The sequence below is a fragment of the Cupriavidus sp. 2KB_3 genome (assembly GCF_052115685.1).
Classification (GTDB): Bacteria; Pseudomonadota; Gammaproteobacteria; order Burkholderiales; family Burkholderiaceae; genus Cupriavidus; species Cupriavidus campinensis.
On the sequence record NZ_JBFRHD010000017.1, the window covers coordinates 55662 to 155340 of the forward strand.

Consider the following 99679-nt stretch of genomic DNA (forward strand, 5'->3'; position numbering starts at 1 on the left):
AGCCGGCGGGGGTTCGGATTTCTGACAGGCACCCAGGCCGAGCGCGGCAACGGCCAGGACGAGGGGGGAAAGCAGTTTCATGTGCCGCTCCGCTGCGGTTGGGCCTCGCTGCGCGGCATGCCGCACAACGTTCGTGTGGGCAGGTTAAAGCGGTGTCGGCGGCGTCACCATTCAATCGTTTCGTCGCCGCCTTTAACAAATTCGTTCGATACAGTCTCTGCGGATGGGCGGGTTGGAGACTGCGCGCGGTCAGCGCCGGAAGCCGTGGAAGCGTCCTCCGCCTCCGCCACCGAATCCGCCACCGCCGAAGCGTCCGCCCCCACCCTGGAAGCCGCCCCCACGGCCCTGCCACTGCTGCGCGGAGTTGCCGAAGCGTTGCTGGCCCACGTCGCGCGCCTGGCGCTGCTGGTCGAGCCGGTTCTGCACGTCGCTGTTTGGCTGCACCGGCTGCACCGGCTGCCAGCCGTTGGGGGTGTGCTGCTGCCAGCCATCGTCGGTGCGCTGGTAGACGTTGCCGTCGTGGCCGGCGTAGACATTGCCGTTGTTCCACGCCACGGCATTGTTCTTGTTCGGATTGACCACCACGCCACGGCTGGCGGCGGTGCGGTCGCCGGTCTGGGTGTTGCCGGCCACGCCGAACTCAGCGGCGCCGGCCCGGCCGGTCTGCGCGTTGTAGCCCGCCACCTGCCGGCCGCCCGCGTAGTTGCCGGTGTACTCATTGCCGACCACGCCGCCGCGCCCGGCGCCCTCGCGGCCCGTGGACGGATTCGAGAAAGAGCCCTGCCGCCCGGCGGCGTAATCGCCCGAATACGGATTGAACGCGGCGCCCCGGCTGCCCTGGTAGCGCGCGCCCGTGGCCGGGTTGTAGCCGGAGCCCGCCGTGCCGCGCCACTGGGTGCCGGTCCATGCGTTCCAGCCCTGGGCGTGCGTGACCGTGCCCTGGCCCCATCGGCCATAGAAATTCGCCTGGTTCACGTTGACGTAGTTCCAGCCGTAACCGCCGCCCCACCAGTGGGGGCCCCAGTACGGCGACGCCGCGCCCCAGATGGCGCCGGCCGCGAAGCCGAACGCGAAGCCTTCGGTCACGCCCACGGCAAACCCGGCGCCATAGCCGTAGGTAGCGGGGTAGCCGTAGTAGTAGGCGCCCACATAGGGCGGGTAGACATAGCCGGTGCCGTAGACCACGGTGCCATCCGGGTTGACCACCACGCCCATGTAGCCGGGGGTGTAGCCGACCACCACAGTCTCCGGCGTGACCGAGTAGATCCGCACGTAGGTGACGTAGTAGATCGGCGAACTTGGCGGGATGGTGTAGAGGGCGGACGGCACCTCGGTGGCCACATGCCACGGTCCGCCCGGCACGCTCGCCGTGAACCAGACGCCGTTGGACACGGCGTAATAGTGGTTGCTATCCACCTCGATGACCGGCGTGCCCGTGTTCACCGCGTATTGCAGCGAAGTGCCGGCGATCGGCACGAACTTCGGCGTGCCGTCATAGACCACGGCCACGGTGGCCTTGGCCCGTGCGACCGATGCGGTCTGGGGAATCGTGGCGGCGATCTCGGCCTCGCGCGCCTGCGGCGTGCCCGGCACGGAGACCAGCACGTTGGCCTTGGGGTCCTGCGGCGAGATCCTGGCGAAGTCCGCGGGCAACTGGTTCCCGGTGACGTGCGTCCACGGCCCGGTCAGCATCGGCGCGCGGAACCAGCGGCCCGAGAGCAGCACGTAATACTGATTGGTGGACGGATCGACGAAGACCGCGTGATCGGCGTTGGACAGCGTGAGCAGGCTGGTGCCGCCCACCGGGGTCATCTTCGGCTCGCCGCTGGTGACGACCAGTTCGGCCGGCTGCGTGGCCAGCAGCACGGCCGGCGCCTGCGCGGGCGGCTTGCCGCTGGCGGGCAACATCGGATCAGGCTTCGGCTCGCCCTTGTTTGCCTGGATCTTGCTGGCGGCGCCGAGCAGGGCCGCTGGCGGCGACGGCACCACGGCCCACGCACCGCCCGCCGATTCGGACTTGTACCAGTAACCGGCGGCATTGAGCCAGAGCTCCCCGCCCGCTTCGCGCAACAATAGGGCGCGGCTGTTGATCGCCCGTTCCAGCGAGGTGCCACCGACGGCGCGCCACGCGGGCTCGCCATCGACATGCACCAGCAAGGTCGGCGTGGTGGCGAACAGGATCTGCGGCACGTCGTTCTTCACCGGCACGCGCACCGCGCGACCCAGTTGCTGGGACACCGCGTAGCTGGCCTGCAACTGGTCCAGCGGCACCGTCAGCCCCTTGGCCGGCAGCCGCGCGATGACCGCCTGGCGCACCGTGTCGGCCGCATCGGGGCGGGTGGGGACTTCCACGCTTTCGATCTGGATCTGGGAGAGCTGGACCAGCGCCGAGGGCTTGTCGATATCGGCGGTCGCCGAGAAATGCACCACGCCGTAGGTCGGCGTGCCATCGCGCGGGCCCACCGCCACGGCGGCGCGGCCCGACATGCGGGTGCCATCCCATTTCTCGATCTCTGGCTGATAGAGCTCGATGTGGTCGCCGGCGGTATCGAAGTTGCGCGGCCACGTCAGTGGGGTGAGCGGCGCGCGCGCTGGCGGCTGTGCAGCCAGGGTCGGCGCGGCGGCGCCCAGCAAGGCCAGGGCAACCATCGCCCGGCAGGACAACCCACGCATGAAGCGGAACGACATGGCGACTCCGTCGGATTGCGCAGCATCCGGCACAACCGGGCTGCTGAGAGGAATCTAATGGAGGCGCCCGGGCGGAACAATCCCTCTCGAAAACATTCATTTCAGACCATGAAACGGCGCAGATCACCGCAGCACTAGGTACGGTTTTGGCCGCGCAGCCGGGAGCCGGGTGTGCATCTTGCTTCGCTTGAGATACCTCTGAATCTGGCCCCCGGCCCTTGAAGCCGCGTTATGCCAGCCTCACCTTCCTCGGATAACTACGATGCCTAAGGCCATCCGATGAGCGCCCTGCCGCCCCGCCGTTCGATCCTCTTTGCCGCCTCCATCACGGCGCTGCTGCATGGCTATATCGGCGTGCGGCTGTTGCCGGACCTGCCCGTGCCGATGGCCGTGGCCTGCCTGGGCGCGCTGTGGCTGCTCATCTCGGCCCTGCTGCTGCCCACCGCGCTGCTGGCGCGGCGCCTGACCCCGCCCTGGGCGGACCGGATTTCCTGGCTCGGCATGCTGGCGATGGGATTCTTCTCAACGCTGCTGATCCTGACCGTGGCGCGCGACCTGTTCCTGCTGGGCACGCTGGCCGTGGGCTGGCATCCGCCCGCCCTGCTGCCCAACAGCGCGGTCGCCGTGCTGGGACTGGCGCTGTTCGTCAGCGTGGTCGGCTATTTCAATGCGCGCGGGCTGGCCCGGGTGGTCGAGGTGGATGTGCCGATTCCCAACCTGCCCGAGGCGCTGCACGGCTTCACCATCGCGCAGATCAGCGACATCCACGTCGGCCCGACGATCAAGAAGCCCTACCTGGACCGCATCGTGGACCGCGTGAACCAGTTGCAGGCCGATGCGGTGGCCGTGACCGGCGACCTGGTGGACGGCACGGTGCGCGAGCTGGCCGATCACACCGCGCCGCTGGGCCGGCTATCGGCCCGGCACGGTGCCTTCGTCGTGACCGGCAACCATGAGTATTACTCGGGCGCCGAGGCGTGGATCGTTGAACTACGCCGATTGGGCCTGCGCGTGCTGATGAACGAGCATGTGGTGGTGGAGCGCGACGGCGCGGCGCTGGTGCTGGGCGGCGTGACTGACTATTCGGCAGGCCATTTCATCGATAGCCATCGCAGCGACCCGGCGCAGGCGCTGTCCGGCGCGCCGGCACACGCGGCGGTGCGGGTGCTGCTGGCCCACCAGCCACGTACCGCGCCGGCGGCGGCGGCGGCCGGCTTCGAGCTGCAATTGTCGGGACATACCCACGGCGGGCAGTTCTGGCCGTGGAACCTGTTCGTGCCGATGCAGCAGCCCTATGTGCATGGGCTGAACCGGCATGAAAACCTGTGGGTCTATGTGAGCCGCGGAACGGGCTACTGGGGGCCGCCGAAACGCTTCGGGGCGCCTTCGGAAATCACGAAGGTGAGGTTGGTGCGGGGGTAATGCCTGCGCAGGCCCCTCCCCCGGGCGGGAAGGGGCCTGTCACGATCAACGCGCGATCGGCTTGTAGCGGATGCGCTTCGGCTTGGCGCCTTCCTCGCCGAGGCGGCGCTTCTTGTCCGCCTCATATTCCTGGTAGTTGCCGGGGAAGAATTCCACGTGGGAATCGCCCTCGAACGCCAGGATGTGCGTGGCGATACGGTCCAGGAACCAGCGATCGTGCGAGATCACCATCACGCAGCCCGCGAATTCCAGCAGCGCATCTTCCAGCGCGCGCAGCGTTTCCACGTCGAGGTCGTTCGACGGTTCATCGAGCAGCAGCACGTTGCCGCCGGCAATCAGCGTCTTGGCCATGTGCAGCCGGCCGCGCTCGCCACCGGAGAGCGTGCCCACGTGCTTCTGCTGGTCGCCGCCCTTGAAGTTGAAGCGGCCGATGTAGGCGCGCGACGGGGTCTCGTAGCGGCCCACGGTCAGCACGTCCGAACCGCCCGAGATCTCCTCGAACACGGTCTTGTTCGGATCCAGCGCATCGCGGCTCTGGTCGACGAACGCCATCTTCACGGTCGGCCCGATCTTGATCTCGCCGCTGTCCGGCTGCTCCTTGCCGGTCAGCATGCGGAAGAAGGTGGACTTGCCGGCGCCGTTCGGCCCGATGATGCCGACGATCGCGCCCGGCGGCACCTTGAAGCTCAGGTTGTCGATCAGCAGGCGGTCGCCATAGCCCTTGCTCACATTCTCGAACTCGATGACCTCGTTGCCGAGACGCTCGCCCACGGGGATGAAGATCTCCTGGGTTTCGTTGCGCTTCTGGTATTCCTGGCTGTTCAGTTCGTCGAACCGTGCCAGACGCGCCTTCGACTTGGCCTGCCGGCCCTTCGGGTTCTGGCGCACCCACTCCAGTTCCTTGTTCAGTGCCTTCTGGCGCGCCGACTCGGTCGACTCTTCCTGCTTCAGGCGCTGCTCCTTCTGGTCCAGCCACGAGCTGTAGTTGCCCTTCCAAGGAATGCCGTGGCCGCGATCCAGCTCCAGGATCCATTCGGCGGCGTTGTCGAGGAAGTAGCGATCGTGGGTCACGGCCACCACGGTGCCCGGGAAGCGCGTGAGGAACTGTTCGAGCCAGTCGACGGACTCGGCGTCCAGGTGGTTGGTCGGTTCGTCGAGCAGCAGCATGTCCGGGCGCGACAGCAGCAGGCGGCACAGCGCCACACGGCGCTTCTCGCCACCGGACAGATTGCCGACCTTGGCCTCCCACGGCGGCAGGCGCAGCGCATCGGCGGCGATGTCGAGCTGGAGGTCGACGTTGTTGCCGTCGCTGGCGGCCAGGATGGCCTCGTACTTCGCCTGGTCGGCGGCCAGGGCGTCGAAATCGGCGTCCGGCTCGGCATAGGCCGCGTAGATTTCGTCAAGCTTCTTGCGCGCCTCGAACACGCCGCCGAGCGCCTCTTCCACCGACTCGCGCACGGTCTGCTCGGGGTCGAGCTGCGGTTCCTGCGGCAGGTAACCGATGTTCAGGTTCGGCATCGGCGTGGCCTCGCCCTCGATCTCCTTGTCCAGGCCAGCCATGATCTTCAGCAGCGTGGACTTGCCCGAGCCGTTCAGGCCCAGCACGCCAATCTTGGCGCCGGGGAAGAAGGACAGCGAAATGTCCTTGAGAATGTGACGCTTGGGCGGAACAATCTTGCCCACGCGATTCATGGTGAAAACGTACTGTGCCATGGAGGTGTGCGGTGTGTGACTGGGAATGGCGGGAGTGTAGCAGGCGTATGGGCGGGGCCGGCGTGCCGCGCACGTGGCAAAAATCGCCCCCGCAATTCAGACTCGTCTCATTGCTGAGGCATCGAGCGGTTCGGAGAATCGGACGGGTTCACCACTTGATGGACCCAATATGGCAAAACTGCTGCGTCGCAATGGCAGCCCGATCGGTGCACAGATCACGCTGATTGCCGGCAATCATCTCCCTTTCAGGGTTTCGGGCCTGGGCCCGAACAAAAGGCATCTCGCTTTCCGAAGCGGCGACTCCGCTTTGAGAATCCTCCCACTCAGGGTCAATGACCGGGATATCGAACAACAACTGAAGATCGAGGTCAGCGAAACCGGCATCGTGAGCCGGCGGGTGGTGCATGTCGATGCCTATATATATGGCACCACCCAGCGGGATGCGAATACGCCGAGGCTGACGGTGGAGGTACTGCCAAGGCTCGAATTGCCGGACGCGGGCACGGAGGCGGGGATTTTGGCGCGGATGTTGGTGGTGGAGAACGCGAACCCCGATAGCGACAGATTCAGCAATTTGGATGAGGCGCTCAAATGCATGCAATGGATGATGCATGTCATGCGCAATCGGCTCCGCCTCGGAGCGACGCATTTTGCAGCGCGCGGTGCTACTACCTTGACCGAACTTGTCAAAGCACCCAATCAGGTAGAGGGTTTCGAAAGCTACCCAATCATCTCGGAGCGGCCGGCGCTCCTGCTGAACAAAACAATGAACATTGCGAACGACGGTACGCACGCAAAAAACGCGGCCTTCCGAACCTACGTGGAAAATGCGATAGCGGTTGGCAGTGGAAGACATATTGGACACGATCCATCTCCCGGCGGGATGTACGCGTGGCGAACGCTTCCTTCCAGGCCACCGGGGCCCAATTTCGAGCCATTTCAACAACTTGGGGGTCAGCAGTTCTATACATTGACCAAATCGTTTCTTTCGCAATTGAATGCAAAAAAATAGGGCGACTCCCATGCGAAAGACAATATTGGCGCTCTTGGCCTTCTGGTCCATGAATGTCGTGGCCCAGGACAAACTGCCGGACGCTGTTGCGGATACTGCGACGGGACGCACGAAAGCTTCGACGAACCCCTATTACAAGAATCCCGATAAGGCCATCCGCTATCTCGTCGCCCGCAGCGGCAAAAATCAACAGCGCAATCGATTTTGCACTGTTGGCTACAAGATGCCGCAAGGATATTCAGTGGTCTGGACCTTCTGGGAGGAGGAGCGAACCCTTCTGCTCTGGCGAGGAAGCTCGGACGCGGACATGCGGCTGGCCGGTCTGGCAATGGCGCGCCACAGCCTCAAGCTCGGCCGCGACACCGTTGCCACCGAGAACGACATCAACGGCAGCACCTATCTCGTCACGGTCGACTGGTGGATCTCCATCGCCGACGACTGTCGCAAGCATGGCGAGCAGTACGAAATCGAGCAGTTCCGGATCGTCCCGTCGAAAGCCGGCGATCCACGCTGATTCGCGGGCATCGTTACAATGTCGTCTTTATCCCGTGAATCTCGCGAGTCCTCCGACAATCGGTCCGAATTGCCATGAAAGCTGCCCTTACCCTGAAGTTCAAGTGCAAGAAGTGCACCAAACCCGTCACGTTGTATCTGCAGAAGACGTCGGCCTGCTCGCACATCCTGCCGTATCAGGGTTTCTGCAAGTGCGGCGAGATGATGCGCCATGCCACCGGGGACAAGGACGCCGTCGAGTCGTTCGTGAACTCGGTGGATAACAGCTGGATGCACCACCACCATCATCACCACTAAATAGGAAGGGTCTGTGAGCGAAGGCTGGCGCCCCGGCGTGAAGGATCCGATGCGCTTCCTGGGTGGTTATCCGCCCGGGGTGCTCGACCAGGTGCGCGCGCTGATCGCGGCGGGCGGGCTGGGGGATCACCTCGCGCGGCGCTATCCGGCGCCGCACACGATCCAGACCGATCGCGCGCTGTACGACTACACGTCGGACATCAAGCAGGAATACCTGCGCAGCGCGCCGCCGCTGCACAAGGTGGGCTACGACGCGCGCCTCGATACCGCGCAGCACGCGCTCGGCCTGCACACCGCCATCTCGCGCGTGCAGGGCGGCAAGCTTAAGGCGAAGAAAGAGATCCGCGTGGCGTCGCTGTTCAAGGAGGCGCCGGCGGACTTTCTCCGCATGATCGTCGTCCACGAACTGGCCCATCTTAAAGAGAGCGACCACAACAAGGCGTTCTATCGGCTCTGCGAGCACATGGAGCCACGCTATCACCAGCTCGAATTCGATACGCGCCTGTTCCTGGCGTGGCGCGAGCTGGAGAAGACCGGCAAGACGCCCGATTGAGGCGCCACGCCGGCCCCAATTGCAACAGCCTAGTCGCAGGTGTAGCGGAAGTTATCGTTCAGCTTCAGCGGCAACACCAGCGTGCGCAGGTTCAGCGCCTGGGCCTTTGCGCAGAGCGTGGCGCGCCGCGTGGCGTCCTTCCATTTCGTCGCATATTCCACATTGAACACGGCCTTGCCCTGCGTGGTGAACGCCGCGTAGACCCCGCATTCGTTGTACTGGAAGCACTGCTCGTTGACCGCGAAATCGAAATCGCCAGCAAGCTGGGAGACCTGGTCGATATCGTTCTTGAGTCCGATGGCCAGCCCGCGCGCGTGGGCCTCGGTGGCCAGGAAGCGGTTGTAGTCGAGCTGCGTCGCGGCCGTCAGCGGCAGACCCGGGTTGTTGGTGTAGCCGTCGACGTTATCCGGGTCGATGCCATCGCACCCCTTCGACTTCGCCAGGTCCATCCGCGCCGTCATGATCCTGCGGACGTTGGCGGAACGGGTGTCGAGCCAGCGCTCGCCGGCCCAGCCATCGAGCGGATTGCCCTGGTCAGCGGCCGTGAATTGAGAATAATCTGAACGCCAGTTCTCGCTGCTACCGGCGGAGAAATAGCAGACCACACGCTTGCCCTGGGACTTCAACGTGTCGATGGTGGCCTGCGGGGTGTCGAACAGGTCGAAATCGAACACGACAGCGTTGTACGACGTGTTGAGCTTGCCCTGGAGCTGGAGTTGCCACGTGTCCGTGACGGCCGGCATCCAGCGCGTGGTGGGGAGTACGCTGGCGGTGGACTTGCTCGTCGCGGCGGCAACCTCCGAGACGCGGACAACCGAACCGCCGTCGTCATCCCCCCCACCGCCGCAGGCGGCAAGCGTTGCGACGGCCACCGCCGCAGCGAGGCGCGCCAGGCGGGCGAGGCCGCCCATGCCCTGATTGTTTTGCATCATTGACCCTTCCTGTTGTTATCCCAAATGTATGCGACACATTATGCGTGCAAGCATAGGTGATCAGGCAAGGGGGTCGGCATCGGCGGCCCGGCGCTTGACGCGCGGCCGTTTTGGGGTGCTAGCAGCGCGGCGGGCTGGCGGCTCGGCCGGCGGCACGCCGCCAGTGTTCATCTGCTCTAGCCACGCCAGACCATCGACATAGGACAGGAAACGCTGGAAATAGCCCGGCGACACGTCCCGCATCAGCGCAAGTGCGCCATGTACAAGATGATTTGTATTGAGCGGCCCGGCGTTCGCCGGCACGCTGTCGAGCGCTTCGCGCAGCTGACGGTCCGCGCTGACGCGCGCCCAGCTGTCACGGAAATAGTCGATCAGGGCCGGCGCCGGCTCAGGACCGCGTTGCGCGCCAGCGACAGATGGCTGGGCTCCGGCCGAAGACCGCGCCGCGATGTATTCGATAAGCCCGCCGAGCGGGCTGGCGTCTGGCTTGGCTGGCCGGTCGGCGCGCGGGGCAGCGTGCGTGAGCGCGTCGCCATACGCGGCCACGAGGCGCGCCAGCCGCGCATCGAGCAATTCGCGCGCTTCGCCATGCTGGTCCGCCGAGCGCCGCGCCAGCGCTTCCAGCAACCGGAAGCGCACCGGGTCGATCCGGTCGGCACCGCTCTCGCGCCAGGCGGCGAGACGGGCGCGCGGGTCCTGGAGCGGGTCCTGGAGCGGGTCCTGGCGCGGGTCCAAATCAGCCATGAGACTTTGCCGCCCCCGTGGACACTCTCGGAATCGGCGCGATCTCCACACGCCGGTTCCTGGCGCGGCTCGCGGCGTCGGCATTCGGCACCACCGGCTGCTCCGCGCCAAACGCGGCCGAGAACACCATCGCGGCGGGAATGCCCGCCTCGATCAGCGCACGCGTCACGGTCAGTGCGCGCTGGGCAGACAACTCCCAATTGTCGGCAAAACGGCGATTGCTGTCGCGCACCTGGGTGTCATCGGTGTAGCCGCTCACCATCAGGATCTCGTCGCGCGCATGCAGATAGGCCCCCAGCGGCGCGGCAAGGCCCTTCAGCAACTCGCGCCCTTCTGGCTGCAACTGGTCCGAATTCACCGCGAACAGCACGTTCCCGCTAATGCCGATGCGCCCGTTCACGAGCGTCACGCGGCCCGCCGAAAGCGGCCCGGCGAGCGCCTTCTCGAGCGTCTCGCGCCGCTGCATCTCCTCCTGCCGCTGCTTGACCTCGGCTTCGAGCCGGGCCGACAGTTCCATCTGGAAGCCGATCACCCCAAGCAGGATCAACACGAAGCCGCCCAGCAGCACGGACATCAGGTCGCCAAAGACGGCCCAGACCGGCGCGGTTGACTCCACGCCGGCGTCGAGGTCCTCGCTCATGCGGCCTCCGCGCCCGGTCCGTTGGCCGCGCCCGGCGCTGCCAGCCGTTGCAGGTCTTCCAGAATCTGCTTCTGCGAGAGCATGCTGAGGTCGACAACCTCCCGCGCCTGCGCCACGTAGTAGGCGAGTTGCTCGTCGCTGCGCGCCATCGACTTGTCGAGCGCGGCCTCGATGCGTTGCAGGTGCGCGACCAGTTGTCCATTGGCATCGCTGAACACCTGCACGGCGGCGCCAAACGACTCGCCAAGGCTGGCGGTCTCGACAGCGCTGCACGACACCTGCGCGGCAATCGTCGCCATGCGTTCGGTTTCGGACTCGACCGACTCGGCGAACCGGGCGCCAACGCGCTCGAGCAACTCGGCCGTGGTCGTGACGAGCCCGTCAACCGCAACGCGCTGGTCGGTGGAGGCATGGTTCACGGCATCGAGCAGGGTTTCGAGCGATGCCAGCAGACGGCCGCGTTCGGCGAGCATTGCATTGTCGCGTACGAGTCCTTCGGACAGCTTCTCCCGCAGTTCCTCGATGATGGCGGCCGCCGCCTTGGGCGCCGCTGTTGTCGCCTCGACGAGGCGAGACACTTCCGCAATCGTCTCACTGGCCTGGGCCTGCGTCTGTGTGGCAATCGCAGCAGCCATGGCGCCGAGCGCATCGGTCCACGCGGCCAGGCGCTGTTCGTCGCGGGCCAGCAACTGGGCCTGAAGGTCGGCGTGCGACTGGGTCACCGCCGCCGCCAGCGAAGTCGATTGCGCGGCGAAACTGGACGAGGTGCGAGCCAGTGCTTGCTGATTTTCGCGCACCAGGGCTTCACCGAAGGTATCGAGCGATTGGCGCAGGTCGCGCGTCAGGGTTTCACTTGCGTGCCGATGTTCACCCAACGCCTGTTGCCAGATATCCGCGACGTTGGACGTGGTTGTCGCAAATTCTGTCGAAATGCCCTCGAGTTGTTGCCGCACCGACCCGGAGACGGTATCCCGCAAGGCCGCCATCTCCTGCGCGAGACCGGCCATCGTCTCCCTGACGGCGGGCTCGACCACCGCGCTGACCACGCGCGCGCTATCCGCAATGCTGGTTTTCAAGCTTTCTTCGACGGAAGAGGCCAGCCGTGTGTAAGACGCCTCGGTCGAACCGTGAAACGCCTCCTGGCTCGCCGCGAGGCGCTCGGCCAGGGTCTGGCTCTGGCGCTCCATCGTGGCCATCATGTCTTGCAGACGATCGACCAGTGTCGGCATGACCTCGGCCTGACGCTGCACGAGCCGGAACATTTCATCGCGCTGATGGCTGCGCGAGAACGGGCGCAGCGTGGTGGCGATCCGGGTGTCGAGCTGCCGCACCACTTCGATGCGCTCGCGCCGGCACAGCGCGGCGATGAGGCCGAGCATCGCCGACGTAGCAACGCCCGCCACGGAGGTGCCGAACGCGAAACCCAACCCCTTCACCGGCGCCGCCAGCGAGGCACGCATGGCTTGCAGGTCCGTCGCCCCTTCCAGGGCCATGCCCGTGCCGCGCAGCGTGGCCACCATGCCGAGGAAGGTGCCGAACATGCCGAGCAGGACTAGCAATCCGACGAGATACGGCGTCAGCGTTGGCGCGGGCAGCGTCACGCGCTCGCCTTCGACGCGCAGCCGGACGGCGTCGCGCAGACCGGCCGGGAGCGTGTCCAGCCAGTGGCCGAGACTTACCGGGCTCTCGGACAATTTCGACACCGCATGCGCCAGCGAGGCCGTCGCCTGTCGATAGCGCTGAAGTTCGAACGCGCCGGTCACGTAGAAGGCACCGATCACCAGCGTCACGACAAGGGCGAGCGCGTTCGCGCCCGCGTAACCGGCACCGATCCAGCAAACGACGGCGAGACCCGCCACGAAGGCGACGATATGAGGAAGAATTCTGTTCATGTCTATGCGGTTAGCCAGCGCGCAGGGCGGCGAGCAGCCCTTCGACCGGTTCAAAACGGATGTCCAGTTCGGCCAGCAGAACGGCCTGCATGTCCTTGCGGAACTGCGCGAGCCAGGCGCCGGGCGCATGCCCGGAGGCCTGACGCAAGTGCTCGAAATGGGTTTCCAACAGCCCCGGCACGCTCGACAGCAGGCTCTGCTCGCGTGCGCCCACCACGCGCTCCATGACGGTATCGACCATCGCCAGCTTGGCCATCGCAGGCTGCCGGGCGGTCAGCGCTTTGCGCAGCCGGGCTCGCAAAATGCCGATTTCCGTCGCCATGGTTTGTTGTGTGGTCAGATAACGGTGACGATAGACCGCGAAATCGACCGTCGCGTCGGGCGACTCCGCCGGCACGGCTGGCCGCCCCGGCCCACGGCGCCGCGCGCCGGATGCACCGTCATCGACAATCGCATTGGCCAGCGCCGCGCGCACGCGCACGGCATCGCGCGCCTCGGTATTCCCGGGGCGCGGCGGCAGCGACGATCCCGGCGCCGGATGGCTGGTGAGCGCGGCGGAAAGCGCGATGGCATCCGTCCACCCGAGCCATTGGCTTAGCTGGTGGGAGAGGGAACTGGCAGGTTCCGCGGCATCGACGTGGATCAGGCGAGACAGGAGCCGAACGAGCGTCGGGCCGCTATGGGCAGTGCGCCGTGGCAGATGAGACATACCGCCGGTTTCCGATCGAAAAACCAAGCAGTTTACAACGGACAAGGGGTTACAGCGCTTGCTGTAACCCCTTGTTTTATCTGGTGCCGGCTGCAGGACACAAATAATGCGGTCCATGGCCCGTCTTTTCGAGAAAACGAACATGTGAGTATTGCGGCATGCCCCCAAATATGCCCCCAAAGCATTTGGGTTGGACGTAGCAATGAACTGCTAGTCAATCTCTCCCTGATCGACGAAAACTATCCCCACATCAATTCCGGAAAGAATACCTTGGAGTGGCACGATGCGAGCGATTCCGTATGACACGGCCTCAAACAACGCCCAAAACCCCAAGCAGATGGATATGCCGGCCACCACCACGTCCGGCCATGAGATATAAATTAACAGGTGATCGACATACGAACACCATACATTCATCACCGACCCAAAAAAACACACAAAAAATATCGAAAATGCCAGGTCAGAAAGCATTCGTCGCCCATCGTACCCCTTCTTTCGCTGCTTAATTTCACGCTCCAACACTTTTATTATCTTCTCGCGCTGCTCTTCATTTACCTGCGTCGCGATCTTAAACCCGTGACTTCGAGCTAATTCAAGTTGACCAAGAAGATTTGCCTTGAGAAAAAACTTCCGACACAGTGCCCTACAGAGCGCAACGTTGAAACACACGAGAATGAGCGATAAAACTATCGCCCAAACCTCGACGTTCCAAATCTTTGCGTCCTCGCCCCAAAACAGACCCAAGAGCGTTTGGTCTTTCAACACACTCAGAGGCGTGCGCGCTGAGCTAACAGACAGTTCGGCAATACCGACTGCAAATACGAAAATAAAGCAGGTATGCACTACCGGAAACACTGATAATGCAGCATCCAAACAACGCTCTCTCGCGTTCTCAAGCGCTGATGGCGTATCACTCATTTCTTCGACAACCCTAAGAATTGGATATCACCCCCAACAGGATCGAACGCATCATGCTCGATGATTGGTGCCGCGATGATGTCGAAATCGCCAGTTCGGATATGGGGCGCTAAGAAATCGTAGTCTTCCTGGGAGAAGATGTGGAGCGTGACTGTCTTGCCGTTATCAGCATTAATGAATCGACCTTTATAATTTCGGTGTTGCTTTGGCCCACGATCAAGGCTTCGGAGTTCACCGCGATAAAGAACAGGACCACCCAGGGCTCTATGCGAGACAAGTCTATGGAATGCAGCCGCTGTCTTGGCATCAAACTCGAAAATGCTCTTGCCCCCCTCCTCGAACGTCAGCGTTAGCTTAACCCCCGGATTCTTTCGAACCGCAATCAGTATCTGATCTACTTCTTTACTGATTGAGCGATCACCGTACACCCGCACTATGGCTTCATCTGGTTCCTTCACAAGATCGGCAAACTTTCGAACGGCAATCTGCTTGTGATGGAGCGCATTTCTGGTATTAGCGATTTGGTTTTCAAGCGAATACCCTAGGACCGCCGCTTCATTTTGTGCCGCCTTAAAAGGCGCCGTCAGCGCCTTCGCGATGCGCTTAATTGTCCCCTTCTTTCCGTCCGGACTCTGAAACATCTTCAGAAGGTAGCTTCCCTTTTCCGGCTCGCCGACGATTAGAGCGGTTTCTTGAAACGCCTTCACGCCGCTTAAGCGTGCGTGCTTCCACACCTTGCCGTGCTTGACGTCCAAGTACGCCCGATCCATGGCCGACTGCAAATGTACCAATGATCGCCCCAAATCGCGCACCGAGACTTGATGCTTGTCCGCTATCCCACCGTCGAATTTAATCTCGATATATTCATTCATTTTTGTTTTGCATGGAATGAGATCATCACCCCTTCGGCGATGAAGACCGCTTCATTGTGCCGTATTGAAGCGTCGTCGGCCGCCCCCCATACGGGTAGGATGGAACAGACCCCATCACCACTGGTTCTCCATCGGTGTACATCAGCCGAACCATGCCGCCAGCGCAAGAAAGCAGTTCGATAAGGACACTTGCACGACCCAAAGCGAACCGATATATTAGGAACTATCCAAAAAGAACCATTAGGGGCTTCGTATGTTCGTCCGCGCCTACTTACGCGCTTCGACTAAGGAACAAGACGCCAACCGTGCCAAGGAAGATTTGGAAGCCTTTGCGAAGGAGCGCGCGTTGCAGATTGCCGCCTTCTATGTAGAGAACGAGTCTGGGGCGTCACTGAAGCGGCCAGAGCTGTTCCGTCTGCTTGCCGACTGCCACCCGGGTGACATTCTGCTCATTGAGCAAGTTGACCGGCTGTCGCGCCTCAATACTGAGGATTGGGAAAAGCTGAAGGCTCAGCTTCAGGGTCGCCGGGTCCGCGTGGTTGCCCTTGACTTGCCAACGTCTTGGATGATGAGCAATGCCACAGATGAGATGACGAGCCGGATGTTGGAGGCACTCAACGCCATGATGCTGGATATGTTGGCTGCCATCGCGAGAAAGGACTACACCGACCGCAGACGTCGGCAGGCCCAAGGGATCGCCAAGCTCAAGGCCGAAGGGGGATACAAGGGCCGCAAGCCAGATAACCACCGCAACGCTGCAATCATGCAGATGTTGGCGCGAGGCGACAGTTGGAACCACATCATTGCGGCTACCGGATGCTCCCGTTCCACGCTTTCGCGCTTGGGGCGGCAACTCAAGCGAGAAACCTTGGCAGCCTAATGCAATGTCAACACTTGGTCATGCTTTCAGCATGATGGAGAGCTTCCGAACCAGAGTCTCGCAGAAAACGTAACTCTCGTTACCGGTCGGAAGTCCAGACGCGGCAAGGGCCGGAATACCCAGGCCCTGCCGCTTAGCGTTGACCTTCCTGACGTACTCCTCGCTCATTGGATTAATTCCATTGCGTCGGTCAGCGGCATCGGCAATGCCGTCGTAACAGAAGTCCTGCTCCTCGCTGAACAGCTCTCCCTTCAGCCAGGCAATCGCGGCTACGATGCGGGCTTCCGTTGCATGGAATTCGGCGGCAAGGTCTGCGCTCATACCCTGGTCGATCAAGTCCTGCCGTTCCTTGGCGGCCTTTTCGGCCTCATAGCGTGCCACTCGATTCATTCATCCCTCTCCGAACTCGTTTCTGACCGTCAGCTTTACGCTTTCATCAGGTGGTTCAATCATACCCAAGTGCTGTATTCTTGGCGCAAGCCGGCAATGAATTTGCTTGCTTCCCGCATCGCCACAAAGCTGACGGAGGGACCAAATGGACTATCCAGAATACTTGTCGTTGTTCGCGAGTGAAGGCGACTATGAAATCTCTGTCTCATTTCGTGACAAACGCCAAGTAGTCGCCAAGCGAAAGACTACACCCGGAGATTTTTTACACCTTGTCAGCGCCGAGGACGGAAGCTTTCGAAATCGCATGAATTTCGATGAATGGCCATTCGAAATTTACAAATATCAGATTGATCTGGCCAAGCGCCATATCACCGTCTATGCGCAACGTATCGAGGGTGAAACACCGACGACTTAGCGCCTCACTGTGGTGATCAGGCCTTACCTGCCTCACACCACTCGCGATAAAAGCGCTCTTGCTCTGAGACTTTGGCCGGAATAATGTCAGGCCCTTGATCGAATATCTGCACAAGCTGGTCTTTTGACGAAGGGGCTCCCATCGTCAGGCGATACGCGCGGAGCCCTTCTCCCATCTGCCTAGCCATTGCCGAGGGATAGACGTTCAGGCTAGCACCATAGCAAAAGGGGAGTACATTTTCATCCTCAAGCGTCTTACGAATTTCACAGAAAGCATCAAAATAATCTCCCTCAACAACCTCAATTACCCTCCCTCTAAACTCACAACTCAGTCCACACTCATTACCTGACTCAAACTGAGTGATTAGAATTGCCTCCCCCTCCTCACCACCAATCAAAGAAATTTGATGTTGAATCATCGGAATTAGAACAAGGATAGTAATAAGGAACGTATCATACCATTATATGACGCAAAATGCCGCAAACCCAGTATTCACAAGGCTTACGGCATTTTCACTAGGTACGTTTTACGGGGATTTCTGTCCCACAGATGCTCAGTGATGTTTCGCGCATTATCGTCTCTACCACATCCGCATACCTGCTTTCAACTCGGATCGAGTCGTGCAGAGACACGGGAACAACATTGAGTTCACTGAGACGGCGCATGCATTCGGCCATGATGCAGCTATCTTGGTACTGAAGCTTCAAACCAATATTCGGGATTCCCCAAATCGCAGCAATAGGCGCATGCACTGATTTGAATGCCTCGACCGCCAGCCTGGAGCGATTCAAATAGGATTGCACCTTGACTAGCCTTACAGGCGGAGTTGACCAACGCTCCGCCGCAGCCAGCACCAAAAGTGCCTCGCTTTCCTTGTCCCAATGTGCGCGGACTGCACGAGCATCCCCTCCATTCAGGCAAATCAAGGCGGCGACCTTCATCTCTTCGCGTTCGAAGCCGTCCGCAGCATACGCATCTTCGCCTGAGAAACGTTCGCCCACCATGGCATAGGCGAGATGGATGTGCATGGCGCTGAAATCCAGTTCTATAGTCTTCGCACCGTTTATTAGCATCCTCGACCGGCAGTCCTTGGGAAGCCGGCTAAATTCACAGTAGAAGCGGCCACCGTGCTGCAAATCAAGATTGAATATTCGCCGATACTGAAGACCCGTGTATTCGACTCCGTCGCATTCTATTTTCGCTGCTTTTGTGAGCCTATTCAGCGCACCAAGCTCTAAACTCATTGCGCTGGGAGGCTTCAGCCTAATTTCATCGCCATTTTCATCTCGCACCTGGATCCAATTCTTACGCTGTGCTAGCCGCCGAGCACAATTTTGCTCGCCATAAATCCCGTGAAGATGACCGGTAGCCCTGAAGCTACTGGTAGTCGAGCGATCAATATTGGAACTCCACTTTCCAACTTTCCGTTCGATAAAACCATCCCACCAGAGCAACTGCAGGAAGTTATTCTCTGCCTTCGTTAGACCGTTCTTACGATAGAGACACCATGAATCGGTCTCATATGCATGAATAGCTGCTCTGATGATTCTTGTCATCATCGCTCTAATCTCATCGAAGCCAAGTCGGGGATTAAATTTGACGCGGAAGCGTTTTACGAGATCCTCTCCTAAGATTGGCCCAGGAAACTCGACATCATCATACCAAAATGCTCTTGCCGCATGTCTCGACAGAAAACTTTGGTATGCCTCGTTCCACACTCGTCGATTATGTTCGGTGGCCTGCTGCGGCGCAACTGATAAATTAGTGCTGGTCATTGTGCGCCACCCTTTCTGTACGTCGCTGGATCAGCGAGCCACAGATGCAGATCCCTATTACGCCACACCGTGCATCGACTGCCCATCTTAATGGACGGTGGTGCTTTGCCAGCATTGACCAGCTTGCGCCAGGTCTCGCGGGAGAAAGGAAGAAAAGTTTGAAACTGCTTGAAACGTGAGACGCCATCGATAGGCAGCGCCAGGTGGGATGCATTCATTTGCATTGTTACCTCCAGAATTTTACGTTGATTGCTCCTTAAAGCGTTTGCGCAACATGCGCAGAACCACATAATACATTAGATACAATAGGAAGTCAACAGATATTGCCGACCTCCTATCACATCAAGGAATCACTAACTTTCCTCGCTCCCCGGCAAACGTGGCTCCTCTTTCTTGTTCAGCTTATCGAGATAATCGGAATACCACTGCATCATTCGGCGCCGCTCAACAAGGTACTCGGCATGGTTGTAGGCTGACCGAACACTATCGCGCTCAACATGGGCCAACTGCCGTTCGATCCAGTCTCGGTTGAATCCGTTCTCGTTCAGGATCGTAGAGGCAAGCCCTCTAAAGCCGTGCCCCGTCATCCTGGAGTGGTATCCCATGCGATACAGCGCATAGAGAACGGTGTTCTCGCTCAGCGGCTTTTCTGGCTTGCTGGCGTTGGGGAAGAGCCATCGGCTGCTCCCGGTTAGGCTCCGCAAGGCCTTAAGCTGTCCGATAACCTGCGTAGACAACGGAACAATGTGCAAAACCTCGGACTTCATTTTTGCGGCAGGTATCCGCCATTCGGCTTTTTGCAGGTCGAATTCGGCCCACTCTGCGAATCGTAGCTCCTTCGTCCGCACGAACGTTCTAGTAAGCAGTTGAAGCGCGAAGCGTGTTAGAGGATCGCCGGGGTATGCGTCGATCTTTTCCAGCAACTCGGGAAGTTCGGACTCGGGAATTCGAGCCAAATTCGTCACAGGGCGAGCCTGCAACGCGCCGCGAAGATCGGCAGCGACATCACGCTCTGCGCGGCCTGTGGCAATCGCGTAACGGAACACCTGGCCACAGGTCTGCAAGGTCTTGCTGGCGGTCTCCAACGCTCCCCTGGCTTCGATCTTTCTGATTGCAGCCAGCAACTCCGGCGCGGTAATTTCTGCGATTGGACGCGCTCCAAAAGCTGGCCCCACTTCTCGATCTAGCTGTTTTCGCACACGCGCGGCGTGAGACTTGCTCCAACCAGCCTTTTTGGTTTCGTACCACTCGTTTGCCACCAGCCCGAACACGTTGCTGGATCGAACCTGCGCCTCTCGTCGCGACGCGTCGCGGCAAGCGGCTGGGTCTGCCCCATCAGCGAGTTGCGCCTTCGCCTCCGACCGCCTCTCGCGCGCCATGGCAAGCGTTATGGCAGGATAGTTGCCAAAAGTAAGTCGATTTTCCTTGCCCTGATGCCGAAATTTGAGGCGCCATTTCTTCGTTCCGCTGGGCATCAGTTCCAGATATAGACCCCCTCCATCCGCAAGTTTGTTACCTGATCCAGATGCGTCGTACTTGGCGTTTCGGCATGCCGTATCTGTCAGCGGCTTCGACTTCATCCTCATGCCCCCATTTCCAAAATTCTTGCCCCCTATCCTGCCCCCAAAAAATGTTGCTGACAAGAGACATCGCTTGGCAATGCTGGCAAACAAAAACCCCGCGAAGCTAGGCTTGGCGGGGTTTTGTGGGCAACGTTTGGAAACGTCGGGAAGGAATGTGGTGCCGGCTGCAGGACTCGAACCCGCCACCTGATGATTACAAATCAACTGCTCTACCTGATGAGCTAAGCCGGCATTTTGTTGCAGACCGCGATTCTACTGCATGCGATCCACTTTGACGATGGCTACTTCACCACCTTCAGCGACGGCTTCTTGCCGCCGATTCGCGGCACCGGGGGCGGCGTCGGATCGTCGTCCGTGCCGCCCTCTTCGGCCGTGACCGGCGTATCCGCATCCACCGGCGCCAGCTTGGGCGGGGGATTGGTTTCGCGCTCGGTGGCGGCCTGCGTCTCGGGGATGCTGCGCTCCACCGGGAACGCCATGCCCTGGCCATTTTCGCGCGCGTAGATCGCCAGCACGTTTTCCACCGGCACGTCGATCTTGCGGGACACACCACCAAAGCGTGCGCTGAAGCCGATCCACTCGTTACCCATGTCCAGCCCGCTCGTCGCGTCGAAACTCACGTTCAACACGATCTCGTTGTTCTTCACGAATTCGCGCGGCACGTTCGTATTTCCGTCGACAAACACGGCGACATACGGCGTAAAACCGTTGTCTGTGCACCACTCGTAAATGGCACGGATCAGGTAGGGCTTGGTGGATGTTTCAGACATTACGCTTCCGGTGGCGTCGATACCGTCTTAACGACGCATGACCTTTTCAGACGGGGTCAGCGCCTCGATGTACGCCGGGCGGCTGAAGATCCGTTCCGCATACTTGAGCAGCGGCGCGGCGTTCTTCGACAGCTCGATACCGTAGTGATCCAGGCGCCACAGCAGCGGCGCGATGGCGACGTCGAGCATCGAAAACTCTTCGCCGAGCATGTACTTGTTCTTCACGAAGATCGGTGCGAGCTGTGTCAGGCGGTCACGAATCGCGGCGCGGGCGCGCTCGTGATTCTTCTCGGCGGCCTTGCCCTTCTCGTTCTCGAGCACGTACACGTGGGTGAACAGTTCCTTTTCGAAATTGAACAGGAACAGACGGGCGCGCGCACGCTGCACCGGGTCGGCCGGCATCAGCTGCGGGTGCGGGAAGCGCTCGTCGATATATTCGTTGATGATGTTCGATTCGTACAGGATCAGGTCACGTTCGACGAGGATCGGCACCTGGCCGTACGGGTTCATCACCGAAATATCTTCCGGCTTATTGAACAGGTCAACGTCGCGGATTTCGAAATCCATGCCCTTTTCGAACAGGACAAGGCGGCAACGTTGGGAAAACGGGCAAGTCGTACCCGAATACAACACCATCATGGTTGAATTCCTTGGGTGTAAAGTCGCCGGATGCAGTGCATGACGGCGAACTTGGCAGCGCTAGATCGGACAGGGCAAACATTCTGTCAGAACGCCCCATCGAAAAGCAAATAAGTTACAAATAGCGAAAGCGACGCCCAAGCCACCTGCACTGCCGATCCGCAACGGAAAAGGGCCGGCGCGGTGCTGCAACAGTGCAACTTCCGCGCCGACCCTGCCGGCCACTGCAGACGGCTGTTACAACTTACTTCACGTCCTTCCAGAATGCCGCGTTCAGGCGCCAGGCGAAGACCGTGAACACGCCGAGGAACAGCAGCACCCATACGCCCAGGCGCTTGCGGTGGCTCTGCGCCGGTTCGGCCATCCAGTTCAGGTAGTTCACGATGTCGGCTGCGGCCTGGTCATATTCCTGCGTGCTCAGCTTGCCCGGGGTGACCTGCTCGAAGCCGGTGAACTTGTGCACTTTCTGGCCGTGTTCTTCCACTTCGGCGAACTTGGCCGTGCGCTGGCCCTGCAGTTCCCACAGCACGTGCGGCATGCCGACAGCCGGGAAGACGAGGTTGTTCCAGCCCGTGGCGCGCGTGTCGTCACGGTAGAAGGTACGCAGGTAGGTGTAGAGCCAGTCGTTGCCGCGGGCGCGGGCGATGACCGACAGGTCCGGCGGCATGGCGCCGAAGAACGTCTTGGCGTCCTTCGGCGGCATCGCGATCGTCATCGTCTCGCCCACCTTCTCGGCCGTGAAGAGCAGGTTCTGACGGATCTGGTCGTCCGTCAGTGCCAGGTCCTTGAGCCGGTTGTAGCGCATCATCGACGCACCGTGGCAGTTCAGGCAGTAGTTGACGAACAGCTTGGCACCGCGCTGCAGCGACGATACGTCGCTGGTGTCGAGCGGCGCCGGCTCCAGGGGGTAGCCCCCCTCGGAAGCCATCGCGGGCATGGCCGCGAAGCACGCGCCGACCAGTGCGAAGATCGAAAGCAACTTTTTCATCTTGTGTCCTTGTCCTCTTTTGGGGGTCGCGCGGCGCTTAGTGCGGATGGAACGTGACACGCTCCGGCACCGGCTTGAACTCGCCGGCACGGCTCCACAGCGGCATGGTCAGGAAGAAGGCGAAGTACAGCAGCGTACCGAGCTGCGACACCTTCTCACCCACCGGCGACGGCGGTTGTACGCCCAGGTAGCCGAGGACCAGGAACACCACCACGAAGACCATCAGAATGGTCTTATGGAAGGCGGGACGATAGCGGATGGACTTGACCGGCGAGCAGTCGAGCCAGGGCATGAAGAACAGCACGACCACCGAGCCACCCATCACCAGTACGCCCCAGAACTTGGCGTCGATGAAGTAGAAGCCCGCCGCCAGGATCACGAGGATCGCCACCGAGCCGATCTTCACGCGCACATCCTTGCTGCGCAGGACCACCATGCCCAGCACCACCGCGAAGAACAGCCACAGCACCGGAAGGAAGTTCGACGTCGTGGCGCGCAGCATCGAATAGAACGGGGTGAAGTACCAGACCGGCGCGATGTGCGGCGGCGTCTTCAGCGGATCGGCCGGGAAGAAGTTGTTGGCCTCGAGGAAATAGCCGCCCACTTCCGGGAAGAAGAAGATTACCGCCGAGAAGAAGAACAGGAAGCCGCCCACGCCCAGCAGGTCATGCACCGAGTAGTAGGGGTGGAACGGGATGCCATCCAGCGGGATGCCGTTCTCGTCCTTCTTGGCCTTGATCTCCACGCCGTCCGGGTTGTTGGAGCCCACTTCGTGCAGCGCGATGATGTGCGCCACGACCAGGCCCAGCAGCACCAGCGGCACCGCAATCACGTGGAACGAGAAGAAGCGGTTCAGCGTGGCATCACTCACCACATAGTCGCCGCGGATGAACAGCGACAGGTCCTGGCCGATCACCGGGATCGCCGAGAAGAGGTTCACGATCACCTGCGCACCCCAGTACGACATCTGGCCCCATGGCAGCAGGTAGCCCATGAACGCCTCGGCCATCAGGCACAGGAAGATCAGGCAGCCGAAGATCCAGACCAGTTCACGCGGCTTGCGGTAGGAACCGTACAGCAGCCCACGGAACATGTGGAGGTAGACCACGACGAAGAACGCCGAGGCGCCGGTGGAGTGCATGTAGCGCACCAGCCAGCCCCACGGTACCTCGCGCATGATGTATTCGACGCTGGCGAACGCCACTGGAATGCCGGCTGCGTTGAGCGTGCCGTCCGGCTTGTAGTTCATCACCAGGAAGATGCCGGTGACGATCTGGATCACGAGGACCAGCAGCGCCAGCGAGCCGAAGAAATACCAGAAGTTGAAGTTCTTCGGCGCGTAGTACTTGGAGAGATGATCTTCCCAGAGCTGGGTGGCGGGGAAACGGGCGTCGATCCAGCCCAGCAGCCCGGTGGTCTTGACTTCTTTTTCGGCCGCCATGATCAGGCTTCTCCTTTCTCGTCCTTGCCGATCACGATCTTGGTGTCGGACAGGAACTGGTACGGGGGGACGTCAAGGTTCTGCGGGGCCGGCTTGTTCTTGAACACGCGGCCCGCCAGGTCGAACGTCGAGCCATGGCAGGGGCAGAGGAAACCGGGATCGGCGCCGAGCTGGGGGTTGGCGCCGGACGCGAACGGACCGGACGGCGAGCAGCCAAGGTGGGAACAGATGCCGACGACGACCAGCAGATCCTTGTGTTCGGCACGGGAGCGGGTTTCGTTCTTGCAATAGTCCGGCGTCTCCATCGTGAATGGCACAGCGGACTTCGGATCAGCCACCTCGCTATCGGTTTTCTGGAGCGAGGCCAGCATTTCGGGGGTACGACGAAGAATCCAGACCGGCTTGCCACGCCATTCCACGGTCATCATCTCGCCGGGCTTGAGGCCACCGACATCGGCCTCGACAGGTGCCCCGGCGGCTTTGGCCTTCTCCGACGGTGCAAAGGTACTGACAAAGGGCACTGCTACTGCTACGCCTCCTACGCCGCCCGCGACAGATGTCGCGATCAACCAATTGCGGCGACCTTTGTCCACGTTCTTCACGTTTTGCTGGTCACTCATTCCAAACCCCAGGGGATGTCATCAATTAGATCTTGCGTCAACCAAAAATTATACCTGAGGCACATCCCGCGACGATAGGCGAACTACCGATAGCCGACTGGTCGATAATCGGTCATGGCAGCGCGAATCCCGCGCGCGGGCTTGCGCTCAGGGGTGCGATGATGCAGTCTTTGTCAAACGCAAACGTTAATCTGAAACAACAAAGCGGAGAATAACCAATGAGCATGATCAGCGAATTCCGGACTTTTGCGATGCGCGGCAACGTGATTGATCTTGCCGTCGGCGTGATCATCGGCGCAGCTTTCGGCAAGATCGTGGATTCCGTCGTCAATGACCTGATCATGCCAGTGATCGGCCGCATCATCGGCAAACTGGACTTCTCGAACATGTTCGTCATGCTTGCGGACCCGCCTCCCGGCGTGCCGCATACGCTCGATGCGCTGAAGAAAGCCGGCGTGCCGGTCTTCGCGTACGGCAACTTTCTCACCATCGTGGTGAACTTCGTCATCCTCGCGTTCATCATCTTCATGATGGTCCGCGCCTTCAACCGGATGGCCGCGAAGCACGAGGAGCCGGCGGCGCCGGCGGCCACGCCCGAGGATATCGTGCTGTTGCGCGAGATCCGCGACAGCCTGAAGACGCCACGCGCCTGACCGCGCGCCGCGCCCGGAGCCCGGCTCAGACCGGGTTCGGAATATCGATGAAAGTATGGCGCAGCCCGAAACGCTGCGCCAGGTGCTCCCCCACCGCGCGGATGCCGTAGCGCTCCGTGGCGTGATGGCCAGCGGCCAGGTAGGCCACGCCGCTCTCACGCGCGAGGTGCGTGGTCTGCTCCGAGACCTCCCCACTCAGGTACACATCGACGCCAGCCGCCACGGCGGCGTCGAAATAGCCTTGCGCGCCGCCCGTGCACCAGCCCACCTTGCGGATCGTCTGATCGGGGTCGCCAATCGCCAGCGGCTCGCGCTGGAGCACCGCACCGACATGCGCGGCTAGCGCGCGCAGGGGCATCGGCTGCGGCAGCGTGCCGGTCCAGCCCAGTTGATCATCGCTGAAACGGCCGTTCGGCATAAAGCCGAGCTGCAGGCCCAGCTGCGCGTTATTCCCCAGTTCGGGATGGTTATCCAGCGGCAAGTGGAAAGCCATCAGGTTGACGTCGGCACCAAGCAGCCGTTTCAGGCGCGCATGTTTCTGGCCGATGACCCGAGCATCCTCGTTTTTCCAGAAATAGCCGTGATGGACCAGGATGGCATCGGCGCCAGCCTCGATCGCCGCGTCGACGAGGGCCAGGCTGGCCGTCACGCCGGTCACCACGTGGGTGATCTCCGATCTACCTTGCACTTGGAGGCCGTTCGGGCAATAGTCCTTGAAACGGGAAACTTCCAGTAGATCGTTCAAGTACAATTCAAGCTCTTTTGTTTTCATTTTCTGCTCAAAACTCCAATATGTTGCGCCGATTCTGGCTGTTTTTCGCCCAGGCTGTCACCGTGGTGCTGGCCGTGTGGTTCGTCGTGGCCACGCTGAAACCCGAGTGGCTGCAGCGCGGGCGGGTGGCCGTGCAATCGGGCTCACCGATTGTGGCACTGAAGGAAGTGGTGCCGAGTGTGACGGGTTCCGCGGCCGAGGGCTCTTATAGTGACGCTGCGCGCCAGGCCATGCCTGCGGTGGTGAATATCTTCACGAGCAAGAACGGCTCGCGACGGTCGCCCAATCCGCAAACCGAGGATCCCTGGTTCCGGTTCTTCTTTGGCGACCGGCTGCCGGAGCGCCAGGAACCGGTGTCCAGCCTGGGCTCGGGCGTGATTGTCAGCGCCGAGGGTTATATTCTAACCAACCACCACGTGGTGGACGGCGCCGACGAGATCGAGATTGCCCTGACCGACGGCCGCAAGGCCAACGCCAAGGTCGTGGGGTCGGACCCGGAAACCGACCTGGCCGTGCTCAAGGTCACACTCAAGGACCTGCCGGCAATCACGCTGGGCCGGATCGAGAACGTGAAGGTCGGCGACGTGGTGCTGGCCATCGGCAACCCGTTCGGGGTCGGCCAGACCGTGACGATGGGTATCGTCTCGGCGCTGGGCCGCAGCCACCTGGGCATCAACACCTTCGAGAACTTCATCCAGACCGATGCGGCGATCAACCCCGGCAACTCGGGCGGTGCGCTGGTTGACGCACAGGGCAACCTGCTCGGGATCAACACGGCAATCTACTCGCGCTCGGGCGGCTCGCTGGGGATTGGCTTCGCGATTCCCGTCTCGACAGCCAAGCAGGTGATGGAATCCATCATTTCGTCCGGCACGGTCACGCGCGGCTGGATTGGTGTGGAGCCGCAGGACCTGACGCCCGAGATCGCCGAGTCGTTCGGGCTGGATGCCAAGGACGGCGCGCTGATCGCGGCAGTGGTCCAGGGTGGACCGGCGGACAGGGCCGGGGTGAAGCCGGGTGATGTGCTGGTATCGGTGGATAACCAGGTGATCTCAGATACCACCGCGCTGCTCAATGCGATTGCTCAGCTCAAGCCGGGCGCCGACGTCAAGATGAAGGTGATCCGGCGCGGCAAACCTGCTGACGTCACAGTGACCATCGGCAAGCGCCCTCCCCCGCCACGGCGCGCGATGCCGCTGGATGAGGAAGAGTAGGACTGAGTGAAAGGCTGACGGAAGGCTGAACTGCAGCTGAAGCAACAGGAAGCCCTGAACGCAAAAACCCCCGCCGGGAAACTGGCGGGGGTTTTTTGTTGGTGCGTGGTGCATTGCGCGTCGCGAGTGGGTCGGCCGATGGCGGCAGCGGCTGATCATTGCAGGCGCTACGGGTAGGCGCTGCAGCACGCCATGCGAGTTACAACGTAGAGGGCATCAAGGAGAAGGGGGACAACGTAACGAGCCTGGGTAACCAGGCTCGTTACGTTGCCCCACAAACCCGCGTCGCAAAACAAAACGCCGGCATCCTTTCGGATGCCGGCGTTCTGATCAAGCCGAATCTGATGCGGGCTTACACCCGCGTCAAATTAGAACTTGTGACGCACACCAACCACAGCGCCGAACTGGTTCGACGAACCGCTGGTCGTGCCGAAGGCCGAGCCAGCGATTGCGCCCGGACCACCCGACGAGACGCCCAGGGTCGAGCCGTCCTTGTTCTTGCTGTAAGCCAGGTTCAGGTAGGCGTCGGTACGCTTCGAGAAAGCGTAGTCCGTCGACACCACGAACAGCCACGGATCAGCACCGGTATTGCGGAAGTCTTGGTAGTAAGCCGAGCCCGTCAGCGACAGAGCCGGGGTCAGTTGGTAACCCATGCCCAGCCAGTACAGGTTCGAGACGTTGGCGATGGTCGTCACGCCGCCGTCCGTGCTCGTGCCGCCTGCCAGACGCGCGTTGTCCAGCGCGTGAGCGTAACGGTAGCCGGCAAACACCTTGGCCGGGCCGAAAGCGTACGTACCACCAACCGAAGCGCGTTGGATCTTGGCACGGGTGTTGTCGACGCCGGCGCCAAGCGTCGGGTTGCCCAGGTTGGTTTCGTCAAAAATCGCGCCGAGCGAGAACGGGCCAGCTGCGTAGATCAGGCTGGCGCTGTATGCGCGGCCAGTCTTGTACGAACCCGGAACTTCGCCCGAGATGCCCTGGTAGGCGTTAGCCGTACCAACGGTGTTGGCGCCCGTGCTGTACAGCAGCGAGGCGGTCAGGCCACCGAACTTGCCGATGTACTTCAGCGAGTTGTCGGCGCGAGCTGCGAAGCCACCGTCTTGCGACGTGATCGAGTAGTTCGTCGAAATGGCCATCGGGTCGAAGGCCAGACCGAAGTCATAGAACGGGGTCTGGTGACGGCCCAGGCTCAGCGTGCCGTAGTTGCTTTGCAGACCGACGAAGGCTTGACGACCGAACAGACGGCCACCTTGGCCCGAGGTGCCGGTGTCAAGGTTGAAACCGCTTTCCAGAACGAACACGCCCTTCAGGCCGCCGCCCAGATCTTCCACACCGCGCAGGCCCCAACGGCTGCCGGACATGTTACCCGAGGTCAGGCGCACAACGTCGTGGCTGCCGCCGCTCGTGGTGGGCTGGTGGTTCGCGTACTCGATACCGGCGTCAACCACACCGTACAGGGTCACGCTCGACTGGGCATACGCACCGCCGGCGGCCATGGCGGCAACGGCAGCTGCAAACAGTTTCATCTTCATATCGACACTTTCCTTGTCAACTGATTGGGAAATCTTGGTTGCCCAAGTGCTTGGGCGACGCATTAACCTTCACGTCTGCGTCGTATTATGTGACACCCCCCCTGCCCGCCAGAAGACTTTTTCGCCGTAAACACGGTTTACCAACGTGGTTTGTTGTCATCCAGCAACAACAAACGCAGCATTTTTCCCCACGTTGGTGCAAAACCGCCCATTCGGACGTGGCAGAAACATCTCCGTTACAAGTAACGGGGAACTCAGTCGGCGGGATTTTCGCCCGGAGCGGGCGTACCAAGCGGCTGCTTGGTCACAAATCGGGCGAGCAACAGGCCCAGTTCATATAGCGCGATCAGCGGCACCGCGAGCAGCAACTGCGACATCACATCGGGCGGTGTCACCACGGCGGCGACGATGAAAGCCCCGACGATCACATACGGGCGGATCTGCTTCAGTTTCTCGAGCTCCACCACGCCAAATCGCACCAGGACGATGACCACCACCGGCACTTCGAAGGTAATACCGAAGGCCAGGAACGTCGTCATGGCGAAACTCAGGTATTTATCGATGTCCGTGGACATGTCCGCACCCAATGGCGCGTTGTAATGCGCCATGAAATGGAACACCGTGGGAAACACGAGGAAATAGGCAAACGCCACGCCGCACAGGAACAGCAGGTAGCTGCTGCTCACCAGCGGCATGATCAGTTTCTTCTCATGCTGATACAGGCCCGGCGCCACGAATTGCCAGATCTGATAGAGCACCCACGGCAGTGCGATCAGGAATGCCACGAGCATCGTCACCTTCATCGGCACGAAGAACGAGCCGGTGACGTCGGTCACGATCATCCTGCCGCCCTTCGGCAGCGATTCCATCAGCGGCGCGGAGAACAGGTTGAAGATCTGCGGCGCCCAGTAGACCAGGCCGAGGAAGACGATGATGACCCCCGCTACCGCCTTGACCAGCCGCTCGCGCAGCTCGATCAGGTGGGAGATGAAGGTTTCCTGCTGGGATTCGTCGTTGGGGTCTTGGGAGGGGGAGTCGCTCATGGCGTAGCCGCTTCAGCCGCGCTGGCTGGCATCGTAGTTATCGTGGCGGCGGCCGCCAGCCTGTACGGCGGCGGTACGGCGCTGCACGGCATGGTTACTCGAAGAACGAGCGGGAGCGTCCGGTGGGCGGGCGGTGCCGCTTCACACGTGCGGCACCAGACTGCACCCACACGCGCGTACTCTGCTGACGCTTGAACCAGATCGGCCGCGCGCCCTGCTTGACGCGCCAGCTCTTGCGTCCGTTGTGCAACTTGTGCGCGGCGTCCCAGCTTGGCACGTAGCCGCCACCCACGCCGGGGCTGCCGGCGTCGGAAGCCGCCGTATCGGTGCCGCCCAGCGCCTCGTTGAGCGCCTGGGTCTGCTCGTTCACTTCTTTGTGGATCGTGCGCTCGACATCGCGCGCGGCGTCCTCGAACTCCGTGCGCATCTTGCGCAGTTCGTCCAGTTCCACCTCGCGGCTGACTTCCGCCTTCACATCATTGATATAGCGCTGCGCGCGCCCGACGAGCGCGCCCACGGTGCGTGCCACCTTGGGCAGCCGTTCGGGACCGATCACGATGAGCGCCACGGCGCCAATCAGTGCCAGCTTGGAAATGCCGAGATCGATCATGCGGACATGGAGCCAGGGACACGAGGGGGGCGGGCCGCATTGAACGCGGCCGCCATGAAGAATTCAGGCAATTCGGCTTACTGCTGGCGCGACTTGTCCTTGGCTTCCACGTCGATCGTGGTGGTATCGCGCAGTTCCTTGGCCGGAGCGCCCGGCTCCTCGGCCGCGTTGGCGTTGCCGTCCTTCATGCCGTCCTTGAAGCCCTTGACCGCGCCACCCAGGTCGGTGCCGATGTTGCGCAGCTTCTTGGTGCCGAACACGAGCATGACGATGACCAGCACGATCAGCCAGTGCCAAATGCTAAACGAACCCATTTCTTGCTCCTGATGAAGCCGCGGGCGATGGAGATTGGCCGCCCGGCCCCGTAGTTCCGTCCCTCAAAGGCCGCGTCGGGCGACGGTTGCCGACGCAGCACGTGGCCGGGACGCGAGTCCCGGTCCGCTGATACTCTGGCTGCCCCGATTGCTCAGGGCGCCGGTGCCTTCCACTGTTCGCGCGGGCCGCCGAGCACGTGGACATGGAGGTGGTACACCTCCTGCCCGCCGTCCGGGCCGGTGTTGATTACCGTCCGGAAGCCGTTATCGCAGCCAGCCTGGCGCGCCAGTTCAGGCACCTTGAGCATTATTCTAGCAAGCACATCCCCCTCGCCGGGTCCGCAATCCGCCAGCGAATCGACGTGAGTCTTCGGAATCAGCAGGAAGTGTACCGGTGCCTTGGGATGGATGTCGTGAAATGCCAGCAGCTCGTCGTCCTCGTACAGCTTGTTCGACGGAATCTGTCCGGCCACGATCTTGCAGAAAATGCAATTGTCCTGAGATTTCATGACGTTTTTGTTGCGGGATGTCGGATCGTCGCGTTCTCAGAACTGCTGGTCCGGATACATGGGCTTGCGGTCGTTCAGGTACAGCCAACCCTTGACGATACGATACAGCATCCAAAGTGACAACACGCACCACATCACCCAGGCCACCGGCGCCAGCAGGATGGTGAAGAACAGGACCCAGCTCAGCGCGAACCAGAGTACCGACCACCAGAACGTGCGGATCTGCCAGGCGAAATGCGAGGCATACAACGTGCCGCGCGTGTCGTCGCGCTTCACATAGTTCACCACGATCGCGATCAGCGCCGTGATGCCGCCCGTCAGCCAGAAAATGGCGTAGAGCGCATACAGGATATGCGTCAGCTTGCGCAGGCTGCTCTGCCTGTCGTCGTCAGCCGTGGTAGTGACTTGCGTGGTGGTGTCAGTCGCCATCGTGCCCTCCAGCGTCCGTTGCGTGCATTGCGCGCGGCGCGGGACGATTCCCGCGCCCACATGCGCATTATGCTACGCCTTGCGGCTCGCCTTCTCGGCCAGGCCGGAAAGTCCCTCGCGCCGCGCCAGTTCGCCCACCACGTCGGCCGGGCTCAGCCCGAAGCGCGCCAGCAGCACCATGGTGTGGAACCACAGATCGGCCACCTCGTAGACCACCTTGCCGGTGGCCTCGGCGCTCAGGCCGGCGGCGCGGGCGTCCTTGGCGGCCATCACGGTCTCGGTGGCTTCCTCGCCAATTTTCTTCAGGATGGCGTCGTCGCCCTTGTGGAACAGCTTGGCCACGTAGGACTTGTCCGGATCGCCGCCGTTCTCGGGCTTGCGGGACTCGAGCGTAGCGGCCACGCGCGCCAGCACATCGGCCAGGTCCGCCGGGACGGCGGGGTTCGGGGTATCGCTCATGGTTATTTGGCGTAGATGGTGGAGGGGTCCTTGAGCACCGGCTCCACGGTCTGCCAGTCGCCCGACTCCACATCGCCCTCGAATTTCTGAAAGAAGCACGAGTGACGGCCGGTGTGGCAGGCGATGCTGTCCACCTGGGTCACCTTCAGCAGCACCACGTCCTCGTCGCAATCCAGGCGCATCTCATGAACCTTCTGCACGTGGCCCGATTCCTCGCCCTTGTGCCAGAGCCGCTTGCGCGAGCGCGACCAGAACACGGCCTCGCCCAGTTCCACGGTGCGCTGGAGCGCCTCGCGGTTCATGAACGCAAACATCAGCACATCGTTCGAGCCGACTTCCTGGACGATCACCGGCACCAGGCCGTTATCGTCCCACTTCACCTTGTTCAGCCACTTCTTCGCCATGATCACATCCGGACGGGAATGCCCTCGCGGGCCATGAATGCCTTGGCCTCGCCCACCGTGTGCTGGCCATAGTGGAAGATGCTGGCCGCCAGCACCGCGTCGGCGTGGCCCAGACGGATGCCGTCGGCCAGGTCCTGCAGGCTGCCCACGCCGCCCGAGGCGATCACGGGCACCGGCACGGCGTCGCTGACGGCACGGGTCAGTTCCAGGTCGAAGCCGCTCTTGGTGCCGTCGCGGTCCATGCTGGTCAGCAGGATCTCGCCGGCGCCGCGCGCGGCCATTTCCTTCGCCCATGCCACCGCGTCCAGGCCGGTGGCCTTGCGGCCGCCGTGCGTGAAGACTTCCCAACGCGGCGGCTCGCCCGGCGCGGAACTGCGCTTGGCGTCGATGGCCACCACGATGCACTGCGAGCCGTACTTGCCCGTGGCATCGGATACCAGTTGCGGATTGGCGATGGCCGAGGAGTTCACGCTGATCTTGTCCGCTCCGGCGTTGAGCAGCCGGCGCACGTCTTCCACGGCGCGCACGCCGCCACCCACGGTCAGCGGAATGAACACCTGCGAGGCCACCGCCTCGATGATGTGGAGGATCAGGTCGCGGCCGTCGCTGGTCGCCGTGATGTCGAGAAAAGTGATTTCATCGGCACCTTGCTCGTCATAGCGGCGCGCGATCTCGACCGGGTCCCCTGCGTCGCGGAGTTCGACGAAGTTGACTCCCTTGACCACCCGCCCGTTGGTCACGTCCAGGCAGGGGATGATACGTTTGGCTAACATGGGTTTCCTTGCCGCCCGCCCCTTGCCGGGTGGCGGCGTCTTGCCCGGCGCACCCGCGCCGGGGCGGCTTACTCTTCGCCCAGCTTGTCCGCGCGCGCCTGCGCCTCGGTAAAGTTGAGGTCGCCGGAGTAGATGGCACGGCCGCAGATCACGCCTTCCACGCCTTCGCGCTCCACCGCGCACAGTTGCTCGATGTCGGTCAGGTTGGACAGCCCACCGCTGGCGATCACCGGGATCGACATCGACTGCGCCAGCTTCACCGTGGCGTCGATATTGATGCCCTGGAGCATGCCGTCGCGGCCGATGTCGGTGTAGATGATGGCCTCGACGCCGTAATCCTCGTACTTGCGTGCCAGATCCGCCACTTCGTGGCCGGTCAGCTTGCTCCAGCCATCGGTGGCCACCTTGCCGTCCTTGGCATCGAGCCCGACGATGATGTGGCCGCCGAAGGCCGAGCAGGCGTCCTTCAGGAAGCCGGGGTTCTTGACCGCCGCGGTGCCGATGATGACGTACGACAGCCCGTCATCCAGCCAGCGCTCGATGGTGTTGAGGTCGCGGATACCGCCGCCCAGCTGAACGGGGATCTCGTCGCCCACCTCGGCGATGATGGCCTTGATGGCGGCCTCGTTGCGGGGCTTGCCGACAAATGCGCCGTTGAGGTCGACCAGATGCAGGCGACGCGCGCCCTGGTTGACCCAGTGACGTGCCATGGCGGCGGGATCTTCGGAAAAGACGGTGGCCTGGTCCATGTCGCCTTGTTTAAGGCGTACACACTGACCGTCCTTCAGGTCGATGGCCGGAATGAGCAACATAAGCGTGACGAGCGTGGTGGTTGTGTAAAAAGGAAAAAGGCAGCGATGCCGGCGCGAGCGCCGGTGGGCTCAGGTCATGTCAGTTTGGCAGTTGGATGCGCAGTCTGGTCGGTGGCTCTGAACGATCGCTGGTCAGTATCGGGGCGCTTCGGTTCTCGGGGTGCTTCTCACGCGCTTCGCGGCGCGTTACGGATTCCAGTGCACGAAATTCCGGTAAAGCTGCAAACCCATCGCGGCGCTCTTCTCCGGGTGGAACTGCGTGGCGAAAATATTATCGCGTGCCACCGCGCTGGTAAACACGCCACCGTAGTAGGTTTCGCCCGCGATGTGCGACGCATCCTGCGCGCGCACATAGTAACTGTGGACGAAATAGAACCAGCTCTCGTCCGGAATCCCCTGCCAGAGCGGGTGCGCGCGCGACTGCCGCACGCGGTTCCAGCCCATCTGGGGCACCTTGAAGCGCGAGCCGTCGGGCTGCGTCAGCCCTTCCAGCTCGAAACGGACCACTTCGCCCGGCATCAGCGCCAGGCACGGCGTGGCGGCGTTGCCAGTGCGACTTTCGGTGCTACGGTCGAACAGCATCTGTTCGCCAACGCACACGCCCAGCAGCGGCTTGCTCGCGGCCGCCTCCACCACGGCCTCCTGCAGCCCGGACGCGCCCAGCGCGCCCATGCAGTCGGGCATGGCGCCCTGCCCCGGCAGCACCACGCGGTCCGCCGCGCGGATGGCCTCGGGCCGATCCACCACCTGGACATCCGCTTCCGGTGCCGCGGCGCGCAACGCCTGCGCCACCGAGCGCAGGTTGCCCATGCCGTAATCCACAATTGCTATGGTAGTCATGATTTCAAAACAGGCAACAATGTCTTCAGCCCGTCCACAATGAACTCGACGGCCAGCGCCGACAGGATCAAACCCATCAGACGCGTGCCAATATTGATCCCGGTGCGCCCCATCACCCGTGCGATGGGGTCCGCCGCGCGGAACGTCAGGTACACCACGGCCCCCAGCACCACGCCAATCCCCACCAGCACCAGCGACTGCCACCAGTGCGCCGACTTGCCGGCATAGACGATCACCGTGCTGATGGACCCCGGCCCGGTCAGCAGCGGAATCGCCAGCGGCACCACCGCGATGCTGGCCTTGGCGTCGGCCTCGTCCTCTTCCTCGGGCGTGGCCTTGGTGCGGCTGGTCTGCGCGTTCAGCATGTTCATGGCCATCATGATCATGATCAGCCCGCCTCCCACCTGCAGCGACGCCACCGAGATATTGAAGAACTCGATGATCTGCTGCCCCAGCAGCGCCGAAACCGCCACCACGATCGCCACCGACATCGACGCCGTCTTGATGGTACGCAGCTTTTCCGCTTCCGTCTGCTGACTGGTCAGGCTGATGAAGAACGGGATCGCCCCGATCGGATTGATCAGCGCCAGCAGCGAGATAAAGGACTTGAGCGTATCCATCGGTTGCGCGGTTGGGTGAGCCTCAGCGGGCGCCGCAACCGGCCGGCACGCCCTCAGGTTCGGGTCGGGCCCGGCAGCGGGCCCCTCGCCTTATGCCTTAAAGCGTCCCTTTTGTCGATGGAATCGTGTTGCCCGCGCGCGGGTCGAGCTCCACCGCCATGCGCAGCGCCCGCCCGAAGGCTTTGAACACCGTTTCGCATTGATGGTGGGCATTGATGCCGCGCAGGTTGTCGATATGGAGCGTCACGCCGGCGTGATTGACGAAACCTCGGAAAAATTCGATGGTCAGGTCCACGTCGAAGCTGCCCACGCGCGCACGGGTGAACGGCACGTGGAATTCCAGGCCGGGGCGGCCCGAGAAGTCGATCACCACGCGCGACAGGCACTCGTCCAGCGGCACGTAGCTGTGGCCGTAGCGGGTGATGCCCTTCTTGTCGCCGATCGCCTTGGCCACGGCCTGGCCGAGCGTGATGCCGACGTCTTCCACGGTGTGGTGGTCGTCGATATGCAGGTCGCCGCGGGCCTCGACTTCGAGGTCGACCATGCCATGGCGGGCAATCTGGTCCAGCATGTGGTCGAGGAACGGCACGCCGGTGGCCAGCTTCTGGCGACCGGTGCCATCAAGATTCAGCGAAACGCGGATCTGCGTTTCCGAGGTATCGCGGGTGACCTCTGCTACACGCATGGTGGGGTTAATCCTGCAATGAAGCGGCAAATGCTTCAAGAAACTGCGCGTTTTCTTCGGGTGTGCTGACCGTCACGCGCAGACAGTTGGCCAGCAATGCGTGCATTTTACTCACGTTCTTGATCAATACCTTCCGCGCGAGCAGTCGGTCGAACGTCTGTGCCGCATCCGCCACGCGGATCAGCAGGAAATTGGCGGCGCTCGGGAACACGGTCACGCCCGGCTGGGCCGCCATCGCCTCGGCCAGCCGGTCGCGTTCGGCGCGCAGCTGGGCCGCCTGCTCGTCGAGCACATCCACATGTTCGAGCGCGAACAGCGCGGTGGCCTCGGTCAGCACGTTGACGTTGTACGGCGGGCGCACCTTGTCCAGTTGCGCCAGCCATTCGGGCGCGCCGGCCACGTAGCCGAGCCGGATGCCGGCCAGGCCCAGCTTCGACACCGTGCGCATGACCAGCAGATTGCCGAATTCGGTCAGGCGCGGCATCCAGCTTTCCTGGGCGAACGGCTGGTAGGCCTCGTCCACCACCACCAGGCTGTGGCAGACCTCGCCCTGGGCGGCGCGGACGATAGCCTCCATGTCGGCCGCATCGAACAGGTTGCCAGTGGGGTTGTTCGGATAGGCGAGATAGATGATGGCCGGCTTGTGCTCGGCCATGGCAGCCAGCATCGCGGCGCGGTCCAGGGTGAAATCGGCGCGCAGCGGCACGCCGACGAATTCCAGCCCGGCGAACTGCGCCGACATCGCATACATGACGAAGCCCGGCACCGGCGCCAGCACCTTGGCGCCGGGGCGCGCGGCCGCCAGCGACAGCATGCTGATGATCTCGTCCGAGCCGTTGCCCAGCAGCACGTCCATGCCAGCCGGCACGTCCATGACCTCGCGCAGCCGGGCGCGCAGCGCCTCGCTGCTCGGCACCGGGTAGCGGTTCAGCGCCACCTCGCCAAGCCGCGCGGCCAGCTGGTCGCGCAGCGCGGGTGGCAGGCGGTACGGATTCTCCATGGCGTCCAGCTTCACCAGACCGTGCGAGTCCGCCACGTGGTAGGCGCCCATGGCGCGTACGTCGTCACGGATGATGCGTTCGATCAGGGAAGGGTCTACGGCCGACATGAAAAGTCCTTTATGTTCAAAGAGTTGCGCGCGCTGGCATCAGCCGCGCTTGAAACGGTATTCCGCGCTGCGGGCGTGGGCCTGGAGGCCCTCGCCATAGGCGAGTTCGGCGGCGATCTGTCCCAGCATCTGCGCGCCGCCCTCGCTGACCTCGATCAGGCTCGAGCGCTTCTGGAAGTCGTACACGCCCAGCGGCGACGAGAAGCGCGCCGTGCGCGAGGTCGGCAGCACGTGGTTCGGGCCGGCGCAGTAGTCGCCGAGCGACTCGCTGGTGTAGCGGCCCAGGAAGATGGCGCCGGCGTGGCGGATCTTCTCGCTCCACTGGCGCGGGTTCTCGGCGGAGATCTCCAGGTGTTCCGGGGCGATGGCATTGGCGATCTCGCACGCCTCCTCCATATCGCGCACCTTGATCAGCGCGCCCCGGCCCGCCAGCGAGGCATGGATCACCTCGCGGCGCGGCATGGTCGGCAGCTGGCGGCGGATGCTCGCCTCCACGCGGTCCAGGTATTCGGCGTCCGGGCACAGCAGGATCGACTGCGCCAGTTCATCGTGCTCGGCCTGCGAGAACAGGTCCATCGCTACCCAGTCCGGGTCGGTGGTGCCATCGCAGATCACCAGGATCTCGGACGGCCCGGCGATCATGTCGATGCCGACCGTGCCGAACACGCGGCGCTTGGCCGCCGCCACGTAGGCGTTGCCCGGGCCGACGATCTTGTCCACCTGCGGCAGCGTGGCCGTACCGTAGGCCAGCGCGCCCACGGCCTGGGCGCCGCCGATCGTGAACACCCGGTCCACGCCGGCAATATGCGCGGCGGCCAGCACCAGCTCGTTGCGCACGCCGCCGGGCGTGGGCACGACCATGATCACTTCCTTCACGCCGGCCACACGGGCCGGAATGGCGTTCATCAGCACCGACGACGGATACGCGGCCTTGCCGCCCGGCACGTACAGGCCCACGCGGTCCAGCGGGGTCACCTTCTGGCCCAGCATCGTGCCGTCGGCCTCGGTGTATTCCCAGCTATGGCTGCCGCATTCGATCTTCTGCTTCTCGTGGTAGGCCCGCACGCGCGCGGCGGCAGCCTCCAGCGCGGCGCGGCGCTTCGGCTCCAGGTCTTCCAGCGCCGCTTCCAGTGCGGACTGCGACAGCTCCAGCGCGCCCATCGAGGCCGCCTCCAGGCGGTCGAAGCGGCGCGTGTATTCGAGCACGGCGTCGTCGCCGCGCTGGCGCACATCGGCCAGGATCTCGGCCGCGGCGCGGTCGATGGCTTCGTCCTCGGACGCCTCGAACGCCAGCACCTGGCGCAGCGCGTGCGCGAAGCCCGGCTCCGCCGCGTCCAGCCGGCGTATCGACAGGTTATCCATTTCGCTTTCGTTCATGACTTCCTTCCTCACGGGCACCCCGGGTGCGGCAATGCCTCAGGCGAGCGCCGCCGAGGCCCGTTCAAATGCTTCGAGAATCGGCGTGAGCCGTTCCCGCTTGAGCTTGAGCGCGGCCTGGTTGACCACCAGCCGCGACGAAATCTGCACGATCTCTTCCACTTCGACGAGGTTGTTGGCGCGCAGCGTGCCGCCAGTGCTCACCAGGTCGACGATGGCATCGGACAGGCCCACCAGCGGGCCCAGCTCCATCGAGCCGTACAGCTTGATCAGGTCGACGTGCACGCCCTTCTTGGCGAAGTGCTCGCGCGCCGTCTGCACGTACTTGGTGGCCACGGCCAGCCGCGCGCCCTGGCGCACCGCGTTGGCGTAGTCGAAACCGGCCGGCACCGCCACCGACATGCGGCAGCGGGCGATATTCAGGTCGATCGGCGCGTACAGCCCGGTCATGCCGGTTTCCATCAGCACGTCCTTGCCCGCCACGCCGAAGTCCGCCGCGCCGTACTGCACGTAGGTCGGCACGTCCGAGGCGCGCACGATGATCACGCGCACCGCCGGGTCCGACGTCGGCAGGATCAGCTTGCGCGACGTCTCCGGGTCTTCGGTCACGTGGATGCCGGCGGCCGCCAGCAGCGGCAGCGTCTCGGAGAAGATGCGGCCCTTGGACAGCGCCAGCGTAAGCTGGTCGGGCGAGGCGTTGAAAGCTGGGCTCATCGTACGTTCTTCAATTCTTCGTGCAGTGTTTCAGGGGCCGTCTCAGGCAATGCGGCGGATCTTCGCGCCCACGGCCGACAGCTTGGCTTCCATGCGGTCGTAGCCGCGGTCCAGATGGTAGATGCGGTCGATGACGGTCTCGCCATCGGCCACCAGGCCGCCAATCACCAGGCCGGCCGAGGCGCGCAGGTCGGTGGCCATCACGCTCGCGCCGGACAGGCGCGGCACACCGGTCACCACGGCCGTGTTGCCTTCGGCGGTGATGTTGGCGCCCAGGCGGTTCAGCTCCTGCACGTGCATGAAGCGGTTCTCGAAAATCGTCTCGGTGATCCGCGCAGTGCCTTCGGCCACGGCGTTGAGCGCCATGAACTGGGCCTGCATGTCGGTCGGGAAGGCCGGATATTCCGAGGTGCGGAAGCTCACGGCCTGCGCGCGGCGCGGCATGGCCAGGCGAATCCAGTCGTCGCCGGTCTCGATCGTGGCGCCGGCTTCGCGCAGCTTGATCAGCACGGCGTCCAGGATGGTCGGCGGGATGTCGCGCAGGGTCACGTCGCCCAGCGTGGCCGCGGCCGCGCAGAGGAAGGTGCCGGCCTCGATGCGGTCTGCCACCACGGCGTGGCGCGCGCCGTGCAGGCGGTCCACGCCCTGCACCACCAGGCGGTCGGTACCGATGCCATCGATCTTCGCACCCATCTTCACCAGCAGGTTGGCCAGGTCGGTCACCTCGGGCTCGCGCGCGGCGTTCTCCAGCACGGTCTCGCCCTCGGCCAGCGTGGCGGCCATCAGCAGGTTCTCGGTGCCGGTCACGGTGATCATGTCCGTCACCACGCGCGCGCCCTTCAGGCGGCTGGCGCGGGCGTGGATAAAGCCGTGCTCGATGGTGATCTCGGCGCCCATCGCCTGCAGGCCCTTGATGTGCTGGTCCACCGGCCGCGCGCCGATGCCGCAGCCGCCCGGCAGGGAGACGCGGGCCTCGCCGAAGCGCGCCACCAGCGGCCCCAGTACGAGGATCGACGCGCGCATGGTCTTCACCAGCTCGTACGGCGCTTCCGGGGCGTTGATGTCGGCGGCGGCCAGCGTGGCCGTGGCGCCATCAATGTCGGCCCGGGTGCCCATCTGGCGCAGCAGCTTGAGCATCGTGCGCGTGTCCTGCAGGTTCGGCACGTTGTCGATGGTGATGGCATCGGCGGTCAGCAGGCTGGCGCACAGGATCGGCAGCGCCGCATTCTTGGCGCCCGAAACCCGGATCTCGCCTTTGAGCGGGCCGTTGCCCTCGATCTGGAATTTGTCCATGTTGTGTCGGTATTCGTTATGCAGCGTTAGGCGGCGTGATGCGTCCCGGGACGGACATCAGGCAGCGCCCGACCCGGCCTTCCATTCGGCCGGGGTCAGCGTCTTCATCGACAGCGCATGGATTTCGGCGCGCATGCGGTCGCCCAGCGCCGCGTAGACGCGCTGGTGCCGCTGGATCAGGCGCTTGCCGTCGAACTCCGCGCTGACGATGGTGGCAAAGAAGTGCTGGCCGTCGCCTTCCACTTCCAGATGGTCGCAGGGCAACCCTTGGGCAATGTATTCCCTGACTTGTTCCGGTGTAGGCAGCATGTCTGTCTCTTGTGAATTTGTGTCGATCGCGGGGTGGCTGGCTTTAGTGACGCAACGTAGTGACGCAACTCAGTGGCGCAGCTTGTAGCCGGTGCTGAGCAGCCGCAGCGCCAGCCCGGCCAGCACCGCGAAGGACACGGCCACCACGGCCAGGCTGTGCAGGGGCGGCACGTCCGATACGCCAAAGAAGCCGTAGCGGAACCCGTCGATCATGTAGAAGAACGGGTTGGCGTGCGACACCGCCTGCCAGAACGGCGGCAGCGAGTGAATCGAATAGAACACGCCGGACAGGAACGTCGCCGGCATGATCAGAAAATTCTGAAAAGCGGCCAGCTGGTCGAACTTTTCGGCCCAGATACCCGCAATCAGCCCCAACGTACCGAGAATGCCAGCCCCGCCCAGTGCGAAGACCAGGATCCAGACGACGTTGTACACATGCAGGTGCGCGAACCACGCCGTCACCAGCAGCACGCCCAGCCCCACGCTCAGGCCACGGATGACCGACGCCGCCACGTAGGCGCCGAACATCTCCCAGTGGGACAGCGGCGGCAGCATGATGAACACCAGGTTTCCGGTGATCTTGGACTGGATCAACGACGACGAACTGTTCGCAAACGCATTCTGGAGAATGCTCATCATCACCAGCCCCGGCACCAGGAAAGCGGTATAGCTGATCTGGTCGTACACGCGCACGCGGTCTTCCAGCACATGGCCGAAGATCAGCAGGTACAGCACGGCGGTCAGCACCGGCGCGGCCACGGTCTGGAACGCCACCTTCCAGAAACGCAGCACTTCCTTGTAGAGCAGCGTGCGGAAGCCGACGAAGCCGCCGACCGCCATGGCATCCAGCCGGGCTTTGTCGGTCAGGTCGGACAGCTCCGAAGCGCGATTGTCGAGTTGGTCGATAGGTCGGGTCATGCCGCTGCCTCCAGGGACGCATCGGGCACCGCGCCCGGCATGTGCCCTTCTCGCCGCATGATCTGGACGAACACGTCTTCGAGGTCGGCCTTGCTGATTTCCATGTCTTCCACTTCGCAGCCAGCCTCGCGCAGCGCGGCCAGGATCGGTTCGACGGCTTCGTAGCCCGAAAGGCGCAGCCGGTGGGCGCGCTCGCCGGGGTTGGACGGCGTGCGCAGCGCCTCCAGGGCCGGCGGCAGGGTGCCGCGCGACAGCGTGAGCACCAGCTGCAGCCCCGCGAACTGGGTCAGCAGGTTGCTGGTGCGGTCCAGCGCCACCACCTCGCCAAACTTCAGCATGGCGATGCGGTCGCACAGCGCCTCGGCTTCCTCGAGATAGTGCGTGGTCAGGATGATCGTGTGACCTTCCTTGTTCAGGCGCGAGATGAACTTCCAGAGCGTCTGGCGCAGCTCCACGTCCACGCCGGCGGTCGGCTCATCGAGCACGATCACGGGCGGCCGGTGCACCAGCGCCTGCGCCACCAGCACGCGCCGCTTCATGCCGCCGGACAACTGGCGCATGTTGGCGTCCGCCTTGCTGGTGAGGTCCAGGTTGGCCATGATTTCGTCGATCCAGTCGTCGTTGCGCGTCAGGCCGAAATAGCCCGATTGCAGCCGCAACGTCTCCCGAACCGTGAAAAACGGATCGAAAACCAGTTCCTGGGGCACCACGCCGAGCATGCGGCGCGCCATGCGATAGTCGTCCACCACATCGTGCCCGAGCACGCTCACGCGACCCGAATCGGCGCGGTTCAGGCCCGCGAGGATCGAGATCAGCGTGGTCTTGCCGGCACCGTTGGGACCGAGCAGGCCGAAGAACTCGCCGCGCTCGACGGTGAAACTGACACCCTTGAGCGCCTGCAGGTTGCGGTAGCGCTTGCGGACATCGGTAATTTCGATGGCTTTCATGGCCGATGGTCTTGTGAGGGGCGCCTGGGCGGGCCGCCTCACTGGAGTTGGGGGGGACGTCCTTGAGGTTAGCCGCGCAGCACCTGGTGGAGCCGTGTCAGGACACTTGGGGGCGACTTGGGGACGAACAACCCGGAATTATAGGGGATGCGGGGGGTGTCTCGCTTTGGCCCGACCGGCCCCGCTACCGTTCCGACGCGGCGCCGGCCGCAGCCTGACGCCGGGGCATCGCATCGGCCGCGCCAATCACGCGCAGCCATGGATGCCGGTTCAATGTCGGTGGTGGTGGTGTTCCGGGTGGGAGATCGGCGCGGGCGGCAGGCCCAGCAGGCTTTCCACGCCATAAAGCGTGGCCAGCGAGGCCAGTTGCGGCGGCACGCCATGCAGTGCCAGCGCCTGACCACGAGCGGCGGCGGCGCGTTGCCACGCCAGCAGCACGGCCACGGCAGCCGAATCGACCTGCGCCAGCGTGCTGCAATCGACAGCCACATCGCCCTGGGACACGCGCGACAGCCCCTCACGCAGCACGGCGGCGGCGTTGCGGTTGGTCAGCGAGGTGCCGAGCGAAGGCATCAGATCGATCGAAGAAGGGAAAACAGGGGTCGGAAAACCCGGCGCCCACGCATATTTCTACGAGAAACAGGTTGGCGCCGAGCGGCCATTGTAGACCGGAATGGCTGCGGCGTGCTGCGCCGCAACCAGATTCCACGTCAGCTCTTGGCGTTGGCCAACTGGCGGTTGCGGTCCTGCAGGGTCTTGATGACGCCGTCCACGCCCTGCTGCGTCACGATGGTGTTGAAGCTGCCCTTGTAGGCTTCGGTCAGCCACGCGCCAAGCACGTTGATGTCGTAAACCTTCCAACCCTGGGCGGTCTTCTCGAGGCGGTAATCCATCTGGATCGGCTCGCCCTTGTTGATGACCTGCGTGCGGATCGTGGCGTCCGTGTCCTCGGCCGTGCCGCGATACGGGCGGAACTGCACCTGCTGGTCGCGGATCTGGGCGATGGCGCCGGCATAGGTACGGATCAGCAGCGTCTTGAACTCATCGGTGATGATCTTCTGCTGTTCCGGCGTGGCCTTCGACCAGTTGCGGCCCATGGCGATCTGCGTGGTCTTGCCGAAGTTGGCGTTCGGCAGGATCTTCTGCTCGACCAGCGCCGTGATCTTGCCGAGGTTGCCAGCCTGCATGTCCTTGTCAGAACGCACGGTGGCCATGACGTCGCTTACCACGGTCTTGACCAGCGCGTCCGGCGAGGAAGCGTCCGTGGCCTGCTGGGCCTGCGCGGTGCCGGTGAAGGCCAGCACGGTGAAGACGGAAACAAAGGGGACCAACAGTCGCTTCAGCATCGTAAATATCCTTATCTATCAAGAGCTTCGCGTCGGCCAACGCACGACGGCAGGTGCCCAGGAAACCGCTGCGGCTGGCGTGGGGCTGCCAGAGCGCGCACTCATTGAAACATAGGCGCTCGGGAAGCGTTTGGCATCCGAGCGTCTCAAGCACCACTTTCAAACACTTTGTTGCAGGGCTCACAGCGCTGGCACAGTCGCCGCCAACCCTTGCCAGCACGGGGCTGGCAGATCAATCACCGGCCGAAGCGGAGCGCGCCGCCCGGACCAATCAGGTTCGGGGTCGGCACGGGCATCGGCTGGGCCGGCTGGGTGCCCTGGTCGGCCGGGGCTTCGCCCGCGGGCTTGTCCTGGGCCGGCGCCGCGTCGGACGGGGCTGTCGGGCTGGCCGGGCTGGCCGGGCTGGCTGATGAAGCACCCTCCTGGTCCTGATCATCCTGGGACGGCGGATTGCCGTCGTAGATCAGGTATTGGCGGCGCTGCATATAGGAGTCGCGCAGGAAGGCATAGCGGTCCAGCGCGGCCGCCTCGATCAGGTTCGAGGCGCCCATCAGCTGCGAGCGGCCATCGACGATGCGCACGCCGGCGGCGGTATTGCGCGCCCACACCGGGTAGATATAGGCGGACGGGTCCATCAGGCGGTCCACCAGCATGCCGCCAGTGTCACGCACGGTGCTCGGGCCGAACAGCGGCAGCACCAGGTACGGGCCGGACGGCACCCCCCACACGCCGAGCGTCTGGCCGAAGTCCTCCTTGTACTTGGGCAGCCCGGCCGGCGTGGCGATGTCGATCAGCCCGCCAATGCCGAGCACGCTGTTGATGGCCACCCGCATGGTGTCTTCCGCCGCGCGCGACGGCTTGCCCTGCAGCAGGTTGTTCGCCGCCGAGTAGACATCGGACATATTCGAGAAGAAGTTGCCCACGGCGGTCCGGACCGGCGACGGCACATAGTCGGCATAGACCGTGGCGACCGGCTTCAGCGCGTACTTGTCCACCTGCTCGTTGACCGTCTGCACGCCCCGGTTCAGGGGTTCGAGCGGGTCCTTCGGATTGGCGTCGGGGCCGGTGGCGCAGCCCGCCAGCATCAGGGCGGCGAAGGCGGCAGCACACAGTTGTCCAGGCGCCCGCAGGCGCCGATGCCTGGCACGGCGGCTCATTTCGCGCCCTCCGTGCCCGGTGCGGCCGGCAGCGCGGCGGCGCCGGAAGACGGCGCGGCAGCCGGAGCCGGCGCGGCCGTCGAGGCGGAACCCCCGCCGGCGCCGGCGTCGGCGGCCTTGTTGTACAGGAACTGACCGATCAGGTTTTCAAGCACGACGGCCGACTGGGTCATCGTGATCTTGCTGCCCTGGGCCAGCATGGCGGTGTCGCCGCCGGCCTCGAGGCCGATGTACTGCTCGCCCAGCAGGCCGGACGTCAGGATCTTGGCCGAGGTGTCCTTCGGAAACTGGTACGACTTGTCCAGGTTCAGCTCCACCGTGGCCAGGTAGGACTTGTCATCGAAGCGGATGGACGCCACGCGCCCCACCACCACGCCGGCGCTCTTGACCGGCGCACGCGCCTTCAGCCCGCCGATGTTGTCGAACTGCGCCTGGACCGAGTAGGTCTCCTGGAACGAGAAGCTGCTCATGTTGCCGGCCTTGAGCGCGAGGAACAGCAGCGCGACAAACCCCACCACCACGAACAGCCCCACCCAGTAGTCGAGCGATTTTTTCTTCATGCGAGTCTCTTGTCGAATCGTTTCGTTTGCCGCCGCGTCAGCTGAACATCAGCGCGGTCAGCAGGAAATCCAGGCCCAGCACGGCCAGCGAGGCCATCACCACGGTACGCGTGGTGGCCCGCGACACGCCTTCCGGCGTCGGGCGGGCCTCGAAGCCCTGGTACAAGGCGATAAACGTCACCGCGATACCAAAAATGAAGCTCTTGATCACGCCATTGAGCACGTCGGCGCGCACATCCACGCCGCCCTGCATCTGCGACCAGAACGCGCCGGCGTCCACCCCGATCAACTGCACGCCCACCAGGTAGCCGCCCAGGACGCCCACGGCGCTGAAGATGGCCGCCAGGACCGGCATGGCAATCACGCCGGCCCAGAAGCGCGGCGCAATCACGCGCTGCAACGGGTTCACGGCCATCATTTCCATGGCGGTGAGCTGCTCACCCGCCTTCATCAGGCCGATCTCGGCCGTCAGCGAGGTGCCCGCGCGCCCCGCGAACAGCAGTGCCGAAACCACCGGCCCCAGCTCACGCACCAGCGACAGCGCCACCAGCAGCCCGAGCGCCTGCTCCGAGCCATAGCGGTTCAGCGTGTAGTAGCCCTGCAGGCCCAGCACGAAGCCGACGAACAGCCCGGACACGGCGATGATCACCAGAGACAGGTTGCCGACGAAGAACACCTGGTCGGTGACCAGCCGGGGCCGGCGCAGCAACGCCGGGGACAGTGCCAGCAGCGCGAAGAACATGCGCGTGGCGTGGCCGACGCCGCCCACGAAATTGCGCACGGCGGCGCCGATGCTGGTGAAGAAGGCGGTCAACGGCTACCTCCGGCGGCGAAGTCATCGGCCAGCGAGGGGCCCGGGTAATGGAATGGCACCGGGCCGTCGGCCTCGGCATGGACGAACTGGCGCACGAACGGATCGGTCGAGGCACGCAGCGCGTCCGGCTCGCCCTCGGCCGCGATCCGGCCGTTGGCGATGAAATAGACGTAGTCAGCGATCAGGAACGTCTCCTGCACGTCATGGGAGACGATGATCGTGGTGGCGCCCAGCGCGTCGTTGAGGCTGCGGATCAGGTTGGCGGTGAGGCCGAGCGAGATCGGGTCGAGGCCGGCGAACGGCTCGTCATACATCAGCAGCGCCGGGTCGAGCGCGATGGCCCGCGCCAGCGCCACCCGCCGCGCCATGCCGCCGGAGATCTGGGCCGGCATCAGTTCCCGCGCGCCGCGCAGGCCCACCGCGTTGAGCTTCATCAGCACGAGGTCGCGGATCATCGAATCGGGCAGGTCCGTGTGCTCACGCAACGGAAACGCCACATTATCGAAGACCGAGAGGTCGGTGAACAGCGCCCCGAACTGGAACAGCATGCCCATCTGGCGCCGCACGGCGTAGAGGCCGGGCTGGTCCATGGCATCGATGTCGGCGCCGTTGAAGGTCACCCGTCCGCTGGAGGGGCGCACCATGCCGCCGATCAGGCGCATGACCGTGGTCTTGCCGCAGCCCGAGCCGCCCATCACGGCCACTACCTTGCCGCGCGGGAAGCGCATCGACAAGCCGGCGAGCACCGGCTTGTCGCCCGCCGCATAGGCGAAATCGACATCGGCGAGTTCGACGATGTCCGGGCTGATCAGGGACTGGGCAGGGAGGTTCGGTACGGTAGCGGTCACGTTGGCACCGGATTGGACAGGGCGCCATTATAAGGGCTACCACCTAGACGCGCGGGTTGCTGTGTGGCGACCGCTACATTCCAGTCCGGACAACAGTGTTCCCGAAATGGAACAAATCGCCGGCTGGCGGCCAGTCAAGGCTCCGCGCCCTGTGTCGACTGGCGCACCAGCAGTTGCCACTGGAGGGTCTCGGCGCGGATGGCCGTGGCGAACGCCTCCGGCGAATCGCGCACCACCGTGAGCCCGGACGCCATCAGCCGCGCGCGTACTTCGCGCTCGTTGGTGACGTTATCGAGCTCCGTGGCCAGCCGGGCGACGATGGCGCGTGGCGTCTTGGCCGGGGCCATCACGCCGTACCAGGCCGTAGCGCCGTAGCCATCCACGCCCGCTTCCTGCAGCGTGGGCACCTGTGGCGCCAACGGGGACCGCTGCCCGCCGGTCACGCCGAGCAGGCGCAGCGCGCCGCTGCGCACGTGGTTCTGCACGGCCATATAGGAGCAGAAGCAGGCACTGACACGGCCGGCGAGCATTTCGAGGACCACGGCGGCCTCGCCCTTGGCGGTCACCAGCGGCACCCCGCTCGGGATGCCGCGCACCGCGTATTCGGCATAGAAGTGGGACGGGCTGCCGGGCTGGCCGTAGCCATAGCTATAGGAGCCCGGGCTCGACCGCACCGCCGTGACCCATTGCTGCGGCGTCTGCATCGGCAGGCGCCCATCGATCACGAGGAACAGCGGCATCGTGGCCACACGCGCCACGGGCGTGAAGTCGCGCACCACGTCATAGGGCACCGGCTCCAGGCCGGGCTGGATCAGCATATTGGCCTGGTGGAACAGCAGCGTGTGGCCATCGGAACTGGACTTGGCGACGACATCGCCAGCCATCGTGCCCGCCGCGCCGGGGCGGTTGTCCACCTCGACCGGCACGCCCAGGCGCACCGCGAGGCGCTCGGCCAGCAGCCGCGCCGTGGCATCGGCCACACCGCCGGCCGGGAACGGCACGATCATGCGGATGGGCCGCGCCGGGAAGGACACGGGACGGTTCAGCAGTTCGGGACGGCTGCCGTTGGGAATGGCGGCGAATTGTGCGGTGGCCAGTCCGGCGGGAGGCTGCGCGAATGCCACTGCCGCACCGAGGAAGGCGGGCAGCATCAGGACGGCCCGCCAGGAACGGTGCGGGGCCGCCGGGGAGGCAGCGAGTGTCGGCAACTTCGTTTTACCTCGCCAAAGCCGCGACCTTTTGCGCACTTCGGGCATCAATTTCCTCCGGACCACGACGCAAGGCCATGGCACCAAATCGGCTGAAAGGGATTTCGAGGCAGTCTCTTGTTATCGTTTTTTGGGCATTGTACGAACAATGCCCAGGACGGCACAGACCACGTAAACCATAGCCGGGTGGACCCCAATGGGTGATCGCAGGGCGCAATGGATCCGTCTTTTATAATCGCCCGATGTCCGAAATTGTCCTGCGGCGGATGCTGGCCGCCGACCTGCCCGCCGTGCTCGCCGTCCAGGCGCAGTGCTATGCCTCCACGCTGATCGAATCCGCCGACGCCCTCGCCAGCCGCCTCACGCTATCGCCCGAGACCTGCTGGGTGGCCGCGCTGCCCGAAAGCCGGCTGGCCGCCTACCTGTTCACCCACGCCTGGCCGGAGGCCACGCTGCCACCGCTCGACGGCGTGCTGGCGCGCGACTGGCCGCCCACCACGCCACTGACCTGGTTCGTCCACGACATGGCCGTGGCGCCCGCCGGCCAGGGCGCCGGCCTGGCCGCCCGCCTCTACACCGCCGCCGAACAGTCGGCCCGCACGCTTGGCCTGACCTCATCGCGCCTGATCGCCGTTCAGTCCGCCGCCACCTGGTGGCGCAGGATCGGGTACGCCCCGTTGAGCGCTATGGAAGTCGTACCCCATCGCGCGAAACTGGCGGCTTACGGGGATGATTCGATACTCATGGAGCGCAAGCTTGAAGCACGAGCCGTACGGCTTGGCGTGACGTGACCTCGAGCAAGTCGGCCAAAGAATCAGAGAAGTTCTATTCCCTTTGCAGACTGCCCAGGAATACGCTGCCAGGTCCAACTGACACTACGGTGCCTATATGGGCAACACGTATCGCTATGGCGTCCACGAAAATCTCACACCATCTGAAATGCTGCTGCTGATCACCATAGACGAGACATGCAAGCAACTTGGAGTTGAAGATTTTGCTACGGTAGGTGCTATTTTGGTGGGGCAAAATTGGATACCCACAAGAGGAAAATTCAAAGGCGCGACACCGAGAGCCTCCGTCGCCTCGAAGCTTTCACGTACTTACCTAGATTATGATTTAAAACGCCGCATATTGCCGACTGTCACAAATGCCAGCCTGAAGATGTTGAAAATGCGCATGACACGGAATATCGGGGTATTTGTAGGTCGGAGCATTCCAATACTAGGTTGGGCACTGCTTGCCCGGGATGTCAGCCTCATCACTGTCAACTCCGTGAGGCAGTACCATCTTCTGGTCAAGAACGAAGACAGGGTATTCTGATGCCGGATAACGTCACGCCGGACCTCATTCTTTTTATACGCCAGGAAACGGGGCTTCCAGAAAACCGGCAAATTTTCCGAACCGATAGGGTGGAAGACGATCTCGACCTCACCGGCGACGAAGCATTCGAATTTATGAAGAAGTTTTTCGAGCACTTTGGCATCGCGCGTGGAGACTATGAATTCCAACGCTATTTCAATGAAGAGGGATTTAATCTGTTCGTTATTCTTGCCATGCCATTCTCGAAGAAGATAAGGAAAAAATATGATCGAGAGCCGCTTACCGTTGGGATGCTCGACCAAGCGGTAGAGGCGGGAGTATGGCGGACTTCATGACGCGACTCGTTCGCACCCTGGCGCATTTCGGCAGCGTCTTCTTATTGCTTGTCCTACCCGGACTGGCAGGAAACCCCTACGACTGGATGACCGAGATGGGTCCGGCAATGCCTCCAGGCGGCATCGCGGACGCGTCAGGAAATCGGCTCCTTTTCTCGAATTTCCTGTTCGCCACGATCGCCGCGGTCCAACTGGGATTGTTTTTCACCACGGGCCGGACTGCAGGAAAGTGGCTGTCAGCGTGCGTTATTTTTACGGCCACCGCTCTCTGGGGGATGACCCGCTGACCCACCGTCCACAAAACAAAAAGCCCGCCCGGGGTGACCCCGGGCGGGCTTTTTACCTGCAACGCGACGATCAGCGCGGCAGTTCGGTGTGGCCCATCAGGAAGGCGTCGACCGAGCGGGCGGCCTGGCGGCCTTCGCGGATGGCCCAGACCACGAGGGACTGGCCGCGGCGCACGTCGCCGGCGGCGAAGACCTTGGGCACGTTGGTGTAGTACGCGCGATCGCCTTCGGTGGAGGCCTTGGCGTTCTTGCGGGCGTCCGTATCCACGCCAAAGGCTTCCAGCACCGAGCCCACCGGGTTGGTGAAGCCCATGGCCAGCAGCACCAGGTCTGCCGGCAGCACGAATTCGCTGCCCGGCACTTCCTGCATGCGGCCGTCCTTCCACTCCACGCGGCAGGCCTTCAGGGCCGTCAGCTTGCCGTTCTCGCCGATGAATTCCTTGGTGGCCACGGACCAGTCGCGCGAGCAGCCTTCGTCGTGGGAGGACGACGTGCGCAGCTTGATCGGCCAGTACGGCCACACCAGCGGCTTGTTCTCCTCGTCCGGCGGCTGCGGCAGCAGTTCGAACTGGGTCACCGACACCGCGCCATGGCGATTCGACGTGCCGACGCAGTCGGAACCCGTATCGCCACCGCCGATCACGATCACGTGCTTGCCATCCGCGCGGATGTCGTTCACGGCGTCGCCGGCCACTTCCTTGTTCTGCGGGATCAGGAATTCCAGCGCGTAGTGCACGCCGGCCAGCTCACGGCCCGGCACCGGCAGGTCGCGCGGCACTTCCGAGCCGCCGGCCAGCACCACGGCGTCGAACTGGTCCATCAGCGACTGCGCGGACACCGTCTCGCGGGCGTAGTTCACGATACCGGCGGGCAGTTCGCCTTCGGTCACCATCACGCCGGCCCGGAACGTCACGCCTTCGGCCTGCATCTGCTCGATGCGGCGGTCGATCAGCGTCTTCTCCATCTTGAAGTCGGGGATGCCATAGCGCAGCAGGCCGCCGATGCGGTCGTTCTTCTCGAACACCGTCACGTCATGGCCGGCGCGGGCCAGTTGCTGCGCGGCAGCCAGGCCAGCCGGGCCGGAGCCAACCACGGCCACGGTCTTGCCGGTCTTGTGCGCGGGCACGTGCGGCGCCACCCAGCCCTCTTCCCAGGCCTTGTCGATAATGGCGTGCTCGATCGACTTGATGCCCACCGGCAGCTCGTTGATGCCGAGCGTGCAGGCCGCCTCGCACGGTGCCGGGCAGATCCGGCCCGTGAACTCGGGGAAGTTGTTGGTCTGGTGCAGGACCTCGATGGCAGTCTTCCAGTCCTGGCGGTACACCAGGTCGTTGAAGTCCGGAATGATGTTGTTGACCGGGCAGCCGTTGTTGCAGAACGGGATGCCGCAGTCCATGCAGCGCGCACCCTGGATCTTCGCCTCGCTGTCGGACAGCGCGAAGACGAACTCCTTGTAGTGCTTCACACGCTTGACTACCGGCTCATAGCCTTCGTTCTGGCGGGGAAATTCGAGAAAGCCAGTCGCCTTACCCATGTTGCGTCCTTGGTCTAGCTGGGCGCGAGGCGGCTGGGCCGGCCTCGCGTGGGGTCAGTATCTTGTTGGCGCCGCTGGGCATGCCGCGCGGCGCCGTCTCGTGGGGTGGCCGATGCGCGCCGTCAGGCGGCAATCGCCTCGCGGTCGTTGTCGCGGGCGGCCTGCTCCTTGGCGTACATCTCGCCCAGGGCGCGCTTGTACTCGGTCGGGAAGACCTTGACGAACTTGCGGCGCGCCGTGGTCCAGTCCGCCAGCAGCGCCTTGGCGCGCTCCGAACCGGTGTAGCGGAAATGCTGCTCGATCAGGTTGCGCAGGATCACTTCGTCCAGCTCGCGCTTGCCGCCCTGCTTGTGCCACTGTGCCTTGGGCTGGCCCTTCTCCTGGTCGGCCGAGGCGAGCACCGCCTCCAGCGCCACCATCGAGGTGTTGCAGCGCTTGTCGAACAGGCCATCCTCGTCATAGACGTAGGCCACGCCGCCGGACATGCCCGCCGCGAAGTTACGGCCCGTGCCGCCCAGCACGACCACCGTGCCGCCGGTCATGTACTCGCAACCATGGTCGCCCGTGCCCTCGACCACCGCCACGGCGCCCGAGTTGCGCACCGCGAAGCGTTCGCCGGCCACGCCGTTGAAGAACGCCTCGCCGGCGATGGCGCCGTACAGCACCGTGTTGCCGACGATGATGTTGCGCGTCGGGTCGCCACGGAACTCGTGCGGCGTGCGCACGATCACGCGGCCGCCGGAGAGGCCCTTGCCCACGTAGTCGTTGCCGTCGCCCACCAGGTCCAGCGTGATGCCGTGCGCCAGGAACGCGCCGAACGACTGGCCGGCCGTGCCTTGCAGCTGGATGTGGATGGTGTCGTCGGGCAGGCCCTCGTGGCCATACTGCTTGGCGATCACGCCGGACAGCATCGCGCCCACCGTGCGGTTCACGTTCTTCACCGGCTGGATGAACGACACGCGCTCACCCTTGTCGATGGCCTGGCGCGCCTTGGCGATCAGCACATGGTCCAGCGCCTTGCCGGCTTCCACCGACAGGCCGTGGTCCTGCACATCCGTGTGGAAGCGCGGCACGTCGGCGGCGAACGCCGGTTGGTAGAAGATGCGGCCGAAGTCCAGGCCACGCGCCTTCCAGTGCTCGATGCCGTTGCGCATGTCGAGCAGGTCGGCGCGGCCGATCAGCTCGTCGAAGGTGCGGATGCCCAGCTGCGCCATGATCTCGCGCGCTTCCTCGGCAACGAAGAAGAAGAAGTTCACCACGTGCTCGGGCTTGCCCTGGAACTTCTTGCGCAGCGCCGGATCCTGCGTGGCCACGCCCACCGGGCAGGTGTTCAGGTGGCACTTGCGCATCATGATGCAGCCCTCGGCCACCAGCGGTGCCGTGGCGAAGCCGAATTCGTCAGCGCCCAGCAGCGCGCCGATCACCACGTCGCGGCCGGTCTTCATCTGGCCGTCGGCCTGCACGCGGATGCGGTTGCGCAGGCCGTTGAGCATCAGCGTCTGCTGCGTCTCGGCCAGGCCCAGTTCCCACGGCGTGCCGGCGTGCTTGATCGACGACCACGGCGAGGCGCCGGTGCCGCCGTCATGGCCGGCGATCACCACGTGGTCGGCCTTGGCCTTCGCCACGCCGGCCGCCACGGTGCCCACGCCCACTTCGGACACCAGCTTGACCGAGATGTCCGACACCGGGTTCACGTTCTTCAGGTCGTGGATCAGCTGCGCCAGATCCTCGATCGAGTAGATGTCATGGTGCGGCGGCGGCGAGATCAGGCCCACGCCCGGCACCGAGTAACGCAGCTTGCCGATGTAGTCCGACACCTTGTGGCCGGGCAGCTGGCCGCCCTCGCCGGGCTTGGCGCCCTGGGCCATCTTGATCTGGATCTGGTCGGCCGACGCCAGGTACTCGGCGGTCACGCCAAAGCGGCCCGACGCCACCTGCTTGATCTTGCTGCGCAGCGAGTCGCCTTCCTGCAGCGGCAGGTCACGCTCGATCACGTGGTCGCCCAGCAGGCCCTTGAGGGTATCGCCCTGCTTGATGGGGATGCCGCGCAGTTCGTTGCGGTAGCGCTTCTCGTCCTCGCCGCCTTCGCCGGTGTTCGATTTGCCGCCGATGCGGTTCATCGCCACGGCCAGCGTGGTGTGGGCTTCGGTCGAGATCGAGCCGAGCGACATGGCGCCCGTGGCGAAACGCTTCACGATGTCCTTGGCCGACTCCACTTCCTCGAGCGGAATGGCGCGCGACGGATCGACCTTGAACTCGAACAGGCCGCGCAGCGTCATGTGGCGGCGGCTCTGGTCGTTGATGATGTTCGCGTATTCCTTGTACGTCTGGTACGCACCCTTGCCGTCATCGGCGCGCACCGAGTGCTGGAGCTTGGCCACCGAATCCGGCGTCCACATATGCTCCTCGCCCCGCACGCGGTAGGCGTACTCGCCGCCGGCCTCGAGCATGGTCTCGAGCACGGGGTTGTCGCCGAACGCGTCGCGGTGCAGGCGGATGGCTTCCTCGGCGACCTCGAAGATGCCGATGCCTTCCACGTTGGACGGCGTGCCGTGGAAATACTTCTGCACCAGTTCGCGCGACAGGCCGATGGCCTCGAAGATCTGCGCGCCGGTGTAGGACATGTACGTGGAGATGCCCATCTTGGACATCACCTTGAACAGGCCCTTGCCGATGGCCTTGACGAAGTTCTTGACCGCCTTCTCGGGCGACAGGTCGCCAGACAGGCCGGTGGCCATGTCGGCCAGCGTTTCCATCGCCAGGTACGGGTGGACGGCTTCAGCGCCGTAGCCAGCCAGCAGCGCGAAGTGGTGCACCTCACGCGCCGAACCGGTTTCCACCACCAGGCCGGCGGACGTGCGCAGGCCCTTCTCCACCAGGTGATGGTGGATGGCGGACGTCGCCAGCAGTGCCGGAATCGCCACATGATCGGCATCGACGCGGCGGTCGGACACGATCAGGATGTTGTAGCCCGAGCGCACGGCATCCACGGCCTCGGCGCACAGCGACGCCAGGCGCGCCTCGATGCCTTCCTTGCCCCATGCCGTCGGATAGCAGATGTTCAGCTCATAGGCGCGGAACTTGCCACCGGTGTAGTGCTCGATGTTGCGGATCTTGGCGATGTCCTTGAAGTCCAGCACGGGCTGGGACACTTCGAGGCGCATCGGCGGGTTGATGTTGTTCAGCTCGAGCAGGTTCGGCTTCGGGCCGATGAACGACACCAGCGACATGACCATGTTCTCGCGGATCGGGTCGATCGGCGGGTTGGTCACCTGGGCGAACAGCTGCTTGAAGTAGTGGTACAGCGTCTTGTTCTTCGACGACAGCACGGCCAGCGGCGAGTCATTGCCCATCGAGCCGGTAGCTTCCTCGCCGGCCAGCGCCATCGGCGCCATCAGGAACTTGACGTCCTCCTGCGTGTAGCCGAAGGCCTGCTGGCGGTCCAGCAGCGGCGCCGCGGGCTTCTTCTCGGCGGCGACGTCCTCGGGCTTGGCTTCGAGCTCGTCCATCTTGATGCGCACGGCATCGATCCAGCTCTTGTACGGCTTGGCGTTGGCCAGGTTGTCCTTGAGTTCCTTGTCGTCGATGATGCGGCCCTGTTCCATGTCGATCAGGAACATCTTGCCGGGCTGCAGGCGCCACTTCTGCACCACGCGCGACTCTGGGAACGGCAGCACGCCGGCTTCCGAGGCCAGCACGACCACGTCGTCTTCGGTCACATAGAAACGGGCCGGACGCAGGCCGTTACGGTCCAGCGTGGCGCCGATCTGGCGGCCATCGGTGAAGCAGATGGCGGCGGGGCCGTCCCACGGCTCCATCATGGCGGCGTGGTACTCGTAGAACGCGCGGCGGTTGTCGTCCATCAGCGTGTGCTGTTCCCAGGCTTCCGGGATCATCATCATCATCGCGTGGACGAGCGGGTAGCCGGCCATCGTCAGCAGTTCGAGGCAGTTGTCGAACGATGCCGTATCGGACTGGCCCGGATAGATCAGCGGCCACAGCTTGGGCAGGTCGTCGCCGAGCACCGGCGACGAGATGGCGCCCGTGCGCGCGTTGACCCAGTTGACGTTGCCCTTGACCGTGTTGATTTCGCCGTTGTGGGCGACCATGCGGTACGGGTGGGCCAACTCCCAGGCCGGGAAGGTGTTGGTGGAGAAGCGCTGGTGCACCAGGGCCAGGGCCGAGACGGCGCGCGGGTCCTGCAGGTCGAGGTAGTACTCGCCCACCTGGTCGGCCAGCAGCAGGCCCTTGTACACCACGGTACGGGCGGACATCGACGGCACGAAGTATTCCTTGCCGTGCTTGAGCTTGAGCGCCTGGATGGCGTGGCTGGCGGTCTTGCGGATGACGTAGAGCTTACGTTCCAGCGCGTCCGTGGTCATGATGTCGCGGCCACGGCCAATGAAGATCTGGCGGATCACCGGCTCGGTGGTGCGCACCGTGGGGGACATCGGCATGTTGCAGTCCACCGGCACGTCACGCCAGCCCAGCACGACCTGGCCTTCCAGGCGCACCGTGCGCTCGAGCTCCTGCTCGCAGGCCAGACGCGAGGCGTGTTCCTTCGGCAGGAAGATCATGCCCACGCCGTACTCGCCGTTCGGCGGCAGGGTCACGCCCTGCTTGGCCATTTCCTCGCGGTAGAACTGGTCCGGGATCTGGATCAGGATGCCGGCGCCGTCGCCCATCAGCTTGTCGGCGCCCACGGCACCGCGATGGTCGAGGTTTTCGAGGATCTTCAGGCCCTGCGAGATGATCTCGTGCGACTTGCGGCCCTTGATGTGCGCAACCATGCCGACGCCGCAGGCGTCGTGCTCGTTGGCCGGGTCATAGAGGCCCTGCGCTTGCGGGCGGGCGGCGGTATCGATGGGATCGGCGGGGTGTTGCGAGTGGTCCACGGGCTGAATTCCGGTGAAGGCAGCACGCGCGGCAAGGCAAACCGAACGGGGTGGCTGGATGCAGGCGCCTCTTTGACGGGCGGGTGGCAGGCAGCGGGGCCGCAGCGGCGTACACGAGCGTGACGCGCCGCACAATGACTGTGGGTGGAGCAACTATATGAGAATCGGGAATGTATCGCAAAAATTTTAAATGGGGTCAGAACACATTAAAAATCGCCCCGGTTCAGGGCGCATTTTTAATGGGGACACATTAGCTTCGCCGCACTTAGGCGTCAGGCTGGTGCATCGCCGGCCGCTGCCTCGTCGAGATCTTCCTCGCTGGCCCGGCGCGGCCGGCCCTTCGGCAACGGCTGCACGCGCCGTGTGGCGTGACGCTCCAGCTGCGTCAGGAAGGCCGCGTCGCCGAGCGGCCATCCGCTATGGGCATGCTGGCGCAGCGTGGCGAGCGTCTTTCCCGACAGTCCCTCGGCAGTCAATGCGCGATAGTTCGACTGGCGCTCAAAAGGCGTGTTGCCAAGCTCCCAGTAGGCGGAGTGATCGCTCACAAGCGGGCTCGACTCGATGCCCGCGTGATGCCGGTAGCTGCTCCAGCGGTCGGCCTCGGCCGTCATGACATCGCCAGCGCGCAGCGCATTACCTTCGACATAGAGCATCGCCGGCAGCAGCCAGGCATTGGGTTCGATCACGGCCGAGCGGAAGCGCCCCTCCCAGAGCGTGCCCGTGCGATTGGCCACCCGGTTGAAGTGGCGCGCATAGCGGCGGCCGACCGCCTGCATCGCCAGGCTCAGGGAATCGGGCCCCTTGGGCGTGGCCACCAGATGGATATGGTTCGGGCGCAGCGCGTAGGCATGGACGGCCAGTTCGTGCTCGCGCGCGGCCATGCGCAGGCAATCGAGGTAATGGAGGTAGTCGTCCGGGCCCAGGAACACGGGCTGACGGTTGTTGCCGCGTTGCAACACGAGGGCCGGCAAACCGGCCGGGGAGAATCGGGGAAGGCGCGCCATACGGGGATTGGTGGAACCTGCATCAGCAATCCCCGCATGATAGCCTGATCCGTCCCCATTTAATTCGGGGACGTGGCGGGTTCAGTCGCTCTCGCTGACGGCGAAGATGCGGCGGTGCTCGCGAATCGCGTAGCGGTCCGTCATGCCGGCGATGTAATGGGAGATCAGGCGCGGCTGGTCGCCGCCATGGCTGGCCTGGTACTGCGGCGGCAGCAGGCGGGAATCCTGCATGAAGGCGCCGAACAGGTCCGAAATGATCCGCTGGGCCTTGGCGGACATCCGCATCACCAGATAGTGCCTATATAGATGTCGGAACAGGAAGCGCTTGAGCGCCGCCGCCTCCTCGTGGACCTTGGGGCTGAAGGCGACCAGCGCCCCGGCGGCGCGCACGGCATCGATATTCTTGGGGTTGGCCGCGGCGATATTGCGCCCGGTGGTCTCGATCAGATCCACGATCAGCGTGTTGATCATGCGGCGAACCGTCTCGTTGATGGCACGCCGGCCATTGATGCCCGGGAACGCGGCCGTGACCTCGGCCCGATGCCGGCCCCACATCGGCACTTCGTCCAGTTGCTCCAGCGTCAGGAGCCCCGAGCGCAGGCCATCGTCGATATCGTGGTTGTTGTAGGCGATTTCGTCGGCCAGGTTGGCCAGCTGGGCCTCCAGCGACGGCTGCGCGCCCTCGAGGAAGCGCCGCCCCAGCTCCCCGAGCGCTGCCGCGTTGACCCGCGAGCAATGCTTGAGAATGCCCTCACGGGTCTCGAACGTCAGGTTCAGCCCATTGAAGCCGCCGTAGCGCTCCTCCAGCTCGTCCACCACCAGCAGGCTCTGCAGGTTGTGCTCGAAGCCGCCGTGGTTCTTCATGCAGAGGTTCAGCGCATCCTGCCCGGCATGGCCGAACGGGGTGTGGCCAAGGTCGTGGGCCAGCGAGATCGCCTCGACCAGATCCTCGTTGACGCGCAGGTTGCGCGCGATGGACCGCGCGATCTGCGCCACCTCCAGGCTGTGCGTGAGCCGGGTGCGGAACAGGTCGCCCTCATGGTTCACGAACACCTGGGTCTTGTACTCCAGGCGCCGGAACGCGGTGCTGTGGATCACGCGGTCGCGGTCACGCTGGAATTCGCTGCGCGACGACGACGCCGGTTCGGCATGCACCCGCCCCCGCGACTGCGTCGAGTGGGCGGCGTACGGGGCGAGGTGGGATTCGAGGTCGGTCATGCGGCAATCCGGTGGCGGGGCTTGGGGTTGCAAGGCATGGCCGATCGCTTGGGTTCAGGCGACCGGTGCCTCGGTTGGGGGTTTCAACGTGGCATGGCGCAGCGTCTCGCGCAGGTCCGCGTCGGGCACGGTGGTGATGAAGGCTTCGCCGAGCTTCTTCAGCAGGATGAACTTGATGCTGCCCGCCTCGGCCTTCTTGTCCACTTTCATCAGTTCGATATAGCGGTCGATGCCGAGTTCCGGAGCCACCACGGGCAGCATGGCCGCCCGGGTCAGTTCGCGGATGCGCGCGCGCGTCTCGGTGTCAATGAAGCCCAGCCGGTGCGACAGGTCGGCAGCCATGACCATGCCGCAGCCCACCGCCTCGCCGTGCAACCACTCGCCGTAGCCCATGCCCGCCTCGATGGCATGGCCGAAGGTGTGGCCGAAGTTCAGGATCGCCCGCAGGCCGCCCTCGCGCTCGTCCTGGGCCACCACGGCGGCCTTGATCTCGCAGGAGCGGCGCACGGCCTCGGCCATCAGGCTGGTATCGCAGGCGTTCAGGCCGGCGATATGGCTTTCGATCCAGTCGAAGTAGGCCGTATCGGCAATCGCGCCGTGCTTGATAACCTCGGCCAGGCCGGCCGCCAGTTCGCGGGCCGGGAGGGTGCGCAGGGTGTCGATGTCGGCAATCACCGCGTTGGGCTGGTGAAACGCGCCGATCATGTTCTTGCCGAGCGGGTGGTTGATGCCGGTCTTGCCGCCCACCGAGGAGTCCACCTGCGCCAGCAACGTGGTCGGCACCTGCACGAACGGTACGCCGCGCATATAGCAGGCGGCGGCAAACCCGGTCATGTCGCCCACCACGCCGCCGCCGAGTGCGATCAGCGTGGTCTTGCGATCGGCGCCGGCGCCTAGCAGCGCATCGAAGATCAGGTTCAGGGTTTCCCAGTGCTTGAAACGCTCGCCATCCGGCAGCGTAACCACGCGCACGGTCTTGCCGAGCGCGGCCAGCGTGGCTTCCACCCGGGCGGCGTACAGCGGACCGACCGTCTCGTTGGTGACGATGACGGCGTGCTGGCCACGCACGTGCGGGGCCAGCAGTTCGGCGCGGTCGAGCAGTCCGCCGCCAATATGGATCGGGTAGCTGCGCGCCCCGAGGTCGACTTCAAGCGTAATCATGAATGGGTGTCCTGCGCCGGCTGGTCCGGCGCCGCGGGCGGGGCCGCATCGGCGTCCGGGGTGGCTTCCGCGGGCGGAAACACAAAGCCGGCCATCTCAAGTTGCATCAGAACCATATTAGCAAGCTGTGCCACGGACGGCTTGCCGGTTTCGATGATGAAATCCGCCACTTCGCGGTACAGCGGGTCGCGCTCGGCGTACAGCGCCTCGAGTCGGCCCTTGGGGTCCTGGGTCTGGAGCAACGGCCGGTTGCGGTCGTGGCGGGTGCGCAGCCAGAGGTCGTGCGGGCTCGCGCGCAGGTAGACCACGGTGCCATTGGCACTCAGCACCTCGCGGTTCTCCGGGCGCAGCACAGCGCCGCCGCCCGTGGCCAGCACAATCCCCTGGCGCGAAGCCAGCTCGGCAATCATGTGCGCCTCGCGGTCGCGGAAGCCTGCTTCGCCCTCGTGTTCGAAAATGATCGGAATCCGCACGCCGCAACGCGCCTCGAGCTCATGGTCGGAGTCGAAGAACGGGTAGTTGAGACGCCGGGCCACGGTGCGGCCGACGGTAGTCTTGCCGGCGCCCATGAGGCCAACGAAAAAGAGATTCGGGCGAGTGGCTTGCGCGGTCACTGGGGTATCGAGGTCAAGCAGGCGTGGTGCCTGGCGGCTTCGCATTATCGCCCCGGCCGGGACTTTCGCAAAACAGGTGATGACAATACATCACGCGGCATCGCGCGCTTCCGGCCATGGCTGCCTGACGACACCGCCAATGAAAAAAGGCCGCGTCGGCAAGCGGCGCGGCCTCTCAGTCTACTGCATCCGGGCCCGGTACTGCACCCGGTGCGGTTATTTCAGCGACACATTGTCGTTCAGGATACGCGGCGTCAGGAACACCAGCAGCTCGGTGCGGTTGTTGACCTTGGCGTTGTTCTTGAACAGGTAGCCGAGCACCGGGATATCGCCCAGGAACGGTACCTTGTTGTAGTTGTTGCTCTCTTCCTGACTGTAGATACCGCCGATCACCACGGTGCCGCCGTTCTCTACCAGCACCTGCGTCTGCACGTGCTTGGTGTCGATGGCGAAGCCGTTGGTGGTCTGGATACCCACACTGTCCTTGTTCACGTCCACATCCAGCAGCACGTTGCCTTCCGGCGTGATCTGCGGCGTGACCTCGAGCTTCAGGTTGGCCTTGCGGAACTGCACCGAGGTGGCGCCGCTCGACGTGGCGGACTGGTACGGCAACTCCGTACCCTGCTCGATCAGCGCCTTGATGTTGTTGGCAGTGACCACACGCGGGCTGGAGATGATCTTGCCCTTGCCATCGGCTTCCAGTGCCGACAGTTCGAGCGCCAGGAAGCGGCCCGCACCGGCGTTGAAGATGCTGAACGCCACCGATGCCGGGTTCGTGCCGTTGATCGCGGCGGCCGGCAGGCTCAGAGCCGGGCCGTTATCCCACGTGGCGTCCTGGGTGATCGGGCTCACCACATTGGTGTAGGTGTTGCCGTAGCCGGCCCCCGACCGCTGCGAGGCAAAGCCCAGCTTCACACCGAGGTTGCGGCTGAAGGTGTCGCTGGCCTCGACGATACGAGCCTCAATGATCACCTGACGCACCGGGATGTCGATCTTCGTCAGGAAGTTCTGCACTTCCTCGAGCTTGCTCGCCACGTCCGACACAAACAACTGGTTGGTACGCGGGTCAGCCGTCAGCGAGCCGCGCTTGGACAGCATGCGCGTCGCGCCCATCGTCCCTGCCGCACCACCCGAGGCCACGCCACCCGAGCTGGCGCCCGAACCGCCGGTGGTCTGACCCAGCAGCATGCGGCGCACATCGTCTGCCCGCTGGTAGTTGAGCTGGTAGACCTGGCTGCGGATCGGCTCGAGCTCGGTGATCTGCTGCGCCGCCTCGAGTTCCAGCTTTTCCTTGGTCGCCAGTTCCGCCTTGGGCGCCACCCACAGCACGTTGCCATTGCGGCGCGAGGCCAGCCCCTTCGAATCCATCACGATCTGGAGCGCCTGGTCCCACGGCACGTCCTTGAGACGCAGCGTCAGGTTGCCCTGCACCGTGTCGCTCGTGATGATGTTCAGGTTCGTGAAGTCTGCGAACACCTGGAGCAGCGAGCGGATGTCGATGTTCTGGAAGTTCAGCGACAGGCGCTCGCCCCGGTAACCCTGGCCGGCGATCAGCTTGTTCGGGTCGTCCTTGACCGGACGCACTTCCACCACGAACTGGTTGTCGGTCTGGTACGAGCTGTACTCCCAGTTACCGCGCGGCTCGATGGTCAGGCGGGCGTTGCCGTTGGCGTCGCTGGCGCGCATGCCCTGCACCGGCGTGCCGAAGTCCGTCACGTCGAAGCGGCGGCGCAGATCCTGCGGCAGCGAGGTACCCATGAAATCCACCACCAGGTTCTGGCCCTGCTGCTGGATATTGATGCCCGAATCGCGCGAGGACAGGTCCACGACCACCCGGCCCGCACCGTCGGTGCCGCGCCGGAAGTCGATATTGCGCAGCGCCGCGCGGTTAGCCGCCTGGGCCGGCGCCGGGCTGGCCGCGAACGTCGGTGCCGCCGTCGTGCCGGTCTGCGTCACGTTGTCCAGCAGCACCACGAACTGGTTGCCGCGCACTTCCGTGCGATACGTGGCCGTGCGGCTCAGGTTCAGCACCACGCGGGTGCGGTCCCCGATCTGCATCACATTGGCGCTCTTGAGCACCTTGCCGGCGTACTCGTACTGCGCACGGCCGGCAGGGAAGCCCGTGTCGAAGAAGTCGATCGCGATCTTCGCCGGATTCTGCGTGGTGAAGTCCGCAGGCTTCTGCGTGAGCGGCCCTTGCAGGTCGACCGTGAACACGGTCTGCTCGCCAACGACGTTGGCTTCCACCTGCTTGAGCTGGTTAGTCTGAGCGTGTGCGGCCGGAGAGGCCAGCACCAATGCCATCGCTGCCGCGCCCGCAAGCGCCCGGTACCATCGTGCCGTGATCATGCGGATGCCTCCAGCTTCAGGCTGGTCATTTTCTCTTTCCAATCTGAGACCCCTTCCCGAACCAATTCGCGCAACACGATCTCTTGATCGTTGATGCGGACCACCCGGCCATAACTCTGGCCGAGATACTGACCCACTTTGACGTGGTGGATCTTGTTATCTACGCGTACGACACCGTAGGTCTCGCCGTGTTTTTTCAGCATGCCGAGCATCTTGAAGTTTTCCAGCGGGAATTCCTCAAGCGGCTCGCGTCGCCGTCCGGCCTCCGGCGACTCAGACATCGTCTTGTTCAGCTCACCGATCTTGGTCTGCGCGAACGGCTCCGGCGACGTGCGCCCGCCGTACTCGCGCGGCACGTACGGCTTGACCTCGGGCAGCGGCTCCGGCGGCGGCGCCTTGGCGGCGCGCGTCTGGCTCATCCATTGCTGCAGCCCTTCGTCCTCGCTGGCGCCACAGGCGGTCAGCGTGGTGGCGGCGAGCACCGCGACAGCGGCGGCGGCCAGCCGGCGCGGCGTCCGGGACGTGCGTGACATCAAGGCAATGCGATGCGGGGGGCGATGTGTCAGCCGGATCACTTGGCACCTCCCTTGGCCTTCTTGGCGGCGGCATCCGCGGCGGCGCGGCGCTGGGCGGCCTGCTCGTCCGGGTCCAGGGCGCGGTAGGCCATGGCCTGCGCTTCCATCGACAACGTGCCGTCCTTGGCCACCGCCATGTTCAGGTTGCGCATCGAAACGATCCGGGAGAGCGCCGCCACGTCCGCGTTGAACAGCGCGACGTCGTGATAGCGGCCGGTGACCTTCAGGTTCACCGGAATTTCGGCGAAATACGGCTTGATGGCGGCGGGCTGCGGCTTGAACAGCTCGAACTGGAGACCGCGCGCCACGCCGGCATGGTTCACGTCAGCCAGCAGCGCATCCATCTCCGTGCTGTTCGGCAACTGGCGCTCGGCCAGCGCCACGCGCTTTTCCACTTCCACCTTCTGGGCACGCAGTGCGTCCAGGTTGGCCACCTGCGCCACCTTGGTCTTGAACGACTGCTTCAGCGTCTCGTGCTCCGCGTGCTTGCGGTCGAGTTCGGTGTTCTTGTCGCTCCAGTAGAACTGCCAGCCGAGCACCAGCACGATGACGGCGGCCAGCGTCGAGAACAGCAGGCGCGGCGCGGCCGGCCAGGTCTCGGGCTCGTTCAGGTTCAGGCCGCGGAACTGCGCGGTGATGTCCTGCAAGGAAATATCCGAATTGAGCGCCATGATCAGACCTTCCCCGCTGCAGGTTTGGCCGCGGCATCGGACGCGGCGCCCTTCTTCTTGTCGCCGGGCACTTCCGGCGCGCGATAGGAGAACCGCATCGAGAAATCAAACAGCCGGCGCTGCTCGCGCAGGTTGTTGGTCATCGTCACGGCCTTCGATTCCACCAGTTCGGCGCGGTCGAGCCACGTCACCTGGTCGATATTGCGTAGCAGTTCGGACACGCGCTCGTTGGACTGCGCCACGCCAGCCATGACAAAGCTGTCGCCGGTCTGCTTCAGGCTGGTCAGGTAGACGCCTTCCGGCACCTGGCGCACCAGCTCCTCGAGCAGCTGCACGGGCAGGTTGCGCTCCGCCTGCAGGCTTTCGATGGCGCGCTGACGGTCCAGCAGGGCCTCGATATCCTTCTTGAGCGTGTTGACCTCGCGAATCTGGCCGTCCATCTGCGTGTTGGCCTGCTGCAGCACGGCATTGCGCGCCGTCACGGCCTCGATCTGCGAGTCGATATAGAACCCGCCGATCAGCACGATGACCGCCCCGGCGGCTGCCGCGCCGCCCAGGAGCGAATAGACCTTTTTGCGCCGCGCGGCCTTGCGGGCCTCGTGATACGGCAGCAGGTTGACCGACGGGATGGTGTTCGTCGTCGTGGACATGCTTCTCCCCCCGTGGGTTATTGCAGCCCGCGCAATGCCAGTCCCGCACTGACGATGTAGGCCGGCAAGTCGCGCTGGAGATAGCGCTCGTTGACGTTGCCTGCGGTCATCATGTTGGCGAAAGGATTGGCCAGCGTGGTAGTGATCTGCGTCTGCTGCTGGATGGCGGCCTGCACCCCCAGCAGCGAGGCATGTCCGCCCGAGAGCAGGATCTCGTCGACCCGGCCCAGGCTGGAACTGGCTACGAAGTTGCCGATGGCGCCCTGCACTTCCATCGCCAGGGCTTCCAGCGACGGCTTGAGCAATTGCGCGCGCCACGCCTCAGGCAGCGTGTTCTTGCGCTTCTTGATCTCGGCCTTGAGGGCATCCAGCGTGAACATGCGCGCGGCGCTCTGCGTGAGCTGGTCGCCGTAGCTGTTCAGGGGCTGTTCGTAGAGTTCCTTCCAGCCCTGGTAGAAGATCGCCTTGGAGCGACTGCCACCGAGGTGGATGACGGCGACCACGGGGAGATCCTTGGCGTCGGTCTCGGTCAGGGAGGACGGCACACCGAGCATCTGTACGACCGAGCGCTGCACGGCGTACTCCTCGACATCCATCACCTGCGGTTTCAGGCCAGCCATTTCGGCCGCCGTCACCCGCTCCTGCACGCGATCGCTGTTGGCGGCCGTCACGCGCACGCCAATCCCGCCTTCGGTCTCGTTGGGGCCAATCACCGCGAAGTCGAAATTCACCGCCTGGGAAGGCGGATAGAGGCGGTGCGCCTCCGATTCGACCTGCGAATAGAGTTCGTCCTCGGACAGGTTGTCCGGAAGACTGACAGTCTGAGATTCCGTCAGCATGGACGGCACGCCAAGGACAACGTCCTTGGTACGAATACCGGCCTTGCCAAGGGCTCGCTTCAGCGCGATGCCCACGGCCTCGATGTTGACGACGTTGCCATCGGCAACGGCGTTGCGGTCCAGCAGTTCGCTGGCGCATTTTTCCAGCCTGAAGTCGTGTTTGCCCGCCCCAACGGACAGCTCCACGACCTTGACGCTGGACGACCCGATATCCACGCCGACCGTAGTCCGGCGCAGAAGACCCGACAAGATGCCCCGTCGCAAGGTGACCCCCTGACATTTGAACTCGCCCACGGCATGACTGCTCTAATGGGGCGAGCCAGTTAGTTTCTTGGATGAAACGTTTGCTCTTTTATGTTCGTGGATTCTCACAAAAAGCAGAGGCGCGCGCAATGTGCCGATCTGACCACGCTTTCTTTTTCAGACGGGCCGCGCGAAAGCGTTGCCAAAATCCCACGGTCCACCTCAGGCCCGTTACATAGCGTCGCGCCACAGCATCGTTGGCGCCAAATCGGCCTCCCGGCTGCCCCCCTCCTCCGTGACACCCGCCAACCCGCCCTGCGCCAAAGACCTGCGCGTCGTGACAACCTGATCTCAACAGGATTACATCTTGTAACAGCGCGATAGCGCCTTTTGCGGCACGGCGCACCGGGGGCGCCCCATCCCCGACGATATAATCCGGGCACTCTGATTAGGTAAACCCTTATGGCCACAGCACAACAGAAGCCGTCCCTTCCCGTCCGCCGTCCGCTCTGGGCGCGGATCATGTTCGGGCTGATCGGACTGCTTGTCGCCGGGCTCGTCGCCGTGGCGCTGCTGGTGGGCTATGCGCTGGTGGTGGCCGCGCCCAACCTGCCGTCGCTGGACACCATCACCGACTACCGCCCGAAGATCCCGCTGCGGATCTACACGGCTGACAACGTGCTGATCGGCGAGTTCGGCGAGGAGCGCCGCAACTTCGTGCCGATCACCGAGATCCCGGACGTCATGAAGAAGGCCGTGCTCGCGATCGAGGACGACCGCTTCTACGAGCACGGCGGCGTGGACTTCGTGGGCGTGCTGCGCGCCGGGCTGGCCAACCTGCGCGGCGGGCTGTCGCAGGGCGCTTCCACCATCACCATGCAGGTGGCGCGCAACTTCTTCCTCTCGAGCGAGAAGACCTACACGCGCAAGATCTACGAGATGCTGCTGGCGTACAAGATCGAGGCGAACCTGACCAAGGACCAGATCCTCGAGCTGTACATGAACCAGATCTACCTGGGTCAGCGCGCCTACGGCTTCGCCAGCGCCGCGCGGGTCTACTTCGGCAAGTCGATCAAGGACGTGACGCCGGCGGAAGCCGCCATGCTGGCCGGCCTGCCGAAGGCGCCGTCGGCCTACAACCCCGTGGTGAATCCGCGCCGCGCCAAGGTGCGCCAGGAATACATCCTCCAGCGCATGCGCGACCTCGGCTACATCACACCGGAGCAGTACGACCAGGCCGTGCGCGAGGAGCTGAAGGTGCGTGGCGAGGGCAACGAGTTCTCCACCCATGCCGAATATGTCGCGGAAATCGTGCGCCAGCTCATGTACGCACAATATCGCGAGGAAACCTATACGCGCGGCCTCAACGTCTACACGACGCTGAACAAGGCTGACCAGGATGCCGCCTACGACGCCGTGCGCGGCGGCATCATGACCTACGAGCGCAAGCACGGCTATCGCGGCCCGGAGGCGTTCATCGACCTGCCGTCGAATCCGTCCGAACGCGAACAGGCCATCGACGACGCTCTGGTGGAGCACCCGGGCAGCGACGACCTGCGCTCGGCCGTGGTCACCAGCGTGACGCCGAAACAGGTGCGCGCCACACTGCTCTCTGGCGAGGTGGCGACGATCGAAGGCACGGCGCTGCGGTTTATCGCGCCGTCCCTGTCGGCCAATGCCCAGCCGAAGGTCAAGATCCGCCCCGGCGCGATCATCCGCGTCACGCAGGATGCCAAGGACAACACGTGGTCCGTCACCCAGCTGCCCGAGGTGGCGGCCGCCTTCGTCTCGTTGAATCCTGAAGATGGCGAGATCCGGGCGATGGTCGGCGGCTTCGATTTCAACCGCAACAAGTTCAACCACGTGACGCAGGCTTGGCGCCAGCCGGGCTCCAGCTTCAAGCCGTTCATCTACACGGCCGCGCTGGAGAAGGGCTTCTCGCCCGCCACGGTGATCAACGACGCCCCGCTGACGATCGGCCCGGACACCGGCGGCCAGGTCTGGGAGCCGAAGAACTACGACGGCAAGTTCGAGGGCCCGATGACGATGCGCCGCGCGCTGGCCAAGTCGAAGAACCTCGTATCCGTACGAATTCTGCGCGCCATCGGCACCCAGTACGCGCAGGACTACATCACGCGGTTCGGCTTCGAGGCCGACAAGCACCCAGCCTACCTGCCGATGGCGCTGGGCTCCGGCGCGGTGACGCCGCTCCAGATGGCCGGCGCCTACTCGGTGTTCGCCAACGGCGGCTATCGCGTCAATCCGTACCTGATCCAGCGCGTGGTGGATTCGCGCGGCAACGTGATCTCCGAGACCCGTCCGCAAAAGGCCGGCCAGGACGCCGTGCGCGTGCTGGACGCCCGCACCGCGTTCATCGCCGACAGCATGCTGCGCGAGGTGGTGCGCAGCGGCACGGCCAACCCGGCCAAGCAGCGCCTGGGCCGCAACGACATGGCCGGCAAGACCGGTACCACGAACGATGCCGTGGATGCCTGGTTCGCCGGCTACACGCCGAAACTCGTGGCGATCGCGTGGATGGGCTACGACCAGCCCAAGAGCCTGGGCGTGCGCGAAACCGGTGGCGGCCTGGCGCTGCCGATCTGGGTCAGTTATATGAGCAAGGCGCTCAAGGGCGTGCCCGAGAGCCCCGATCGGCAGCCGCCGGAGGGCGTGGTGATGGTGGCCGGCGACTGGACGCTCGAGGAGAACGCGGCGGGTGCCGGCGTGGCCTCGGTGGGACTGGGCGATCCGTGGCCCGGCAAACCCGACGAGAGCGCGCGCCCGGTGCAGGATACCGAAGCCGAGAAGCGCAAGATCCTGGAGATGTTCGGCGGCGCCTGAGTGCCAGAACAGTCCGGACGATTATTTTCGCCCCAACAAAAAACCGGCCCTCGTGGCCGGTTTTTTGTTGGTCGGGACCGAAGGGTCTCAGCCGAGCGTCAGCGTGGTGCCCGCCTGCTGGCTCATATAGGTGGAGAGCGCCGCGTACAGTTCAGCGCCACTGCGCGTATCCATCCACTTGGCGCCGTCGTGGCGGAAGTGGAAACCGCCGGCCTTGGCCGCCACCCACAGTTCCTGCATCGGCGCCTGGCTGTTCACGATGATCTTCGAGCCATCCTCGAATTCCAGCTCCATGACATTGCCGGTGCGGTTGATCTCGACATCGGCATCGGCCGCATCGGCGGCGGCTTCGATATCGGCTTCCAGCCGGTCCAGGGCCTTGCCGGCCAGTACCAGGAACTCGCTTTCGGTGAGGGGGGGCATGCTACACTCCAAGGCCGCCGGCAGCGCGCCCGGACAGACGTCCCGGAGCGCGATCCGGCTGGCGGAAAAATGGAAAATTGTCGGGATTTGCCGCGGATTCCTGCGGATTCCGGGCCGTTTCGCCAGCCATCCAGAAAGTCACCCCAAGCCATCCAAGGCATTCAGACAATGAAGGACTCCCCGAAGCTGCGTCGTGGTGCGATTGTATCGGCGTTTGCCGCCACACTCGTGATGACCCTGGCCGGATGCGGCGTTCGCGGCCCGTTGACCATGCCCCGGGTACCGCCCGCCCCGACCCCGCCCACGGTGCCCGATCCGGGCCTGGGCCAGACGGGCGCGGTGGCGCCGGCACGGCCGATGGGCGAACCCGCCACCAGCGCGCCGGTTCCCGCCGAACCGGCCACGACCACGAATTCGACGAAGTAACCCGGGCGCCTCGCCCCTCCGCACGCTGAACATGACTGATTTCTTTACCCGCCGCGACGGCGCCCTGGCTGTCGAACAAGTGCCGCTGGCCCGTATCGCGGCCGAGTTCGGCACGCCGACCTACGTCTACTCGCGCGCCGCGCTGACCACGGCCTACCAGGCCTACGCCGCCGCCTGCAAGGGCCGCAACGCGCATGTGCAATTCGCCGTGAAGGCCAATTCGAACCTGGCCGTGCTGCAGGTCTTCGCCCAGTTGGGCGCCGGTTTCGATATCGTGTCCGGCGGCGAACTGCTGCGCGTGCTGGCCGCCGGCGGCGACCCGCGCAAGGTGGTGTTCTCGGGCGTGGCCAAGAGCGAGGCCGACATGGCGCTGGCGCTGGCGCACGACGTACGCGGCTTCAACGTCGAATCAATCCCAGAACTGGACCGGCTGAACGCCGTGGCCGGCCGGCTGGGCAAGCGCGCACGCGTGTCGCTGCGGATCAATCCGGACGTGGATGCCAAGACGCATCCCTATATCTCAACCGGTCTCAAGGGCAACAAGTTCGGCGTGGCGTTCGAGGACGTACTGCCGACCTACCGCGCTGCCGCCGCGCTGCCGCACCTGGAGGTGGTCGGCATCGACTGCCATATCGGCTCGCAGATCACGGAAGTGGCGCCCTATCTGGAAGCGCTCGACAAGGTGCTCGACGTGGTGGAAGCGCTCGAGCGCGAGGGCATCCGCCTGGACCATATCGACGTGGGCGGTGGCCTCGGCATCACCTATGCCGACGAAACCCCGCCGGACATCACCGGCTTCGCTACCACGCTGCTGGACCGCGTGGCCGCCCGTGGCCACGGCCACCGCGAGGTACTGTTCGAGCCGGGCCGCTCGCTGGTCGGTAACGCCGGCGCGCTGCTGACGCAGGTGGAATTCCTGAAGCCCGGCGCAGCCAAGAACTTCTGCATCGTCGATGCGGCGATGAACGACCTGGCCCGCCCGGCGATGTACGAGGCCTACCACCGGATCGAGCCCGTGGCGCCGCGCGCCGACGCGCCCGTGACCTATGACGTGGTGGGCCCGGTGTGCGAATCGGGCGACTGGCTTGGCCGCGACCGCGTGCTGGCCGTGCAGCCGGGGGACCTGCTGGCGGTGATGTCAGCCGGCGCCTATGGCTTTGTGATGAGTTCCAATTACAACACCCGGGGCCGCGCCGCCGAGGTGATGGTCGATGGCGACACCGTGCACCTGGTGCGCGAGCGCGAACTGCCGGCCGACCTGTTCAAGGGCGAGCATCTGCTCAAGGGCTGATCCCGCGGCGCCCCTCTGCCCCCGGCGGGGGGCGCGCCGTCTTCGCTACGCGGCGCGCTTGCGCGCCCACCACCACATCCGCAGGCCTAGCAGCACGAACACCACGGCGGCGTAGATCGACACTTCGCTGAAGTCGTTCTTGCCCGCCTTGTGCCACCAGAAATGCAGGATGCCGAGCACCGCGATCGCATAGACCGCCTTGTGCAGCGCCTGCCACCGCTTGCCGCCCAGGCGCTTGACCATACCGTTGGTCGACGTGGCCGCCAGCGGCACCAACAGCACGAACGCGGCAAACCCGACCGTGATAAATGGACGTTCTGCGATGTCCTTGATCATGTACGCGACGTCGAACCCGCGATCCACGCCCAGCCACAGCAGGAAGTGCTGCACGGCGTAGAAGAACGCGAAGAGCCCGAGCATGCGCCGTAGCTTGATCAGCCAGTTCCACCCGGTGAAGCGGCGCAGCGGCGTGATGGCCAGCGTGACGCAGAGCATGACCAGCGTCCACGTTCCGGTGGATCGCGTGACGAATTCGAGCGGATTGGCGCCGAACTGCGCCGTGACGCCGAGGTATAGCAACCGGGCGAACGGCAGCAGCGCCAGCATCCACACCAGCACCTTGATGGCGCGTACGCCCGAAGGCGACAGCGTCGCCAGCCCGCCGGCGCGGGGAGCGGGCGGCGCGCGTGACACCGTGGCTTGATTCGCGATCATGTCCGGCTCCGCCATCAGAAGTTCTTCTTCAGATCCATGCCCTGATACAGCGACGCCACTTGCGCTCCGTAGCCGTTGAACGGCAGCGTCTTGCGCTTGGGCGCGAACAGCGCGGAGAACCCGCCGCCGCCCTTCTCTTCGCCGATGCGCCGCTCGGTGGCCTGGCTCCAGCGCGGGTGATCGACGTCCGGGTTCACATTCGAATAGAAGCCATACTCATTCGGTGCGGCCAGGTTCCAGCTGGTGGGCGGCTGCTTGTCCAGGAAGCGGATCTTGACGATGGACTTGGCGCTCTTGAAGCCGTACTTCCACGGCAGCACCATGCGCACCGGCGCGCCGTTCTGGTTCGGCAGCACCTCGCCGTACAGGCCGAAGGTGAGCAGCGCCAGCGGGTGCATCGCCTCGTCCATGCGCAGCCCTTCGCTATACGGCCAGTCGAGCACGGAGCTACTGATGCCGGGCATCTGCTTCTTGTCGGCCAGCGTGATGAACTGGACGAACTTCGCCCCGGGAAGCGGCTCCACGCGGCGGATCAGTTCGGCGAGCGGATAGCCGATCCACGGAATCACCATCGACCACCCCTCCACGCAGCGCAACCGATAGACGCGCTCCTCCTGCGGGGCGAGCTTCACGAGTTCGTCGATGTCGTAGACCTTCGGATGCTTGACCAGCCCTTCCACCGACACCTGCCACGGCCGCGGACGCAACGTGCCGGCGTTGCGGGCCGGATCCGACTTGTCCGTGCCGAACTCGTAGAAATTGTTGTACGTGGTCACGTCCTCGTAGGGCGTGCGCTTCTCGGTGATCACGTAGCTGTTGTTCGGCGTGGCCGCCAGGCGCTGGCCCTTGCCCGGGCCTGCCTGTGCGAACGCCTCCCGCGCGAACCACGGTGTCAGCGCGCTGCCCGCGGCGCCGGCGGCGGCCAGCGCGAGCAGGCGACGACGCGATTCGAAGATATGGCGCGGGGTGATCTCGGACGTGGCGATATCGTCACCACGAAGCCATTTGGGGGAGGGGATCAACATGATGGGAGTTCCTGATGGCCGCATGTTCTGTTGGACATGGGGCTTGGTCGGATGGTGCGGGGAAACCTGACAACTATTTCCCCACCGTTTGCCGTCCGACATCTCCCCGGACGTGGCCCGGGGAGCCATGCGTGGACGGTCAGGGCTTGGCCACGTGCCAAACGTTGTTGAGGTTGTCGCCGGTGCGGTCGCCAGCCTTGGCGTCCTTGGCGAAGCGGTACAGCGGCATGCCCTTGTAGGCCCACTGGCGGGTGCCGTCGTCACGCGTGATGATGGTGTAGCTACCCGAGCCGCTGGTACCCGGTTCCGCCAGCAGCGGCGGCCAGTTGGTCGCGCAAGTGGCGTTGCAGACGCTCTTGCCGCCGTTCGCCGGGTCGCGGTCGAACGTGTACAGCGTCAGGCCCTGCGGATCGGTCAGCGCGCCGTTCGTCACCTTGACGGTCGGAGGCATGCTGCCGCCGCCCATGCCCATGCTGGAACACGCGCCCAGCAGCACGACGGACGCGGAAGCCACGGCCAGCAGGGCGGGACGCAGCAGCGATGCAGCGGTGTGACGATGAGTGGTCATCATTGGGTCTCCTTTTCTCCAGGGCGGCGCCGCCAGTCGACGCCGTACTTCCTCAGTAAACACCTGATGTGATCTGTTTATTCCCGAAAAGTTAAAAAAATGTGGTGCAGACGCCAATAAGAGGCGAATACGTCATTTTTATGGGCGAGCCGCAAAGAAAAAGGCCCGCTACGGAGAGCGGGCCTTCGTCGATCCAACCAGGAATGTCGGGTCAGAGTTCGCCGTAGCTGTGCAGACCCGAGAGGAACATGTTGACGCCCAGGAACGCGAAGGTCGTCACCAGCAGTCCGACCAGCGCCCACCACGACGCCACCGTGCCGCGCAGGCCCTTCATCAGGCGCATATGCAGCCACGCCGCGTAGTTGAGCCAGACGATCAGCGCCCAGGTCTCCTTCGGATCCCAGCTCCAGTACCCACCCCAGGCCTCGGCGGCCCAGAGCGCGCCCAGGATCGTGGCGATGGTGAAGAACGCGAAGCCGACCGCGATGGCCTTGTACATGACATCGTCGAGCAACTCCAGCGACGGCAGCCGCTCAGCCAGGATCCCGCGCTCCTTGAGCAGGTACGCCACCGATACCATCGCAGCCAGCGCGAACGTGCCATAGCCGATAAAGTTGGCCGGCACGTGGATCTTCATCCACCAGCTTTGCAGCGCCGGCACCAGCGGCTGAATCTCCTGCGCATTGCGGCTGACCGTGTACCAGAGCAGGAATCCCACCGCCGCCGACACCACCAGCATCACGAACGGCCCCATCGCGCGCGTGGCGTAGTGGCTTTCGTAATAGAGGTAGAACAGCGAGGTGATCAATGTGAACAGGACGAAGACTTCGTACAGGTTCGAGATGGGAATATGGCCGATGTCCGCGCCGAGCAGGTAGGACTCGTACCAGCGCACCAGCAAGCCAGTGAAGCCGAGCACCACGGCTGCCCACAGCAGCTTGCTGCCGAGGCTCGACCCGGTATCGGACCGCGCCGAGAAGCCAATCCAGTAGAACAGCGTGGACAGGAAGACCAGCGCGCTCATCCACAGGATGGCCGACTGGCTCGACAGGAAGTACTTGAGGAAGAAGGCCTGCTCGGCGCGGGCGAGGTTGCCCTGATAGAGCTGGATCGCGAACAGCGCCAGCACGGCCATGCCGACCATTAGCGGCCGCACCGGCTTCCAGTGCCAGCCAAGCAGCGCGAAGGTGGGCACGGCGGCCACCAGCACGGCCTTGTCGTACACATTCATCCAGGCGCCGTAGCGTGTGAGCGCAAACCCCGCGCCCACCGCCAGCAACAGTGCGAAGGCCCAGTCGAGCCAGCCCAGCCGGCGCAGGAACGAGGGTTCGAGGTAGGCCTCAGACGCGTCCATCGCCATCGTGGCGTTGGCGACATTGGCGGCGTTACTGCTGGCGCGCGACGGGCTCAGGCCCGGGTTGGCGTGGTTGACATTGGACGACATGACATTCCTGCTCTATTTCCTGCGCTTTTGGGAGTTATGCATATGTACTATATCGATCGCACCTGCATATCACCGGGCATTGATGCCATGAATCCCAGTGATCGGTGCGCATCAATGTGCCGACGGATCGGCTGACGGGCGCGTCTCCGGCGATGGCCCGGCGCCCGAGGCGCGTCCGATGTCGTCGCGCAAGGCCGTGAACTCCTTCTCGAAATCCATTGTCCGGCGCTGCGTCGACATGGCCATCAGCACATGACTGCCGGCCTGCTGCGCTGCATTGTCCGGCCCCTGCGCGGCACTGTCCTTGATCCAGATCCACACGCGCCGCTCGCGGATGTAGAACATCGCAAAAACGCCAAGAACCAGTAGCAAACAGCCAAGATACACGATGTTTTTGCCCGGCGCACGCGTCATCTGGAACACGCTGGCCTTGATTTGCTGGAAGTCATCAAGCTGCAAGAAAACCGGCGCGCCGTAGAAGAAACTGTCCGACAGCGTGTTGATGGCCTGCTGCAGGAAGGCGCCGCTTTTCGCATCGTTGGCGATCGCCGGCAGGTCGTCGCGTTCGCGCGACAGTTGCCACAATTCCCACATCGAGCCATTGAGAATCCTCAGCAGCACATCGGCCGCCTTCTGTTGCTCGGCGGGCGGCACGGACTTTTCGAGGAACGCGGCGATGGCGGTAAAGCCGCCCGGCGGCGCATCGGGCGCGCTGCGCGTGGCGCCGGCGAACAGATCCATTGCGCGCTGGGCGCTCTCGGCGAGTTGCTTGCGCAGCGTGTCCTTGTCGGCGCCGGGCATCGAGATGGCCGCAAAGCGGCGCGCGGCCTCGCCACGCATCGCGCTGTCCTGCAGCGCGGCACGCAGGCGCATCCAGTCGGCCACGCTGTTCTGGTCGTCGGCCGGAATACGCAGGTAGCGGAACGCCTCGCTCGGCGACTCCCGCATGCCCGCCAGGAACACCGACTGGCCCTCCAACTGCACCGGCACCATGTAGTTGTTGTATTCACGCGCCTGGCCGGTGCGGTCGCGGAGCTTGTATTGCACCGACGGGCCGACGTTGCGCAGCGTCTTGTCCTTGTCCGTGCTGGCCGCCGCGCCCAGGTGCTGTTCGAGCGTCTGGTTCAGCGACTTGCGCGCCACGCCACGGGCGTCGGGCTTGCCCGAAGCATCGGTGACGTTCTCGATGTTCATCAGTCGGAAATCGCTGAATTCGACGGTCAGGCCGTCCTGGTCCGCCCCGGTACCGGTGCCGGCCAGCTTGGTATTGCCGCCCACCGTGCCGGCCAGCGCGAAGGTGCCGTGCGCGGCGCCCGACATCGGATAGCCCACGAACTTGAGCTTGGAGCCGCCATCCTCGAAGCTCGACTGGTAGATTGCCACGCCATCGACGATCAGCGGCTCATTGACCTTGATCGTCGCCTCGGTCTGCTTGCCTGTGGCGCGGTCCGTCACCACCACGTCCGAGGCGAACAGCTTAGGCATGCCCGTGGTGTAGTAATCCACCGAGAATTTCTTGAGCGTGATCGTGAACGGCAGGTCCTGGACCAGCGCGCCGTCGGCAATGTTCAGGATGGCTGTGGACACCGTGGCGCCCTCGGGCACGAAGGCATTGCCCCGGAACCCAGGATTGCTCGCCGACAGCCGGTGCTTGGCCGGAATCTCGCTGATGATGGCGTTGCCGTCGATCGGGCTCTTGCCGCCGAACCACATCTGGGCGCGAATCAGCATGTCGCCATCGAGCAGGCCGCCAATGCAGATCACCACGATGGCCGTGTGCGCCAGGATATAGCCGAGCTTGTTCGCCGCCCCGGCCTTGGCCGCCAGGAGCGTGGCGCCCTCGTGCGCCACCGGCTTCACGCGGTAGCCACGGTTGCGCAGCAGTGCGGTCAGCCGGCCCACCGCCTCGTCACGACTGCGCGGAGCCTCGTACTCGGCACGATGGTGGAACGCGCGCAGGCTGCGTTCGCGCACATGGTCCTTCCACGAGCGCATGTCGGCAATCATCCGCGGGCCGTTGCGGGTGATGCACAGCGACGTGGATATCACGAGGAAAGCCAGGATCAGCAGGAACCACCAGGAGCTGTAGACCTTCTGGAGCGACAGCGCGTGGAACAGGTCCGCCCAGAACGGCCCGAACTGGTTGACGTAGTTCGGATACGGCTCGTTCTGCTTGAGCACCGTGCCGATGATGCTGGCGACGGCGATCACCGTCAGCAGCGTGATGGCGAAGCGCATCGAGGACAGCAATTCCACGCCGTCGCGCAGCACGCGGTGGGGAGTCTTCAGGTGCAGCCCTGAAGTGGATGGGGTGGACATGGGCGGTGACAGGTTTCTGGGTAATGCCGGTGCAGCATGCGGCTGACGTCGCAAAAACATGAAAAAAGGGTGGTCCCGCTTGCAAGCAGGCCACCCTCTTCGATTGTTGCCCGCGCGTCCGGTTCACCCCTGGAGGTGCCGCGGCGCGTAGGCCGGTACGACTTTAACGGACGCCAGCGACGTAATCCGCCACGGCCTTGATCTCGGCATCCGACATCCTGGCTGTGATCGTGCTCATGACCGAATTATTCTTGCGGGTGCCCTGGCGGAACGCCACCAGTTGCGCTTCGGTGTACTCGGAGTACTGACCGCCGATGCGCGGGTACTGGGCCGGAATGCCGGCGCCGGTCGGACCATGGCAGGCCGCGCACGCGGGCACACCCTTGGCCGCGATGCCGCCGCGGTAGATTTTCTGGCCAGCCTCGATCGTTTCCTTGTTCTTGGCCGTGGCCGGCTTCAGTTGCTGCTTGGCCAGGTACGCGCCGACGTCCTTCATTTCCTGGTCGCTCAGGGCGGACGCATACGGCGTCATGATGGCGTTGGAACGTGTCTTGGCCTTGAAATCGGCAAGCTGCTTGTGAGTGTACTCGGCCTGCTGGCCTGCCAGCTTGGGATTGGCGGCCGCGCCGCTATTGCCGGCGGCGCCGTGGCAGGAAAGACATGCGGGAACATTGCGATCGGGCGCGCCCTGGGTATACAGCGTTTCGCCCTTGGCGGGATCAGCCTTGGCGGCGGCCTGCTCTGCGGCAGATGCCAGCCCTGTCATCGCGGCAGCCGGAACAGCCAGCGCCATGACTCCCAGAAGTTTCGCAATGCGGTTCATTCGCACACCTTGTCAGAATTGTTATGAACACCGTAATGCATGCCGATCTGCCCCTGCTGGCGGTGAGGACGCGCCTTATTGCAAGAGCCTGAGCATCGTGCATCCGACCACGATGGAACCGGATACACGAAGGTGCCCCGGACCGGACTGGGCACCCCGCACTACAACCCGCAAGGATGCCACACGTCACCCGCTCAGGAGACCGTAAACCGGGTTATTGTACAATAAATCGCTTTCCGGATTGACTTGGCTCAGGTCTTGGCCCTGCCCGTGTGGCTCCGGCGCACCAGCCGTCCCGGCTCTCCTTCCCGCGGCGCGAGCAATCCGCCCGCGCGCCCACGGCGCGCGCGCTCGTCCGCCTCAACGCCTCACCGTGCTTCAACGCACCGCCCGCATGTCGCTCCTACACCAGGCCCGCTTCTTTATTACCGTCAACCACCTCCGCGACCTGCCCGCCACGGCCGTGCCCGAGGTGGCCTTCGCCGGCCGCTCCAACGCCGGCAAGTCCACGGCCATCAACATCCTGTGCAACCAGAAGCGGCTCGCGTTCTCCTCGCGCACGCCCGGCCGCACGCAGCACATCAACTATTTCTCGGTGGCGCCGGTGAAGGCGCCGGACCCGCTGGCCTTCCTCGTCGACCTGCCCGGCTATGGCTACGCCGAGGTGTCCGGTTCGGCCAAGTTCCACTGGCAGGGCCTGCTGTCCGACTATGTGCAGACACGCCAGCAGCTGGCCGGCCTGGTGCTGATGATGGACGCACGCCGCCCCTTCACGGACCTCGACTGCCAGATGGTGGAGTGGTTCCTGCCCACGGGGCGGCCGATCCACGTGCTGCTGACCAAGGCCGACAAGCTGACGAACAACGAAAACGCCAATGCGCTGCGCGAGACGCGCCGCATCCTGGCCGAATACTCGGCCCAGATGAACAATCCGCCGCCGATGAGCGCCCAGCTCTTCTCGAGCCTCAAGCGTCGCGGCATCGAGGAAGCCCAGCGCGTGGTGGCCGGATGGCTGTCCTTGCCCGAGGCCCAGCCGCCCGTGGCCCCGGAGGCGCCCGCCGCCTGAATCGTTCCCTATCGAACCGGCAAAAAAAAGCCCCGTTGCAAGCAACGGGGACGAACTTTCCCACCGGTTCAGGGCGGGTACCCGCTCAGGGAGGAGTAGCGGGGGACACCCGCGCTGCGCGAAGCAACACAAGGTGTCCGCGAGTATGATAGCGGGCAGGCACAAAAGTTTAGTTTTTCTTTCGGCGCGCGATCGAGATGGCCTGCCGCGGGGTTTCGCGGTGACGCGCGCCGCGCATTCGTCTCGCATTTCGTCCCGCTTTCGTCCAGTTATCTGCCTCGATCCCGACATGTCCACTTTCCCCGAGTACCGCCCCCGCCGCATGCGTCGCGACGACTTTTCGCGCCGTCTGATGCGTGAGAATCGTCTCTCGCCCGACAACCTGATCTACCCGGTCTTCATCCTGGAAGGGCAGAACCAGCGCCAGCAAGTGGCGTCGATGCCAGGCGTGGAGCGCGTGTCGGTGGACCTGCTGCTGCCCATCGCCGAGGACTGCGTGAAGCTCGGCATTCCGGTGATCGCGCTGTTCCCTGTCATCGATCCGTCGATCAAGACCCCGGATGGCATCGAGGCGACGCGCCCCGAAGGCCTGGTGCCGCGTGCGGTGCGGGCGCTGAAGGAGCGCTTCCCCGAACTGGGTGTGCTGACCGACGTGGCGCTGGACCCGTACACCAGCCATGGCCAGGACGGCGTGCTCGACGACAACGGGTATGTAATCAACGACATCACGGTGGAGATCCTCGTCAAGCAGGCGCTCGTGCAGGCCGAAGCCGGCGTGGACATCGTCGCACCGTCGGACATGATGGACGGCCGCATCGGCGCCGTGCGCGCGGCGCTGGAAGACGCCGGACACATCCACACGCGCATCATGGCGTACTCGGCCAAGTATGCGTCGGCGTTCTACGGCCCGTTCCGCGACGCGGTGGGCTCGGCGGCCAACCTGGGCAAGGGCAACAAGATGACCTACCAGATGGACCCCGCCAACACGGACGAGGCGCTGCGCGAGGTGGCCCAGGACATCATGGAAGGCGCCGACATGGTCATGGTGAAGCCCGGCATGCCCTACCTGGACATTGTGCGGCGCGTGAAGGACGAGTTCCGCTTCCCGACTTACGTCTACCAGGTGAGCGGCGAGTACGCCATGCTCAAGGCGGCGGCCCAGAACGGCTGGCTGGACCACGACAAGGTCATGATGGAGTCGCTACTGGCGTTCCGTCGGGCCGGCGCCGATGGCATCCTGACCTATTTCGCGCGTGACGCCGCGCGGCTGCTGGCCGGCTGATCCCCGCGCATGCAACTGCTTGGCTTCTCGGCCAGCCAGGTCCGTCCGCTGGCCACGCTGGACGAGGCCCACGACTTCCTGGCCGGCAACGCCGCCGCGCGCTTTGTCTGGGCCGACTTCCTCTTCGACGAAGTCAGCCCGGCGCCGGCCGCGTGGCGCGATCGTCTGGCGGGCCTGACCGGCTCGCCGATCCACGACCTCCACTTGGTCGATGCCATCAATCCCACGCATCCGTCGTTCTTTGACACGACCAATGCGTACGACATGATGATCTTCCGCAAGCTCACGTTTGAAACGAGCAGGCTCTTCGCGGAAGCTGACGCCGCAAGCGGCGTGGCATCGGGCGCAGCGGTGAGTACGCCCGGGGCCTCGGTCGAGCCGGCGGCGGGGATCGCTGCCGTGGCGGGCTCGCCTGCGGCACCCGTGACTGTAGCGGCGGTGCCTGTGGCACCGGCCAGCACGCCGCAGAAGCCGGCACGCAAGTATCCGGCCGGCTTCCTGCCGGCGCTAGCCCGCATCGACACCCAGCCGGTGACCTTCTTCGTCTTCGACAGCGTGCTGGTGACGGTGCGCCCCGGGCCCTCCAGGACCGTCGACCAGGTCCGACAGCGGCTGCTCGAACTATGCGGCGCCCCTCGCGCGCACCAATGGCCAGACGTCGCTCGTGCACGGCGTGCGGCCGCCCACGCGCCCCGAGGACCTGATGCTGCGGCTGCTCAATGCGATGGTGGACCGCTACCTCGACCTGCGCGCGCCGCTCACTCGCCAGTTGGATCGCTGGCAACGCGCCCTGCTCAGCACGCAGAAGAATTTTTCGAGTTGGGAGGGCCTGCTCGACGCGCGGATCCAACTGCGCCGGCTCGAGCACCTGAGCGAGGAGCAACGCGACGCGCTGCAGGAGTTCCGCGACAGCCTGCTCGACAATCGCTACAGCAGCAATGATCCCCAAGCCGCCGACGGAAGCGAAGGCACTGTGGTGGCAGGCCGGGATGAGGTCCTGCTGGTCCGCATCGCGGACCTGATGGAGCACATCCTGCGCGTGCTGGCCCACGCGCGGCGGCTGGAGGACTCGATCGAGTCGGCGGTGCAGATCCACTTCTCGGCGGTGGCCCACCGGACCAATCGCACCATGCGCACGCTGACCGTCATCACCGCGCTGTTCATGCCGCTGACCCTGATTACCGGCGTGTTTGGCATGAATTTCGACCGGATGCCGTGGCTGCGGGAGGCGAACGGATTCTGGTGGTCGATCGGCCTGATGGGCGGCGTGGTGGCCACCATCGGCGCGATCTGGGCGATGGGCCGCTGGTTGGACCGTTGACGCTGGTTCAGGTACGCGTCTTGGTGCCGAGCGCGCGTTCGAGGCTATCCAGGAAGCGTGTGGCGGATTGATAACCGATCACGCGGACCGGGCGCTCGCGTCCGTCAGGGCCGAACAGGATGATGCCGGGGGGCCCGAACAGCCCGAAGCGCTTCAGCAGCGCGCGGTCGTCGGCATTGTTCGCGGTGACGTCAGCCTGCAACAGGACAACATCAGTAAGCCGGGCGCGCACCTTCGCATCGGGAAACGTCAGTTTCTCCATTTCCTTGCAACTCACGCACCAGTCGGCATAGAAGTCGAGCAATACTGGCCGGCCGCTGGCGGCTGCCTGCGCCACGCGGGCGTCGAGTTCCGCCACCGACCGGATGCGTTCGAAAGAAATGTGATCCGCACGCACCTGCGACGCGGCACCGGAGGTCACCAGCCCAAGGTGAGACAACGGCTGCAGCGGGTCCCGTCCCCCCGATGCGAGCCCCACCAGCTGAATAGCGCCCGCCAGCGCGGCCAGCAGGCCAAGGCCCTTGCCCAGCCGCATCAGCCCACGCGGATCAGGGCCCAGCGCATCGAAGGCCCCCAGGTAGACCGCCGCCACGATCAACAAGGCGGCCCAGGCAGCCATCACGCCCCATACGGGCGCAACGGGTGTCACCATCCAGAGCGCGACCCCCAGTAGCAGGAATCCGAAGAAGCGCTTGGTAGCTTCCATCCACTTGCCTGCGCGGGGCAGCAGGTTGCCGGCGCCCACGCCCACCAACACGAGGGGCACCCCCATGCCAATGGCCATCGCAAACAGCGCTGCACCGCCGGTGAACGCGTCGCCAGTCTGGGCGATGTAGGCCAACGCACCGGCCAGCGGCGCGGTGACGCACGGGCCGACGATCAGGGCCGAGATCGCCCCCATGGCCGCCGCCCCGAAGATCTGCCCACTCTGGCGCTGGTTGGACGAGGCCGTGAGCCGCGTCTGCCAGCGCTGGGGCAATTGCAGTTCATAGAGGCCGAACATCGACAGCGCCAGCGCCACCATCAGCGCGGCGAATGCGCTCAGCACCCACGGGTTCTGCAGCGCGGCGGAAAGCCCTTCGCCGGCGAGGCCGGCCGCCACACCCACGGCGGTGTAGACCACCGCCATCCCCAGTACATAGGCCAGCGAGACCAGCAGCGCCCGACCGCGCGTCACATGCTCGCCCACGACGATCGACGACAGGATCGGCACCATGGGCAGCACGCACGGCGTGAAGGTCAGCAGCAGGCCCAGTCCGAAGAACAGCGCGGCGATGAGGCCCAGGTTGCGGCTCGCCAGTGCCCCGGCGATCCGATCGTTGTCGTCCCGGAGCGCGACGGCGGCCCCGGTTGTTACCTGCGGCAATTGGGCGGATGCGGCGGGTGGTTCGGGCGCTGTCGGCGCCTGCGTGGCAGGCGCGGGGGTCGCACGGTCGCCGAACAGGTTGCCGAGTACCGACCCGCCCACCTTGTAGATGCTCTCCATCGGCGGATAGCAGAGCCCCTTGTCCGCGCAGCCCTGCGAGGTCACCACCAGGGACCAACGGCCATCGGCAGGGGCCTGGATCACGGGCACGCGCACCGCCACGCTGCCACGATAGGTCTCCATGTTCTTGCCGAAGTTCTCGTCGAAATGGACCTGACCTTGCGGCAACACCGGCGGCCCGAGCTTGACCGTGGCCGGCTGCGTGGCGAATGCAAAGCGCTCACGGTACATGTAGTAACCGTCCGCCACATCAAAGCGGACTTCGATCGTCTGCGGGTCCACCTGTTTCGCCGCGAATCGGAACGCCTTCTCGGGCGGCAGAAAATCCTCCTCGGTCGCGGCATGGGCCACGTGCCCGAGCAGCAGGCAGGCGCACAGCATCAGCAGCGTTGCGACGATTTGCCGCACCCGCCGACCCCGCATTTGCCATCCCGCTCCGGCGCCCCACCCCATGCCGATAGCCGTTCCCGTCGATCCCATGTCGCTTTTCCGATGCTTCAATGTGTTAGCGCGGTGCGGCGGCGTCGCCAGCGGGCTTGCCGCTGGCTTCCTCCCGCACCCACGCCAGATATGGCGCAGAACCTGCTCCGACCGGCCAGGCGACGAGCTCCGGGACATCATAAGGATGCTCCGCGCGGATTACCGCTTCGAGGCCCGCATACTGGGCGCGCGTGGTCTTGATCAACAACGGCCATTCCTGCGCCTGCTCCAGCTTGCCCTGCCACCAGTACTCGGACTGGCACGGCGCGAGCCGGTTCACGCAGGCGGCCACGCGAGCCTCCAGCACTGCGCGCGCCACACGCGTTGCTGACGCCTCGTCCGGCAGGTTCGTCATCGCTACCAGTACCGATTCTGCCGCCTCGCCGGCCGGCTGGATATGAGCGGATTCTGAAACGGTCATGTGATTCTCGGAAAACGTCGCCAAAAACAATCGAGCCAGGCAAAAGCCTGGCTCGATTGTAAAGCGGTGCTCGATTGCCCGTCAGCGAGGACGGGCACGGCCATCACTTATTCCGCAGCTTCTTCAGCCGGGGCTTCGGTGATTTCCGGACGATCCACCAGCTCGACCAGCGCCATCGGCGCGTTGTCGCCCTGACGGAAGCCGAACTTCAGGATACGGGTGTAGCCGCCCGGACGAGCGTTGTAGCGCGGGCCCAGTTCGGTGAACAGCTTGGTGACCATGTCGCGGTCGCGCAGACGGGCAAAAGCCAGACGGCGGTTGGCAACGGTGTCCTTCTTGGCCAGCGTGATGAGGGGCTCGACAACCTTGCGCAGTTCCTTGGCCTTGGGCAGGGTCGTCTTGATCAGCTCGTGCTGGAACAGCGAGTTGGACATGTTGCGCAGCATCGCGAGACGGTGCGACGAGGTGCGGTTCAGTTTCCGCAAACCATGACGGTGACGCATGATGATTCCTTTCGATTTCAGTGTTTGACCAGCTCTTCTATCGCCAATGCATGGGCACGGGCGCGGGCCGGTAGTGCTTCAATGCCGCAGGCGACATGCCCTTGGCGCGATGACAGGCGGGACCCCGTTGCCGGAATCCCGCACCGCCAATTACTTCTCCAGACCTGCGGGCGGCCAGTTCTCGAGCTTCATGCCGAGCGTCAGGCCACGGGAGGCGAGGACTTCCTTGATCTCGTTCAGCGACTTGCGACCCAGGTTCGGGGTCTTGAGCAGTTCGTTCTCGGTTCGCTGGATCAGATCGCCGATGTAGTAGATGTTTTCGGCCTTCAGGCAGTTGGCCGAACGCACCGTCAACTCGAGGTCGTCCACCGGGCGCAGCAGGATCGGATCGATCTGCGGCGTGCGGCTCGACGCCGCCTCGGCGGCCGACTCGGTGCCTTCCAGCGCGGCGAACACGGACAGCTGGTCAACCAGGATACGAGCCGACTGACGAATCGCTTCCTCGGGCGAGATCACGCCGTCGGTTTCGATGTTCATCACCAGCTTGTCCAGGTCGGTACGCTGTTCCACACGAGCGGACTCCACGGCGTACGACACGCGGCGGACCGGCGAGAACGATGCGTCCAGCACGATACGGCCGATGACCTTGCCCGACTCGTCGCCGAACTTGCGCACGTTGCCCGGCACATAGCCGCGGCCTTGCTCGACCTTGATCTGCATGTCCAGCTTGCCGCCGGCAGACAGATGGGCGATCACGTGACCCGGGTTGATGATCTCGACGTCGTGCGGCAGCTCGATATCGGCAGCCGTGACCACGCCTTCGCCATCCTTGCGCAGCGACACCGTGACTTCGTCGCGGTTGTGCAGCTTGAACACCACGCCCTTCAGGTTGAGGAGCAGGTTGACGACGTCTTCTTGCACGCCATCGATGGTGGAATACTCGTGGACCACCCCAGCGATCGTGACTTCGGTCGGGGCATAGCCGACCATCGACGACAGCAGCACGCGACGCAGGGCGTTACCGAGCGTATGGCCGTAGCCGCGCTCGAACGGCTCCATCACGACTTTGGCGTGATGGTCGCCAAGCGGTTCGACGGCGATGATTTTTGGCTTGAGGAGTGCTGTTTGCATTAGGTTGTCCTTTTCAATACCCTCGGCTCGTTACACCGATAAGGCTGACGTTTGGAACCTGAAAATCCCATCGCACGATGGGCAATAAGCCCGACGCGCCAAACGGCGCGTCGGGCTGAAAGCGAAGCCTTGCGGTAGGGGCAAGCGCTGAATCGTCCGATGATCGATTCGGCGATTAACGCGAATACAATTCGACGATCAGGCTTTCGTTGATGTCGCCCGAAATATCGGTGCGATCCGGGGCTTGCTTGAAGGTGCCTTCGAACTTCTTCGAATCCACGGCCACCCAGGTCGGGAAACCCGACTGCTCGGCCAGCGACAGCGCTTCAGCGATACGCACTTGCTTCTTCGACTGTTCGCGCACGGTGATGATGTCGCCCGACTTGATCTGGGCCGACGGCACGTTCATGGCCACGCCGTTCACCAGGATCGCCTTGTGCGACACGAGCTGGCGCGCTTCAGCGCGGGTCGAGCCGAAGCCCATGCGGTACACGACGTTGTCCAGACGCGATTCCAGCAGTTGCAGCAGGTTTTCACCCGTGTTGCCCTTGCGGCGGTCGGCTTCGGCGAAGTAGCGACGGAACTGGCGCTCGAGCACGCCGTAGATACGCTTGACCTTCTGCTTTTCACGCAGCTGGTTGCCGTAGTCGGACGTACGGGCACCCGAGGTGCGGCCGTGCTGGCCCGGCTTGCTGTCCAGCTTGCACTTGTCGGCCAGCGAGCGACGGGCGCTCTTCAGGAACAGATCGGTGCCTTCGCGGCGGGAAAGTTTGGCCTTCGGGCCGGTATAACGTGCCACTTTATCTTCCTTTGATCGATCGCGACGCCATTCGGACGCGCCGCGAGTCCGTCATCTGCATGTGACGGACGGTGGGCTTATGGTTCTTCATCCGCAACGGCCTAGGCCACGCGGAGGCAACGCAAAAGCATGACGATATCGCCCATGCCGAGCGCACCAGTTGCCTGGCACCCTGCAAAGCGCGAACGCAAAACGAAAACCTGCCGCAATGAATTGCAGCAGGTCAACGCGCGATACTACCACATCTCGGGGGACGAGCGAGAAACCTTGCTCGCCTCCCGACCAACCGGGCGCTTAGATACGGCGGCGCTTCGGCGGACGGCAGCCGTTGTGCGGCACCGGCGTCACATCTTCGATGACAGCGATCTTGATGCCCAGCGCGTTCAGTGCGCGGACAGCCGATTCGCGACCAGGACCGGGGCCCTTGATGCGCACTTCCAGGTTCTTGATACCCTGGTCTTGCGCCACGCGGCCGGCGTTCTCGGCAGCAACCTGGGCAGCGAAGGGGGTCGACTTGCGCGAACCCTTGAAGCCCTGGCCACCGGCGGTCGCCCACGACAGGGCGTTGCCCTGACGGTCGGTGATCGTGATGATGGTGTTGTTGAACGAAGCGTGGACGTGCGCAATGCCGTCGGCAACGTTCTTCTTGACCTTCTTACGCGCGCGCTGGGCGGCGTTGTTCGGACCTTTTGCCATTAGTTTCTTCCTATGCCTTCGGCTTTACTTCTTCAGAGCCACGCCGGCCTTACGCGGACCCTTGCGGGTGCGGGCGTTCGTGCGGGTACGCTGGCCGCGCATCGGCAGGCCCCTGCGGTGACGGACGCCACGATAGCAACCAAGGTCCATCAGACGCTTGATGTTCATCGTGGTTTCACGACGCAGGTCACCCTCGACCGTGACCTTGCCCACTTCGTCACGAAGCTTTTCCAGGTCGGCGTCGGTCAGGTCCTTGACCTTCTTGTCAAACGGAACACCGGTGGCCTCGCAAATCTTGCGAGCGCGCGAGCGGCCGATACCGTAAATAGCCGTCAGGCCGATTTCGGTATGCTTGTGGTTCGGGATGTTAACCCCTGCGATACGTGCCATTCGTCAATCCTCTTTCCGATTAGCCTTGGCGTTGCTTGTGGCGGGGATCCGACGAGCAGATCACGCGCACGACACCGTTGCGCTTGATAATTTTGCAGTTGCGGCAAATGCGCTTCACAGAAGCCAGCACTTTCATGATTTTCCTCTTTCCTTCAATTCCTGTTCGCTTTACTTCGTCCGGAAGACGATGCGTGCGCGTGACAGATCATATGGGGTCAGCTCGACAGTCACCTTGTCACCCGGAAGTATCCGGATGTAGTTCATTCGCATCTTGCCCGAGATATGCCCGAGTACTACGTGGCCGTTCTCCAACTTGACGCGGAACGTCGCGTTGGGGAGATTTTCCAGGACCTCCCCTTGCATCTGGATGACGTCGTCTTTTGCCATACCTAGAGCCTGTTCCAACCCGGCATCAACGCAAGGTCAGATTACCCTTGAAATTCGCCTTCTTCAGCAGCGACTCATACTGCTGCGACATGACATAGGACTGTACCTGGGCCATGAAGTCCATCGTGACGACCACGATGATCAGCAGCGAGGTTCCGCCGAAATAGAACGGAACGTTCCAGCGCAGCACCAGGAATTCCGGCAACAGGCAGACCAGTGTGATGTAGATCGCACCAGCCAGCGTCAGGCGCACCAGGATCTTGTCGATATAGCGCGTCGTTTGCTCGCCCGGACGGATGCCCGGAATGAAGGCACCGCTTTTCTTCAGGTTATCCGCAACTTCCCGGCTGTTGTACACCAGAGCCGTATAGAAGAAGCAGAAGAAAACAATTGCAGCAGCGTACAGCAGGATGTAGACCGGCTGGCCCGGCGAGAGCGTAGCGGCCAGGTCCTTGATGAACCGTCCCACCGCGCCCGTCGATTCGGACGTAAACCAACCCGCGATCGTCGCCGGGAACAGGATGATCGACGATGCAAAGATCGGCGGAATCACCCCTGCCATGTTCAGCTTCAGCGGCAGGTGCGACGACTGACCGCCGTACACCTTGTTGCCGACCTGACGCTTGGCATAGTTCACCAGGATCTTGCGCTGGCCCCGCTCGACAAACACCACGGCGAAGGTCACACCGATCACGATCGCTACGATGACAATCGCCGCGAACGCACTCATGGAACCCGTGCGGACCAATTCGAACAGTCCGCCGATCGCGTTGGGCAGGCCCGCCGCGATACCGCCAAAGATGATGATCGAGATGCCGTTGCCCAGACCACGCTCGGTGATCTGCTCACCCAGCCACATCAGGAACATCGTACCGGTCACCAGCGTGATCACTGCCGTCGCCCGGAACATCAGGCCCGGATCGATGACCAGACCCGGCTGCGATTCCAGCGCGACCGCAATCGACAGCGCCTGAAACGTGGCCAGAACCACCGTGCCGTAGCGCGTGTATTGCGTGATCTTGCGTTGCCCTGCCTGCCCTTCCTTCTTCAGCGTCTCCAGCTGCGGCAGCACGATCGTCAGCAATTGCATGATGATCGACGCCGAGATGTACGGCATGATGCCGAGCGCGAAGACGGTAAAGCGCGACAGCGCACCGCCCGAGAACAGGTTGAACATCCCGAGGATGCCACCCGACTGACTCTGGAAAAGCTTCGCGAGCTGTTCCGGATCGATTCCCGGCACCGGAATATGTGCACCGATGCGGTAGACGATCAGGGCCAGCACCAGGAACATCAGCCGGCGCTTCAAATCGCCGTACTTCGCCGTGTTCCTAGCCTGCGCGCTTGCATTGGGTTTCGCCGTGGCCAAACGATGCTCCGACTGTGACTTCGCCTATGCTGCGAATACTGCTGCAGAATTACTCAGCGATCTGGCCGCCAGCGGCTTCGATCGCGGCCTTGGCACCAGCGGTGGCGCCCAGACCCTTGATCGTTACCTTGCGGGTCAGTTCGCCGGCCTTGATGACCTTGGCGTTCTTGACCAGGTCGCCCACCAGGCCAGCCTGCTTCAGGACCAGCAGGTCCACTTCAGCAGCTTCCAGGCGCTCGATGTCACGCAGGGTCACCTCGGCGTTGAACGCCTTGGTCAGCGAGGTGAAACCACGCTTCGGCAGGCGGCGATACAGCGGCATCTGGCCACCTTCGAAACCCACCTTGTGGAAGCCGCCCGAACGCGACTTCTGACCCTTGTGACCACGACCGGCGGTCTTGCCCAGGCCGGAACCGATACCACGGCCGACGCGACGCTTGGCGTGCTTCGAACCGGCGGCCGGCTTCAGGTTATTCAGTTGCATGTTGCTCTCCAAGTCCCCGGGATCAGGCCAGAACCTTCACCAGGTACGAGACCTTGTTGATCATGCCGCGCACGGCGGGCGTGTCCTGCAGCTCCGACACCGAGTTGATGCGGCGCAGGCCCAGGCCACGGACGGTGGCGCGGTGATCCTCGCGCGTGCCGATCAGGCTGCGCACGAGTTGCACTTTTACGGTTTGTTGCGACATTTCGTTCACCTTAGCCGAGGATGTCTTCAACCGACTTGCCGCGCTTGGCAGCGATTTCCGCCGGCGTGCTCATCTTTTGCAGACCATCGATGGTGGCGCGAACCATGTTGTACGGGTTCGTCGAACCGTGCGACTTGGTCACCACGTTCGTCACGCCCATCACTTCGAAGATTGCCCGCATCGGGCCGCCGGCGATCACGCCGGTACCTTCCTTGGCGGGCATCATCAGCACCTTGGCAGCGCCGTGCTTGCCGATGACTTCGTGTTGCAGCGTGCCGTTCTTGAGCGAAACCTTGACCATCTTGCGACGGGCTTCGTCCATTGCCTTCTGCACGGCCACCGGAACTTCCTTGGCCTTGCCCTTGCCCATGCCGATGCGGCCATCGCCGTCACCCACCACGGTCAGCGCAGCGAAACCGAGAATCCGGCCACCCTTCACCACCTTGGTGACACGGTTGACCGAGATCATCTTCTCGCGGAGGCCGTCGTCGCGTTCGTCCTGCTGGACTTTTGCTTGCATCTTTGCCATGACGTATCTCTCTTTGTGCGCTTAGAACTTGAGGCCGGCTTCGCGCGCAGCGTCAGCCAGGGCCTTCACGCGGCCGTGGAAGCGGAAGCCGCCACGATCGAACGCGACGGTTTCCACGCCGGCTGCACGGGCCTTCTCGGCCACGCGCTTGCCAACCACGGTGGCGGCGGCAACAGTCGCGCCGCTGCCGGTCAGTTCCTTGCGCACTTCTGCTTCGGCGGTCGAGGCCGATGCCAGCACTTGCGTGCCGCACGGCGAGTACACCTGAGCGTAAATGTGCGAATTCGTACGGAACACGGTCAGACGATTGACTTTCAGTTCCGCGATCTTGGCGCGGGTCTGACGTGCACGGCGCAAACGAGCGTCTTTCTTGTTCATCATTGCACCCCTTACTTCTTCTTGGTTTCTTTCAGGATGACGCGCTCGTCAGCGTAGCGAACACCCTTGCCCTTATAGGGCTCAGGCGGGCGGTACGCGCGAACTTCAGCGGCAACCTGACCGACTTTCTGCTTGTCCGCACCCTTGATGATGATCTCGGTCTGCGTCGGCGTTTCCGCCTTCACGCCTTCCGGCATCTCATGGATCACGTCATGCGAGAAACCAAGCTGGAGCTTCAGCGCAGCACCTTGCAGCTGGGCACGGTAGCCCACGCCAACGAGGTTCAGCTTGCGCTCGAAACCAGTGGTCACGCCCTTGACCATGTTTGCCACTAGGGCGCGCATGGTGCCTTGCAGGGCGTTTGCTTCACGCGATTCGTCAACCGGCGCGAAGGTCAGCGTGTCGTTCTCGACATTGACCTTGACCAGGCTGTGAATCGGCTGGGACAGCGTACCGAGCGGGCCCTTCACGGAGAGCACGCCAGCCGCCACATTCACTTCCGCGCCTTTCGGCAGCGAGATGGGAGCCTTACCTACACGGGACATGTTTGCTCCTTAAGCGACGTAGCAGAGAACTTCGCCGCCCACGCCGGTGGCACGTGCCTTGCGGTCGGTCATCAGACCCTGGGGGGTCGAGATGATCGCCACGCCGAGGCCGTTCATCACCTGGGGGATCTCGCTACGGCCCTTGTACACGCGCAGGCCGGGCTTCGAGACGCGCTCAATGCGCTCGATGACCGGACGGCCGGCGTAGTACTTCAGACCGATGCTCAGTTGTGCCTTGCCGCCTTCTTCCTGCACTGCGAAGTCGTCGATGTAGCCTTCGTCCTTCAGGACCTTGGCGATCGCCGCTTTCAGCTTCGACGAGGGCATGACCACCGACGCCTTCTGCACGCCTTGGGCGTTGCGGATGCGCGTCAGCATATCGGCGATAGGATCGCTCATGCTCATACTGTTTCTCCTGTAGCCTGTGCGTAATTACCAGCTGGCTTTCGTCAGACCCGGAATTTCGCCCTTGAAGGCGATTTCGCGGATCTTGTTACGCGCCAGGCCAAACTTGCGGAAGGTACCGCGGGGACGACCGGTGATCGCGCAGCGATTACGCTGGCGGGTCGGGTTCGCGTTGCGCGGGAGCTGTTGCAGCTCCAGGCGCGCCAGATAACGCTCTTCTTCCGACTTTTCTTGGTCGTCAATAATGGCCTTGAGGTTTGCGCGCTTGGCGGCGTACTTCGCCACCAGCTTGGCGCGCTTCTTCTCACGTTCAATCAGAGCCAGTTTAGCCACGGTAACCCCTTAATTGCGGAACGGGAACTTGAACGCGTTCAGGAGAGCCTTGGCTTCCTCGTCGTTCTTTGCCGTCGTCGTGATGCTGATGTTCAGACCACGCAGTGCGTCGATCTTGTCGTACTCGATTTCGGGGAAAATGATCTGCTCTTTCACACCGATGTTGTAGTTGCCACGGCCGTCGAACGAACGACCCGACACACCACGGAAGTCACGCACGCGCGGCAGGGCCACGGTCACGAAACGATCGAGAAATTCGAACATGCGCTCGCCACGCAGGGTCACCATCGCACCGATGGGGTAGCCCTGGCGGATCTTGAAACCGGCGATGGCCTTCTTGGCCTTCGTCACAACCGGCTTCTGACCAGCGATCTTGGTCAGGTCGCCCACGGCCAGCTCAATGACCTTCTTGTCATTGATGGCTTCGCCAAGACCCATGTTCAGGGTGATCTTGGTGATGCGCGGCACTTCCATGACCGACTTGTAACCGAACTGCTCCATGAGCGCCGGCACAACCTTCTCTTTGTAAAACTCTTGCAGACGTGCTGCCATGCTCAACTCCTATCTGTGCCCAGAATCAAGCGGCCACGACGGCGCCGGTCGACTTCAGGAAGCGCACGCGCTTGCCGTCTTCAACCTTGATGCCGACGCGCGACGGCTTGCCATTGGCATCCACGAGCGCAACGTTGGAAATATGCAGCGGCATGACCTTGTCGACCACACCACCGGTGGTGCCCAGCATCGGGTTCGGGCGAGCGTGCTTCTTGGCAACGTTCACACCTTCCACAACGACCTTGTCGCCGAGCATGGCTTGCACGGTACCGCGCTTGCCCTTGTCTTTGCCGGTCAGGACGATGACTTCGTCGCCTTTACGAATCTTGTTCATGGCGGCTCCTTACAGCACTTCCGGTGCGAGCGACACGATCTTCATGAAGCGCTCGGTACGGAGTTCACGAGTCACCGGCCCGAAGATACGGGTGCCGATCGGCTCGAGCTTGGTGTTCAGCAGGACAGCGGCATTGCTGTCGAACTTGACGAGCGAACCGTCTGCACGGCGCACGCCCTTGGCGGTACGTACAACAACAGCGTTGTAGATATCGCCCTTCTTCACGCGACCGCGCGGCGCTGCGTCCTTGACGGTCACCTTGATGATGTCGCCCACGCTCGCATAGCGGCGCTTGGACCCACCCAGCACTTTGATGCACAGCACTTCGCGCGCACCAGTGTTATCGGCCACTTCGAGCCGGCTTTCTGTCTGAATCATGGTGTTATCTTCCCAACTTAATCCGCCGGATTTCTCAAGATGGAAGTCCGCCGGTCAGTCTTGGTCCCGTCGGCCCCGGCTTTGCGCCAGTACCGCTTGGGTTGATCAACTTGGAAGTCGGTAGTCACCAGGCAGCCCGGACAACTCCAGGACCACCAGGCCTTGGCTCGCTTCGGAGGTACGCCGTGTTGATGAAGCTTCGACGGACGCTACAAAGCGGAAGTCCAGGATTATAGCAACATAATCCTGGACTTGCAAGTCAACGAAGAACTGTTGTTCTTAGATGACGCGCGCAGCTTCTACCAGCCGGGAAACCACCCAGGACTTGGTCCGCGACAGCGGACGCGATTCCTGGATCTCGACCTTGTCGCCTTCCTTGTACTGGTTGGCTTCGTCGTGTGCGTGGTACTTCTTCGAACGCAGCACGTACTTGCCGTACAGGGGATGCTTGACGCGGTTTTCGATCAGGACCGTAACGGTCTTGTCCATCTTGTCGCTAACGACACGGCCTACGAGAGTCCGGCGAAGCGACGTTTCAGTCTTTGCAGCTTCAGTCATTTCGCGTCTGCCTTTTCGCTCAGCACGGTTTGCACACGCGCGATGTCCTTGCGCACCTTCTTCAGCTGGCTGGTGTTCTGCAGCTGTTGGGTGGCCTTTTGCATGCGCAGGCTAAATTGGGCCTTCAGAAGCTCGGAGAGCTCCTGGTTCAGCCCTGCGGCGTCCTTGCCGCGAAGTTCGGATGCTTTCATCCCTGCTCTCCTTACGTCCCGACCTGACGCACCACGAAATTCGTGGCGATCGGCAGCTTGGCGGCCGCAAGGCGGAATGCCTCACGCGCCAGCTCTTCGCTCACGCCATCCATTTCGTACAGCATCTTGCCCGGCTGAATTTCAGCCACGTAGTATTCCGGATTGCCCTTACCGTTACCCATACGGACTTCGGCGGGCTTCTTCGAGATCGGCTTGTCCGGGAAAATCCGGATCCAGATGCGACCGCCACGCTTGATGTGACGGGTCATCGCACGACGTGCCGACTCGATCTGGCGTGCGGTCAGACGACCACGGCCCATTGCCTTCAGGCCGAATTCGCCGAAAGACACGGCGTTGCCACGGGTAGCCTTACCCGTGTTGCGGCCTTTCTGCTCCTTGCGATACTTCCTACGCTTCGGTTGCAGCATTCTTATTCTCCACTCTTCGCATCGCCAGGCGCAGCGCGGCGACCAGCGCCAGCACCTGCACCACCGCGGCGGTTGCCACCCGGACGGCCGCCTTCGCCTTCACGGCGACGGCCTTCCGGACGACCCGGGCGACGACGACGGTCTTCTTGGGGCTCTTCCACCACAGGCGCGTCATTGCGGCCCAGGTAATCACCCTTGTAGACCCACACCTTGACACCGATGATGCCGTAGGTGGTTTCGGCTTCGGAGAAGCCGTAGTCGATGTCGGCGCGCAGGGTGTGCAGGGGCACACGACCTTCGCGGTACCACTCGGTACGTGCGATTTCGATACCGTTCAGACGACCCGAGCTCATGATCTTGATACCCTGGGCACCGAGGCGCATCGCGTTCTGCATCGCGCGCTTCATGGCGCGGCGGAACATGATACGGCGCTCGAGCTGCTGGGTGATCGAGTCGGCGATCAGCTGCGCATCGGTTTCCGGCTTGCGGATTTCCTCGATGTTCACGTGCACGGGCACACCCATGCGGCGTTGCAGCTCGGCCTTGAGCAGTTCGATGTCTTCACCCTTCTTGCCGATCACCACGCCCGGACGCGAGCTATAAATGGTGAGACGGGCATTACGGGCAGGACGCTCGATCACGACGCGGCCAACCGATGCGTTCTTGAGCTTCTTCTTCAGGAACTCGCGAACTTCGATGTCTTCTTTCAGCATGCCGGCGAACTTCGTGTTGTTGGCGTACCAACGCGAAGCCCAGTTACGGCTGACGGCCAGACGGAAGCCAGTCGGATGAATCTTCTGTCCCATCGTGACTCCTTAGTTGCCGAGCGTCACAGTGATGTGACAGGTTTGTTTCTCGATGCGGTTGCCGCGGCCCTTCGCCCGTGCGGTGAAGCGCTTGAGCGAGGTTGCCTTGTCGACGAAGATCGATTTGACCTTCAGCTCGTCGATGTCGGCGCCTTCGTTATGCTCGGCGTTGGCGATGGCCGACTCGACCACCTTCTTCACGATCCCGGCAGCCTTTTTCGGGCTGAACGTCAGGACGTTGAGCGCGCGCTCGATCGGCAGACCGCGAATCTGGTCAGCAACCAGACGCGTCTTCTGGGCGGAGATACGGGCACCGCGATGAATCGCTTTCACTTCCATGATGGCACCTTACCTCTTGGCTTTCTTGTCAGCCGCGTGGCCCTTGAACGTGCGCGTGAGCGCAAATTCGCCGAGCTTGTGGCCAACCATGTTTTCCGTAACGTACACCGGCACGTGTTGACGGCCGTTGTGAACGGCGATCGTCAGGCCAATGAACTCCGGCAGAATGGTCGAGCGACGCGACCAAGTCTTGATGGGTTTCTTATCCTTGCCGCCTGCAGCCGTTTCCACCTTCTTCAGCAGGTGGGCGTCACAGAACGGACCCTTTTTTGCGGAACGTGTCATGTTCTAGGCTCCTACCTACCGATTAACGCTTGTGGCGCTTCTGCACGATCATGCTGGCAGTGCGCTTGTTGCTGCGGGTACGGTAACCCTTGGCCGGGGTACCCCACGGCGAAACCGGATCGCGACCAGCGGCGGTCTTGCCTTCACCACCACCGTGCGGGTGATCCACCGGGTTCATCACCACGCCGCGGACGGTCGGGCGAATACCGCGCCAACGCGTCGCACCGGCCTTGCCGATGACGCGCAGGCTGTGCTCTTCGTTACCCACTTCACCAACGGTGGCGCGGCACTCGATGTGCACGCGGCGCACTTCGCCGGAGCGCAGACGCACCTGGGCGTACACGCCTTCGCGGGCCAGCAGCACAGCGGAACCACCAGCAGCGCGGGCGATTTGCGCACCCTTGCCAGGCAGCATTTCCACGTTGTTGATCGTGGTACCAACCGGGATGTTGCGGATCGGCAGGTTGTTACCGGCCTTGATCGGCGCTTCCGAGCCGTTCATCAGCGACTGGCCAGCCACCATGCCCTTCGTGGCGATGATGTACCGGCGCTCGCCGTCGGCGAACAGCACGAGCGCGATGTTGGCGCTACGGTTCGGATCGTATTCCAGGCGCTCGACCTTGGCGGGGATGCCGTCCTTGTCGTTGCGCTTGAAGTCGACCACGCGATAGTGGTGCTTATGACCACCGCCCTTGTGGCGGGTGGTGATATGACCATTGTTGTTACGGCCCGACTTCTGGAATTGCTTTTCCAGCAGCGGAGCGTGCGGGGCGCCCTTGTGCAGGTCGTTGTTCACGACCTTCACCATCGAGCGACGGCCCGGGGAAGTCGGCTTGGTCTTGACGAGTGCCATGATTACTTGGCCTCCGCTTCAAAATTGATTTCCTGACCCGGCTTCAGCGACACGTAAGCTTTCTTTACGTGGTTGCGACGGCCCATGAAGCGGCCAAAGCGCTTTTGCTTGCCCTTCTGGTTCAGGATCTGAACGGACTGCACCTCGACCTTGAACAGCAGTTCAACGGCGGCGCGCACTTCTGCCTTGTTGGCATCGCGAGCCACTTCGAACACGACTTGTTCGTTCTTGTCGGCGACCAGGGTTGCCTTTTCGGAAACCACCGGCGCGAGCAGCACCTGCATCAAACGATGATCGTTCTTGGCTACTTGCGTCATTTCAGCAACTCCTCGATCTGCGCGACGGCGGCCTTGGTCACGAGCACCTTCTTGTAGTGCACGAGCGACAGCGGGTCAGCCTGGCGCGGCTCCACGACTGCCACGTGGGGCAGGTTGCGCGAAGCCAGGTAGAGGTTTTCGTCGAGGCTGTCGGTGATGATCAGCACCGAGTCCAGGCCCATGGCCTTGAACTTGTCGGCCAAGAGCTTGGTCTTGGGCGCGTCGACAGTGAAACCGTCCACCACGTTGATACGACCTTCACGTGCGAGCTGCGAGTAGATCGAGCGCATACCGGCACGGAACATCTTCTTGTTGACCTTCTGGGTGAAGTTCTCTTCCGGCGAATTCGGGAAGATACGACCACCCCCGCGCCACAGCGGCGACGAAGACATACCGGCACGAGCGCGGCCCGTACCCTTCTGGCGCCACGGCTTCTTGGTCGTGTGCTTGACCTCTTCACGATCCTTCTGCTTACGGTTACCGCTACGCGCGTTGGCCTGGTAAGCGACGACGATCTGGTGAACGAGGGCTTCGTTGTAGTCACGGCCGAACACTTCGGGCGACGCGGCAACGCCGGCGCCGATCTGGCCGTTGTCCTGGAGGAGCTTGAGTTCCATTACATGCGCTCCTTAAGCTTTGGCTTTGGCCTTGACGGCCGGGGTAACGACGACCTTGCCGCCCTTGGAGCCGGGAATGGCGCCCTTGACCAGCAGCAGCTTGCGCTCTGCGTCGATCTTGGCGATTTCCAGGTTCTGGACGGTGCGGGTGACATCACCCAGGTGACCGGTCATGCGCTTGCCGGGGAACACACGGCCCGGATCCTGCGCCATACCGATGGAACCCGGCACGTTGTGCGAACGCGAGTTACCGTGGGTGGCACGACCCGATGCGAAGTGATAGCGCTTGATGGTACCGGCGTAGCCCTTACCGATGCTCACGCCCTGCACGTCGATCTTCTGGCCAACCTGGAACAGGTCGACGGAGAGCGAGCTGCCAGCTTGCAGCTCGGCAGCCTTGGCTGCATCGATGCGGAATTCTTTGATGACTTCACCGGCTTCCACGCCGGCTTTGGCGAGGTGACCCGCCAGCGGCTTGGTAACGCGGCTTGCGCGGCGGCTGCCGAAGGTGACTTGAACCGCGGTATAACCGTCGGTCTCGTCCGTCTTGATTTGCGTCACGCGGTTGTCGCCGACCTCGACCACGGTAACGGGAATCGAATCACCGTCGTCCGTGAAAATACGGGTCATGCCAACCTTGCGACCTACAAGGCCAAGGCTCATGGTTTGCTCCATTCCCAGCTGCGATTGGCCGGGGCTGATTGATACACGAAAACTGTGCGATGTGCGGGTTGCGCGAAAAGGATTGCGCACGACCAAAACGGTCCCCACTACCCGGATAAACGGGTAGCCTTACACTATATCGCAGTAGTTTGGAAAGGGCAACATGCACCGCGCCTTTTCTTGAGGGTGCCGGCCTTCTTTTGCCTGAAAGTGGGACGATTCCCGCACTTCCGGGCAAATTTCGACACGTTGCGTGCCGATACGGGCGCCATCCGAGTAGAACTCGTGTTGCCCGAAAGCAAAAACGGCGAACTTGCGTTCGCCGTTTTTGCTGCAGCGGGCCGGCGAACCGGCCCGGGTCAGGCAAGCTTACACCTTGATCTCGACGTCCACGCCGGCCGGCAGGTCCAGCTTCATCAGCGCGTCAACGGTCTTGTCCGTCGGGTCGACGATGTCCATCAGGCGCTGGTGGGTCCGGATCTCGAACTGATCGCGGCTGGTCTTGTTGACGTGCGGCGAACGCAGGATGTCAAAACGCTGGATGCGGGTCGGCAGGGGCACCGGGCCCTTGACGATCGCGCCCGTGCGCTTGGCGGTATCCACGATTTCGGCGGCCGACTGGTCGATCAGGCGATAGTCGAAAGCCTTCAGGCGGATACGGATCTTCTGGTTCTGCATGATATTTCCTTGAAAGAGCGATGAGCGCGTGCGCCCAGATAAAAGGGGACATGCCCGAAGACATGTCCCAGGAACAATTGCTTAGTCGAGGATCTTTGCCACGACGCCGGCGCCGACGGTACGGCCGCCTTCACGGATAGCGAAGCGCAGACCTTCTTCCATGGCGATCGGGGCGATCAGCTTGACGGTGATCGACACGTTGTCGCCCGGCATAACCATTTCCTTGT

115 protein-coding genes, 1 tRNA gene and 2 pseudogenes (1 of these 118 running past the window's edge) are annotated in these 99679 nt (G+C 63.6%); 19 read left to right on the forward strand and 99 right to left on the reverse strand.

Translation table 11 applies throughout. The features are described 5' to 3' along the window. Together AB4120_RS18665 and AB4120_RS18670 are read right to left on the reverse strand one after the other, a co-directional pair. Positions 1-81, reverse strand: partial view of an efflux RND transporter periplasmic adaptor subunit gene (locus tag AB4120_RS18665; protein ID WP_441642690.1) — the beginning only. Its footprint begins 1125 nt before the window's first position; 81 of the gene's 1206 nt are visible here — the first part of the coding sequence; its start codon is at positions 79-81; its stop codon lies beyond the left edge, outside the window. A gap of 168 nt (positions 82-249) precedes the next feature. Then, a complete protein-coding gene (locus AB4120_RS18670) occupies positions 250-2688 on the reverse strand; it encodes a carbohydrate-binding family V/XII (protein WP_441642691.1) in 2439 nt (812 codons plus the stop codon). 288 nt (positions 2689-2976) lie between these two features. Between AB4120_RS18670 and AB4120_RS18675 the strand changes: the two genes are divergently transcribed. After that, entirely contained in the window at positions 2977-4110 is a 1134-nt protein-coding gene (locus AB4120_RS18675) for a metallophosphoesterase (protein ID WP_441642710.1), read from the forward strand. A gap of 45 nt (positions 4111-4155) precedes the next feature. Here AB4120_RS18675 and ettA read toward each other — a convergent pair whose 3' ends face one another. Next, positions 4156-5823 carry an energy-dependent translational throttle protein EttA gene (ettA, locus tag AB4120_RS18680; protein ID WP_441642692.1) on the reverse strand — a complete coding sequence of 556 codons (1668 nt, stop codon included), beginning with the start codon at positions 5821-5823 and terminating at the stop codon, positions 4156-4158. Positions 5824-5992: 169 nt separating this feature from the next. On the opposite strand from ettA, the gene AB4120_RS18685 reads away from it, so the two are divergent. The 4 genes from AB4120_RS18685 to AB4120_RS18700 all read left to right on the forward strand — a co-directional run bounded on the left by AB4120_RS18685 (position 5993) and on the right by AB4120_RS18700 (position 8198). Beyond that, entirely contained in the window at positions 5993-6835 is an 843-nt protein-coding gene (locus AB4120_RS18685; RefSeq protein WP_441642693.1) for a hypothetical protein, read from the forward strand. Positions 6836-6884: 49 nt separating this feature from the next. After that, complete coding sequence (locus AB4120_RS18690; protein ID WP_441642694.1) at positions 6885-7349, forward strand: hypothetical protein; 465 nt, start codon at positions 6885-6887, stop codon at positions 7347-7349. Between the two features lie 74 nt (positions 7350-7423). Further along, positions 7424-7645: a hypothetical protein gene (locus tag AB4120_RS18695; protein WP_092299156.1), complete on the forward strand. Its 222-nt coding sequence runs from the start codon at positions 7424-7426 to the stop codon at positions 7643-7645. Between the two features lie 49 nt (positions 7646-7694). Continuing rightward, a complete protein-coding gene (locus AB4120_RS18700; RefSeq protein WP_149137644.1) occupies positions 7695-8198 on the forward strand; it encodes a M48 family metallopeptidase in 504 nt (167 codons plus the stop codon). A 29-nt stretch (positions 8199-8227) separates the two neighbouring features. Here the strand turns inward: AB4120_RS18700 and AB4120_RS18705 are convergent, their stop codons facing one another. The 7 genes from AB4120_RS18705 to AB4120_RS18735 form a co-directional block, all read right to left on the reverse strand. Next, entirely contained in the window at positions 8228-9127 is a 900-nt protein-coding gene (locus tag AB4120_RS18705; protein ID WP_392388523.1) for an endo alpha-1,4 polygalactosaminidase, read from the reverse strand. Between the two features lie 63 nt (positions 9128-9190). After that, positions 9191-9874 (reverse strand): DUF2894 domain-containing protein, encoded by a 684-nt coding sequence (locus AB4120_RS18710; protein ID WP_441642695.1) that lies wholly within the window; start codon positions 9872-9874, stop codon positions 9191-9193. Then, positions 9867-10514, reverse strand: coding sequence for an OmpA family protein (locus AB4120_RS18715; protein ID WP_149137247.1), 648 nt, complete (start codon positions 10512-10514; stop codon positions 9867-9869). Before AB4120_RS18715 ends, AB4120_RS18710 begins: the two co-directional genes overlap by 8 nt. Continuing rightward, a complete protein-coding gene (locus tag AB4120_RS18720) occupies positions 10511-12406 on the reverse strand; it encodes a DUF802 domain-containing protein (RefSeq protein ID WP_441642696.1) in 1896 nt (631 codons plus the stop codon). Before AB4120_RS18720 ends, AB4120_RS18715 begins: the two co-directional genes overlap by 4 nt. Before the next feature lie 10 nt (positions 12407-12416). Further along, positions 12417-13115, reverse strand: a complete 699-nt coding sequence (locus AB4120_RS18725; RefSeq protein WP_149137246.1) for a DUF3348 domain-containing protein — start codon at positions 13113-13115, stop codon at positions 12417-12419. Between the two features lie 210 nt (positions 13116-13325). Beyond that, a complete protein-coding gene (locus AB4120_RS18730; protein ID WP_441642697.1) occupies positions 13326-14033 on the reverse strand; it encodes a hypothetical protein in 708 nt (235 codons plus the stop codon). Beyond that, positions 14030-14905, reverse strand: a complete 876-nt coding sequence (locus AB4120_RS18735) for a hypothetical protein (protein WP_441642698.1) — start codon at positions 14903-14905, stop codon at positions 14030-14032. The genes AB4120_RS18730 and AB4120_RS18735 overlap by 4 nt, the downstream gene beginning before the upstream one ends. Before the next feature lie 253 nt (positions 14906-15158). On the opposite strand from AB4120_RS18735, the gene AB4120_RS18740 reads away from it, so the two are divergent. Then, the gene (locus AB4120_RS18740; RefSeq protein WP_441642699.1) at positions 15159-15785 is read left to right on the forward strand and encodes a recombinase family protein; all 627 of its coding nucleotides are present in this window, start codon (positions 15159-15161) and stop codon (positions 15783-15785) included. A gap of 18 nt (positions 15786-15803) precedes the next feature. Here AB4120_RS18740 and AB4120_RS18745 read toward each other — a convergent pair whose 3' ends face one another. Next, positions 15804-16175 carry a hypothetical protein gene (locus AB4120_RS18745; RefSeq protein ID WP_441642700.1) on the reverse strand — a complete coding sequence of 124 codons (372 nt, stop codon included), beginning with the start codon at positions 16173-16175 and terminating at the stop codon, positions 15804-15806. Positions 16176-16320: 145 nt separating this feature from the next. Here AB4120_RS18745 and AB4120_RS18750 point away from each other — a divergent pair, with 145 nt between their 5' ends. After that, positions 16321-16590, forward strand: a complete 270-nt coding sequence (locus tag AB4120_RS18750) for a hypothetical protein (protein WP_441642701.1) — start codon at positions 16321-16323, stop codon at positions 16588-16590. Between the two features lie 16 nt (positions 16591-16606). Here AB4120_RS18750 and AB4120_RS18755 read toward each other — a convergent pair whose 3' ends face one another. From AB4120_RS18755 to petA, 10 genes are all read right to left on the reverse strand, one after another. Next, a complete protein-coding gene (locus AB4120_RS18755; protein WP_441642702.1) occupies positions 16607-17008 on the reverse strand; it encodes a hypothetical protein in 402 nt (133 codons plus the stop codon). Positions 17009-17105: 97 nt separating this feature from the next. Then, complete coding sequence (locus AB4120_RS18760; RefSeq protein WP_441642703.1) at positions 17106-18365, reverse strand: hypothetical protein; 1260 nt, start codon at positions 18363-18365, stop codon at positions 17106-17108. Beyond that, on the reverse strand, positions 18362-18583 hold the full coding sequence (locus AB4120_RS18765; protein WP_441642704.1) for a helix-turn-helix transcriptional regulator: 222 nt from the start codon (positions 18581-18583) through the stop codon (positions 18362-18364). Before AB4120_RS18765 ends, AB4120_RS18760 begins: the two co-directional genes overlap by 4 nt. Positions 18584-18718: 135 nt before the next feature. After that, entirely contained in the window at positions 18719-19951 is a 1233-nt protein-coding gene (locus tag AB4120_RS18770) for a tyrosine-type recombinase/integrase (protein ID WP_441642705.1), read from the reverse strand. A 152-nt stretch (positions 19952-20103) separates the two neighbouring features. Next, a tRNA-Thr gene (locus tag AB4120_RS18775) sits at positions 20104-20179 on the reverse strand. A gap of 50 nt (positions 20180-20229) precedes the next feature. Next, the gene (locus AB4120_RS18780) at positions 20230-20718 is read right to left on the reverse strand and encodes a ClpXP protease specificity-enhancing factor (protein WP_149137245.1); all 489 of its coding nucleotides are present in this window, start codon (positions 20716-20718) and stop codon (positions 20230-20232) included. 27 nt (positions 20719-20745) lie between these two features. Continuing rightward, complete coding sequence (locus AB4120_RS18785; protein WP_008643086.1) at positions 20746-21357, reverse strand: glutathione S-transferase N-terminal domain-containing protein; 612 nt, start codon at positions 21355-21357, stop codon at positions 20746-20748. A gap of 244 nt (positions 21358-21601) precedes the next feature. Continuing rightward, positions 21602-22345, reverse strand: a complete 744-nt coding sequence (locus AB4120_RS18790) for a cytochrome c1 (RefSeq protein ID WP_144200436.1) — start codon at positions 22343-22345, stop codon at positions 21602-21604. Between the two features lie 37 nt (positions 22346-22382). Further along, complete coding sequence (locus tag AB4120_RS18795; RefSeq protein ID WP_144200434.1) at positions 22383-23786, reverse strand: cytochrome b; 1404 nt, start codon at positions 23784-23786, stop codon at positions 22383-22385. Positions 23787-23788: 2 nt separating this feature from the next. Further along, the gene (petA, locus tag AB4120_RS18800; RefSeq protein WP_149137244.1) at positions 23789-24406 is read right to left on the reverse strand and encodes a ubiquinol-cytochrome c reductase iron-sulfur subunit; all 618 of its coding nucleotides are present in this window, start codon (positions 24404-24406) and stop codon (positions 23789-23791) included. Positions 24407-24624: 218 nt separating this feature from the next. On the opposite strand from petA, the gene mscL reads away from it, so the two are divergent. Next, positions 24625-25059 carry a large conductance mechanosensitive channel protein MscL gene (mscL, locus tag AB4120_RS18805; RefSeq protein ID WP_144200430.1) on the forward strand — a complete coding sequence of 145 codons (435 nt, stop codon included), beginning with the start codon at positions 24625-24627 and terminating at the stop codon, positions 25057-25059. 25 nt (positions 25060-25084) lie between these two features. On the opposite strand, the gene AB4120_RS18810 is transcribed toward mscL, so the two are convergent. Further along, the gene (locus AB4120_RS18810; RefSeq protein ID WP_149137243.1) at positions 25085-25831 is read right to left on the reverse strand and encodes a Nif3-like dinuclear metal center hexameric protein; all 747 of its coding nucleotides are present in this window, start codon (positions 25829-25831) and stop codon (positions 25085-25087) included. Positions 25832-25851: 20 nt separating this feature from the next. On the opposite strand from AB4120_RS18810, the gene AB4120_RS18815 reads away from it, so the two are divergent. After that, entirely contained in the window at positions 25852-27045 is a 1194-nt protein-coding gene (locus AB4120_RS18815; protein WP_149137242.1) for a Do family serine endopeptidase, read from the forward strand. Between the two features lie 368 nt (positions 27046-27413). On the opposite strand, the gene AB4120_RS18820 is transcribed toward AB4120_RS18815, so the two are convergent. The 27 genes from AB4120_RS18820 to AB4120_RS18950 all read right to left on the reverse strand — a co-directional run bounded on the left by AB4120_RS18820 (position 27414) and on the right by AB4120_RS18950 (position 48722). After that, positions 27414-28577: a porin gene (locus AB4120_RS18820; protein WP_149137241.1), complete on the reverse strand. Its 1164-nt coding sequence runs from the start codon at positions 28575-28577 to the stop codon at positions 27414-27416. Positions 28578-28831: 254 nt separating this feature from the next. Further along, complete coding sequence (gene tatC, locus AB4120_RS18825) at positions 28832-29620, reverse strand: twin-arginine translocase subunit TatC (protein WP_149137240.1); 789 nt, start codon at positions 29618-29620, stop codon at positions 28832-28834. 94 nt (positions 29621-29714) lie between these two features. Continuing rightward, positions 29715-30230 carry a Sec-independent protein translocase protein TatB gene (gene tatB / locus AB4120_RS18830; RefSeq protein ID WP_149137239.1) on the reverse strand — a complete coding sequence of 172 codons (516 nt, stop codon included), beginning with the start codon at positions 30228-30230 and terminating at the stop codon, positions 29715-29717. A 77-nt stretch (positions 30231-30307) separates the two neighbouring features. Then, a complete protein-coding gene (gene tatA, locus AB4120_RS18835) occupies positions 30308-30544 on the reverse strand; it encodes a Sec-independent protein translocase subunit TatA (protein ID WP_149137238.1) in 237 nt (78 codons plus the stop codon). Positions 30545-30696: 152 nt separating this feature from the next. Beyond that, a complete protein-coding gene (locus AB4120_RS18840; protein ID WP_149137237.1) occupies positions 30697-31053 on the reverse strand; it encodes a histidine triad nucleotide-binding protein in 357 nt (118 codons plus the stop codon). Positions 31054-31089: 36 nt separating this feature from the next. Continuing rightward, a complete protein-coding gene (locus AB4120_RS18845; RefSeq protein WP_149137236.1) occupies positions 31090-31482 on the reverse strand; it encodes a DUF4870 family protein in 393 nt (130 codons plus the stop codon). 72 nt (positions 31483-31554) lie between these two features. Then, positions 31555-31941: a phosphoribosyl-ATP diphosphatase gene (locus tag AB4120_RS18850; protein WP_149137235.1), complete on the reverse strand. Its 387-nt coding sequence runs from the start codon at positions 31939-31941 to the stop codon at positions 31555-31557. 2 nt (positions 31942-31943) lie between these two features. Further along, positions 31944-32345: a phosphoribosyl-AMP cyclohydrolase gene (hisI, locus tag AB4120_RS18855; protein ID WP_092299274.1), complete on the reverse strand. Its 402-nt coding sequence runs from the start codon at positions 32343-32345 to the stop codon at positions 31944-31946. A gap of 2 nt (positions 32346-32347) precedes the next feature. Next, positions 32348-33118 carry an imidazole glycerol phosphate synthase subunit HisF gene (gene hisF / locus AB4120_RS18860; RefSeq protein WP_149137234.1) on the reverse strand — a complete coding sequence of 257 codons (771 nt, stop codon included), beginning with the start codon at positions 33116-33118 and terminating at the stop codon, positions 32348-32350. A 68-nt stretch (positions 33119-33186) separates the two neighbouring features. Beyond that, complete coding sequence (gene hisA, locus AB4120_RS18865) at positions 33187-33930, reverse strand: 1-(5-phosphoribosyl)-5-[(5-phosphoribosylamino)methylideneamino]imidazole-4-carboxamide isomerase (protein ID WP_092299279.1); 744 nt, start codon at positions 33928-33930, stop codon at positions 33187-33189. A 186-nt stretch (positions 33931-34116) separates the two neighbouring features. Further along, complete coding sequence (hisH, locus tag AB4120_RS18870; RefSeq protein ID WP_441642706.1) at positions 34117-34770, reverse strand: imidazole glycerol phosphate synthase subunit HisH; 654 nt, start codon at positions 34768-34770, stop codon at positions 34117-34119. Then, complete coding sequence (locus AB4120_RS18875; RefSeq protein ID WP_144200409.1) at positions 34767-35390, reverse strand: YchE family NAAT transporter; 624 nt, start codon at positions 35388-35390, stop codon at positions 34767-34769. The genes hisH and AB4120_RS18875 overlap by 4 nt, the downstream gene beginning before the upstream one ends. A 97-nt stretch (positions 35391-35487) precedes the next feature. Continuing rightward, complete coding sequence (gene hisB / locus AB4120_RS18880; RefSeq protein WP_092299285.1) at positions 35488-36075, reverse strand: imidazoleglycerol-phosphate dehydratase HisB; 588 nt, start codon at positions 36073-36075, stop codon at positions 35488-35490. 7 nt (positions 36076-36082) lie between these two features. Then, positions 36083-37183, reverse strand: coding sequence for a histidinol-phosphate transaminase (gene hisC / locus AB4120_RS18885; protein ID WP_149137233.1), 1101 nt, complete (start codon positions 37181-37183; stop codon positions 36083-36085). A gap of 39 nt (positions 37184-37222) precedes the next feature. Then, complete coding sequence (hisD, locus tag AB4120_RS18890; protein WP_149137232.1) at positions 37223-38560, reverse strand: histidinol dehydrogenase; 1338 nt, start codon at positions 38558-38560, stop codon at positions 37223-37225. A 39-nt stretch (positions 38561-38599) separates the two neighbouring features. Next, entirely contained in the window at positions 38600-39274 is a 675-nt protein-coding gene (gene hisG / locus AB4120_RS18895; RefSeq protein ID WP_092299294.1) for an ATP phosphoribosyltransferase, read from the reverse strand. 42 nt (positions 39275-39316) lie between these two features. Continuing rightward, the gene (gene murA / locus AB4120_RS18900; protein WP_149137231.1) at positions 39317-40567 is read right to left on the reverse strand and encodes a UDP-N-acetylglucosamine 1-carboxyvinyltransferase; all 1251 of its coding nucleotides are present in this window, start codon (positions 40565-40567) and stop codon (positions 39317-39319) included. A 57-nt stretch (positions 40568-40624) separates the two neighbouring features. Beyond that, positions 40625-40876, reverse strand: coding sequence for a BolA family protein (locus tag AB4120_RS18905; RefSeq protein WP_149137230.1), 252 nt, complete (start codon positions 40874-40876; stop codon positions 40625-40627). Between the two features lie 69 nt (positions 40877-40945). Beyond that, on the reverse strand, positions 40946-41716 hold the full coding sequence (locus AB4120_RS18910; RefSeq protein ID WP_149137642.1) for an ABC transporter permease: 771 nt from the start codon (positions 41714-41716) through the stop codon (positions 40946-40948). 74 nt (positions 41717-41790) lie between these two features. Continuing rightward, positions 41791-42741 carry an ABC transporter ATP-binding protein gene (locus AB4120_RS18915; RefSeq protein WP_144200398.1) on the reverse strand — a complete coding sequence of 317 codons (951 nt, stop codon included), beginning with the start codon at positions 42739-42741 and terminating at the stop codon, positions 41791-41793. 270 nt (positions 42742-43011) lie between these two features. Continuing rightward, complete coding sequence (locus AB4120_RS18920) at positions 43012-43314, reverse strand: STAS domain-containing protein (protein ID WP_149137229.1); 303 nt, start codon at positions 43312-43314, stop codon at positions 43012-43014. A gap of 137 nt (positions 43315-43451) precedes the next feature. Continuing rightward, positions 43452-44087 (reverse strand): MlaC/ttg2D family ABC transporter substrate-binding protein, encoded by a 636-nt coding sequence (locus tag AB4120_RS18925; RefSeq protein WP_149137228.1) that lies wholly within the window; start codon positions 44085-44087, stop codon positions 43452-43454. Between the two features lie 236 nt (positions 44088-44323). Continuing rightward, on the reverse strand, positions 44324-45244 hold the full coding sequence (locus AB4120_RS18930; protein WP_149137227.1) for an MlaA family lipoprotein: 921 nt from the start codon (positions 45242-45244) through the stop codon (positions 44324-44326). Continuing rightward, on the reverse strand, positions 45241-45804 hold the full coding sequence (gene mlaD, locus AB4120_RS18935) for an outer membrane lipid asymmetry maintenance protein MlaD (RefSeq protein WP_149137226.1): 564 nt from the start codon (positions 45802-45804) through the stop codon (positions 45241-45243). Before mlaD ends, AB4120_RS18930 begins: the two co-directional genes overlap by 4 nt. A gap of 37 nt (positions 45805-45841) precedes the next feature. Next, the gene (gene mlaE / locus AB4120_RS18940) at positions 45842-46618 is read right to left on the reverse strand and encodes a lipid asymmetry maintenance ABC transporter permease subunit MlaE (protein WP_144200388.1); all 777 of its coding nucleotides are present in this window, start codon (positions 46616-46618) and stop codon (positions 45842-45844) included. After that, a complete protein-coding gene (locus AB4120_RS18945) occupies positions 46615-47466 on the reverse strand; it encodes an ABC transporter ATP-binding protein (protein ID WP_244844574.1) in 852 nt (283 codons plus the stop codon). Before AB4120_RS18945 ends, mlaE begins: the two co-directional genes overlap by 4 nt. A gap of 134 nt (positions 47467-47600) precedes the next feature. Further along, the gene (locus AB4120_RS18950; RefSeq protein ID WP_441642707.1) at positions 47601-48722 is read right to left on the reverse strand and encodes a tripartite tricarboxylate transporter substrate-binding protein; all 1122 of its coding nucleotides are present in this window, start codon (positions 48720-48722) and stop codon (positions 47601-47603) included. A 194-nt stretch (positions 48723-48916) separates the two neighbouring features. Between AB4120_RS18950 and AB4120_RS18955 the strand changes: the two genes are divergently transcribed. The 4 genes from AB4120_RS18955 (at position 48917) to AB4120_RS18970 (ending at position 50616) form a co-directional block, all read left to right on the forward strand. Continuing rightward, the gene (locus tag AB4120_RS18955; protein WP_149137225.1) at positions 48917-49465 is read left to right on the forward strand and encodes a GNAT family N-acetyltransferase; all 549 of its coding nucleotides are present in this window, start codon (positions 48917-48919) and stop codon (positions 49463-49465) included. A 97-nt stretch (positions 49466-49562) separates the two neighbouring features. Then, positions 49563-49994, forward strand: a complete 432-nt coding sequence (locus AB4120_RS18960; protein ID WP_149137224.1) for an STM2901 family protein — start codon at positions 49563-49565, stop codon at positions 49992-49994. Beyond that, positions 49994-50329 carry a DUF1493 family protein gene (locus AB4120_RS18965; protein WP_149137223.1) on the forward strand — a complete coding sequence of 112 codons (336 nt, stop codon included), beginning with the start codon at positions 49994-49996 and terminating at the stop codon, positions 50327-50329. Before AB4120_RS18960 ends, AB4120_RS18965 begins: the two co-directional genes overlap by 1 nt. Further along, on the forward strand, positions 50326-50616 hold the full coding sequence (locus AB4120_RS18970) for a hypothetical protein (RefSeq protein WP_149137222.1): 291 nt from the start codon (positions 50326-50328) through the stop codon (positions 50614-50616). The genes AB4120_RS18965 and AB4120_RS18970 overlap by 4 nt, the downstream gene beginning before the upstream one ends. A 70-nt stretch (positions 50617-50686) precedes the next feature. Here AB4120_RS18970 and AB4120_RS18975 read toward each other — a convergent pair whose 3' ends face one another. From AB4120_RS18975 to pilM, 11 genes are all read right to left on the reverse strand, one after another. Next, positions 50687-52150, reverse strand: a complete 1464-nt coding sequence (locus tag AB4120_RS18975) for a glutamate synthase subunit beta (RefSeq protein WP_149137221.1) — start codon at positions 52148-52150, stop codon at positions 50687-50689. Positions 52151-52272: 122 nt separating this feature from the next. After that, a complete protein-coding gene (locus tag AB4120_RS18980) occupies positions 52273-56940 on the reverse strand; it encodes a glutamate synthase-related protein (RefSeq protein WP_441642711.1) in 4668 nt (1555 codons plus the stop codon). A 377-nt stretch (positions 56941-57317) separates the two neighbouring features. After that, positions 57318-58049: a transposase gene (locus tag AB4120_RS18985; protein WP_149137219.1), complete on the reverse strand. Its 732-nt coding sequence runs from the start codon at positions 58047-58049 to the stop codon at positions 57318-57320. Positions 58050-58130: 81 nt separating this feature from the next. After that, a complete protein-coding gene (locus AB4120_RS18990) occupies positions 58131-59267 on the reverse strand; it encodes a deoxyguanosinetriphosphate triphosphohydrolase (protein ID WP_441642708.1) in 1137 nt (378 codons plus the stop codon). 54 nt (positions 59268-59321) lie between these two features. Then, positions 59322-60428 carry a 3-dehydroquinate synthase gene (gene aroB / locus AB4120_RS18995; protein ID WP_149137218.1) on the reverse strand — a complete coding sequence of 369 codons (1107 nt, stop codon included), beginning with the start codon at positions 60426-60428 and terminating at the stop codon, positions 59322-59324. Then, on the reverse strand, positions 60425-60997 hold the full coding sequence (locus tag AB4120_RS19000) for a shikimate kinase (RefSeq protein ID WP_144200555.1): 573 nt from the start codon (positions 60995-60997) through the stop codon (positions 60425-60427). The genes aroB and AB4120_RS19000 overlap by 4 nt, the downstream gene beginning before the upstream one ends. 261 nt (positions 60998-61258) lie before the next feature. After that, positions 61259-63391 (reverse strand): type IV pilus secretin PilQ, encoded by a 2133-nt coding sequence (gene pilQ, locus AB4120_RS19005; RefSeq protein WP_149137217.1) that lies wholly within the window; start codon positions 63389-63391, stop codon positions 61259-61261. Beyond that, positions 63388-63924 carry a pilus assembly protein PilP gene (locus tag AB4120_RS19010; protein ID WP_149137216.1) on the reverse strand — a complete coding sequence of 179 codons (537 nt, stop codon included), beginning with the start codon at positions 63922-63924 and terminating at the stop codon, positions 63388-63390. The genes pilQ and AB4120_RS19010 overlap by 4 nt, the downstream gene beginning before the upstream one ends. Positions 63925-63962: 38 nt before the next feature. Continuing rightward, positions 63963-64637, reverse strand: coding sequence for a type 4a pilus biogenesis protein PilO (locus AB4120_RS19015; RefSeq protein ID WP_149137215.1), 675 nt, complete (start codon positions 64635-64637; stop codon positions 63963-63965). 2 nt (positions 64638-64639) lie between these two features. After that, positions 64640-65287 (reverse strand): PilN domain-containing protein, encoded by a 648-nt coding sequence (locus AB4120_RS19020; protein WP_092299361.1) that lies wholly within the window; start codon positions 65285-65287, stop codon positions 64640-64642. Between the two features lie 17 nt (positions 65288-65304). Then, complete coding sequence (gene pilM, locus AB4120_RS19025) at positions 65305-66375, reverse strand: type IV pilus assembly protein PilM (protein WP_177219987.1); 1071 nt, start codon at positions 66373-66375, stop codon at positions 65305-65307. Positions 66376-66831: 456 nt separating this feature from the next. Here pilM and AB4120_RS19030 point away from each other — a divergent pair, with 456 nt between their 5' ends. Beyond that, entirely contained in the window at positions 66832-69210 is a 2379-nt protein-coding gene (locus AB4120_RS19030) for a penicillin-binding protein 1A (protein ID WP_149137214.1), read from the forward strand. A gap of 87 nt (positions 69211-69297) precedes the next feature. Here AB4120_RS19030 and cyaY read toward each other — a convergent pair whose 3' ends face one another. Beyond that, positions 69298-69633 (reverse strand): iron donor protein CyaY, encoded by a 336-nt coding sequence (gene cyaY / locus AB4120_RS19035; RefSeq protein ID WP_149137213.1) that lies wholly within the window; start codon positions 69631-69633, stop codon positions 69298-69300. 168 nt (positions 69634-69801) lie between these two features. On the opposite strand from cyaY, the gene lptM reads away from it, so the two are divergent. After that, a complete protein-coding gene (lptM, locus tag AB4120_RS19040) occupies positions 69802-70059 on the forward strand; it encodes an LPS translocon maturation chaperone LptM (protein WP_149137212.1) in 258 nt (85 codons plus the stop codon). 31 nt (positions 70060-70090) lie between these two features. Beyond that, entirely contained in the window at positions 70091-71350 is a 1260-nt protein-coding gene (gene lysA, locus AB4120_RS19045; RefSeq protein WP_149137211.1) for a diaminopimelate decarboxylase, read from the forward strand. A gap of 45 nt (positions 71351-71395) precedes the next feature. Here lysA and msrQ read toward each other — a convergent pair whose 3' ends face one another. The 6 genes from msrQ to AB4120_RS19075 all read right to left on the reverse strand — a co-directional run bounded on the left by msrQ (position 71396) and on the right by AB4120_RS19075 (position 78243). Then, entirely contained in the window at positions 71396-72064 is a 669-nt protein-coding gene (gene msrQ / locus AB4120_RS19050) for a protein-methionine-sulfoxide reductase heme-binding subunit MsrQ (RefSeq protein ID WP_262389525.1), read from the reverse strand. A 14-nt stretch (positions 72065-72078) separates the two neighbouring features. Beyond that, positions 72079-73089, reverse strand: a complete 1011-nt coding sequence (gene msrP, locus AB4120_RS19055; protein ID WP_441642709.1) for a protein-methionine-sulfoxide reductase catalytic subunit MsrP — start codon at positions 73087-73089, stop codon at positions 72079-72081. A 139-nt stretch (positions 73090-73228) separates the two neighbouring features. After that, positions 73229-73657 carry a COG4315 family predicted lipoprotein gene (locus tag AB4120_RS19060; protein ID WP_149137640.1) on the reverse strand — a complete coding sequence of 143 codons (429 nt, stop codon included), beginning with the start codon at positions 73655-73657 and terminating at the stop codon, positions 73229-73231. Between the two features lie 211 nt (positions 73658-73868). Beyond that, positions 73869-75017 (reverse strand): c-type cytochrome biogenesis protein CcsB, encoded by a 1149-nt coding sequence (gene ccsB, locus AB4120_RS19065; protein ID WP_392388522.1) that lies wholly within the window; start codon positions 75015-75017, stop codon positions 73869-73871. A gap of 195 nt (positions 75018-75212) precedes the next feature. Then, positions 75213-77420, reverse strand: a complete 2208-nt coding sequence (locus AB4120_RS19070; RefSeq protein ID WP_149137208.1) for a cytochrome c biogenesis protein ResB — start codon at positions 77418-77420, stop codon at positions 75213-75215. A gap of 163 nt (positions 77421-77583) precedes the next feature. Beyond that, positions 77584-78243: a c-type cytochrome gene (locus AB4120_RS19075; protein ID WP_144200346.1), complete on the reverse strand. Its 660-nt coding sequence runs from the start codon at positions 78241-78243 to the stop codon at positions 77584-77586. A 394-nt stretch (positions 78244-78637) separates the two neighbouring features. Here AB4120_RS19075 and yihA point away from each other — a divergent pair, with 394 nt between their 5' ends. From yihA to AB4120_RS19090, 3 genes and pseudogenes are all read left to right on the forward strand, one after another. After that, positions 78638-79309 (forward strand): ribosome biogenesis GTP-binding protein YihA/YsxC, encoded by a 672-nt coding sequence (gene yihA, locus AB4120_RS19080; RefSeq protein WP_144200344.1) that lies wholly within the window; start codon positions 78638-78640, stop codon positions 79307-79309. Positions 79310-79598: 289 nt separating this feature from the next. Beyond that, positions 79599-80591, forward strand: a complete 993-nt coding sequence (gene hemB / locus AB4120_RS19085) for a porphobilinogen synthase (RefSeq protein WP_149137207.1) — start codon at positions 79599-79601, stop codon at positions 80589-80591. A gap of 9 nt (positions 80592-80600) precedes the next feature. Further along, positions 80601-81912 (forward strand): annotated as a pseudogene (locus tag AB4120_RS19090) (magnesium transporter CorA family protein). Positions 81913-81919: 7 nt separating this feature from the next. Here the strand turns inward: AB4120_RS19090 and dsbD are convergent. The 32 genes and pseudogenes from dsbD to tuf all read right to left on the reverse strand — a co-directional run. After that, positions 81920-83851: a protein-disulfide reductase DsbD gene (dsbD, locus tag AB4120_RS19095; protein WP_441642712.1), complete on the reverse strand. Its 1932-nt coding sequence runs from the start codon at positions 83849-83851 to the stop codon at positions 81920-81922. 52 nt (positions 83852-83903) lie between these two features. Continuing rightward, positions 83904-84299: a divalent-cation tolerance protein CutA gene (gene cutA / locus AB4120_RS19100; RefSeq protein ID WP_149137205.1), complete on the reverse strand. Its 396-nt coding sequence runs from the start codon at positions 84297-84299 to the stop codon at positions 83904-83906. Between the two features lie 107 nt (positions 84300-84406). Continuing rightward, a complete protein-coding gene (gene rplQ, locus AB4120_RS19105) occupies positions 84407-84802 on the reverse strand; it encodes a 50S ribosomal protein L17 (RefSeq protein ID WP_011299296.1) in 396 nt (131 codons plus the stop codon). Between the two features lie 150 nt (positions 84803-84952). Beyond that, positions 84953-85933 (reverse strand): DNA-directed RNA polymerase subunit alpha, encoded by a 981-nt coding sequence (locus AB4120_RS19110; protein ID WP_092299399.1) that lies wholly within the window; start codon positions 85931-85933, stop codon positions 84953-84955. A gap of 175 nt (positions 85934-86108) precedes the next feature. After that, positions 86109-86732: a 30S ribosomal protein S4 gene (rpsD, locus tag AB4120_RS19115; protein ID WP_144200338.1), complete on the reverse strand. Its 624-nt coding sequence runs from the start codon at positions 86730-86732 to the stop codon at positions 86109-86111. Between the two features lie 294 nt (positions 86733-87026). Continuing rightward, a complete protein-coding gene (gene rpsK / locus AB4120_RS19120) occupies positions 87027-87428 on the reverse strand; it encodes a 30S ribosomal protein S11 (RefSeq protein WP_008642963.1) in 402 nt (133 codons plus the stop codon). A gap of 24 nt (positions 87429-87452) precedes the next feature. Then, the gene (gene rpsM, locus AB4120_RS19125) at positions 87453-87818 is read right to left on the reverse strand and encodes a 30S ribosomal protein S13 (RefSeq protein WP_039007551.1); all 366 of its coding nucleotides are present in this window, start codon (positions 87816-87818) and stop codon (positions 87453-87455) included. A gap of 19 nt (positions 87819-87837) precedes the next feature. Then, positions 87838-87954 carry a 50S ribosomal protein L36 gene (gene rpmJ / locus AB4120_RS19130; protein WP_008642959.1) on the reverse strand — a complete coding sequence of 39 codons (117 nt, stop codon included), beginning with the start codon at positions 87952-87954 and terminating at the stop codon, positions 87838-87840. A gap of 32 nt (positions 87955-87986) precedes the next feature. Further along, positions 87987-88205, reverse strand: a complete 219-nt coding sequence (gene infA, locus AB4120_RS19135) for a translation initiation factor IF-1 (protein ID WP_010812378.1) — start codon at positions 88203-88205, stop codon at positions 87987-87989. A gap of 25 nt (positions 88206-88230) precedes the next feature. Then, positions 88231-89574, reverse strand: a complete 1344-nt coding sequence (gene secY, locus AB4120_RS19140; protein WP_144200336.1) for a preprotein translocase subunit SecY — start codon at positions 89572-89574, stop codon at positions 88231-88233. 49 nt (positions 89575-89623) lie between these two features. Further along, complete coding sequence (gene rplO / locus AB4120_RS19145; protein WP_149137204.1) at positions 89624-90058, reverse strand: 50S ribosomal protein L15; 435 nt, start codon at positions 90056-90058, stop codon at positions 89624-89626. A 22-nt stretch (positions 90059-90080) separates the two neighbouring features. Next, positions 90081-90263 (reverse strand): 50S ribosomal protein L30, encoded by a 183-nt coding sequence (rpmD, locus tag AB4120_RS19150; RefSeq protein ID WP_006160440.1) that lies wholly within the window; start codon positions 90261-90263, stop codon positions 90081-90083. 10 nt (positions 90264-90273) lie between these two features. Beyond that, positions 90274-90792: a 30S ribosomal protein S5 gene (rpsE, locus tag AB4120_RS19155; RefSeq protein WP_092299417.1), complete on the reverse strand. Its 519-nt coding sequence runs from the start codon at positions 90790-90792 to the stop codon at positions 90274-90276. Positions 90793-90813: 21 nt separating this feature from the next. Continuing rightward, entirely contained in the window at positions 90814-91170 is a 357-nt protein-coding gene (gene rplR / locus AB4120_RS19160; protein WP_092299512.1) for a 50S ribosomal protein L18, read from the reverse strand. Positions 91171-91181: 11 nt separating this feature from the next. Further along, the gene (gene rplF / locus AB4120_RS19165; protein ID WP_144200329.1) at positions 91182-91715 is read right to left on the reverse strand and encodes a 50S ribosomal protein L6; all 534 of its coding nucleotides are present in this window, start codon (positions 91713-91715) and stop codon (positions 91182-91184) included. Between the two features lie 9 nt (positions 91716-91724). Then, positions 91725-92120, reverse strand: coding sequence for a 30S ribosomal protein S8 (gene rpsH / locus AB4120_RS19170; RefSeq protein ID WP_092141231.1), 396 nt, complete (start codon positions 92118-92120; stop codon positions 91725-91727). 27 nt (positions 92121-92147) lie between these two features. Further along, positions 92148-92453, reverse strand: a complete 306-nt coding sequence (gene rpsN / locus AB4120_RS19175; protein WP_092141234.1) for a 30S ribosomal protein S14 — start codon at positions 92451-92453, stop codon at positions 92148-92150. A gap of 9 nt (positions 92454-92462) precedes the next feature. Next, complete coding sequence (gene rplE, locus AB4120_RS19180; RefSeq protein ID WP_092299425.1) at positions 92463-93005, reverse strand: 50S ribosomal protein L5; 543 nt, start codon at positions 93003-93005, stop codon at positions 92463-92465. A gap of 25 nt (positions 93006-93030) precedes the next feature. Next, the gene (gene rplX / locus AB4120_RS19185; protein ID WP_144200327.1) at positions 93031-93339 is read right to left on the reverse strand and encodes a 50S ribosomal protein L24; all 309 of its coding nucleotides are present in this window, start codon (positions 93337-93339) and stop codon (positions 93031-93033) included. Between the two features lie 9 nt (positions 93340-93348). Further along, a complete protein-coding gene (gene rplN, locus AB4120_RS19190; RefSeq protein WP_017225233.1) occupies positions 93349-93717 on the reverse strand; it encodes a 50S ribosomal protein L14 in 369 nt (122 codons plus the stop codon). 279 nt (positions 93718-93996) lie between these two features. Then, positions 93997-94275: a 30S ribosomal protein S17 gene (rpsQ, locus tag AB4120_RS19195; RefSeq protein WP_092299431.1), complete on the reverse strand. Its 279-nt coding sequence runs from the start codon at positions 94273-94275 to the stop codon at positions 93997-93999. Then, complete coding sequence (gene rpmC, locus AB4120_RS19200) at positions 94272-94466, reverse strand: 50S ribosomal protein L29 (protein ID WP_092299434.1); 195 nt, start codon at positions 94464-94466, stop codon at positions 94272-94274. Before rpmC ends, rpsQ begins: the two co-directional genes overlap by 4 nt. An 11-nt stretch (positions 94467-94477) precedes the next feature. Beyond that, a complete protein-coding gene (rplP, locus tag AB4120_RS19205) occupies positions 94478-94894 on the reverse strand; it encodes a 50S ribosomal protein L16 (protein ID WP_006576240.1) in 417 nt (138 codons plus the stop codon). 2 nt (positions 94895-94896) lie between these two features. Further along, the gene (gene rpsC, locus AB4120_RS19210; RefSeq protein WP_092299437.1) at positions 94897-95700 is read right to left on the reverse strand and encodes a 30S ribosomal protein S3; all 804 of its coding nucleotides are present in this window, start codon (positions 95698-95700) and stop codon (positions 94897-94899) included. Positions 95701-95709: 9 nt separating this feature from the next. Beyond that, on the reverse strand, positions 95710-96039 hold the full coding sequence (gene rplV, locus AB4120_RS19215; protein ID WP_010812393.1) for a 50S ribosomal protein L22: 330 nt from the start codon (positions 96037-96039) through the stop codon (positions 95710-95712). Positions 96040-96048: 9 nt separating this feature from the next. After that, positions 96049-96324, reverse strand: coding sequence for a 30S ribosomal protein S19 (gene rpsS, locus AB4120_RS19220; protein ID WP_092299440.1), 276 nt, complete (start codon positions 96322-96324; stop codon positions 96049-96051). A gap of 22 nt (positions 96325-96346) precedes the next feature. Continuing rightward, positions 96347-97177 (reverse strand): 50S ribosomal protein L2, encoded by an 831-nt coding sequence (rplB, locus tag AB4120_RS19225; protein WP_144200325.1) that lies wholly within the window; start codon positions 97175-97177, stop codon positions 96347-96349. A gap of 2 nt (positions 97178-97179) precedes the next feature. Beyond that, the gene (gene rplW, locus AB4120_RS19230; RefSeq protein ID WP_092299446.1) at positions 97180-97494 is read right to left on the reverse strand and encodes a 50S ribosomal protein L23; all 315 of its coding nucleotides are present in this window, start codon (positions 97492-97494) and stop codon (positions 97180-97182) included. Further along, complete coding sequence (rplD, locus tag AB4120_RS19235; RefSeq protein ID WP_092299449.1) at positions 97491-98111, reverse strand: 50S ribosomal protein L4; 621 nt, start codon at positions 98109-98111, stop codon at positions 97491-97493. The genes rplW and rplD overlap by 4 nt, the downstream gene beginning before the upstream one ends. 12 nt (positions 98112-98123) lie before the next feature. Continuing rightward, on the reverse strand, positions 98124-98774 hold the full coding sequence (rplC, locus tag AB4120_RS19240; protein ID WP_144200323.1) for a 50S ribosomal protein L3: 651 nt from the start codon (positions 98772-98774) through the stop codon (positions 98124-98126). Between the two features lie 369 nt (positions 98775-99143). Further along, a complete protein-coding gene (rpsJ, locus tag AB4120_RS19245) occupies positions 99144-99452 on the reverse strand; it encodes a 30S ribosomal protein S10 (RefSeq protein ID WP_006160488.1) in 309 nt (102 codons plus the stop codon). A gap of 81 nt (positions 99453-99533) precedes the next feature. Next, positions 99534-99679: pseudogene (tuf, locus tag AB4120_RS19250) on the reverse strand (elongation factor Tu); the annotation flags it as partial.

Coding starts and splice junctions, on each gene's coding strand:
- rpmC (WP_092299434.1), bottom strand. CDS start 94,466: ATGAAAGCATCCGAACTTCGCGGCAAGGACGCCGCAGGGCTGAACCAG.
- AB4120_RS18750 (WP_441642701.1), top strand. CDS start 16,321: ATGGACTATCCAGAATACTTGTCGTTGTTCGCGAGTGAAGGCGACTAT.
- rplV (WP_010812393.1), bottom strand. CDS start 96,039: ATGGAAGTGAAAGCGATTCATCGCGGTGCCCGTATCTCCGCCCAGAAG.
- rpsJ (WP_006160488.1), bottom strand. CDS start 99,452: ATGCAGAACCAGAAGATCCGTATCCGCCTGAAGGCTTTCGACTATCGC.
- AB4120_RS18950 (WP_441642707.1), bottom strand. CDS start 48,722: ATGCCCGAAGTGCGCAAAAGGTCGCGGCTTTGGCGAGGTAAAACGAAG.
- rplD (WP_092299449.1), bottom strand. CDS start 98,111: ATGGAACTCAAGCTCCTCCAGGACAACGGCCAGATCGGCGCCGGCGTT.
- msrQ (WP_262389525.1), bottom strand. CDS start 72,064: ATGATCGCGAATCAAGCCACGGTGTCACGCGCGCCGCCCGCTCCCCGC.
- AB4120_RS19075 (WP_144200346.1), bottom strand. CDS start 78,243: ATGAACCGCATTGCGAAACTTCTGGGAGTCATGGCGCTGGCTGTTCCG.
- AB4120_RS18690 (WP_441642694.1), top strand. CDS start 6,885: ATGAATGTCGTGGCCCAGGACAAACTGCCGGACGCTGTTGCGGATACT.
- AB4120_RS18920 (WP_149137229.1), bottom strand. CDS start 43,314: ATGCCTTCGCTCGGCACCTCGCTGACCAACCGCAACGCCGCCGCCGTG.
- petA (WP_149137244.1), bottom strand. CDS start 24,406: ATGAGTGACCAGCAAAACGTGAAGAACGTGGACAAAGGTCGCCGCAAT.
- infA (WP_010812378.1), bottom strand. CDS start 88,205: ATGGCAAAAGACGACGTCATCCAGATGCAAGGGGAGGTCCTGGAAAAT.
- AB4120_RS18905 (WP_149137230.1), bottom strand. CDS start 40,876: ATGCTGCCTACACCGGAACAAGTCAGGGAATACATTGCCCAAGGGTTG.
- AB4120_RS18910 (WP_149137642.1), bottom strand. CDS start 41,716: ATGGCGGTCGGCGGCTTCGTCGGCTTCCGCACGCTGCTCTACAAGGAA.
- AB4120_RS18965 (WP_149137223.1), top strand. CDS start 49,994: ATGCCGGATAACGTCACGCCGGACCTCATTCTTTTTATACGCCAGGAA.
- AB4120_RS18730 (WP_441642697.1), bottom strand. CDS start 14,033: ATGAGTGATACGCCATCAGCGCTTGAGAACGCGAGAGAGCGTTGTTTG.
- AB4120_RS18990 (WP_441642708.1), bottom strand. CDS start 59,267: ATGACCGACCTCGAATCCCACCTCGCCCCGTACGCCGCCCACTCGACG.
- msrP (WP_441642709.1), bottom strand. CDS start 73,089: ATGTTGATCCCCTCCCCCAAATGGCTTCGTGGTGACGATATCGCCACG.
- AB4120_RS18710 (WP_441642695.1), bottom strand. CDS start 9,874: ATGGCTGATTTGGACCCGCGCCAGGACCCGCTCCAGGACCCGCTCCAG.
- rplE (WP_092299425.1), bottom strand. CDS start 93,005: ATGGCAGCACGTCTGCAAGAGTTTTACAAAGAGAAGGTTGTGCCGGCG.
- hisG (WP_092299294.1), bottom strand. CDS start 39,274: ATGAGCCCAGCTTTCAACGCCTCGCCCGACCAGCTTACGCTGGCGCTG.
- tatA (WP_149137238.1), bottom strand. CDS start 30,544: ATGGGTTCGTTTAGCATTTGGCACTGGCTGATCGTGCTGGTCATCGTC.
- AB4120_RS18850 (WP_149137235.1), bottom strand. CDS start 31,941: ATGAGCGATACCCCGAACCCCGCCGTCCCGGCGGACCTGGCCGATGTG.
- rpsS (WP_092299440.1), bottom strand. CDS start 96,324: ATGACACGTTCCGCAAAAAAGGGTCCGTTCTGTGACGCCCACCTGCTG.
- rplB (WP_144200325.1), bottom strand. CDS start 97,177: ATGGCACTCGTCAAGACCAAGCCGACTTCCCCGGGCCGTCGCTCGATG.
- hisA (WP_092299279.1), bottom strand. CDS start 33,930: ATGTTGCTCATTCCGGCCATCGACCTGAAGGACGGTCAGTGTGTACGC.
- AB4120_RS18755 (WP_441642702.1), bottom strand. CDS start 17,008: ATGATTCAACATCAAATTTCTTTGATTGGTGGTGAGGAGGGGGAGGCA.
- rplN (WP_017225233.1), bottom strand. CDS start 93,717: ATGATTCAGACAGAAAGCCGGCTCGAAGTGGCCGATAACACTGGTGCG.
- AB4120_RS18980 (WP_441642711.1), bottom strand. CDS start 56,940: ATGGTTGCGCACATCAAGGGCCGCAAGTCGCACGAGATCATCTCGCAG.
- mlaD (WP_149137226.1), bottom strand. CDS start 45,804: ATGAAGAAAAAATCGCTCGACTACTGGGTGGGGCTGTTCGTGGTGGTG.
- AB4120_RS19070 (WP_149137208.1), bottom strand. CDS start 77,420: ATGTCCACCCCATCCACTTCAGGGCTGCACCTGAAGACTCCCCACCGC.
- rpmD (WP_006160440.1), bottom strand. CDS start 90,263: ATGTCGCAACAAACCGTAAAAGTGCAACTCGTGCGCAGCCTGATCGGC.
- AB4120_RS18795 (WP_144200434.1), bottom strand. CDS start 23,786: ATGGCGGCCGAAAAAGAAGTCAAGACCACCGGGCTGCTGGGCTGGATC.
- AB4120_RS18785 (WP_008643086.1), bottom strand. CDS start 21,357: ATGATGGTGTTGTATTCGGGTACGACTTGCCCGTTTTCCCAACGTTGC.
- cyaY (WP_149137213.1), bottom strand. CDS start 69,633: ATGCCCCCCCTCACCGAAAGCGAGTTCCTGGTACTGGCCGGCAAGGCC.
- rpmJ (WP_008642959.1), bottom strand. CDS start 87,954: ATGAAAGTGCTGGCTTCTGTGAAGCGCATTTGCCGCAACTGCAAAATT.
- AB4120_RS18930 (WP_149137227.1), bottom strand. CDS start 45,244: ATGAGCCGCCGTGCCAGGCATCGGCGCCTGCGGGCGCCTGGACAACTG.
- rpsM (WP_039007551.1), bottom strand. CDS start 87,818: ATGGCACGTATCGCAGGGGTTAACATCCCGAACCACAAGCATACCGAA.
- ettA (WP_441642692.1), bottom strand. CDS start 5,823: ATGGCACAGTACGTTTTCACCATGAATCGCGTGGGCAAGATTGTTCCG.
- tatB (WP_149137239.1), bottom strand. CDS start 30,230: ATGATCGATCTCGGCATTTCCAAGCTGGCACTGATTGGCGCCGTGGCG.
- ccsB (WP_392388522.1), bottom strand. CDS start 75,017: ATGGCGATGGACGCGTCTGAGGCCTACCTCGAACCCTCGTTCCTGCGC.
- AB4120_RS18960 (WP_149137224.1), top strand. CDS start 49,563: ATGGGCAACACGTATCGCTATGGCGTCCACGAAAATCTCACACCATCT.
- AB4120_RS18925 (WP_149137228.1), bottom strand. CDS start 44,087: ATGCTGAAGCGACTGTTGGTCCCCTTTGTTTCCGTCTTCACCGTGCTG.
- hisC (WP_149137233.1), bottom strand. CDS start 37,183: ATGTCGGCCGTAGACCCTTCCCTGATCGAACGCATCATCCGTGACGAC.
- rplC (WP_144200323.1), bottom strand. CDS start 98,774: ATGAGCCTTGGCCTTGTAGGTCGCAAGGTTGGCATGACCCGTATTTTC.
- AB4120_RS18845 (WP_149137236.1), bottom strand. CDS start 31,482: ATGGCGACTGACACCACCACGCAAGTCACTACCACGGCTGACGACGAC.
- AB4120_RS18970 (WP_149137222.1), top strand. CDS start 50,326: ATGACGCGACTCGTTCGCACCCTGGCGCATTTCGGCAGCGTCTTCTTA.
- rpsE (WP_092299417.1), bottom strand. CDS start 90,792: ATGGCAAAGATGCAAGCAAAAGTCCAGCAGGACGAACGCGACGACGGC.
- rpsC (WP_092299437.1), bottom strand. CDS start 95,700: ATGGGACAGAAGATTCATCCGACTGGCTTCCGTCTGGCCGTCAGCCGT.
- aroB (WP_149137218.1), bottom strand. CDS start 60,428: ATGATTACGCTTGAAGTCGACCTCGGGGCGCGCAGCTACCCGATCCAT.
- hisD (WP_149137232.1), bottom strand. CDS start 38,560: ATGAACGAAAGCGAAATGGATAACCTGTCGATACGCCGGCTGGACGCG.
- AB4120_RS18985 (WP_149137219.1), bottom strand. CDS start 58,049: ATGGCGCGCCTTCCCCGATTCTCCCCGGCCGGTTTGCCGGCCCTCGTG.
- AB4120_RS18715 (WP_149137247.1), bottom strand. CDS start 10,514: ATGAGCGAGGACCTCGACGCCGGCGTGGAGTCAACCGCGCCGGTCTGG.
- rplP (WP_006576240.1), bottom strand. CDS start 94,894: ATGCTGCAACCGAAGCGTAGGAAGTATCGCAAGGAGCAGAAAGGCCGC.
- hisB (WP_092299285.1), bottom strand. CDS start 36,075: ATGCGTGTAGCAGAGGTCACCCGCGATACCTCGGAAACGCAGATCCGC.
- pilQ (WP_149137217.1), bottom strand. CDS start 63,391: ATGATCACGGCACGATGGTACCGGGCGCTTGCGGGCGCGGCAGCGATG.
- hisI (WP_092299274.1), bottom strand. CDS start 32,345: ATGGCGAAGAAGTGGCTGAACAAGGTGAAGTGGGACGATAACGGCCTG.
- AB4120_RS18705 (WP_392388523.1), bottom strand. CDS start 9,127: ATGCAAAACAATCAGGGCATGGGCGGCCTCGCCCGCCTGGCGCGCCTC.
- tatC (WP_149137240.1), bottom strand. CDS start 29,620: ATGAGCGACTCCCCCTCCCAAGACCCCAACGACGAATCCCAGCAGGAA.
- AB4120_RS18765 (WP_441642704.1), bottom strand. CDS start 18,583: ATGAATGCATCCCACCTGGCGCTGCCTATCGATGGCGTCTCACGTTTC.
- hisF (WP_149137234.1), bottom strand. CDS start 33,118: ATGTTAGCCAAACGTATCATCCCCTGCCTGGACGTGACCAACGGGCGG.
- AB4120_RS18735 (WP_441642698.1), bottom strand. CDS start 14,905: ATGAATGAATATATCGAGATTAAATTCGACGGTGGGATAGCGGACAAG.
- AB4120_RS18745 (WP_441642700.1), bottom strand. CDS start 16,175: ATGAATCGAGTGGCACGCTATGAGGCCGAAAAGGCCGCCAAGGAACGG.
- AB4120_RS19020 (WP_092299361.1), bottom strand. CDS start 65,287: ATGTCCACGACGACGAACACCATCCCGTCGGTCAACCTGCTGCCGTAT.
- rpsQ (WP_092299431.1), bottom strand. CDS start 94,275: ATGACTGAAGCTGCAAAGACTGAAACGTCGCTTCGCCGGACTCTCGTA.
- murA (WP_149137231.1), bottom strand. CDS start 40,567: ATGGACAAATTCCAGATCGAGGGCAACGGCCCGCTCAAAGGCGAGATC.
- AB4120_RS18875 (WP_144200409.1), bottom strand. CDS start 35,390: ATGGATACGCTCAAGTCCTTTATCTCGCTGCTGGCGCTGATCAATCCG.
- rpsK (WP_008642963.1), bottom strand. CDS start 87,428: ATGGCAAAAGGTCCGAACAACGCCGCCCAGCGCGCGCGTAAGAAGGTC.
- AB4120_RS19060 (WP_149137640.1), bottom strand. CDS start 73,657: ATGACCACTCATCGTCACACCGCTGCATCGCTGCTGCGTCCCGCCCTG.
- rpsH (WP_092141231.1), bottom strand. CDS start 92,120: ATGAGCATGAGCGATCCTATCGCCGATATGCTGACGCGCATCCGCAAC.
- AB4120_RS18815 (WP_149137242.1), top strand. CDS start 25,852: ATGTTGCGCCGATTCTGGCTGTTTTTCGCCCAGGCTGTCACCGTGGTG.
- dsbD (WP_441642712.1), bottom strand. CDS start 83,851: ATGGGGTGGGGCGCCGGAGCGGGATGGCAAATGCGGGGTCGGCGGGTG.
- AB4120_RS18820 (WP_149137241.1), bottom strand. CDS start 28,577: ATGAAGATGAAACTGTTTGCAGCTGCCGTTGCCGCCATGGCCGCCGGC.
- AB4120_RS18700 (WP_149137644.1), top strand. CDS start 7,695: ATGCGCTTCCTGGGTGGTTATCCGCCCGGGGTGCTCGACCAGGTGCGC.
- AB4120_RS19000 (WP_144200555.1), bottom strand. CDS start 60,997: ATGGGCGCCGGCAAGACTACCGTCGGCCGCACCGTGGCCCGGCGTCTC.
- AB4120_RS18685 (WP_441642693.1), top strand. CDS start 5,993: ATGGCAAAACTGCTGCGTCGCAATGGCAGCCCGATCGGTGCACAGATC.
- rplR (WP_092299512.1), bottom strand. CDS start 91,170: ATGAACAAGAAAGACGCTCGTTTGCGCCGTGCACGTCAGACCCGCGCC.
- cutA (WP_149137205.1), bottom strand. CDS start 84,299: ATGACCGTTTCAGAATCCGCTCATATCCAGCCGGCCGGCGAGGCGGCA.
- AB4120_RS18780 (WP_149137245.1), bottom strand. CDS start 20,718: ATGTCTGAAACATCCACCAAGCCCTACCTGATCCGTGCCATTTACGAG.
- AB4120_RS19010 (WP_149137216.1), bottom strand. CDS start 63,924: ATGTCACGCACGTCCCGGACGCCGCGCCGGCTGGCCGCCGCCGCTGTC.
- AB4120_RS18915 (WP_144200398.1), bottom strand. CDS start 42,741: ATGAAAGCCATCGAAATTACCGATGTCCGCAAGCGCTACCGCAACCTG.
- AB4120_RS18810 (WP_149137243.1), bottom strand. CDS start 25,831: ATGAAAACAAAAGAGCTTGAATTGTACTTGAACGATCTACTGGAAGTT.
- rplW (WP_092299446.1), bottom strand. CDS start 97,494: ATGACGCAAGTAGCCAAGAACGATCATCGTTTGATGCAGGTGCTGCTC.
- AB4120_RS18720 (WP_441642696.1), bottom strand. CDS start 12,406: ATGAACAGAATTCTTCCTCATATCGTCGCCTTCGTGGCGGGTCTCGCC.
- hisH (WP_441642706.1), bottom strand. CDS start 34,770: ATGACTACCATAGCAATTGTGGATTACGGCATGGGCAACCTGCGCTCG.
- AB4120_RS18770 (WP_441642705.1), bottom strand. CDS start 19,951: ATGAGGATGAAGTCGAAGCCGCTGACAGATACGGCATGCCGAAACGCC.
- AB4120_RS18740 (WP_441642699.1), top strand. CDS start 15,159: ATGTTCGTCCGCGCCTACTTACGCGCTTCGACTAAGGAACAAGACGCC.
- hemB (WP_149137207.1), top strand. CDS start 79,599: ATGTCCACTTTCCCCGAGTACCGCCCCCGCCGCATGCGTCGCGACGAC.
- AB4120_RS18695 (WP_092299156.1), top strand. CDS start 7,424: ATGAAAGCTGCCCTTACCCTGAAGTTCAAGTGCAAGAAGTGCACCAAA.
- rplX (WP_144200327.1), bottom strand. CDS start 93,339: ATGAACAAGATTCGTAAAGGCGACGAAGTCATCGTCCTGACCGGCAAA.
- AB4120_RS18955 (WP_149137225.1), top strand. CDS start 48,917: ATGTCCGAAATTGTCCTGCGGCGGATGCTGGCCGCCGACCTGCCCGCC.
- AB4120_RS18670 (WP_441642691.1), bottom strand. CDS start 2,688: ATGTCGTTCCGCTTCATGCGTGGGTTGTCCTGCCGGGCGATGGTTGCC.
- AB4120_RS18760 (WP_441642703.1), bottom strand. CDS start 18,365: ATGACCAGCACTAATTTATCAGTTGCGCCGCAGCAGGCCACCGAACAT.
- AB4120_RS19030 (WP_149137214.1), top strand. CDS start 66,832: ATGGCCACAGCACAACAGAAGCCGTCCCTTCCCGTCCGCCGTCCGCTC.
- AB4120_RS18840 (WP_149137237.1), bottom strand. CDS start 31,053: ATGAAATCTCAGGACAATTGCATTTTCTGCAAGATCGTGGCCGGACAG.
- AB4120_RS18975 (WP_149137221.1), bottom strand. CDS start 52,150: ATGGGTAAGGCGACTGGCTTTCTCGAATTTCCCCGCCAGAACGAAGGC.
- AB4120_RS19015 (WP_149137215.1), bottom strand. CDS start 64,637: ATGGCGCTCAATTCGGATATTTCCTTGCAGGACATCACCGCGCAGTTC.
- rplF (WP_144200329.1), bottom strand. CDS start 91,715: ATGTCCCGTGTAGGTAAGGCTCCCATCTCGCTGCCGAAAGGCGCGGAA.
- lysA (WP_149137211.1), top strand. CDS start 70,091: ATGACTGATTTCTTTACCCGCCGCGACGGCGCCCTGGCTGTCGAACAA.
- AB4120_RS19110 (WP_092299399.1), bottom strand. CDS start 85,933: ATGCAAACAGCACTCCTCAAGCCAAAAATCATCGCCGTCGAACCGCTT.
- lptM (WP_149137212.1), top strand. CDS start 69,802: ATGAAGGACTCCCCGAAGCTGCGTCGTGGTGCGATTGTATCGGCGTTT.
- AB4120_RS18725 (WP_149137246.1), bottom strand. CDS start 13,115: ATGTCTCATCTGCCACGGCGCACTGCCCATAGCGGCCCGACGCTCGTT.
- rplO (WP_149137204.1), bottom strand. CDS start 90,058: ATGCAACTGAATAACCTGAAGCCGGCCGCCGGTTCGAAGCACGCCAAG.
- AB4120_RS18790 (WP_144200436.1), bottom strand. CDS start 22,345: ATGAAAAAGTTGCTTTCGATCTTCGCACTGGTCGGCGCGTGCTTCGCG.
- yihA (WP_144200344.1), top strand. CDS start 78,638: ATGTCGCTCCTACACCAGGCCCGCTTCTTTATTACCGTCAACCACCTC.
- mscL (WP_144200430.1), top strand. CDS start 24,625: ATGAGCATGATCAGCGAATTCCGGACTTTTGCGATGCGCGGCAACGTG.
- rplQ (WP_011299296.1), bottom strand. CDS start 84,802: ATGCGTCACCGTCATGGTTTGCGGAAACTGAACCGCACCTCGTCGCAC.